The organism is Rubinisphaera italica (assembly GCF_007859715.1).
In the GTDB taxonomy this organism is placed as follows: domain Bacteria; phylum Planctomycetota; class Planctomycetia; order Planctomycetales; family Planctomycetaceae; genus Rubinisphaera; species Rubinisphaera italica.
This window is the reverse complement of the sequence record NZ_SJPG01000001.1, coordinates 1,914,099-2,029,441: the sequence shown is the minus strand read 5'-3', so window position 1 is coordinate 2,029,441 and position 115,343 is coordinate 1,914,099. Positions and strand designations below refer to the sequence as shown.

Below are 115,343 nucleotides of genomic sequence, written 5' to 3'. Positions count from 1 at the left end.
GACCATTGGCATCAGTATCGAGAACTTCATCCCAGTCGTAAGGTGTGTAAGGCGTTGAATGAGAAACCTTGCCACGAATTCCTGTGAAGTAGCCCGCCTCCTTCATCAAATCGCACAGTACCGGGTACCCAGGTTGTTTCACCTGATAGAACCCCTCGACACCATTGTTATGCGAGTATCGTCCCGACCACATCACATTGCGGGACGGCATGCAATTCCCGACCTGCACGTGAGCATGTTCAAAACGCAACCCCTTGCTGGCCAATTGATCGATGTGCGGAGTCGTGTTAATCGGACAACCAAATACACCAATGGAATCCGCACTCATGTCATCGACTGTGATGATCAGAATATTCGGCTGCTCACTCGCATGGACAATTTGAACAAACAGAAGCAACAGGAGTAACAAAGGGTATTTTAGCATGCAGTCAAATCCGCTCAAAACTGTTTCGTTACAGTGACAGGAATTGATATGATCATACATCTATTGCCGTTGGCTGCAAACAATCATTCAATCACAGAAAGTTTCTGATCATGAAATTTGCATTGACTCTCATGCTGATTTTGATCCTTGCGATGTCCAATACCACCGCTGGTTCCGATTTGGAAATTATTCGTTCGATTGGAGCATCATGGAGACAACAGGGAGGAATTGTTGTCGAACTCAAGACGGATTGCACAAACTTTGAGGATGAACACTATCAGAAACTTGGACAACTCACTTCACTGAAATCATTGTCGATCAGCGGCAAAAATTTGTCTGATCATCAACTGGAGATGTTATCTGGCTTGACCGAATTGGAATCGATCCTGATTAACGGGTCTGAATTAACCGATGAAGGCTATCACCATTTCAAAGCGTTTCAGAAACTGCGAACCTTATCGCTGTTCCATCCTTCGAGAAATTGCGAAGGTTTCACTGGAGCCGGTCTGGCTTACCTGAAAGATCTGCCCAAACTGGAACGACTGACTTTTGCCGGAGCTACCGCTGGCGATGAGGCTTTCGAAGCCGTCGGCCAGATTTCCCAGTTGAAGGAGTTTCGACAGTGGCACAACTGGGAATCTCCCAACGCCATTAAACATTTAGTTGGCTTGAAACATCTCGAATCTCTTCAAATCGGACAACGCCTGCCACATCGAGATTCATCGTTAACCCCCAGTTTCGATAATGAAACACTAAAAACTGTTGCTCAAATCAAATCACTCAAACGGCTCAGCTTTCAGGAAGCCCGCTTGAGTGCATCGGGATTGATGCAACTTCAGCCATTGCCAAATCTGGAACAAATAAAACTCAGTTTGATCGATATTACGAAAAGTGATGTTGAAACAATCAAAGCTGCAATGCCCACTGTCGAAGTCGACTGGACGCCAATAACGGAAGCCGAAGAAGAAGCAACTTTGAAGAAGAAACTTAAAATCTAAATCACTGTGTGCAATCAATAAGACACTCATGATTTCTCTTTGAATGAACAAGTATTTGGGGGCGTCCCAAAACGCAGTGATGGGCGAGGACGTTGCAAACGACCTGCCCTTTGCTTTCCTCAGGGGAATATCCCCCTGTGGCTCTCGTTCTCTGTTTGAATCGTTTGCCAACTATTCAATATCGCGCTCGGTCACATAACAGAGTCATTTACTCAGGAAGTTCCTGACCTCGCGTTTCTGGTAAAAAGCAGATGATCAAAATTCCCAGTAGAAATAACATTGAAAGTCCCGTCACCGCCCAGTGCAGTCCGACATTTTCCATCGCTTTCAGCTGGCCAGAAAACAGCAATACTGGTACCGCCATTAGTCGGCCACCATTGAAGCAAAAACTTGTGCCAGTTGCGCGAAGATGCGTCGGAAACAGTTCTGGAAAATAAACGGCATATCCGGAATGAATGCCAAGCGTCAGAAACCCAAAGACCGGCAGCAGGATTAACAATTGTGTATAACTTTGCGGCACGAAGCAGACGATGGGAACAATGATCAAAGCCAGTGCCTGGAAGATAATAAATGTTGGCTTGCGTCCGAATTTTGCACACAAGGGACCAAACGCCAATAAACCTAATCCGCCTCCAGTGGCCTGCACAATCCCGTACGCAAATTTCGCGGTCGAACTTGCTTGCTCTTTAGAGACTCCATCAGCCAGCAGGCGTCCTAATGCCAGATCCTGCCCTGCCACCGTCACCGACCAGAATGTTCCCAGCCCGACAGCTGCCAGAAGCATGCCTAAAATTGCCCGAGTCGCCCAGCGGGGATTCAGCAATAAGTCCCGGTAACTTCCCCATTGTCTTTTGGTCTCTGTCGTTCTGCCGGTTTTCCATGTATCCGTTTCTTTGACACTGGCTCGTACCCACAAAATCAGCAAAGCGGGAATGATTCCAATCAAATAGGCGTATCGCCAGTGTGTCCCGACAATAATCCCGGCAATTGCTGCCAGCCAGGTTCCAAGAATGCTGGACGCATGAAAAATGGAAGAGGCCTGTGCCCGCGCTTTCGTGGGAAATACTTCTGCCACCAGACTAGCCGCCACCGCCCATTCTCCACCGACTCCCATCGCAACCAGAAAGCGAAGAGCCGCAACCTGCCAGAGGCTATCGACGAAATAGGTCAGTCCGGAAAATATGGAATAGAACAGAATGGTGACGATCATCATCGAACGTCGACCGTAACGATCGGCCAGCGATCCAAACAGTAATCCACCGAACGTTCCCCCCGCTAGAAAGATGCCGAGGAAGTAATCGCCATAGCGTTGCACCGCATTCACATCGCCATCGAGAATTTCCATCAGCATATCCTGACGGGTGATGTTGAAGATTTGACCTTCATAAACATCAAACACCCAGCCAGCAGAGGCGATGATTAACACAAGCCATTGATAACGGGGAATTCCCTCGTACCATTTTTCATTTGTCGCTGCCGGGGGATCGATTTGTGTCATAGATGGCTCGCTCTGGTGAGTGTTTGATAATGTCAATTAGTCTTGGAACGGTGCCCCGAATGGGTCGCCCAGATAGCTTCGCAATCTAAATGACTGTGCCCGATTAATAAACAGTTGGAAAAAGAATGAAGTCGAAAAGATTGGATCATGGGTGGCACGCCCTGAGCAACGCGAAGGGCGTGGTCATCCGCATTTCCCACGCCCATCACTTCGTTCTGGGACGTGCCACCCTGTTTGTTCAAAAGCTGAGAGAATACTAGCCAACCATTATATTAAGTTCACTATTATTTTGGTGCCTTAAACGCATGAGTCTGCATATTTCCCAGTGAAGCCACAATTTTTCTCTGCCCTTCAAAAGTTCTACGCGCATGCATCACAACACGATTATCAATCAGCACGGCATCTCCCGGTTTCCAGTTCATGTCGAATGTGATTTCATCGGCAATACGAATTGCAGATTGCACGGCCTCAGTATCCAGAGGTTGTTCGTTACCATGCCGGATGGCGCGTGAAGGATCGTTTCGTTCGTCTTTCCAGCCACTCCATGCGGCAATCAACTGATTGAAAAATGTTTTGCGACCATCGGGCAACGTCATTATTGCAGGCAAGACGGGTGTTGTCGCTCGCAGGCAATCCTTTTCGAGCCATTCCCAACTGTATTTCAATTCCTGGAGACGAGCCTCGGCTTCTGCTTTTGTCTGTACTCCCAATGTGCTTTGCCAACTTCGCCCCATCCCCGAAAACTGGTCGTCGGCCCCCGGCATGACATTCGAATACTTGAGTCCATACTGCTCACAGTCGGCGACAAACTGAGGATGCTCATCAGTAAGGCGATCCATCAGAATATCGGAACGACACAACGGAGTCGCCCCGCCTTCTTTCGCCGCAATCTCGCAATAAAACAGAATGAACTCTGGATAAAAAGGCGTTTGCGCCATCTCATGGTGAAAGAAGATCTGCACTTCTGGCGGAGCTTCGTTAGCAGAAAAGACTCGCTCAGTCCGATTAATTCGCACCGCATTAGAAAGCGATTTCTTGTAAGGGAAATTTGTGATCCCCAGCGCTTCAATAAACTGATCGAAATGCTCGACTGTGTTTATCGGGAAATCTCGAAACAGAATGGTGCCGTGCTTTGTCGCCAAATCTAGCAACTCCGTATTTCTGCTCCTTGTCCATTCCACAACATCAGCAATGGTTCCGACTTCAGTGTCAGACAAATACACATACGGGAATACTGTCTCTCCATAAGCTTGCTGCCCTATTGGAGCTCCCAGGCTGACGGTTTTGTTGAACGCATCATCGTTCGATGTTGAAATCATTATATTTCCTTAATCTATTTTTTATGCCTCGGTTATCAGACACCGCCTGATCGACTGCCCTGCATGACCACGAAATAACAATCAATGTGTGCCATTGCTGGCTTGCCCTGTAGTGTGGGTTAGACTTTCAGATTTAAGTATTATCATTACGATAAATAATTGCTGACGGATTATTTAAACCTTGAGTTCCCAGCGATGTAACGCTAACGCAGCCGCGCCCTTTGCTCCTGCTAATTCTCCAAGTTGTGTCGATACGATTAGCGGCATCAATCCGCCTTCCGAGCTCAAACTTCGCTTAACTTCCAGGCACAAAGGTTTCATGAAAGCCTCCTTAAGTTCTGCCAGCGGCCCACCAATAACGATCATCTGTGGATTCAATATCAATGAGATCTGCGAGATGACTCGACCGACTGCACTCGCCGCTCTTTTCAGAACTTCCATCACCAGGCGATCGCAATTCTCAGCGGACCGTAGTAAATCTTCGACTGAGACATTGAGAGACTCCTGAATCGCTCGCAAAGATGCTACGTCTTCTAAGGGGAGTGAATCGCCGTTTTTCTTATTCAGTGAAAACTCTCGCATTGGCCATGTCCCAATCTCACCGGCTAAACCTTCATAACCGCGGTAGAGTTCCCCATTCAGAAAGATCCCTGTTCCAATCCCACTCCGGATACCGACACAGATAAAATTCTGGATGGTGCGTGCCTGTCCGAACCAGCGTTCAGCCATCGCCATTACACGAACATTATTCTCCAGATAAACCGGAACTCGAAAAACAGTTTGAATCACATTTCTGAGCGGAAGTTTCGTCCACCCGGGAATAAACCGATAATGCAAGCCCTTCGTGGCTTCTTCATCGAGTGTACCCGGAATAGCAAGACCTATACCTAAAAGTTTACGTCCTCGAAATCGGACTGCACGAATCACTTCCTGGATTATTTGAACCACATCTTCTGCATTTGCGTGACGCGGAAGATCCCTCGAATGATGTTTTAATAACTGCTGTGAAAAATCGACGCTCACACCATGTAAACGGCGGGCATCAAAATCAATTCCGATAAACTGACCTGCTGTAGAATTCGGTTCCAGGATCTTCGGAGGCCGCCCCGGCCCCCATTCTTCAGCAGTAGACTCTTTCAGAATACCGAGTTCAATGAGACGGTCGACTTGAATTCCCATCGTTGAAGGAGCGATTCCCAGATGCTTCGCCAACTGTACCCGTGAAGTCGCTGTGGCCAGACGAATCTCACTAACAATCTCGTTTTCAATGGTGCGGGAATTCAAGAAGGACTCCTTTAGAGGCATGACTCTTTATTTCGATATCGAAATAAAGCTGATAAGTCAATTCAAAAACGAAAGAATCCTCGATTTTCGTAAAAGTTCGCAGAGACTATTGCGTTCCCACATTATTGCGATCAGAATATTTTTGATATCAAAATAACTTATGAGGCAAGGAATTTATCATGGGATTAGATCACCTACTCACCCGACGTGATGTTCTCGGTGCCACTGCCGGTGCACTCGCAGCGGCTTGTACTTATGGTTTGCGAGCCGAAGAAAAATCTGTCTCGAAACGCTCGGCTCTTGAACAGCCGCGAATCGCACTTCTGGGAGCGGGTTGGCGACCGGATATTAAACGCAATGGGCGGGGAATCGCAATTGGTTTGCAAGCGGTAAAGTTTGCGGAAATGGGTGTTGTGTGTGATGTCGATTCCATTGCTCGTGATTATGCCTGCCAGAAAATATGCAATGGAAAGAGTCTCCTCGTTGAAGATTATCGCGACGTTCTCTCTAGAGATGATATCGATGCCGTTCTGATTGCGACCCCGGATCACTGGCATGCCAAGATGTCCATCGAAGCGATGTTGGCTGGTAAAGATGTCTACTGTGAAAAGCCAGCGACCGTGACCATCAATGAAGGCCGACTGATGGCCGATGCCGTCAATAAGACGGGTCGCATTTTACAGGTCGGTACACAACAACGGACGGAATCAGACCACCGATTCGCGACAGCCATTGCACTAGTTCAGGAAGGTCGCATTGGCAAGCTTCAACGAATAGAAATTGGAGTCGATCCCGGTAATATCGGTGGCCCATTCACAACCTCACCACCACCCCCCCAACTCAACTGGAATCTCTGGCAGGGCCCTGCAGCCGAGCATGAATATATTACAGAACGAACTCACTGGACCTTCCGCTGGTGGTACGAATACGCAGGAGGGAAACTGACCGACTGGGGTGCCCACCATGTCGATATCGCTCAGTGGGCCATCGGTCAACTCGATAGCGGTCCCTCACGGGTCCGTGGACAAGGCGTCTTTCATGTCCCCTATGAAAACGGTTATCCTACTCGAACCGATACCTTCAATACTCCATCGACATTCGATGTCCAATGCCAGTTTCCCGACGACATCACGATGGTCATCAACAGCGGAGAAAACGGCATCCTCTTCGAAGGAACCGAAGGCCGCTTTTTCGTCAATCGCGGTAAACTCACAGGACTACCCGTTGAGCGTTTGAAAAAAGATCCCCTGCCTAAAGACTATCTCGAACGCATTTACGACGGCCCTCCCCCGGCTTCCCATATGTCCAACTTCTTCGATTGCATCAAGACTCGTAAACAACCGGTTTCCGACATGGCTTCCCATCAGCGAACCATTACAACATGTCACCTGGCCAACTTGACATTAAGATTAGGCCGAGAACTTCAATGGAATCCTGAGACAGAAACATTCATTAATGATTCCGAAGCCGATCAGTTCATCTCCCGCAAAGCCAGACCCGGTTTTGAAATTCAGATGTAAATCTTTACAGGCGACAACCGAAAGCAATCCATACTTGAAAGAAAATGATGACGCAACAAGCTTACAATTCCACTAAGAACATCCGTTTCGGCTTAATTGGTTTCGGAGCCTGGGGCAAACATCATGCCGATGCGATTCATAAAACAGATGGCGCAGAACTGGTGGGCATCTCTGCACGAAGTGGATCCTCATGTAAGGACGCTCGCGATACTTATCCCGATACAACGGTTTACTCAAACTACGAAGACCTGCTGGCAGATGATTCCATTGAAATTGTTGACATCGTTGTTCCCAGTTATCTGCATCATGAAATTGCCTCGAAAGCACTCAAAGCTGGAAAGCATCTTTTACTTGAAAAGCCGATGGCCATTTCGATGTCCGAATGCGATGACCTGATCAACATCGCCAAGGAAAACAAGCGAATCTTTGCCGTCGGACACGAATTGCGATTGTCGTCATTATGGGGCAAAGTAAAAGACCTCATTGAAGAGGGCTATATCGGCGATCCCCAATATGCATTGGTTGAACTGTCCCGCAATCCCTATCGACTCGGAGCGGATGGCTGGCGATATGATATCAGCCGCGTCGGCAACTGGATTCTCGAAGAGCCGATCCACTTCTTCGACCTGGCTCGCTGGTATCTTGCACAAAGTGGAGAACCGGTTTCAGTCTATGCCTCTGCAAACTCCAGGCAGCCTGACCATCCCGAATTGCAGGACAATTTCAGCGCGATCTTGAAATTCGACAAAGGTGCTTATGCCGTTGTGACACAAACTCTCAGTGCTTTCGAGCATCATCAAACAGTGAAAGTCACCGGCACCAAAGGAGCATTGTGGGCCAGTTGGAGTGGAGCCATGGACCGCACCCGTCACCCGACGTTTTCACTTCGCGGTTTCAATGGAGAGAATGTCGAAGAGATCCCCATCGAAAAAATGACCGGCGAGCTTTACGAACTCGAAGATCAAATCGCGATGCTGGTCGAAGTTCTCAACAATAATGGCTCACTCGCTTGCCCTGCAGAAGAAGGCCGCTGGTCTGTCGCCATGTGCCTTGCTGCACAACGATCTGTGGAAACGGGATTACCCGTTTCATTTCAGGATTTCGTAAAACGTTGAAGTCGTATTGAACTCTTTCAGAGTGGTAATTCGGTTGGGATTTCGTGATGATGCAGTCTCAAATCTGGAGATTCGTTTCATTCTCGGAGTTCTCATAATGCTTAGTCGTATCTCATTCAGCGCTTGTCTTTTGCTGCTGATAGCGATTCCATTACATGCCGCAGATCTCCCTCTGGCTGCCCCGGAATCCGTCGGGATGTCTTCCTCAAAATTGAATCAGATCAATGAGTTGATGAATGAGCAGCTGGAGGAAGACAAACTCGCAGGTGGAGTGGTAATCGTCGCACGCAAAGGCAAGGTTGTTTTCTTCGAAGCTTATGGGCATCGAGATCTGGCTAACGATAATCCCATGGAAAAAAACACGATCGTCCGTCTGTTTTCCATGACAAAATCAATCGCTACCGCTACAGCGATGATGCTTGTTGAAGAAGGCAAACTGGAAATCGATGCTCCCGCTTCCAAATACGCACCCGTCCTCTCAACCGTTAATGTCTGGACAGAAGAGGGACTGGTCGAGCCGAAGCGAGAAATTACAGTCGCCGACTTAATGCGTCACACAGCCGGCTTCGGAAGAGGCGGTGACGATGCAGTTGGTAAAGCTTTCAAGAAGGCGAAACTCCCGCAGTCAAAAGATCTCGATGATTACGTAAATCGGCTGGCTGCCGTTCCGCTGGCTTATCAACCAGGAGAAGAATGGATCTATTCCAACTCCATTGATGTCCTCGGACTGATCGTCCAGGAAGTCTCCGGCCAGCCATTCGGCGAGTTTCTGCAGGAACGCTTGTTCGATCCCCTCGATATGACTGACATCGGCTTTTATGTTCCTGCTGAAAAACTTGATCGATTTGCTGTCAACTACAAACGCAGTGAAGACGGTCTCATCCCGATTTCCAATTCCGAAACAGATGCTCGCTATCACAGTATGCCAGCAGTCCAATCTGGAGGCGGAGGACTGGTTGGTACAGCAGCTGATTACATGAAATTCCTACTTATGATTGCCAACGGGGGCCAATGGAATGGTAAGCGATACCTGTCTCCCGAAACCATCAAGTTGATGACGACAAATCAACTTCCCGAGGCTGCCTTTCCTATCGGTTTCGGCTCACAGGTTCGACATGGCACAGGCTACAGTTTCGGATTCAATGTTCGCACGGCCGACACCGAATGGGATCCTGCAGCCCGCGTCGGGGAATACGGCTGGGGAGGAGCCGCTTCCACCCATTACTGGGTCAGCCCGAATGACGACGGCCTGATCGTTGTCACACTCGAGCAGATCATGCCTTATACATTTGATACGGAATGGCTTCTCAAACCTGTCATATATGATGCGATCAATGATAATTAATAAATGGGATTGAGTGGCAACCGTGACAGGAATTGAACTTGCAGCCGTCCTGTTTGGACTGGCATGTGTCTGGCTGACGATCCGTCAAAACATCTGGTGCTGGCCAACGGGTTTGGTTCAGGTCATTCTATATGTCATTATCTTTTATCAGGTAAAACTCTATTCGGATTTAATTCTTCATCTGGTTTATATTGGAATGCAAATTTACGGCTGGCATCACTGGCTGTACGGCGGAAAAGATCAAGAAGCTTTGCCAGTTTCCACCCTCACTTCTCAGCAAAGGCTCCTGTGGATACTCGTTGCTGGCCTGATTACTCCCCTCTGGGGTTTTGGCATGGCCAAATACACCGATGCCACATTCCCCTATGGAGATGCTTTCACCACGGTGGCAAGTTTGATCGCTCAATGGTTACTGGCTCAAAAGAAACTCGAATCATGGTATTTCTGGATCGCAGTTGATGTCATCGCTATCGGAATATACTGGCAAAAGAACCTGGTGTTAACAGCTGGGTTGTATGCCGTCTTTCTGGTCCTGGCTGTTATAGGTCTACTCGCGTGGAGAAAAGCATATTCGAGTAACAGAAGTGAGGCGATATGACAACAGGCCTGGTCCTCGGAAAGTTTGCCCCCTTACACAAGGGGCATCAACTCCTCATTGAAACGGCTCTTCAGGAAAATGAGCGTGTGATCGTTATGATCTATCATTCTCCTGAGGTTACAAGCATCCCCCTTCCTATCCGTGCGGGATGGTTAAAACAACTCTATCCACAAATCGAAATTATCGAGGCTTGGGATGGTCCGATGGAAGTGGGTGATACTCCCGATATCAGACTTCGGCATGAACAGTATCTCCTGAAGAAACTGGGGACAACGGCCATCACAAACTTCTATTCTAGTGAATTTTATGGTCAGCATGTCAGTGAAGCATTAGGAGCAAACGACCGTCGTGTCGATTCGAAACGCACCCAAATCCCTGTCTCTGCAACTGTAATACGTGATAATCCTTTTCAGAATCGAAAGTATCTTGCTCCTGTTGTGTATCAGGATTTAATCAAAAAAGTCGTTTTTCTGGGAGCTCCTTCGACTGGTAAAACGACCTTGGCCCGTGAACTTGCCAAAATTCATGAGACTGTCTGGATGCCCGAGTACGGTCGAGAGTACTGGGAGAAACATCACAGTGAAAGACGACTGACAATGGAGCAAATGATCGAAATTGCAGAAGTTCATCGTCAAAGAGAAGATGCCCTTGTCCACGAAGCGAATCGATTTCTTTTCGTCGATACCGATGCGACAACCACCTCAATGTTTTCGATGGCTTATCACAATCAGGTCCATCCACGATTAGCCGAACTCGCCTCCGAAACGAATAACAGGTATGACTTATTCTTCCTCTGCGGGGCTGAAATTCCATACGATGATACGTGGGATCGATCCGGTGATGCAGATCGTCAGGTCTTCCAGGAGCAAATCAAGTCCGATCTATTACTACGACATCTTCCGTTCATTACACTCATTGGGACTTTGGAAGAACGCTTGAATATTGTTAATAAAATCCTGCAGAACTTTGATAAATATCGTCCTTTAGGCGATCAACTCCTTAATTGGCAGCCATTGAATTGATCGCGATTATTTCAACCCGTTATTCCCCTTGTTATTGATTGACCAAAAAAATGAAAATATCCTGTATCAGTGCTTATCAGGTAAACTTGCCCTTGAAAGAAGGATCTTACAAGTGGTCAGGAGGGAAATCGGTTTCAGTATTCGACAGTACGATTGTCTGCGTGGAAACAGATTGCGGAATGAAAGGCTATGGCGAAGTCTGCCCGTTAGGGCCGTATTATCTCCCCGCCTATGCCGAAGGAGTTCGCGCCGGAATCCGTGAATTGGGTCCCCATTTGATCGGTATGGATCCACGCGAGTTGAGTCAGCTGAATCACCGTATGGACGCCGCATTCAAAGGCCATCCCTATGTCAAATCGGGAATCGATATTGCCTGCTGGGATATTCTGGGAAAAGTAACAAACCTGCCGGTCTCGATTTTATTGGGAGGACGATTCGGGGAGTCCGTCAGACTCTATCGTGCAATTTCTCAGTTACCACCAGACGAGATGGCTCACAATGTCAATCAGTATCGAAACGAAGGCTACACACGATTCCAACTCAAAGTTGGCGGGGATCCTGATACCGATATCGAACGCATCCGGGCAGTCTCCGCTGTTCTGGGGGCTCAGGAGCGACTCGTCGCTGATGCCAACACCGGCTGGACACAGCATGAAGCGATGAGAGTCGTACGAGCGGTAAAAGATCTGGATGTTTATATCGAGCAACCCTGCTTAACCTACGAAGAGTGCTTCGCCATTCGCCAACATACCAATCACCCTTTCATACTCGACGAAAACATCGACAGTCTGGCGATGTTGATGCGAGCCAAGCAAGATCTGGCTATGGATGTTGTCAACTTAAAAATCAGCAAGCTCGGAGGCTTAACCCGAGCCAGACAGGCTCGGGACCTGTGCGTTTCAATGGGGATCGCAATGACTCTCGAAGATTCCTGGGGCGGAGATATCGCAACAGCTGCCATAGCCCACTTTGCCCACAGTACTCCCGAAGAATTTCGTTTCACAAGCACCGACTTCAACAGTTATGTCACTGTCGAAACGGCTTTAGGTGCCCCAAAACGACATCAAGGCTTCATGACAACCAGCAATGAACCGGGACTGGGAATCACCCCCATCCCCGAAGTTCTCGGCCAGGCCGTTTTTGAGATCAGTTCATAATCTCAGAAACTACTGTCAATGACTTGCTGATGTACTAATAAAAGTTGATGACTCTTAAGTACAGAATTAGCTTAACTAGGAAAAGATTGAAAACTGGCTATCAAATTTTCGCAATCTCATTCGGAGGCTTCCTCAGAATGAGTCTTTCGTCATTATTTCTTCGCATTACAAGTGTCTTCATCTTATTGTAGAATTGCAGTCTGTCCAAAGATCCTGTTAGGGAGACTTCTGCAATCAAAACTCATCTGAATGGAGGCACTGCCCAGTGGAATCCTTTCGAGCCGTCATACTGCTTGCACACAGCAATGCAGGCAACGTAACATCTCGTACAACTTGGCTAAATTTCCTGCAAAAGCAGGCCCATGTCTCGATATATTATTCGACTACCAAGGCTACGGAAAAAGCGAAGGATTTCTGCCCATAAAAAACGCGACTCACAATAAGTGGATCAATGAAGAATACGAAAAAACAATTTAAAAGTTTCATTCCGCATCTCGAAAACGCTCATTAAAAACATTGAATTCCTTAGGCATATCGTTGAACCTAATTCCTGCCATCGTGTCCTGCTGACAATGCCGGCCTACCGCGCAGACGACCAGTAAACACAAGGGCAGTATTTCAAGTAGAGATTTCCCGATCTCTTAAGAGAATCTCCCATTATTCGGATTATTAAAGGCAACATTTTCTGACATTACAAAAACAATCTCACCAACACTTGCCACCCGTCCCCAGAGTTGCAATATTAAGCCCATGGGAATAAACTCCACACCAACAAGCACCCGTAGCTCAATTGGATAGAGCATCGGTCTACGGAACCGAAGGTTAGAGGTTCGAATCCTCTCGGGTGTAATGACTTACGTCAAATAGGACTCGCGAATGTACCTAGGTACCTTAGTCCATTGGACGTTTAGCAAGATACATATCCGCTAGTCTGTTGATTTGCTCTCTTTGCGTTGGTCCTTTTTGAAAGTTCCAAGTCAGATCTAATGGAATATCTGTAATTTTGTTTCTGAGATAGATGAAAGCTGGTACCACAACAGCTGATGCCAGAATCAACAAGACCACGATTAATTTTAAGTCCCACATTGTTCTTCTCCTTTGGAGTTGAGATACGATGTGGGATTTTTTATGGGTTCAACTTGTAAGTCACTCACTTTGAATTAACTTACAACATCTTACCCATAAGCGTTCGTTGATGAATCTTGTTTAGATAGTTACAACTGCTTTTACTTGGATGCAAGTCGTAATAATGAGTCAAAATTATTTCAAATTTTCTCTTAAATTTCTTGGCCCTCAAAGATTAGGGACATCGAGGAAACATACAGATGGTGTTTTCAAGGTTGTCAGTAGCGAGTTCTACTTGTCAACTAATACAAATCCTTCGACGACTCGTTTTCCGGCAAGAAAACAAGTCGGGGAGAATCAACTCGACACGCCGGTGATTGACAAAATTTTACTATTAATTCTCGAATCAAAATTAGAAAACAGACATATCGCGAAGTCATCTCGTGTTGTTAGTAATCTTCGTGCAAGTTTGAGAAATTCCTCTGATTGGATGAAAGATATTTTTGGCGGTCACGAAAATTTAGTTCAATATTTCAATGATCTAAGGAATTACCTTTTTGGAGGTAATAAAGAACAGTTGCTATTCAATACAGAGATCATTTTACTTGACGAAAAGGATGGTGAACTTCTTTACACAGATGCTCATGCAGTTTTGTTAGATGAATACGAAGACCAAATTACGATCCCCCCCCAAGTTCGAAAGAAGCTACTTAAGATCGTACGCTTAAAGTTACAACTTCACGATTTAGAAAATGATTCGAAGATGCTAGCGGCTGGCAAAATTGCTTTGCTTTTAAAATACAACGAGATGGCAGAATCACTCTCCAAAGAGTTCCTTGGAAAACACGGCCTCCTGAAGAAACTCAAAGAAACCATAAGTGTTGAACAAACGTATTCAACCAGGGACAAAAAGGATCGTGATCTGGCAAAGATAATTGCAGGTCAACTAAAAAAGTATTTGGATGACGTTGAAACATTTCAGGAAGATTATTGCACTGAGGATTTAATCCCAAATTTCAGTGATGTCGTCAAACAAATCAGAAGAACATACGAGCTTTCAGCTGAGTGGATGCAATTCGATCAAAGTGAATCTCATTCGACCATACTGGAACGACATAAAACAATTACAGAAATTGACGAAGTTATTGAGAACTTTTTGGAAAAGTTCAGTAGCCAGATCCACGAGTGCAGATTAACTGCCTCAATATTACTTAAATGAATGTCGATCTAATAAAAACGTCCAATCATTTGAGTAGTGGTACAAGTTTCTGTACAGTAGTCCCTTTCAGTGAAAGGGCTTTTCTTTGGTGATGGTGAGCGGGCGTAAACTGACTAAAAATTATCTAGAGACTCAGCTCGAACGTGCTTCAGTCATCTATGATGAAATTTCGATTCGTGAACATGAGATGAACGAGGAAGCAAGGGGAAATTTTCTCTTTTGTTCAAATCGTTGTATGTTGGAAACTTCAACATTTATTCAGAGCCTGTTAAGTGATCCTGACGTTTACGATGATACCGGACTAATTAATGACTTTACTTTCGAAATGACTAATTTTCGGAACATGGTTAGCGACATTTGCAATTGTGCTGAAAATGGCTGCAATATTGGCAGCTTATTTCCTCAAAAATGTATTTTAATGAGAAATTCCTTGGAAAATCTCTGGGCTACATATAATTCGTTGATAGAACAAGTGATTGATAGGCAACATGGGGAAGATAATGAATGAATCCAAACTGGAGGAAAGTTGGTTTGGGGCAATTAAAAATGAGGTCCTAGATCCAATTCTCGCAGGAATTCTTATTAAACTTGGGGAAGCATCCAATCAAGTAAGAACAGCGTTGTACGCTCGGAACTCGTCTGCTTACTTTCAGGGTATTGTAAATACGTGCAAATCTGCTCAACACCTCCGATTACATGTTGGCAATTTAAACAAAATGAGTGATACGGCAAAAGGATTTGCTCGAGAGGCTATAGATCCGGTTGTTGGGTCACTTGTCGACGAAGACCTTGTAGATGAGACAAACAAAATTCAATTTCGGAGTGCACTGGAAAATATTTCAGATCGGAGAGAAATGTTAGAATCAACCAATATTTTTGTTGGCAAGTCCTAACTATTAACAATTTTATGTAACAAATCTGCATCACTCTGAGTATTGCCAGGAGCGTAATGTTTTTGGGTCGTTTCCCATGAAGAGTGTCGCATGACACGACTGATTATCAATGGTGGTACTCCCATGTTTCTCAGTTTCTCACCACATGATCTCCTGAGATCGTGAGCAGAGACATATTTTTCTACTTTACCTTTCGAATCATCCTCTTTCGCCACGACAATTCCGGACTCCTTCCCTATTTTGCTTATGACTCGGCCAACCCATTCTGGGTTTGGTCTTTGATGTCGGACTTTTCGCCCTAGTTTCATTTGCAGAGATTGCGGGTCAAATACCCAACATCGCCGATTTTCCAAAGGTGTTTCCAAAAGGAGTTTTTCAAATCCTGGGAGAATGGGGATTGTTTCATGTGTCCCGTTCTTCTGCATTTCCGCTGGAATTTCCAGAACAGGATGTTTTCCATCCGCCCAGATCGGTCTGATTTTTCCAGTTTCATCCCAAGAGACATTCATCAATTCCTCGATCCGAAGTGCCGATTCCCATAGCCCCTTCAAAACATATTTCCAGGATTCCGCGGCTTCTGCTCCAACAACCACAGTGACCGTTGACAGAAGATGCTTAAATTCAGCTTCATTGATTGGTCTCCCCTTCATCGGACTCCCTTTAGAGATCCGTAATCGAGGAAGTTTCGGCTCTCTTTCCAGCCAATCCTGACGATAGGCCCAATTAAGAGCTGCCAGAACCGCTTTCATATATCCTCTAACGGTGTAGTCTGATCTAGGCCTGTTGTCACGACTGTGTTCTCCCGATAGTAACTTGACCTGAAGTGCTTGTAAGGCAGTTGTATCAGCCATCTTCCCCAATGACTTAGGCTTGATAATTCTCTCAGCAATGTCCAGGCGACTTTCTGCATCCTGGGCGGTCTTATCTCGTACAGTCGCAAGATGCAGGACTCTGTATTCTTCTCGGAAATCTTTCCAGTCCATTTCAGGCCCCCGAATCTTCTCAGAAGCAGATTGAATTTCGATTCCCAATAACAGTTTGGCTTCGATCTCACGCTTCAATAATTCAGCCACATTGCGATCTCGACTCCCGGTAGAAATCCTGATCTCACGCTTCTCGATCGGACAGTGATAGCGGACCTGAATCGGTCTGCCAGATGGTTCAACAATTCGCACTTTCGGGACTGGATGAGTTGTCGATCTATTTATTTTTCTGACCACCGGTTGTCTCCTCCTTCAGTTTGTGTAAATCTCTTCAAAATAATGAGTTCACGAACTGACGGAGGTGGGTTCGGCTTCCTGAGAACTACGGCTGGAATTCAGAACATAGTCGATCCAATCACGACCAAGAATGTAACCTTGCTTGTGTAGGTAGCGAACCTGAAGCCCAGCCCGACGAGCAACTCGGAGTGTGTGATCAGAGATGTCGAGCCGTTTTTTGAAGGTCCGAAGCGTATAAAGTTCTTCGGTGTTGATTACGCCATTTGTCGTGAAGTCCATTTGTGCCATGAGTGAACCTTTCCAGTTCTAGAAGTGTTGTGACACTTCTCACAGAGGCTGTTCACTTCTAACCGCATGGACTTCATGTCTTGACTGTAAGTATTTGATCAGTAACAAGTTAACGTCAATTATTTATTTTTCTTACTGCCTAGTTTTTCTCTTCTTTTTGCTTAAGCGTTTTTATGTAATCGGATTTTCGCGTCTGATTGGTTCCTTGTTGTATGTATTCGATTTTGCTGGGATCAATTGGTAATTCACGATTCGACTTTGATGAGTTTTCTTCTGAGATTTGGCCGTAAAAACTTCCTCCTTTTAGTATCAGCATTTTGTCTATGAAGTCGAGAAGGGATCGATTCCGATCGTCCATATCGAGAAACCGTTGGTACTTTTTCATTGGATTTTTACCAAAGATGTCCTCCATTACTCGTCGGACCGTGGAATCTGCTGGCCCCCCACCCTTGTGCTCCCATTCCAGGATGGCTGCCCACTGTTTTGCATTCAACCGAGAGAATGGCGTTTTTTTTGTCACAGTGCCTGTTGTGTCATTCCAAGTTTGGTCGAGGTCGTGATAAGAACGAAGATACATACTGAGACTTACAATCTGTTTTTGCCTCTTCCTCGAAGAGTTTTTAGCGATTGTTTTCGATTTACTTGTTACTTGCTCACTCACTTTGGATGCACGTCGTTCCATTGGGAGGATGCAGGTAAGAATGTCTATCGCCGCGATGGAACTACGGATGACACCGTCGAGCAAGTATGTATCTAAATAATCGGGGAGTTCGTTTTCAGACTTTTCAAATCGATCTTTCCACCTAGGAATTTCCTTGATCGCAGTCCCTTTACAGATCAGCCAGTCAAATGGTGACCAGCCATGAGGGTGCGGACATTCGTACCATGGGAAAAAGCCAATAATGTTGGCATTCTCCTGATACTCGACCTCAATCTCTAAATAAGGAGCTTTTGAAACGCTTGCTAAGTAGTAAACCATTGACATCCATCGAATAAGATTTCGATCCGCCTGACTCGATAGCTTAGGGATTTCCAGAGAGGGGACCATTCCTCCTGGGATATGGTCACACCACTCCTCAATCCCGTTCAAGGCTGTTTGGAGTGCGTAATAAGGGCTGTTGTTGCTGCCATAAAAACGATGGCTGTGGAATTCACAACCTTCAGACTTAATACTGATATTCTGAAATGGTTTGTGTCCTAAAAGTTTCGGCTCGAGGTTATCGAGAGATAGGTTAAGCTCACTTTTATTTCGAAACACAGAGAGCACAATTGCGTGATACATCTCTGGACATGTGTTGTATATCTGCAGTAATTCATTACGCAGAATTTTGAACGGCTCCCGCCAGTCATTCATCTCTTTGCCTACTATTAATAATTGGAAGAAAACACAAATGATTTAGTTCCAATTTATTAGAAGAAGACTACTATTGTCGACTTAATGACTGGATCAAACTTAAAAAATTTTCCAAAGATTTGGAAAAAGCCTCACCATCCTGAACCAGCTGATTGGCAGCGTCTTTCATCTCAGATGTGAATTCTGATTTACTCTGCACAGATGAAGATTTTTCCTCAACCATAGGGAATTTATAGCCAGGGCGGATACTGTATGACCTCGTTTTCTCATCAAAAAACCAAGGGACGCCCGCCATAGAAAGTGTCTGCAAGAGGCGATGGATCGTTCTTGTGGAACATTCCAGTTCTTCCGCCAAGGCAGAGGCATCCCATCTTCCACGGCCGGAAATCAGGTGCAGTACTTGCATTAGTCGAGCCAGCCTTTCGCACTGACGGACTCTCCTGTCGGCATCGCTTCTCTCTTTGTGAGGTTTTTTCTTGACCATCCTTTAATTGGAACAAGGAAAGTTGCCTACAGTGGGTCAGTGCAACAACTGACAAAATAACGACTGGTAGATTTAAGAGTGTCGTGTCTTCTATGAAACTACACTGACCCTCTGTTGACACTGCGGTTGAGTACACTGCCTGGATTCCATCTGTACTATTCACCTACTCGACAGGAGCCCCAGATGCCTCGATTGACGCTGATACACACACAACAGGAATTTGTCGCCGCTGCTGAGGGGAGGACGGGACGGCACGTCTTGCTGAATGCCTTGTTTGACTCTGGAACTCCTGAGGCAATACGACTCAATCTGGCAGCACCAAATTGCAGCTATTACAGTCCATCACATGGTTTGCAAATTTTCCCCCGCGGTGAGGTTCCATTCCAAGTCTTGTCTCCCGCCGTCTTGCTTTCCGTGACGGAGCTTGCTGATTGGGTGAGAAACTTTTCTTTTGTCGAAGACGCTGCAGGCAACGTTTCCTGGGGACAGATTCGTCAGGATGATCCTGTCAATGATCTACCGCTGCAAAGGCTTCAGTCTATCTTGTATCAGTTTCTGTACACGGACTCATTGCTCAACGACTTGCCTGTTGAGACAGACCTCTATAATGCCTATCTGAATCATCCACGAAGTCTTCGCCTATTTGACGGCAACGAAGTCAGTAATGCTGGCCAGGAACTGCTAAATAATTTCTCGAATGCTGCAACTTGTTATGTCCAGATTCCCCAGTTGCGTGAGTATTTCATCCAGGAAAATGTTCAAGAGGGAGATCTTGGTCCATCGGGAGAACGGTTTCGGCAGTGGTTCCAACAGAATTTTCGACTCCCAGTAAGTGGAGAAGAAGTACTTCTGGAGTATGTGGCATACGCTCTACGCCCTTTGCGGATATCAGGTGCTGAGTTCTACTACAACCAGCTGGAAAATGATACTCGTGGATTGTCAGTGGATCTGTTATTTAGATACAACGGTCTGCCCGTGTGGACAGAACTCAAGATGGTCGGCGACACTTGGACTTCGTCGGCATTACAGCAAATTCTGCTTTATGGATCAGCGGTTGCTGGCGAACATCAGGCGAACCGGTTTCAGTCCATATACGGGGCTGAATTTGGTACTGGACGTCACTGGCTGGCGGTGCTTGTGGAGGATCGTGACGATCCAGCTTTTCAGGCGGATTTTGATCAGACTCTTCGGTTCGTCCAATTGCCAACTTCAATACCTGTGATTCAGGAGTACTTCAGAGGGATGATTCTGGGGAAGATTAAGAAAGACGGAGATCAGTGGGAGATTTCAGATTGGAACGTTGTCGAGTGACATAGGGTTTGTTAGAGATCACTTAACCTGGTATGGCTCACCATCCTTCAGCTGTTTGACATTTGAAAAATGGTTTCCAAATTCTTGTGGTTCAAAGGTGTGGATCGGAATGATTATTTTCGGATCGATTTCTTTGACGAAGCTGACGATGTCTTTCGACAGCATGTGACCACTGGTATGGACATTATGCAGGCTGCCGTTGGATTTCGCTAGAATATGCTGAGTTGATTTCCAGTCCGGTTGTTCCAAGTATCCGTACCATCTCGAATAGAGACAGGCTGTCAGATCAGGGAACAGTCTGTCGAAGTCATCCAGCATGGAAGCCCGGAAAACCATCAGGAATTTCTCTGGAGCATCTCGGATTTCTTTCAGCTGAATTTCTGCTTCCCTGAATCGTTCGATCTGAGCCGTTCTACCTTTGTTATGGATCGACACTTTCAGGAAATGGGGAACGTACACGCGGACCAAGCCCTTGGGTTTCGGTTGTGGGAGTGAAATCTCATTCTTGAGCAGGTGCATGATGAATGCAGTGTAGACATCAGCCACGAAGGTTCGTCCACTATTCTTGGTGGCTCGGATGAAACATGTCAGCCTGTCGATATGCTGAGGGCTAAAAGAGGCCAAGACTAGGCTTTCACAATTCTTCACTAACTCGGTGATTTCGTCTTCGAGTTTGTACTCGGTGGCCAAGTTGCCATCGGAGAAGCCAAAGTGGGTTCCTTCCATTAGCATTGCGTCGGGTGTTTTGTTCTTCAGGACTTCGATCAGTCGTTTTCCCATGCCCGGTTTCCTTCCATGACTGCGAAGGTCTCCCGTGTAGAGAAGTCGCTTGCCGTTCGCTTCAATCAGAAATGCCAGGCATCCAAAGATGCTGTGATCGACCGAGTATCCAGTGATTGTGAAGTCCCCGATGGTGATGGGTGATTCCGGTTTGATCTCCCGGAACCGTTCTCTTGGGAGTTCGACCTGCCCTGCGAACAGACTTCCGGCCAACATCATCTTGCTGGAACCTGAACTGGCATAGATTGGAATAGTATCTTTGGAGTGTTTTAACAGCCCCGTATGATCCATGTGGGCATGAGACAGAAGAATGGCGTCAGGGGCAGATCCGTCGTCGAAGAGTCCGTCGACTTGGGGAAGTATCCCCTGCCTTTGTAGTTCTTCCGTAGTCTGACGTTGTAATGTAAAGGTGTTGAGAGGTTGACGATTCTCATCAAACAGAGGCATCCCAACATCCAGAATAATTCGAGTCTCTCCACTGCGAAGTTCAATGCAGTTCCCGCCGACCTCCCTGCTACCTCTATGAATAGTCAATTCCATTTCGACTCAGTTCTCCCTTTCATCTTTAAGATCGCCACGAGTGGCAAGACCGATATTGAGGGCAAGTCGAGTTCTGCGTTCTTGTTTGAACATGCGGAGTTCTTGTTGTTCCCAATCATTTCCAATCATAGCACGTGTTTCGAACCATTCTCGGTCATCATCCAGCAGGTTTCCATCCCGACTCGGAATCCACCAGTCCGAAAGCTGGGCCGTGAGCATGGCTGCTTGGTAGCTGGCTCCGAGATAAGCCTGATACCCGGCGACCTGGATCCAAATTCCCTTATATTCACAAGAGTCATCCTCAATGATAGGACCGAACTCCAGATCTGGATTGGCAACAATGCACTCTTTGAATAATTTGAGTATCTGGTCTTTTTCTTGCTCAGTCATTCTAAAACTCAACTCTCATTATTCGTATATCCTCATCTTCGGAGAATTGGACTATTTCACGGGATCTACTTTTCGACTTTACGGTGTTGAAGATCATCGCAGTCCACTGCCCGAAGCCGAACACGATAAGATTTTACCACATCCCTGCCATCAACCATCTTTGCAGGATGAGATGAAAAGATCTCGATAGTCTCAATATTCACATGTCTGACTGCGGATTATAGCTCGTCTTCAGTAGTTGGTATTCATCAATATGGCATCATTCAAACTTTGACAATACATATCTCTGAGTTCCTTTGGAGCAATCACGCGAACAGGGTGGATTCAATTTTGAAATGCACGGGTTTTGGGTTCGAACAGTTCGTGTGGTGATTTGAATTGGTACTTTTTGCGAGGCCGGTTGTTCAACTCCATCACAGCCGCTTGAATATCCTCGGCTTTCAGTTTACGGAAATCGCTCCCCTTCAGGAAGTATTGCCGCAGAAGCCCGTTGGTGTTCTCATTCTGGCCGCGTTGCCACGGCTGGCGAGCCGGAGCAAAATAGATCGCACAATGCAGGGCTTGCTCCAACTCTCGATGACCCGAAAACTCACTCCCGTTGTCCGTCGTCAAAGTTCGAATCAATGACGATGGCAACCCCTCAAACGCAAACACCGAAGCCGCGTTCAACGTCGATGCTTTCTTGTCCGGCAGATAGCTCGCCACAAGATAGCCGGTCTTGCGTTCGACATGCGTGACAATGTAGCCGGTCCCCTTTTGACCCTCGATGGTATCCGATTCCCAGTGCCCGATCCGCGAACGATTGCGTGCAGAAACCGGTCGCTGATCCATTGGCTTTTTGGTCGGGTCGCATCGTCTGGAGATCCCTGTGCCGTAGCGTTTGCGGCGTTTCTTTCTCGATTGACGCAGCTGCCTGTAGATGTTGCCGCCCTGCTTTTTGTTTGCTTTGATCCAGGCGTAAATCGTCTCAATGGATATTCGCATTCTGGCCTCCCGAGGATGCAGTCGCAAGAGTTGACCTGCAATCTGTTCCGGCGACCACTTGAGAGACAACTTATCGAGCAGGAATTCTTTGAGCGGAGCGTGGTTGAGTTTCCAGGGGAGTTTGCAGAGTTGTCGACGCCGTCGCGCTTTGCGGTCGGCTTTCCCGGCGAAATACTTCCCGGTCGCATCCGAATTCCGCCGCAGTTCTCGGGAGATCGTGCTGGGGTCTCGGGATAACTCGCGCGCAATTTCTATTCGAGAGTGTCCCAGGGCGTGCATGTGCGCTATGGAATCACGTTCCTCAGCAGTAAGATGCGTGTGTGACATTCGTGATTTCTTCTTAGTAGGATTGATGGTCGTTTGGTCAAAACAAACCATCTCACGAATGTCACTCTTTTTCCATCAACCCGTGCATTTCAAAATTGAATCCACCCAGTTCCAGACCAGCTCAAAATCCATCGTAGGATTTCATTGAGACCATCAACCGTAAATTTCATAGTGACAGAGCCGTCACGATGTTTTGTTACCTGCTGGGTGTGGTGCCACTGGGTTTCCGTGACGATACTTGAAGCTTCCGATTCAAATCGCAGTTCAATGTCGTAGCTGGTCTCTCCGCGATAGACCGACCATGCATTGCCGAAGTGTTCTCGAAGATTGAAGTCTTCTGGAACGTTTGCCTGAAGATCGAGCATTCTCAGGCTCTTGAACCGAGCCACCCGGAGTGTCTTGGCTTCCCCTTCCCCCTCCAGATGACCAATGATGTACCAGGCTCTTTTGATGAGGCAAAGACGGTATGGATGGATCACTAATTTAACCGGTGATTCTTCATATGGGCTTTCGTAAACCCCCGTCAGCTGTTTCCCTGCCAGCAAGGCATGTTGCACGGTGTTGATGGTCAAATGATGTTTGCTGTGGTCGACAAATTTTAAATCGAAAACCTGCATAATTTCGGCGGCATCGGCCAGGATCTCCTTGATCTCTTCTTTAGATGTAGCCGTCAGCTTGCGAGTCACTGATGCGACTTTATTCCCAACACTTAAGCTTGGTGCCTTTGAGAGTGTGGTGGCCATCGCTTGGCTGATGGCTTCTTCTTCTGTGAGTGCCAACGTGGGGAATCGATAATCTGGTCTGACTCGATAACACTGATCCTGCGCGTCAAAAAACCAGGGGACACCACTGAATTCGAGAACTTCCAGATCCCGAAAGACGGTTCGCTCTGAGACTTCGAGTTCTTCCGCAATGGCACGAGTGTTGTATCGTCCTTGTGATTGAATCAGGTACAGGACGGAGAGTACCCGAGCCATTCTCTCACTTTGCCGAACACGTCGATCCCGGTCTGGACGTCGCGGCACCTCGGGCCCTGGAGGTTTCTTTCGTGAGGCTTTCTTTTTGGCCATGCCGTTGAGTCTTTCACAGATAGAGTTTTCATCAGTCTGACACAGTTGTGTGTCATGGGAGGGTCAGCTGGTTGCTCCCAACTCGAAAATCCAGCTATGAGCCTGATCAACCACTTTAGCGACGAGCGGGAGGTCATCACGTCCGAAAGAGTCGGTGTTTCGCCATTCATCCCCGTCCTTATAAAGACGGCTGATAGTCACATTGTGCCGCAAACCGGCAGAGGTTTCGTTCTCCCAGATGGCGGCCTTGACTGCTCCGAGACGGATTTCATGGACGGGTTGCTGCTTTTGTTTGCACTTCACTTCTGATCTCCTGTATTAAAAGAACGGGTTATAAGCTATATACCCGGCGATAATGGACATTGACTCTTCTTCAGACAGGAATTTCGAAGAGACTACTAATTTGCGTTTTCGGAGCCTTTACGATGGATCAATTTGAAACTGTTATTTCTACGCTGATGGAAAAAGAAAACTATTGGGTTCGCCAATCCTTCAAAGTCTGTCTGACGAAAGAGGAGAAAACGCAGATAGGTAAACCAAACATGCCACGGCCCGAGATCGATGTGTTAGGGCTTGATTTTGCCCGGAATGAATTGCTGGTCATGGAAGTCAAGTCATATCTCGATTCTCCCGGTGTCCGTTTCAATCGATTGACGGAGATTCACGATACTCCAACTGGCAAATACAAGCTGTTTACATGCGTTCGATATCGAGAGATTACATTTTCCAGACTCCGGAGAAATCTGGTCGCGGCTGGAATGATCAATCAGGATACAAAACTCATCCTGGGGTTAGCAGCGGGGAAGGTTCATGGAGGAGAAGAGAAAATCAGGAATTGGATGGAATCTCAAGGCTGGCTTTTTTGGGCACCAAAGGATATCAAAAATAAACTTTCAGACTTGGCGAAGTCAGATTACGAGAACAACGTCTCGGTTATCACAGCTAAAATTCTGAATCGATAGTGAAATGATTTTCCCGTTTCAATGACTCTGTCCATTTCCCCGCCCCAATTGGCTGACTTTGAATTCTAAGTAATGATCAAGGTCGTCAATCAATGTCCGTTCCGGTTTGGAGAACCATCGTCGTTGTTGCCTCAAAATATTGATGACATCCAGATAACCCAACTCTCCGATAAATGGGAGACCAGGCAGATCGTGAAGACGTTTGCCGTCCGGAATGGAAGATTTGAGTTGGCTTGGGTCCCGGTATTTCTGGACCAAGGAATTACCAGTTGTAGGTGTTAGTAAGATCAGGACGAAGTCTCGCCGTTCTCCGTTGAACAATACGTCTTCCTGAAACCAGCCGTTTTCTCGAAGACCGACACGGGCATTCCGAATCAGTTGGTCGGATGGATATCCTGAGGAGCCATTGTTGTGAGTCGTTATGGAAGAAAGTTTCGAGCCATATTTCATCTCAATGAAGACCGTGGTCTTGGGATTTTCCCAGGTTATTACGACATCCACTTCCGTAGAACCTTCATTCCACTTCAGATGTTGCCGAGGATAGCGGCGTTGTTTTTCCCAGAGTTCGATCCTCAAGTTCCGGTAGACTTGTCGCCGGAACCGTTCTTCTCCCAGGGCCTGATTGAGCAGGTCTTTCAGCCACCAACGGGGATTGATAGCTTTCAGCGTTCCGAACAGGTTCCCGGTTACGACGTCTTCACTGGTTGGGCGAATAATCAACGGGCATCGAAGTTCTCCTTTCTTAGCCGGTTCACAGAGACAGCCGGATTTGCCACCGAGTTCCGTCAGCATTTAAGTTCACCCTTCCGTTTTGATAATATATGATTACGTATTGTATCTGTGCTCATCGTCAAACTTGGTGTTTCAATTGACTTTCTATCCGGAGTGTTTTCGTGAGTTATCCAGCAGCAATGAAGCGTTTTAATGATTTGAGTTCTGAAAGAAAGGATTTACTGCAAGCCATTGAGAAGGCTATCGATAAACATGTGGAGAATTTAACTGTAGTGAGAAGCGATCAAGCAGGTTCAAAAATTCTTCCCGAGCATCAAGAGTTTTCAAAATACTGTGAGGGATTGTCTGCACAGGTATTTGGGATCATCATGAGAGAACATCTACGAGAGGATTGGATTAAGAATTCAGTAGTGGAAAAAGGCAATCGGGTAAACTATTACAACAGACGCGACGACTAACTTTCACATTTGCCTGCAATCAGTCGAAGTATATTTTACGACGAATTACGTCATCATGCTCCAGCTCCGTTCAATTCGTGAATTTCAATATTCTGGTGAGCTGTTGTTCCAGCAGGCTTCCATTCCCGACACTGTTGCCTGTATCCACAGGTTGAGCAATTCAGCGGACTCTCAATTGGATAAAAGATTTGATTATTAACCGCTTTCTCTACGTTTTGAATTAAATCACCTAGTCGTCCGAGGTCATACTCCGTTCGGGCAGTTTTCAATCGTTGAAGCTTGGGGGTTTTGGTTTTGACGAGAACGGCGTATTCGACGGATGGCATTTCACCAATGGTCTCAATGACCGCATTCACATAACATGTGGCTTGCATTGAGGTCTCGACTTCGAACTCCCCGTAAGATCGTCCCGAAGTTTTGAACTCCGTCACCTTCAGAATATCTGCTTCTTTCGTGATCAGGTCCGTGAATGCGAGCAGTGGAGTTTCCAGGTACTCTCCTTCGCTGTTGTGTAGGGGGATCAGAAATCGTTGTTCGATCGCTACGATTTCCTGTGGTGGCTGCTCGGCCATGTAGAGTTTCACTAACTCCATTCCAAGTTCGAGTAAATCGTCTCGCGATTCTTTCGCTTTGTATTCAACTATTTGTTCTTTCTCTTTCAATAGCCAGGTTTCCAGATACTCCTGTTGAATCTGCTGCTCCACGGGCTCCTTGTTTTCTTTCAAGTAGCCATGGTAAACAGCCAGTGCATGATGCACGGAAGAGCCAAGAACCAAGCCGCTTCCGACTGATGGCTGAGGGAGTTTGAGGATTCGTTGAAAATAGTATTGGAGAGGACAGCGGAGATATTGATTGATCGCACTGTAGCTCCAGTGTTTTCGAGACTCATTTTTTATCATTCGATCTCCTGATTCTGGAATGCTTCGAAAACTTGACCACAGATGAACTCACAGATGAGTCGATCCCAGTCGTCGGACAGAACGCGAGTGAGCGGCTGGGGTGGAAAGCCACCACGTTTGAGCCAATCCATAAGTACTTCGGCAGCAACCGCAGCGGCTTCAAGATCACCGGCTGCGAAAGCATCGAGCATCTCTCCCCAGGTTTGTTGCGGGTCCATTGAGAAACCTCCTACCGACGACGTGAGGTAGAAGCGTTGTTATCGGCGGTCAGTTCATCTAAAACGATGCCCGCTTCGGCTTTGGACAGGTCATAAAGATCGACATCCCGTCCCACGATTTCCGCCACTCGCTGGCGGAGTTGTGGTGTGGTCAATCCCTGCCGTTTGGCAAGATTTGTCAGAAATGAGATCTGTTTGTTGCTCGCCGGGGTGAAACCACTGTCATCTCCGCTACGACGATGGCCGTTCCCGTTTTGTGGAGCGGCGGGACGACGTTCATACCCGTTGCTGCGACCATTCCCGGCTGTCCCAGCAGGCAGACATTGGAAGAATTGCGGACCCACTCACAACGGGACAGTTCCACAATTTTCTGTTTGCTGATCGAGCGGATTGCCGAGAAGTCGTAGTTGTCCAGATCCTTCTCGACCGGAAACTGGGCCTGTTTGATGCGATTGTTCAGAGCATTCGAGGAGCGGGCTGCCACTTCCAGTTCGGTCAGTTGGAGCAGATATTGCTCGAAACTCTGGTTGGCATCCGCATGCACCGGACCGGGAAGTCGAAAGACTACCTGGACCAGGATGTCGACCGGCAAACGGAATCGACCCGAGCCAAACACTACCCCGATTTGGCGGCTGGTTACATGAAGTTCATGGGTCGAAAGACGCTGAACTGGTTCGAACCTCCGACTGGCGTGTGGACCTGCGAAGACCTTCGGATCAACATCCGACCCGAGATTGCTCTGGTCATTGATGGAACGCCAACCGCGATCAAGCTCTGGCTCAACAACGATGATTCCCTCAACAAACGGCGAGCAGAAATCATCACACATATGATGTCAACAGCCCTGCCGTCAACTCAAGACGACCTGACCACCGCAGTCTTGGATGTCCGGAAGGGAAAGCTTCACCGAGAAGGCAAATCTGATAAAGAACAAACTGCCTTATTGCGATCCCAAGCTCTCTGCTTTGTGTCGCTTTACCGAGACCTTTAGAAAGGGATTGCAAATGGCGAATAAGAAATTAACTGCTGACGATCTCGAAACAGTCGGGCCTGTCAAAGAAGTTACCAGGTACATCAAGGAATCAGTCCGGTCCATGCTCTGGGGGAAGTGCCGGACAATCCGGAAAAGTCGCCTACAACTGGAAGATCATCCTCGCACCGAAGAGGCTCGTGGAATATGTGGTTGGCCGAACATCCGGTCTCTCGTGTTCAGCGTGTGTTGGAGCAGCAAGCAGGTCCCGAACCATGGGATGCCGAACGCATTATTCAGCGAGTCCAGCAATCCCGTAGTTGTGAATCCACCTCTTTGGAAGCTGTCCGTCACGATGATTTGCAGCGTCCCGAGGTGCTGTCGATTCAGGTTCCCACACCGGACCTGAATCATTTTGATCACCTTTCTTCGTTACCTTCACAACGAATGATGTGTTTGTTGAGAATATCGTGACCTCAAAAATGAAAACCTCGCCCCCAACAGGCTGGGAACGAGGTTCAGTAGCTCTAACTCAGCAAAGAGAATTAGTCCAATGCGTCCAAATTGAATTTACGGACATCTTGGAGGGTTAAGGTGCGGTTACGATTTGATGCTGCCAATGCCAACATCTTGATGACGTGCCCCACAATCTTATTGGTTCGTTTCATCATTAAAGGAATAGTTTCATCAGGTTCTTCAATCTTCAAATTCCATTCCAAGCAACGCTCTTCGATCCATAACCTCAAATCATCAGTATGAGGAACTGAAGTGCCAACTTTGAGAGCAAATCGATTTAGGATGTCCTGTGATAAGTGAACTGTCCAACCCTTCTTTTTCGCTTCGCGTTCTCGTTTCAATTTGATAGCCGTCGCAAACCAAGTTGCATCACTCTCGTCAATCGTTTTCAGAAGAGTTCCCTCGAGCCCTCGTCTTCGGAGTGCAGCGACTTCGTCTAAATAAACAATCGTTTTCTCGGTATAGAGTCGGCTGTTCTTCTTCAGATCTTCAAGTTCTGCCTTAGTGATATTTTCACAATCCACGGCAAAATATTCATATTCAGAACCTGAAAGTGCTCGGAATCCTCCCCAATGAGAATTTTTAGGATCAACTGATTCATTGCAAGCATAACATTGGCCACAGGGATCAAGATTTGGTGATCTCTGAGTACAGAGAAGTGAGCGAATTCCCAAGTGTAATGTTCTGGTCTTTCCTGTACGGCCGATTCCGGTGGCCATCATATTGCAGGTCCCATTCAATATGAAATCCATCAGCTTGAGCACCAGCACAGTGTTACCTATCACTTCAGACCATTTGCCTGGAAACCAATTTTCAATTTCACGCGGTGTAGGTTCTGAACTCATATCGCACCTCCTTTCTCATTTGAAGGTGAACCATTTCCAGAACGGGGAGCATCAGAGCGAATTTCACCGTCAGTTGCGTCAGCCAGCGGTAAAGCTGTTCCCTCACAGTGAGTTGCATCTGACGATGAGCCTGACGATGACGGTTTTGAATCGTCAGGAGCTTCTAATTGGAATGATTCCAATCGTCGGACGGAACAGTGGCTACCAGCTTCTTTGTGCTCGATCGTGACAGCAATGCCATATCCTTTCAGTGTGGGGATTAAACGCCCGAGTTTACGGCTGAAGATATTGAGGAAGACAGGTATCTCCTCATGAAAACTGACCTTCCCCTCCTTCTGAAATTCACTCAATTTTATCAGCAGATCTTTTGTGCGATTTTCAAAACGATCTTGCTGATTCATCAAGTACACCATCGCCTGTACAATCACATCTTCATCACTCTCTGGCAATTCATATTCAGCGAGTCTTTGGCCTCCTTTCCGACAATCTTCTCTGATGAGTGCCATAAGTAAGGACAAATCTGCAGAACGGATGCCTAGCCCATTACTGAGTTCGAAATAATAGGATTGCACGAGGTCTTGAATTCTCTGAGAATCAGCTGGCCATTCCTGCTGGTATGCATCACCAGGAATTTTGATCGTCGGCTCGTTCTTTGAGTTAACATAACATTCCCAACCTTCCTCCTCCATTTTTTTGACCGTCTCTCCAATCAACTCTTTGGCAGTCTTCTGCGGAGGATTGTTTTTAGAATCCTTCATCTTGATTTTCGTGGTTGACATATGAGCCATCCTTTCAAAAAAGTACCCTGGCTCATCTACTTCAGTCCCGACAGAAATGTCGGTCACAAACTGCTGCAGAATCTTGCCAGCCACTCTTCAGGGCAACTGCTCATTTCAAATATGCAACTCAATCACGCACATGTCGCATCCATATACTGCTTCATGGGTTATGGCTATTTTGGGAATAATTTTGTCAGTCATATTTCTGGATTAAAATGCGTATGCATTTTGGGGAGACATTAAATTTCCTGCCATTGATCTTTTCGATTCAAGATGTCAAAGAGTAGTTATCATGATGTAGGAAATTACCAAGTTGTTTGAAAGAACAATTCCTCAGCAGCCTTGCCTCTGACTAATTTCAATTGCTGAAAACCGCCTACCTTTTGTTAAATGAAAACACGAATGGTCTTTTGCGGTAATACATTTCTAAAGGCAGCGATTTCCGTAAATTGACTAACTCTGAGATCGCTCAAGCGGTGAACGATCTCATACCCGGGCCTCGCAAGAAGTACAAATACAAATCACCCCTCGAGTTATTTATACCAAAAATTCGTGTATTTCTTTTCTCGGTCATTTGTTTGTTGAAGGAATGAATTATCTGCTGACAAACCCAAGTTGAGTCGGGATGCTCGGTCGGCTCGGTCACGATCGCTTCTCTGGTTTTAAGGTTGAGAAATACCATCCGTGAGATAACTCAGTAAATCGTGAGTGGGCGAGTTTTATGTCCTAGCTGATCAAGCCACCTTCCGCTCAAACGACTTGATCAATCCGCCGACGTATTTCCTCACTTCAATTTGATCGATTGAAATCGTCGTCACTTCACCAGGCTCCTCTCGAATCGGTGGCAGGTGGTCCCGTTCCATGTGGCTTCTTTTTGTGTTGTAATAACTCGTAAACTCGACTGTGAGATAATCGAGATGCTTTTTCCCGAACACAATGAATTTGTTGAGACACTCCAGCTTGATTGTCTCAATAAACCTCTCGCTACTCCATTCAAATTCGCAGAAGCTTTCGGTATATATTTAGTGTTTTGTGAGATTGTCCGCTTTTAACACATTGCTAAGGTTAAACTGTTCAAGTGCCCAACGATGTAACAATAGTGCTTCAAAATATGGAAGCGGGGACGGCCTCGTTCGAGGACGATTTAATCCCATTAATCTATTCTGAACTGAGAAGAATCGCTCAGTCGCGACTTTCTCGCGAAGCCATAGGGCACACACTTCAGGCAACGGCACTGGTTAACGAATACTTTCTGAATGTTTCCAATGCTGATCCAGAACTGTTGAGCTGGGAGAATCGTCGTCATTTTTACTCGGCAGCCGCTCGGGCGATGCAGAATATTCTCGTAGACCATGCTCGTCGTAAAAAAAGTGATAAGAGGGGTGGAGACAATCTGAAACTGAGCTTGGAAAATCACGAGCAGGTTGTCGCTGATAAGTCGATTGATTTGATTGCTCTTGATGAAGCGTTGCAAAAACTGGAAACCGAGAATCATCGGGTCGCTGAAACTGTTCGCTTAAAATATTTCGCCAATATGACCATCGCTGAAATTGCTAACCACTTAACGATTTCAGCCGTAACCGTTGAAAGAGACTGGGCTTACGCCAAGGCTTGGCTGCTGCTTGAACTCCAGGATTGAAATTTTCCGGGAATTTCCCGGAAATCTATGAGGGAGTTTTCTACGATTTCTCGCTACTGCGTGTGAGTACGAGCTGATTTGGTAATCAATTGATGAATTCTGTCAAAAATTCATCCTAGTAATTTGATCCTGATCGACTTGTCCACTACCTTCAAGGTGAAACTGCGTACATATAAGTGTAAGTGCATTCGTAGCGAGAAGCGAATATGAAATTTACTATTAAAAACTCTCGGAGATCCGGGTTCACATTGGTTGAACTTCTGGTGACTTTATCCGTCATCGCGATTCTCGTTTCTGTACTACTACCGGCTACCCAGGATGTTCGCGAAGTGGCTCGGTTGTCGGTTTGTGAGAACCATCTCCGTTCGCTCGGGATCGCATTGCACAATTATCAGGAATCCCACTCGGTTCTTCCCGCAGCTGCGATCAGTTGGAACCGCACAGTTGACGCAAGGGATCCCTATCAGGATCGACGACAATGGTCTTGGGCGGCTGCCATTCTTCCCCAACTCGGTCAAACACATCTCTATGAGCAGATCGATTTCACTCCTGATTTGCGGACACCATCGAATCGATCGGCTCTCAGGCAAAGAGTAACGGGATTTTATTGCCCAGCGATGCCAACTCTCGGCTACGTTAATATGACTGATCGAATTTCAGGAGATACCGATGCAGCCATCATCGACTACGCGGCTGTTTCCAGTCATTTGCCGACGGTATTAGGGCCAGGTTTCTTCCGGGTAGATCAAAGCGGAACTGGGACTCTGGCTGTGAATCAATGGCGATCTTATCGAGACATCTCCGACGGGCTCTCACAAACACTACTGTTATCTGAAACACGTTTCGATCAATTCCATGCCGCGATCGGTGGACGCGGGGCCTGTCTGGTCAGTTCGGATTGTTCTTTTGGCTTTGCCTGGGGGCAGATGGCTTCCGTCACCACGGGCGATGGGATTAATCGTCAGGAGTATCAATCCGACGGCACCCCCAGTTGGCGATACCAAATTCTGACATCCCACTCCGGTGGAGCTCAATTCGCATTTGTCGATGGACACGTTTCCTTTATCAGCGAACAAATCGAACCGGAAATCCTCAAAGCCCTGACGACACCTGCAGGCGGCGAGTTCGTCTCTGAATTCTAAATCGAGATTACACTTCTGAAAGTCAACTATTATGAGTGCGGGCCAACAAATACAAAGAACGAGTGCGAACGTCAGAGCATTTACAGTGATCGAGTTGCTCGTGTCGATCGCCATCATTGCGGTGCTGGTTTCGTTGCTGTTGCCAGCGGTGCAGCAAGCACGCGAAGCTGCTCGGAAGATGAGTTGCAAGAATAATTTGAAGCAGCTTAGCCTGGGGATTATTCAATATGCTGACATTTACTCCTGCTATCCTCCGGCTTATGACCGCTACGATGACGACACCATGAATATTCATAAAGAATTGTGGAGTTGGACACCGCGAATTCTACCTTTTATTGAGCAGGCAGATTTATACGATCAAATGAGGCTTGATGAAAGCATTGGATTTCCCTCTAACATTAAGCCTGCCCGTACGATCCTACCCATAGTCCAGTGCCCATCTGCCCCTGCAAATCGTTTGTGCTCTGTGACATCCAGTATTCCTGGCTGTGAAGATATGGCTGAGACGAACTACGTCTGTGTGACTTCGACATTAGAACGTGTTCCTGGTCGGGTCGGTTTCCGTAATGGGAGCGGATTACTTATTTATGATGATTGGCTCCCGACTAAATCGGCGACCGATGGATTGAGCTCGACCATTCTGCTGACCGAATCTGACAAAACAATTCCTAATCATCTTGGAAGTGTATGCCAAGGAGTCGAATATCAGGGATATATCTGGGGGTACTTTGCGAGTGCAACAGCATATTATGGAATTAATAATCCCCAGAAAACCGTGTATGGAGATCATATCTTTAGTTACCACCCCGGCGGTGCCAACTTTTCATTCGCAGATGGCCACGTCAAATTTATCAGCGAGAACATTGATCAAACATTGCTCGAAGCCTTAACAACCCGAGCCGGTGGCGAAGTGATTGGGGAATACTAAGCCTTATCATGATCAAGCATGGGACGAATCTGCAAAGACAACGAACAATCCAGAAGAATGTCATATGAGCGAACAATCGATTTTCTATCAGGCTTCTCAATTAACCGGCGAAGAACGGGAAGCCTTTCTGCAAGAAAAGTGTGGTGATGATTTAACCGCTCGGCAGCGACTTGATAAACTACTGCACGCAGTCGATCACGCTATCGATTTTCTGGAAGAACCGGCGGTCGCTCAGATTGATATTGCTGAGATATTAGAGTCTGAAGAGAAAGCCGCGGCGATGTCTGAACAAAGTGAGAATGAACCTTCCAGTCAGAATTTCAAATTTTTGAAGCCGAGCGAAGATCCTGAAGTGATGGGATTAATCGACCGATTTGAAATTCGTTCGGTTGTCGGTCAGGGAGGCATGGGAATTGTCTTTAAGGCTCGCGATCCTGAACTGGATCGAATCGTAGCCATCAAGGTTCTGCATGAGGATAAAATCCCTCCATTTGCCCTAGCTGCCTCTCGTAAACGCTTCATTCGCGAAGCCAGGTCAATGGCCACTTTTCATTCCGATTATGTAATTCGTGTCCACGAAGTCCAGAAAGATCATCAACCGCCCTTCTTTGCTATGGAATACATCCATGGGAAATCGTTGCAGCAGAAAATCGACAAAGAAGGCCCGCTCGAAGTTGAAGATATGCTGCGAATCGGGATCGAAATCGCTTCAGGGTTAGTTGCCGCTCACGAGTCACCTAACAAACTTGTGCACCGCGATATCAAGCCAGCCAACATCCTGCTGGAAAACGGTATCGAACGGGTCAAAATTGTCGACTTCGGCTTAGCAAAAGATTCTCTTGATAACTCGAATGACATCACAAGCTCAAACGGAGAAATTCTGGGAACAGTCCCCTTCATGTCTCCGGAACAGGCTCAGTCCCGCATCGTCGATACTCGAACAGATTTATTCAGCCTGGGGGCGACTCTCTACTGCATGGCAACCGGCTATCCACCGTTCCGGGGAAACAACCTGACCAAACTGCTTCATAAAGTTGTCTCAGAAGACCCGATTGCGTTGAATAATGTGCATCCAGAATTACCACCGGGATTCTGTGAAATCGTCTCGCGATTGATGCAGAAAAGACCAGACAAACGCATTCAATCGGCCAGCGAGATTGTTTCTATGCTCAAAGCAGAATTGACTCGACTCCAGGAACCGCAGGCAACTCCAGGTACTTCGTTTGACAAAACAATCATTGGCGAATTCCCGGATTCTGAAGATGCCGTAAAAAATATGAGTTCTCGACCCTGGTATCATATAAGTAGAGGATATCTCAAAATCGCCAGTGTGATTTTACTGATCGGAATCTGCTCAATTGGAGCCATCTACTACTTCAATACATTGCCAGATAACGAACGGATTGATCCTGATGAATTCTTTGTGAAGTAGGGCTGGTTCAGTTTTCTATGTCACAATAGCTTAATAACTAAGAAAATTCGTTTCATGAATAAAGCAATACTGATGATACTTGTGCCTCTGTTAATGTCCTCATGCAGTAACAGATCTACATCCGAAGTAAATAATCCGGAAGCTGGCAAGCCAAATACGGTGGAAAAACCAATGCCGGCGGATCGAAAAAACAAGCCCGTTGAAAAACAATTCTCAAAAACAGAGCTTTATGAGTTTGCTCGGTTCGCATCACAGAGCTTCGCCAACAGCGTTGGGGTTAAGTCATCTGAACTAAATGACGCGAATTTACAGCGATATACAACCCAAGCGGAATCTGCCCTCTCACGCCAAGTAATTCCTTTGTTGCAGAATTGTGTTGAATTATCTGATCAATTCAATGAAAAGGCCACTTCAGCAGGACTCACCGAGTTTTTGAAGGGAGTAAATGCCGGGGGAGCGATCGTGTCATTTACCCAAATGTTATTTAATGATGATGCCAATTGGAATGAGGTGGATTCAATTTTGAAATGCACGGGTTTTGGGTTCGAACAGTTCGTGTGGTGATTTGAATTGGTACTTTTTGCGAGGCCGGTTGTTCAACTCCATCACAGCCGCTTGAATATCCTCGGCTTTCAGTTTACGGAAATCGCTCCCCTTCAGGAAGTATTGCCGCAGAAGCCCGTTGGTGTTCTCATTCTGGCCGCGTTGCCACGGCTGGCGAGCCGGAGCAAAATAGATCGCACAATGCAGGGCTTGCTCCAACTCTCGATGACCCGAAAACTCACTCCCGTTGTCCGTCGTCAAAGTTCGAATCAATGACGATGGCAACCCCTCAAACGCAAACACCGAAGCCGCGTTCAACGTCGATGCTTTCTTGTCCGGCAGATAGCTCGCCACAAGATAGCCGGTCTTGCGTTCGACATGCGTGACAATGTAGCCGGTCCCCTTTTGACCCTCGATGGTATCCGATTCCCAGTGCCCGATCCGCGAACGATTGCGTGCAGAAACCGGTCGCTGATCCATTGGCTTTTTGGTCGGGTCGCATCGTCTGGAGATCCCTGTGCCGTAGCGTTTGCGGCGTTTCTTTCTCGATTGACGCAGCTGCCTGTAGATGTTGCCGCCCTGCTTTTTGTTTGCTTTGATCCAGGCGTAAATCGTCTCAATGGATATTCGCATTCTGGCCTCCCGAGGATGCAGTCGCAAGAGTTGACCTGCAATCTGTTCCGGCGACCACTTGAGAGACAACTTATCGAGCAGGAATTCTTTGAGCGGAGCGTGGTTGAGTTTCCAGGGGAGTTTGCAGAGTTGTCGACGCCGTCGCGCTTTGCGGTCGGCTTTCCCGGCGAAATACTTCCCGGTCGCATCCGAATTCCGCCGCAGTTCTCGGGAGATCGTGCTGGGGTCTCGGGATAACTCGCGCGCAATTTCTATTCGAGAGTGTCCCAGGGCGTGCATGTGCGCTATGGAATCACGTTCCTCAGCAGTAAGATGCGTGTGTGACATTCGTGATTTCTTCTTAGTAGGATTGATGGTCGTTTGGTCAAAACAAACCATCTCACGAATGTCACTCTTTTTCCATCAACCCGTGCATTTCAAAATTGAATCCACCTGACAGCAAAAATTTTATCATAAATCTTGAAGGATATTACAGGAAACGACAAGAATTAAATCAGCTTCTTATTAAATCAGCTTCTTTCAGAAATGAAGCAACTTATTCACATACTAGATACTGATGCTCGCCCAAACTGTTGGGAACTGATTACACCGGAGCTTGAGGAGCTATTTGTAGACAGCCAAAATGCTGAACCTTCCTCAATTGTAGTTAAAGTCAATCAGATCAGTGATTCTCACGTGCAAGACTTGTATGGGGGAATCAAAGTTGTCTCTCCCACTAAAAGGCATGCAATTACAGTTCAAAACAAATCTTCACAGCAATTGCACAATGTGTTATTGGAAATCAAACTGGAATCGATAGACAAACATTTTGAAGTTCCTGAGGAACTTGCTCTGGAGAATTGTAGCACACATATAGATTACTTCTTCATTGAGGAATGGAAACAGGGTGAAGTAATCGAATTGTTTATGGAAGGAGCATGGGCTGAAAATGCGAAGCGGCAGACTTACAAGATTTCATATCGAGTTTGGTCTGATCAATTGAAAACGGAAGATTACATAGTCGCTCACCAAAACTATTTGGACTATTTGACATTTATTCAAAGCCGCTCTGAAAATTTGTTTCAAGACGGCGAACTTGAATCAGCCCTATTGAATTCCCGATATTGCGAATTTATCTCTCGCTCAGAACAGGACCATCACATTTTAGCTGTCTCATTTCTAAACAAAGTGAACCAATCCTTAGATGACAGTAATTCACTATTCAAATTTGTAGAGAATTTGAATGAAAGCAACTTGGACTGGAGGCTTGGAAAACATACTGGAGAGATTGGTATACGTGTAACTTCTGCTCCAGAGGCAGGACAGGGATTATTTGGGCCAACTGATGCTACAGGAGAAGCCCGGCTTTACCTGCCAGAAAATCCAACATTTTTTAGCACATTCAAAACGAACGTCAAATTCGATTCGCAAATTGGACGTTACAAAATTCAATTGGCGAAACGTGTTGATGGAATTAGTACTCCGAACCCCTATTCGAAATATGATGCTCATGACTATAACGACACTACTGAATCCCAAACGTTTCTTGTTAAAGACAGGCACAGCTTCGAATTTTATTTTATTGACGGATCACTCTGCGGCCATGGCAGTCAAGGTACCTTGTTTTTGAGCAAGGGGAAGTTGATATCCGATCGATTTCATAATGTACAAGACGATCCCCAACTTCTTACCCCAGCTGTAAACCGCATTAAGCTCAACTTAATGCTGCCAGAAGACTTTATAGCTTCGCAATTGACTATCGATAATTACCCACCTCTTGAGCATTCACTTGGAGAAATCAATCGGTTTTATACGGATAAATTCGACAGAGGGGACCCAGCAACTGGTGATTTGGTCTGGTCACTCGATTTTTCCAATCTTCGTCCTAATATATATAGTATTCTAAATGGGCAGCTGTCAGCATGGGACACGGTCGCGGGGGAGAATAGTCGCGTTGAGGGAGAGTACTATCACTTTATGTCAACTTCGCGAGGCGACAAAATAGTCGCCACTCGAAATCGTGATTACCATACCAGGGTTGACGTCATCGATGCAAAAACTGGCCGTGCAATACACCAGTTCGAAGACATTGGTAAACAATTTGTTTTTGCCAATAATGGAAAGAAAGCGTTTTTAGCAGGGTATTCTCCCCAAGTCCGGTTGCTTGATTTGGAACCTCCTTTCTCGGTGAAGCCAATGGCTGAGCATCGCTCTAATGTGAACCACGTATGCCTTTCACACAATGAAGAGTATGTTGTGTGTCAATATGAGAAGGCGTTATTCTCAATCTGGAAGCGAATAGGAGATGATTTCCAGAATATAGGCGAATATGATTCTGTGTCGTTGGGCACCGCAAAAGGTCATTATGCTTCAGCTGCTCATCCGAATAAGCCACTAATCGCGACCATTGTTTATCATGGAGACGATTCAAAGTTCAGAACAATTGGCCCGTATACAATTGAAATTTGGGACTATCTAAAACGAGAGCTAGTTTACAAAACTCGAATTGAAACTTCGGCTTGGTGCATAATGCTCTCAAATGATTGGAAATGGCTGTTTTTAGGTCTTGGCGGAGGTCAGATAGCGGCAATTGATACTGTGACTGGAATAGAAGATCTTCGATTGACGGGGCACAATACGATCGTAAGTTCCCTCCGCCTCTCTTCTGATCAGCGTTTTCTTCTTAGTGGAACTTACGGTGACTGGGTCATTCTCTGGGGTTTGCCTGAAAGATTTTGGTTAAATCATTCACAATCGAAAAGTGATGCCACAAGACCTGTAGATGCCCCAAGACCTGTAAAAGTAACTCAACCTGATATAATGAGTGAGGTCCCGCAACCTGATAATAAGGAGGGGGAGTTCAAACTGTATAAGGAAATATCGAACATCAAGACCCAGATGAAACTAATTGAAGTCAAGAAAAAGCGTATGGACCGCAAGTTCTATGAAAAACATATTGTAAGCGTTAGCGAATCGTTTGATGCCATTGAAGAGCAAAAGGATATTTCGGCAACGGACAAGGTTGAAGTCGAAAAATTACGGCTCTCATTCCAGTCATTGATCAAAGAATGATGCTCATCCGAAGCAATTATCGTGCTCTGTGATCCAGAGTACGATAACAGAAAATGTTAAATTGAATAAGATTGTCAAACTCACGTTTGAAGGCTTAGTGACCTAATATTGTTATCGAGGGGTGAGTATTGAAGTGAAACAAAGCTCGGCATGTCAAACTGGCTTTTTGAATATTTTAATCGTAAATGTACTACAGTATTCTCAAGCAGCCTTCCGCTCAAACGACTTGATCAAGCCGCCAACGTATTTTTTCACCTCAATCTGGTCGATGGAAATTGTCTCCACTTCACCAGGCTCCTCTCGAATCGGGGGCAGGTGGTCGCGTTCCATGTGGCTTCTTTTTGTGTTGTAATAACTCGTAAACTCATCCGTCAGATAATCGAGATGCTTCTTCCCGAACACAATAAACTTGTTGAGGCACTCCAATTTGATCGTCTCGATAAACCGCTCGCAGCGACCATTCAGATTCGGTGAGGCTTTTGGTAACGGATTTGTTTTCATGCCTGCGGCTTCCACGGTTTCACGAAACTTTTTCGTGTATTTCGTATCTCGATCGTGGATCAGGATCGCAGGACGTTTCTCGCGATCCTTGGTCTGTTCGGTAAACATTTTCGTTTGCCGGCAGACCCAGGCCGAATTTGGCCGATATGTCGATTCGGTCACAATTGCTTCGCGAGTTTGAAGATTCAAAAACACCATGACATACAGGTCTCGCAGCCCGCGTGCGGTCATCGACTTGACTGAGAAAAAGTCGCTGGCCCACAGTGTTTCCCCATGCCGATTCAGGAACTCCGTCCACGAATCAGAAGTCCGATCAGGACCAGGTTGAATCTCTTCTTCCTTGAGGATATTCCGAACTGTTTGACGACTGATATTCTTGATTCCAAGTTTCCGCAGTTCCCCGATGATTCTCGTGTAGCCGAATCCGGTTGTCTTGGCGATCTCGATCACGAGTTCTCGCAGTTCCCGCGGCTTCCGCTGGCCACCCTTGGGATTCTTGGTCTTTGACTTACTCCCCTTCTCCTCCCGCAGCCACCGAAAGAATGTGGTTGGCGTGACAATCGTAATCAACTCCTCGATCGCCCTCCCGATCCCCTTCCCCAGTTTGATCAGCGTTTGGCGTTCGCCGGCAGTCGTATGAATCTGTCCAGGAATCCGAGCCCGCAGAATCTGGTTCTCGGCCTTCAGATATTCCACATATTTGGCCAGCTCCCGGTCGGATGCAGAAGCAATCAATGCGAGCAGTGGGTGGAAAATCTTCGCCATTTCGGTATTGTCCTTAAATCATATTCTGCAGCGTAGAACACATTCGTTGTACAGCACTTTGGGGGCGAGATTTTACGCAGATTGGGACAGAATGTGAAATGATTCGGCGAGTAAAATCAGAGGCTCAAATCAAACAGAAATTTGATGAGATTGAAGAGTATTTCGTCGTCTGGTTGCAAACAATTTGCGATTCAGTCGTTCGAAAAAACGGCGTACAAGACTCCGTCCGACTGGGAGCGTGACTCTTTCGATACGCCATCGGTCCAGTTGGACCGATGTTCGAAGTACCTGGGTACACATTGCAAAACTGTACCCAGTTTGGCCGAATATTGTGCTATTTTCGACTCAGATGACTTTTAAGCATCCCCTGATTTTAAGCATCTGAAGGGTATCTGGAGTCTATCCAAAATACGACAGAGGACTACGGAACCGAAGGGGTTCCAGCGAAGTTCGGCGTAGCGTTTACCCTCCCTGGCCAGGATGAACATCACCGCCCAGTCACACTCCCCAAAACTGGTCTCCATCGTGTCCAGGTCCGTGGGACTTGGTTCCGGCGACTCTCCCGGATGCGTATGAATCCAGATACGAGCGAACTGCTCCGGCTTTAATCCGCGATCGATCTGATGATCGAAGTAATCAGCAATGGCGTCTTCAGCAAAGCTGACGGTGACTGCCGTGCAGATCTGGGGCAGCAGCACCAGCTCTTCGACATAGAGCAGATCCTCTTCCGAGGAAATCCCGAAGCCCCCCACTTCAGTTGGGCCAGCATCCCGCAAATAAATCAATTTCGCCCAGGCTGTCGGACTGAACCGCAGGACTGGTCGATGAAAGCGTTTACGGCGAGGTCGTCGCTGCAGGCGTCGCGGGAGTGGGGATTTGTTGGTCGTGCGTCGTTTCATAGGAGTTGTCCTCATTTTCAGATTCAGAAAGGGTTTCGTGACAGGATTCGCAGCAGCCCTCAGTCAGGCAGTTGCTGCAGAAGTCGTGATTGCATTCGCTGCAGGAGGTCAGGCAATCGCGGCAATGGGGTGTTGAACAGTCTTCGCAGGATTGCATACACGAGCCGCATAACGATTCGCGACATCTCCGACAGTCATCACAGCATTCGTCGCAATACGCATCACCACAGCCATTGCAATGCGTGAGCTCATCGTCGCTGCAACTGGTTCCACAGTCCGGACAGGGCGTGCCATACCACTCCTTGAGCGTGACATAGGCCGAACTGCTGTTGTAAGTGTTGAGGGTGTTGCTGACGATCAGGAAGAAATCGCAGAAACGCCCCTGAGCCAGAGCAGCCGCGATGCCGGACTGAGCTTCTCCCTCGCAGAGAATCCCATCGGAGATGTGCGGGTGTACGAAGTCCGAGTTGGCACTGGAGGGAGACGGATCGAGAGCGTGGACGTCGTAACAAGGTCCTGGCTCTTCAGCGGTCCAGTTGTAGACAATATCGAAACGTCCGAGTGTGATTCCTTCGAGAACAATCTCGTCTGTCACCACACGCAGGATGCCATGACGTAGATCGATACTGACCTCGGAGAATTCGTTCGGCTGAGCAATCAGCTCTTCATAGATCAGGCGAAGATCGAGTTGAGTCGATCGTTTGAGCATGCCCTGCTCCAGTTCCCGCGTCCGTTGTCGCAAATCAAGAGCGAGGTGCTCCATCGCAAAGATCAACCGGGTGTTGATGATCCGCTCAGCCGTTCTCCACTCATGTTCTTGAGCCAGGCGTTGTTGCCGGAGCAATCGCTGGAGCCGATTCCAGTCCGCCAGCGGAAGTTCAGTCTCGTGATCGGGCTGGATTTGCTGGAGGGCTTCCCGGATCGAACAGGCGGCCCGCAGGGCGAGACCCTGGAAGTCGTTCATGATTTTGCTCCTATCAAAGAGGTTATTGGGAATTGAAAAAGCCGGGCAGCCAGATTCAAAAAACCTGATCGCCCAGCTAACAAAAACAGGAAGGACTCAGCCCCCTCCCCTGCAAAATCATCGCTCTGCAGGAGCACCCCAAACCGATTCAGTCTTCCGACCCCCATGCGACTGCCCCAAGCACTCCTCGAGTGCCCCTTCGATTTTTGTGGGGGTGAGGGAGACGCGGTCACCTTCCTGGAGGAGGTAGTCTCGGCTGACGGGTTGGCGATTGACGCGGATGAGATAATCGGCAGCGATGCCGTGCTTGAGGCGTTGGTCGACGAACTGGGAGATTGTGGTTTCGGATTCGATGGAAACGTAATCGGCGAAACCGCCGCCGTCATTATTGATATAGAGAATCTTCAAAATAAGCTCCTTGTGTGAAAGTCATGAGTGGTAAAGTGTCTGTCATTTTCGTCGAGGTCGTCGAGTTTGATAACGATTCAGGCGAATGTCGCCGCACTGGATGTTGCCGACCAAGAGCACCGCAAAGGTGATCCCGAAAACGAGATAGGACTGGGACATACCTCCAATAATGCCGGCGATGATCAGCGAACCATGCAGATAGGCGGCATTCAGCTTGTGCCGAGCGGACATGAATCTCCTTGTAGGGTTTGAGTTCGGAGTGACTCCGGTGACATCCAGCAATCCTCGGGCATGGGGTGCCGCAACCGATGAACGCTGACGCCGTGCTGGTGATCGAGTTCATCCCAGTCGAGGATCGGGATGTCGTCATCAATCACATCGGGATACAGCGGCACGAATCCGCGTGAGTGGATCGTGTGAACCGATTCACCAGTCGCCCGAGCGATGGCTCGATCGAGATCACGTTGGCGTAGCGGACATTCGGTTTCTGAGCAGGGATTTAGTAATTGGTTGTGGGTAATCATGAGCGGTCCTTACTTATAAAAGTGCGTAAAAAAACTCCCGCAAAACGGGAGTCAGAAATGGACACGATGGTCCGGAACGAGGTGCGAAATAGGCTCAATAGTCCTCTGGCATTAACACTGTCGTGAGGGAGTAATCCGCTTCAGTAATGACCCAGAACTTGAGCCGATCAGTGGTGTGATAAACCGAGAAGATTCGGCCGCCCGACTCCAGTGCCTGGTCATTGGCCTGTCGGTCCTCGGAACAGCAATCACCCCAGTCACCATTGAGATGACGTTTGAGGGCTCGGAGAACTTCGGAGGGAGGCAACTGGGAGAGAGCGTTGGGGGTGATGACGATTTGACCAGGAGGAAAGTGTAAGCGGCCAGAAGAAGTGAGATCTGCCGAGTTGTTGAAGGCGGTCATGTAACCTTTCTGTTTGAAAAAGAGGTGAATCAGAAACCGGTTCAGAGGGAATCAATTGATCGGTTGGCTGCGGATGTTGAGCAATCGAAGTCGCACTTTGCAATATGAATGGGCCAGAATGGTGAAGGTCAGCAGACCACTGCGGCAGATCTGATTAAGTAAACAGATTCACCGAATTCTTGAAAACTGCTTCGATAACCGTCCCGACATGCTTCCTGAAGATTAATAGACGTCCATCAATCTATGATGACGCGTTTTTGCTGATTGTTTAGCGTTAAGTCAGCTGGCCATAGTCAAACTGCACTTCAGATATTCTCGATCATTTTACTGAGTCATCTTCTTGCGTTTGTGAAGTGGAAGTTGGCTCTTTTGTTAGTTTCGAATCCTGCCTTCTCGACGGCGAAGGTTCTTTATGAATTTCTTTGTCTGACCCTTCCCCGTGGGAGCAAGCGTAATGGTCGGCATAGGCGTGGCAACCCGAAAAACGTTTTCTCACTGGACGACCTGGCTTGTGAACATTGAATGGTTCGCATCGTGGTGCCCCAAATACACTTCTGCTGAGCCCTGTCTGTCGAGCATCAGCGGAATGTGTTTACCACGGCCCGGTACTCCCTACGAGGATGGATTTTCGTGGATTTTATGGCTAGACTGTCCACCTTTGTCCATCTAAACCACGTCCATAGAATTGATATCTCAGCAAATGGCCAAGAAGAAAGCCGCTCCCAAAAAGAAGGCTGCCCCCAAGAAGAACGTCAGCTTCGAAGAATCGCTATGGGATTCGGCCAATCGCCTCCGCGGCAGTGTCGAATCGTCGGAATACAAGCACGTGGTGCTGAGTCTGATCTTTCTGAAGTTTGTGTCCGATAAATTCGAAGAACGCAAAGCCGCTCTGATCGCTGAGGGTAAGCAGGACTACACCGACATGGTGGAGTTCTACACCATGCAGAACGTGTTCTACCTGCCGGAAACATCTCGCTGGAGCCACATCCAGCAGCACGCGAAGCAGGACGACATTGCCATCAAGATCGATTCGGCTTTGACTCAGGTCGAAAAAAGCAACGTGTCGCTGAAAGGGGCGTTGCCGGACAATTATTTTTCCCGGCTCGGTCTGGACGGCAGCAAGCTGTCAGCATTGATTGATGCCATCAACAACATCGATACGGTGGCAGATAAAGAAGAAGACGTTGTTGGTCGTGTTTATGAGTATTTTCTGGGCAAGTTTGCGGCTTCCGAAGGGAAGCTGGGCGGCGAGTTTTATACGCCGAAGTGCATCGTGAATCTGATTGCGGAAATGATCGAACCGTACAAAGGTAAGATCTACGATCCGTGCTGCGGTTCGGGCGGAATGTTCGTGCAGTCGTTGAAGTTCGTGCAATCTCATCACGGCAATACCAAAGACATTTCTGTTTACGGTCAGGAATTCACGGCCACCACCTACAAGCTGGCCAAGATGAATCTGGCCGTGCGAGGGCTTTCAGCCAATCTGGGGGAAGTGCCAGCGGATACGTTTTTCAAAGATCAGCATCAGGATCTGAAGGCTGATTACATCATGGCCAATCCGCCGTTCAACCAGAAAGACTGGCGAGCAGCCGATGAACTGACCAGTGATTCTCGCTGGGATGGATACGAAACACCGCCGACGGGGAATGCCAACTACGCATGGATTATGCACATGGTGTCAAAGTTGTCCGCCAATGGTGTGGCAGGGTTTGTTCTGGCCAATGGTTCGATGTCCACGAATACCACGGGCGAAGGAGCCATCCGTCAGAAGCTGGTGGAGAATGATCTGGTCGACTGCATGATCGCGTTGCCGGGGCAGTTGTTTTACACAACACAGATTCCCGTCTGCTTGTGGTTCCTGAGCAAATCCAAGAAGGCAAACAAGCAGCGGGGTTATCGGAACCGCGAAGGAGAAACGCTGTTCATTGATGCTCGGCAGATTGGTTCGATGATCAGCCGCACTCAGAAGGAACTCAGCGAAGAAGATATCGCTCACATTGCCGACACGTATCACAATTGGCGAAGCGACAAGTTCAAACCTGAAGCGGAAGCGAGTGACTCGGTTTACAGCGATGAGCCCGGCTATTGCAAATCCGCGACTCTGGAAGAGATCCGCAAACACGATTTTGTATTGACGCCCGGTCGCTACGTCGGTGCGGCAGCGTTGGAAGACGATGGCATTCCGTTTGAAACCAAAATGGCCGAGATGACTAAGACGCTTTACCAGCAGATGGAAGAGTCGGCGAAGCTGGATGAAGTGATTCGCAAGAATCTGGAGGTCTTGGGTTATGGGCAGTAACACAAATGGCTGGCAGGAAGGCACGATTTCCGACATATGTGACGACATTTACGATGGGCCACACGCGACGCCGCAGAAAATCGACGAAGGGCCGGTTTTCCTTAGCATTTCATCTCTAGTTAATGGTCGGATTGTTCTCTCGGAATCTGCACATCTTAGTGAAAAAGATTTTGTTAAATGGACTCGTCGGATCACACCACAACACGAAGATTTAGTCTTCTCCTACGAGACGCGACTTGGGGAGGCAGCACTAATTCCTCTAGGACTACGCTGCTGCCTTGGCCGACGGATGGCATTGATTCGGCCTCATCGGGAAAAACTCGATCCGAAGTATTTCCTCTATTACTTCTTAAGTCCCGTGCTGCAGAATGAGATCGAGCGATACACGATTCATGGTACTACGGTCGAGCGATTGGCACTGGCTGACATTCGTAAATTCAGAGTTATTATTCCTGGTCAGGCAGAATGTATGTTAGTGGCAACCGCCGCCACGACAGCTTCGGCAGCTGTTACAGCTGCGGCATGAGCGACAGCAGCGGCCTTGTGGGGCTTGTTTGTCAGATCGCAATTTGCTGACTTCTTTGACCAGTTTGATTCCCGTTGTTTTTGTGAAAGTATTCATCGTTCGTTTCGCTTTCGTGGTGGACTGAATAAGTGAGTTTGTTTTGACATTCCATCATGTCTCATACTCTTACAGCGAAAGAGGAACGGTTGCGGGGACAGCATCTTCCCCATTTTTTGAGAAATTTCAGGATTCTGGACGATTTCCGTCTTAGTCAGTCGCCATTTTGCGATCGGTTCCACTGGTTCGATGCGTTTTATCACGCGTGTCATCAGAGTTTGTACTCGTTTTTATACGGATAGATATCTATCGACTGTTCTTTGAATCGGTTTAAGTGCTCAGTAAATTCTCACTTCACATTCATTTGAATGTGATTGCCTCTGAATTAATGTGCAAGTCTCGCACAATTCGTCAGCAGGATTCCATTTCACGAAGTTGCGATATGAAGTAAGTAAATTTCGCTTTCCAAGAAATGGTCGTGGAGGATTCTGCAATTGCTCAATAATCATATCGGTAGCCATGTTAGTTTTCTGAGCAAGCCTTTGAACTGCTACCTCATCAAAAGTTGACTCGAAATGAAGCGAGCTGATGATCCCATCGAGAAGTGGTTTAATCACCGAAGCGAGATTCAGGATTAGTTTCGGAGTGTATAGGGTAATAGAGATTTCGAAAGGACCATCGATCACAATATTCGACATCAAGTCGCTTTCAAAAGTCTGCTGCCAGATTTCATGAGGTTTTGTGCCAGAAGAAAGCTTACGTAGTGGAAATTCAAACCGAATGATCTCTGTTCCTGAACTGTCATCAGGAACGTCGATCAATTGATACATATGATGGTAAAGAAAGGATTCTCCGGATGGAGCATTCGGAGGAAGGCCGCGAATTCGTTTGAAACCGATTCCATGCCGAGCGTGAACAGAAAACGCTCCTGAGCCGACGTTGTAGATAAGTACATTTTCAACATCAAAGAACCGCTCATCCAATGTAGACAAGGTCGCCATGATCATTCGCTGGGGACATGCCTGTAATTCTCGTAACTTTTGTTGGAGCTCCGCTCTTGCATCTGCAAGCCATAAAGTTGGTTCAAAAGGCAGTCTTTTATTGATCCAGAGTTGAACCGATTCATCCATCGCTTCGATTATGTAATTGTTTGATTTCATAGATCAGAAAATCGCTCGGAAAAAGTTTCTCATGTTTCTCATGGCCAGGTGTCATGGCAAAATCCAGTCCAACCCGGATTGGGTAACCCGAGTTTCTACCGGAAATTCAGCCTCGATCCCCTGCTGTGCTGGGTCAGATTGACGGGGCTTACTTTCGCCTGCTTTTTCGTTTCGGCTTTTCGGTCGGTTCACCCATCGCCTTTTTTCGATCGGTTTCATCAAAAGAGATGGGAGCCATATCTCGACCGGCGGCCCGGCTCTCCCGCATGCTGGTCACTTTCTGTTTCATCACACTCATCGTGCCTGCCAGACCTTGTTCAGAGGCTCCAAATGTCATGGCCTGGCCCGCTCCAATACCGAATTGGGAAGCGGTGGCGATGGCATCCTGATTCGCGGCCAGGAAGAGGAATTGCCAGCTGTATTTCTCCCTCTGCTCAGTGATCATCTCATTGATTCTGTGCAGGTTGTACTCGCTGCTGGAGTTTTCTGCTCCGTCGGTCAGCGTAACAAATAAAACCGTACCAGGACGCTCGGCTTCCGGCATGGCGGCTAATCGCTGGCCGGTTCGCACAATCGTCTGCCCCATCGCATCAAGCAAGGCTGTACTGCCCCGGGGGACAAAAGTTTCAGCGGTCAGTTCAGAAACCTGTTCAATCGGTATCGCTTCGTAAAGCACATCGTATTCATTGTCGAATTGCACAAGCGACATTGTGGCCTGTCCCTCGACCTCGATTTGTGAAGAAACAAATTCATTGAAAGCTGTGATGGTGGACTCTTTGACCGATTCCATCGAACCGGAACGATCTAGAACCAGGGTAATATCAGTCAGATCAGTATGAGTCATCGCATTTCTCCTGTTAGATGGGTTATTCACTCTAAATGCATACGATTTACAACTATGCCTGCATGCCGGCCTTACTACTGATCTATAGAAAGTACCTGCACCCACTGAATCTTTAGTACCAAAACTCGAATCCAGCTTTTCTGCTGTCATATTAGAAAATGAATTCTCATCATGTTCTCATATTTTGTTTATACCATATTCTGATGTTTAAACTGGGGTTTTGTAAAACTCCAAAACAAAATGTTAAGTCAGAGAAAGAGTCTCACCGTGCGTGTGTTAGTCGTTGAAGACTATGAACCTGTTCGTAGTTCTGTTGTGCAGGCATTGGCTGAGGAAGGCTTTGCGGTTGATTCTGCCGAGAATGGTCGCGATGGATTATGGCTGGCTCAATCGGGAGATTACAATGTGATTGTACTCGATATCATGTTGCCCGATACCAGCGGGATTGAGATTCTTCAAACACTCCGGAATGCTCAGCAGCAGGTTCCCGTACTATTATTGACGGCTTTAGGAGCAGTTGATGAACGCATTCGTGGTTTGAATATCGGAGCTGATGATTATCTGATCAAACCGTTTGCTCTTGCGGAATTATTGGCACGCGTCAAGGCACTGGTTCGTCGCAGTTACGGAGATGGAACCACAATCATTCAGGTGCGTGATCTGCAAATTGACACGAACGCGAGGACAGTCTCACGAAATGATGCAGTCATCGAATTAACGGCTCGGGAGTATAACCTGCTCGAATACTTTGCCAGACGTCGTGGTCAGGTCGTGACCCGTTCGGATGTCTGGCAAAGTCTGTATGATATGCAAAGTGAATCATCCAGTAATGTGGTTGATGTGTACGTTGGCTACCTCCGTAAGAAATTAGACACTCCGGGACAACCATCCTTGATACAAACTCGTCGCGGACTCGGATATGTGCTGGAGGCGGAATGAATATGAGCCGCTCTCTGCATGGCCGATTGATTGTTTTTGTCGGCTTGACTGTCATTACATTATTCACCATCAGCGGAGTAACCGTTTCGGCTTTTCTCGAAAGTACGCTCTGGTCGGAATTCGATGCATCTCAACATAGTCGTGCGTTAATGCTCAGCCAGCTGATCGAACAAGACCACGACGGACTCATCTACGAATGGCGAGAAGGAACAGTTGCAGCCGTGCCACTGGCCCGCGAAAGTGAAGCCCTCACTCTCTGGAAAAGGGGACATATCGAACATGTCTATCCAGAAAATGCGACACCCATTCAACCGGGCTTTGATCAATCACTCCACATGTTTAATACTCGACTCGACAACGGGGAATCTGCCCGAGTCGTAAGGCTCACTTTTCAGCCACGGTTAGATCATTTGCGAGTTGAACGGGAAGAGATCGAACGGGATCTGCGGGAAGGGATACCTTCCGCTCAGGTCACATTGTTATTTGCACGCTCCACCGTTGGGATTGAAACCACCATCCAGAAAATGCGATTAACCCTCTGCGGTGTCGGGATCATCGGCTTGATTGTAACGCTGCTTGCAACTGGAATTGCCGTCAATTATGGACTGCGACCACTCGATCATACCGCTCAACAGATCTCAACTCTTAATATCGAGACACTCTCAGAACGACTCGAGAATGAGGCAGAACAACCTCGTGAATTGCAACCATTGATTCACACGATCAACCAGTTACTGGATCGGTTGGAAGCCACATTCGAACGAGAACGGGCCTTCTCGGCTGATGTCGCCCACGAACTTCGAACTCCACTGGCTGGACTACGTGCCAAATCGGAAGTGGCCCTCTCCAAACCCCGCAGTTCCGAACAATACCAGGAAACAATTCAACAATGTCTGCTCATTACCGAACAGGCAACCGCCATCGTCGAGAGTCTGCTTGCCACAACTCAGCAGTCGATTTCTGAAATTCGCAAGCAAGAGATCGATATTAACAATCTACTGACAGACATCGTGAGGGAATACCAGAAAGTTATCGATAAACGAGAGTTGACCGTATTGTGGAACACTTCCTCATGCGAGACCGTTTCAGCCGACCCGAATATGCTCACTATTTTATTTCGAAACCTGATCGACAACGCCGTCAGCTATGCTGATGCCGGGACGACGATCACAATTGAGGCCGTCGCTAATCAACAAGAGTTAACTATTGAAGTGAGTAACACGGCTCAGGATTTTTCGTCGAAGGATATCGATCGAGTTTTCGAACGCTTCTGGAGAGCCGACACAGCCCGAGCGGCAACCGGGCTTCATAGCGGACTGGGACTGTCGCTCTGTCGGCGATTGGTCGAATCACTAGGCGGTAAGATTGAAGCTTCGTATTTTGATCACGTTTTTTCCATTCGGCTCAAACGAACATATTCGGCACAATGAGCCGGATGATTTTTTAATTCAAAGTCTTTTTTATGAGCCTAGCCCGGATTTCTCACCCGGGGGTGGAAAAAGGCTGCCTGGTTTGGGATAAGTTGTTTTCTCACAACAGCTTTCACCCCAAACGACAGGCAGCCTTCTCATGACACAGTGTTCCACAAAGTCCCTCACTTTTCAACCCCACCAGCGTCGCGAAGTCGTGGCCAATTTTGATGGTCTGATGATCACCTCCGATGCGGGCGGGCTCTTGCTGCGGGAACTCGATAACAAGCTGAAGTTGACTTCACGGGTCGCTGGTTGTTTTAGCGATCATCGCGATTTCGATTATATTGAGCACTCCGTGCTCGAACTGGTCAGGCAGCGTATTTTTGCGTTAACGCTCGGCTATGAAGACCTCAATGATCATGACCGCCTGCGGGATGACCCGTTGCTCGCGCTGCTGGCCGGCAAAGACGATCTGACCGGACAACAGCGGGCGCGGGAACGTGATCGCGGGCATGCTCTGGCCGGCAAAAGCACGCTCAATCGACTCGAGTTGACTCCCCCCGGAGCCAGCCCGGAGAGCCGCTACAAAAAGATCACGGCCAACTGCAGCGACTTCTCACGCTTGTTCGTGGATCTGTTTCTCGACGCTCACCAGAGGCCGCCCGAAGAAATCATTCTCGATTTCGACGCCACCGATGATCCACTGCACGGACATCAACTCGGGCGATTCTTTCACGGTTATTACAAGCAGTACTGCTATCTGCCGCTGTATATTTTCTGTGGCGAGCACCTGCTGTGTGCGCAGCTCCGACCGGCCGATATCGATGCCAGTCTGGGGACAGTGGAACAGTTGCAGCGGATTGTGCCGTTGATTCGCCAGCGCTGGCCGGAGGTGCGAATCGTGATTCGCGGCGACAGCGGATTTTGTCGCGAGCCGATCATGCAGTGGTGCGAAAAGAACGAAGTCCAATACATTTTGGGGCTGGCCAAAAACGAGCGACTCAAGGAAATGATTGAGGCTCAGCGGGTGGCCGCCAAGCTCTTTTTTGACGACACGAAACAAGCCGCTCGCCTGTTCGCTGACCTGCGGTACCGGACGTTGAAAAGTTGGAGTTGCCAGCGGCGGGTTGTCGCCAAGGCCGAGCATCTCTCGAAAGGCGAGAACCCGCGGTTTGTGGTGACGAATCTGACAGAAGACCAGGCCGATGCCCGGACGCTGTATGAAGATCTGTATTGTCAGCGCGGCGAGATGGAAAACCGGATCAAGGAACAGCAGTTGTGTCTGTTCGCCGACCGGACGAGTTGTGCGACCATGCGGGCCAATCAACTGCGGTTGTGGTTTTCTTCGGTGGCCTATGTGCTGCTGGCGGCTCTGCGACGTCACGGCTTACAGGGAACCGATCACGCAAAGGCCCGCTGCGATACGATTCGCGTGAAGCTGCTCAAGATCGGGGCACAGGTGCGGGTGACGTGCCGGAAGGTGTGGCTGTCACTGTCGGAAGCATACCCGTATCGCGAGTTGTTCGGCCAGGTCTGGCAAAACCTGCAAGACCTCCCGCCGCGGCCTGTCCCTGGATGAGCCCAATCAGCTTCGAAAGAGTCCACCACAGCGCCCACCGCGCTCGCGGTACGCGCCGAACTGACAAAAACGGCCTGAAATCCGACCTGGCACCAAAAAAACACCTCTCGACACCCCCTCCACGCTCCCAATCCCCACCCACCAAACCAAATTCCCGCCCCGCAAGCCCCCGGGAGAAGAAATGAGAAACCGGGTGAGAAATGCGGGCTAGAGCCGTAGTTGAAAAACGGCCTGTCATTCGCAAGTTTCATAAACTTTAGCGATTCTCATCTGGCTCTCATGAAGCGTCACTACAATCGTTACTGGTGACGAATGAATCGAAAAGAACGGTTCGTTTCCGGACTCTGATCGTGCCGAAATTGCCAGTTTGACCGATGAAATGGAATGTCCCGAGAAGTTCATGTCCAATGATCTTCCAGACTATCCATCCTAATCGGCAGAACCGGCAAAGTTTGACAGCGAGGAGTCCAGCGATGGTCGCCAGCCCTACCAGTAAATTATTCAAGCTGTTACCAGACTTACAGCAACATTTTCGAAACCATCATTCTCAAATAAAAAACTGTCTCGTGGTGATTCTGATTATCTCCGGATGCAAATCACCGCCATCGACAGCGAATCGGGGTTATGTAGATATGGAGTTGCAGCATCGGACGTTCCATGATGTCGCTCCCCACTCCTGTCCAGGCGAAATCTCGATTCCGCCCTGTGTGGTTCTTGAAGATGGACTGAGTGAAGAAGAAGCCGTTGCTCTGGCACTATGGAATAACCGGACATTTCTCTCCACGCTTTCCAATCTTGGAATTGCTCGAGGAGATCTTGTGCAGGCAGGATTATTAACGAATCCGCAGCTCAACCTGTTGTTTCCTCCTATCGGATCCAAACAACTGGAGTGGACTCTATACATGCCGATTGAGGCATTGATTCTCCGCAAGCAACGCGTTGCAATCGCCGAGCAAGATTTCCAGCGGATCGCTAATGATTTGGTACAGAGTGGATTGAATGTCGCTCGCGATGCCCGAGTCGCCTATGCCGACTTTCAGTTTGCGGTCAATCGATACGCTCTGGCTCAAGAAGCGGTCGATGTACGGCAGGGTATTGCCAACCTCGCAGAGAAGAGACTCGAGGGAGGAGATATCGGAGAACTGGAAGCCATCACCACCCGAATCGATGCCAATCGAACCCGAGCCGAGGCGGCTGGTCTGGAACAGGCGGTTCAAATTGCTGAAGCGACCCTGAAAAATGTTATGGGTATTGCGATGCTGGAGACACCATTGTATCCAGTCAGCGAACCGATTCCAGACACGACCGAACTCTCTGTGGATGAACTCGTTTCGGAAGCCCTGATGATCCGACCGGACATTAAAGCTGCACGAATCGCAGTTCAAGCTGCCAGCCATCGCGTTGAACTGGCAAAACGATCGTTCCTGCGAATTGACGCCGTTGCCGATGGAAACAGCGGCGGAGCCGGGCCGACGAATTCAGGACCGGGACTGCGTTTTGAAATCCCGATTTTCAATCGCAATCAGGGTCTCATTATCCGCTCGGAATGGACGGTGGATCAGGCGAATCACAATTATCAGTCGATTCGGGATCAAGTGGTCACGGACGTGAAAGTCGCTTTTGGTGGTTTGCAACAGGCCCAGTCAAACCTGAATTACCTGCAGAGCGATGTTCTGCCTGAACTCAAAGAATCGATGACTTTGGCGGAGAAATCTTATCGCGGTGGGGGAACAGATTATTTTCTGGTGCTCCAGTCATCGAGTCAGTATATCGACTCACAAATTCGTCTGCTGGAATTGACAGCTGCCAGCAGAAAAGCGATCGCGGAACTGGACCGAAGTGTTGGAAGGCGGATTGTGTGTCCGTACCCTGAAACGATTTCTTATCCCAAGAATGATGATAAACAATTAGAGAATCCTGTTCCTGGCCTGTTAATGCCGGAATCCGCCGAGGCTTTCAATCCAGGGACAATAGGCGGCTCATTGCGAGTTGTCGCAAAGCCATTGAGTCCCAGAGCTGATCAGAAGCCAAAACAGCAGATACAACCTGCTGCGTATTTTTCCAATTCGTTTTCCATTAAACCATCGAAAACTGCTGAATTACAACAGAATCTGAGATGAACATGCTGCAATATTGTTTGTTATTGTTGATCGGTCTGGAACTCTTCGCAATCTCTGGTTGCCAGAATAAATCGGACCATCAATCCAAATCTGAAAAAAAGTCTCCTGCAAAAGTATCCGCAATTCCACAGGAAGCGAATCTGACGGAAGTGGAACTGACTGAACAGGCCGTGCAAAGGCTGGGGATTACCACTGCCCCGGTTGAGAAGCAAATGGTGGGTCAGGTTCGCTCGCTCGGAGGGGAAGTCACTCTTCCGCCCGGGGAATTGGCTGTCGTTGTGGCTCCTGTAGCGGGGACTGTTCAGCTCCCGACTGAAAGTACGCTCCCAAAACCCGGAAGTTCCGTCAAACGAGGACGGCCCATCTTCCGCTTCGTTCCGTTGATTTCTCCAGAACGACTTGTCCCGACACCAGCAGAGAGAGCTCAAATTGCCAACGCGAAAGCGAATCTGATCTCCTTACAGATGACCGCCGATGGAGATATGCAGCAGTTTCAGGAACAAGTAACCGCTGCTCAAATTGCCCTGAATCGAGCAGAGCAACTTCTGAGTGATCGCGTCGGCAGCGAGAGAGCCGTCGATGATGCGAAAGCTCAACTGGCGTTGGCAGAAGCAGGTCTGAAAGTGGCGAAAGAACGTAAGCAGGTGCTGGATCGCCTTACTTCGGATGTCGAAAAAGAATCGGCCACTCCAATTGATATCGACTCGCCATTGGATGGAATTGTTCGCAGTCTTCCGGTCACTTTAGGTCAGACGGTCTCGGCTGGAACTACATTATTCGAAATTGTGAATCTCGAAGAACTGTGGATCCGGGTTCCTGTTTATGTAGGGCTACTCAATGAACTGAAAACAGACGAACCAGTCACGATTAAGATTTTTGGAGACAATCCCGCTGACACAACACTGACAGCAACTCCTATAGCTGCTCCGCCAGCAGCCGATCCTCTCTCGTCTACCGCGGATGTTTATTACAGCATCTCGAACACAAATAGTCGATTCCGTCCGGGGGAGCGTGTCTCCGTTTCGATTCCAACTCTCTCAGAGGCAGAGTCGCTGGTCATTCCTGTCAATGCTTTGCTGTATGACATGTATGGTGGCACGTGGGTTTATACCAGAATTGACGAGCATCATTTTCGCCGGACACGCGTGAATGTCAGACGCACCACTCAGGATTTAGCCATCCTGGAAAGCGGTCCCCCTGTCGGCACAGAGGTTGTCGTCGACGGAGTCGCAGAGCTGTTCGGAACCGAATTCGGAACAGGAAAGTAGTGGTTCATCTCTGATGAAAACAGAATTCATCTACCACATTTGGCAAGCAAATTACGAATAGTTTTCCTGATTACTGATCTTCTTTTAAGCCTGGCAAGGCCACCATTCATGAGTTGGTTGATTTCGACTTCGTTACATTTTCGAGTTCTGGTTGTGGCATTTGCAATCGGCCTGATTGTCTTTGGCATTGAACGATCAAGCGAAGTTCCGCTCGATGTCTTTCCGGAATTTGCCCCACCAGTGGTTGAGATTCAAACGGAAGTTCCCGGCGTCTCGACGGAAGAAGTGGAAAGTTTGATCTCCGTCCCAATCGAAAACGCTCTCAACGGGATTCCCTTTGTCGAGACGATTCGATCAAAATCGGTGTTAGGTCTCTCGTCAGTTCGGCTGATCTTTCAACGCGGTACAAATCTGATCACGGCTCGTCAACTCGTTCAGGAACGGCTCTCACTGGCGGCTCCCCAATTGCCGACCGTTGCCCGTCAGCCAATTATTCTGCCGCCTCTCTCCTCGCTCAGTCGAGCCATGAAAATCGGATTGACCTCAGAAGAGTTGTCGCAGATGGACTTGACCGTCCTCTCCAAATGGACCATCCGTCCTAAGTTGATGTCTATCTCCGGAGTTGCCAACGTCGCAATCTGGGGAGATTACGACCGGCAGTTTCAAGTGCTGGTGAATCCCGATCGACTGAGAGCCCATCAATTAACGCTCGATGAAGTTACCATTGCGGTTCGCAAATCGACAGCCGTCGGTTCCGGAGGTTTTGTCGATCTTTCCAACCAACGTCTCTCTATCCGTCAGGCGAATTCGGTCTCCACTCCAGAAGATCTGGCTAATACAGTGGTGGCCTGGCGAAACGGGGTTCCCTTGCGATTGGCAGATGTCGCTGATGTTAAAATCGGCTCGCCTCCACCAATTGGCGATGCCGTCATCAACAGCCAGATGGGAATCATGCTCATTGTCGAAAAACAGCCGTGGGCCAATACACTCGATGTGACTCGCAATGTCGAAGCCGCGATGGAAGATCTCAAACCCGCTCTTGAGGGCGTTGAAGTCGACACGACCATCTTTCGCCCTGCTACGTTTATCGAGCGTGCTCTAGACAACCTCACGCATTCCCTGCTGATCGGTTGTGTGCTCGTGATCGTCGTTCTCTGTTTTTTCCTGTTTGACTGGCGAGCGGCATTAATCAGCAGTACAGCAATTCCACTTTCACTCATTGCGGCTGTCACCGTTCTGTATTACCGGGGCGGAACAATCAACACGATGGTGCTGGCCGGGCTGATCATTGCACTGGGGGAAGTTGTCGACGATGCGATTATCGATGTAGAAAACATTCAGCGTCGTTTGAGGTTGAATCGACTTCGAGAAACCCCTCTGCCCCTTTTTCAAGTCGTGCTGGATGCCTCCATGGAAGTTCGCAGTGCTGTTGTGTATGCCAGTATTATCGTGGTCCTGACTTTGGTACCCGTCTTTTTTCTCGATGGCCTGGCCGGTTCGTTCTTTCAACCATTGGCGGCCTCGTATGTACTGGCGATTCTGGCATCTCTGGCCGTAGCCCTGACAGTCACGCCGGCAATGTCAATGCTGCTGCTTTCGGGATCAACAAAAACGCACCGCGATGCACCTCTGGTTCGATTTCTGAAACGCATCTATGAAGGCATCCTGCCCTTTCTGATCAAGCGATTTTCCATTGCCGCGATCCTCGTAACAAGTCTACTTGCCGTCGCAGCCTTCTCGGTCTCCTACCTGGGCGAAGAACTGTTGCCGAAGTTTAAGGAAACCGATTTTCTGATGCACTGGGTTGAAAAGCCGGGGATTGGCATTGATGCCATGAACCGCATCACCATCCGAGCCAGTGAAGAGATGATGGCGGTCGATGGGGTGAGAAATTTCGGAGCCCATATTGGACGTGCAGAAGTAGCCGATGAAGTCGTCGGCCCCAATTTCACTGAACTATGGATCAGTATTGATGAAGATGTTGACTACGATAAAACCGTGGCCTCGGTTCAGGAAATCGTCGATGGGTATCCAGGACTGTATCGAGATCTGCTGACTTATCTCACCGAACGAATCAAGGAAGTTTTAACCGGAGCCAGTGGGGCCATTGTCGTGCGAATTTATGGTCCGAATCTCGATGAATTACGAACGACTGCCAATGATGTCTATCAAGTGATGGGCGAAATTGAGGGCGTGGTCGGGCTCAAAGTCGAACAACAGGTTCTGGTTCCGCAGATTATTGTCCGCATTCGTAGCGAAGATGCCATGACGTTTGGGCTAACGCCTGGAGATATTTCTGCAGCGACGTCATTGCTCGTCAATGGTCTGCAGGTTGGTGAAATCTTTGAAGATCAGAAAATCTTTCGCGTTATGGTGTGGGGCGAAGAATCTATTCGACACGATCTCGATGCCCTGCAGAAACTGATGATCGATACACCTTCTGGTGCCCAGGTTTCACTCGGTGATGTGGCTGATATTACAATCGAGCCTGCTCCGAATGTGATTACCCGGGAAGGCTCGTCGCGAAAAATTGATGTGTTATGCAATGTTGAAGGCAGGGACCTGAGCAGCGTCGCCAACGAAATTGAACAGGCCGTCAAAGGAAAGGTCAAATTTGGTCAGGGATATCATCCCGAGTTTCTGGGTGAATATGCAGAAGCGGCTGCGGCACGGCAACGAATCTTTGTATTGTCGATTTTTTCGGCTCTGGCAATCTTTCTGTTACTCTATGCCGACTTCCAGGCTTTCCGTCCTGCTTTGCTCATATTTATAACTCTTCCCTTCTCGATGATCGGAGGAATCGCCGGGGCATTTCTTTGTGGAGGGGTCATTTCTCTGGGCTCGTTAATCGGCTTTGTGACCGTGCTCGGAGTCGCTTCCCGTAACGGTATCATGATGATCGATCACTATCGGCATCTCGAAAAAGTTGAGAACATGCCATTTGGACCCGAACTCATTTTGCGAGGTGCCTCCGAGCGATTGGCTCCTATCCTGATGACAGCTCTGACAACCGGCCTGGCTCTGGTGCCAATTATTGTCGGCGGCAACATCCCCGGACACGAAATCGAATACCCAATGGCCTATGTAATTCTCGGCGGTCTGACAACCTCCACAATTCTCAACCTCCTGGTCGTCCCCACCTTCTACTATTGGCTAATGAAACCACGTGTGCAACAAACTGTGACTGTAAATTAGTCTCTGTTTTAAATAGAATTCGAATTCCCAGTAACAGCTTGAAATGGATGTCCAAAGCCCCCACCCGCCACTCAGGGTTACATTACTTTCCCTGCTGTTTGTCACAGCATTCTGGACTTTTCCTCGCGAGTTCTCATTACTTTGAGTATCAATGGTGTGAGACCCAATTCGGTCGTAAATTTCACTGCTGTTTGTCACGACATTCTGATATTTTCTATCAGAGTGTCCCGACACGCCGAGAGATAAACTACAGTCTTCTCGATCAAGCCACCTTCCGCTCAAACGACTTGATCAAGCCGCCAACGTATTTCTTAACCTCAATCTGGTCGATGGAAATGGTCTCCACTTCACCAGGCTCTTCGCGAATCGGTGGCAGGTGGTCACGCTCCATGTGGCTTCTATTTGTGTTGTAATAGCTCGTAAATTCATCCGTCAGATAATCGAGATGCTTCTTGCCAAACACGATAAACTTGTTGAGGCATTCCAGTTTAATCGTCTCAATAAACCGTTCGCACCGGCCATTCAGATTCGGTGAGGCTTTCGGTAACGGATTCGTTTTCATGCCCCCTGCTTCGACAGTTTCACGAAACTTTTTAGTGTACTTCGTATCTCGGTCGTGGATTAGGATCGCAGGACGTTTTTCGCGATCACAGGTCTGTTCGGCAAACTTTTTCGTTTGCCTGCACACCCAGGCCGAATTCGGCCGATAAGTCGATTCGGTTACGATCGCTTCACGAGTTTGCAGATTCAAAAACACCATCACATAGATATCCCGCAGCCCTCGTGCCGTCATCGATTTGACCGAAAAGAAGTCGCTGGCCCTGCGGTACCGGACGTTGAAAAGTTGGAGTTGCCAGCGGCGGGTTGTCGCCAAGGCCGAGCATCTCTCGAAAGGCGAGAACCCGCGGTTTGTGGTGACGAATCTGACAGAAGACCAGGCCGATGCCCGGACGCTGTATGAAGATCTGTATTGTCAGCGCGGCGAGATGGAAAACCGGATCAAGGAACAGCAGTTGTGTCTGTTCGCCGACCGGACGAGTTGTGCGACCATGCGGGCCAATCAACTGCGGTTGTGGTTTTCTTCGGTGGCCTATGTGCTGCTGGCGGCTCTGCGACGTCACGGCTTACAGGGAACCGATCACGCAAAGGCCCGCTGCGATACGATTCGCGTGAAGCTGCTCAAGATCGGGGCACAGGTGCGGGTGACGTGCCGGAAGGTGTGGCTGTCACTGTCGGAAGCATACCCGTATCGCGAGTTGTTCGGCCAGGTCTGGCAAAACCTGCAAGACCTCCCGCCGCGGCCTGTCCCTGGATGAGCCCAATCGGCTTCGAAAGAGTCCACCACAGCGCCCACCGCGCTCGCGGTACGCGCCGAACTGACAAAAACGGCCTGAAAACAGACCATCCACGACAAAAACGCCTCTCGACACCCCCTCCACGCTCCCAATCCCCACCCACCAAACCAAATTCCCGCCCCGCAAGCCCCCGGGAGAAGAAATGAGAAACCGGGTGAGAAATGCGGGCTAAGTCGATTTCAGCAAACAAGCAATGCACTATCTTCAGGTGACAGTTCATCCCATTCCAGCGGAAACGGCTCCATTATGCGTATTGCGCCAGTGCCGATCCGCTACTTAGATCGTTTCCCTGATCACATTGATTAACTGGCGACTCTCGCCTCCGAATCAAGTCTGCCGACGCATGCCAGTCCCCAATGTTTATCGGCCTGCCGGTACATGGCACTCGTGCTGGCAGGTCTGATGCAAGGATTGGACAGAGATGAAGTGTTGGCCCCCGATTGGGAACCGCTTACACAACTGAGACAACTCGAACCGCTTCATCCCGAAGTCGAAGAAGTGGCAACGGGAAGTTTTCGACAGCTTCAACCGCCTGCTATCAAGGGCAGTGGCTACGTCGTGAAAAGCCTGGAAGCCGCGCTATGGGCGTTTCACGATGCCCAGGACTTCCGAGAAGCCGTACTCAGGGCCGTGAACCTGGGAGATGATGCCGATACAACGGGAGCCATCTGCGGTCAGTTCGCGGGGGCCTACTGGGGTGAACTTGGAATCCCTCAAGATTGGTTAGACGGACTGGCAAAAAAGGAGATGATCGAGAACGCATTGATGGGACTGATGAGTGACAATGCAGGTCAGACTCGTTAGAAACCAGTTTTGCTATGATGAACTGGGAGCGTGACGTTGATGTAATCCATTCCAATCAAATCTACTGTCATAATCCTGGTACTTGACACGCAGAATGAGGTTCAACGCGCATAAAAAAGCCGGGGAGGTTATCCCCGGCATCGACTCGGTGGAAACCGGTCGTATCGCTGGAACTGACGGAGTCGTTGAAGAAGAAGATACTAAAGAGCTCTAATCCTCAGTCATCTTCTCCCATTTCGCTTTCGCCTTAGCCTTAGCCACCACTTTATCAATACGTTCCTGATCAACTTCCAGGAAACCATATTGAGCAGCGACTTGAAGGATTTTGGCGACGTCAGATCCGTCATTCACAAAGGCCATCCCAAATGCGTTCCTATTTGCCACGGCAAAAAGGTGACCGAGAGATTTGCACTGGTCAGGAGGCTTTCGCTCAAAGACGCAAGAAACGAAAACGGCAGAAGTTGCTAGCCAAAGGTATGATCACTCTGAAGTTGATCGCCGATCACGAGTTTTTATTGCAGTGCTTTAAAGAGTTACGAAGCGAGGGAGGCTGGGGAGCGGGAAAGGATGGAATATCGTTTGCAAGTTTGTCACCAGGCGAATGGGCGAACGTGTTTCGCACACTTTCAAAAACACTTTTGAAATCTCGTTATCGTCCGCTCGAAGCCAGGAAAGTTCCCATTCCCAAACCTGGAACATCGAAGAAGCGGATTTTAAGCATTCGATCGATCTGTGATCGTGTTGTCGCGAAAGCCCTATACACTTTACTTGAACCGCATATGAACCAACTCTTCTTGAATGGCTCATGGGGATTTCGAAAAGAACGTGGAACGCTGCAAATGCTTGAGCAAATGAAACGAAGGATTCAAGAAACCGGACGTACGGTTTTAGTCATCGACGATGTTCGCAATGCGTTCGACAGGATTCGTGTATCTGATCTGATTAAATCGCATCGAAAAGCTCAAAAGGATTTGGCAAAGCAGGGGGGTAAATCATCGGTTGAGATCAACGATTCAGTAATCAAACTGATCGCCGTGATGGCTCAAGATACAGACCAGTCAAGAACGATTGGCATCGACCAGGGTAACAACTACTCTCCTACAGCCCTTAATGTATTGTTACACTATGTACATGACTTGCCGATCACTTCGGCATCTCATTTTCCGTTTTGGTTTCGGTACGCGGATAATCTCGCTTACCTTTGCCAAGACGTGCCCGAAGGCCACCAAGTTCGGCAACAGGTCCAGCATCTGCTGGGTAAATCCAAACTCGAACTGAAGGGTGAAGGAGGGGGAATCTTTGATTTGCAAAGGGACACAGCAACCTTGTTGGGTTTCGGACTGCAAATAAAAGATAACGAACTTTCCTTCACTCTGACGGAACAGGCTTGGAACAACCTGGAGTTGCAACTTGCTGAATCCCATAACGCACTAAACCCAAGTAAGATCGCCCTTGAGGTGATAACAGGTTGGGTGAACCCGAAGTGACTCGCCGCCGACCTGGATGGAGACCTTCTGGCGTGTAATCTGCGCAATCAACAGGATTCGACAGGCGATCGCAACCATCAACTTTCCAGCCCCGTTTCTGGTACGAGATTCGCCGCCACTTGGAATGTTGGCGAAGGTGGGGATGATGGCGGTCATTCACATCAATGATTGTCAAACTTGCTGGGACCATATCTCCGGATACTAAATAGTCAGGGGAGACAGGTGGTAATCCCGTACCTGCATCGGCGCGAATCAAAATCCCGATCGACCCCAGCTCTGCGAATCCCTGAGTTGTGACGATAATATCATCAAACTTTCTGGCGGTTGTCTGTTTACCTGCTTCAATGGCGGCCAGTACTTTCGGAGTCAGCTTTGCCGTATTGCTAACCTTGCCCGCAACAATAGGCCAGTCTGGCAACCAACTGTGCAGACGAGCGGCATGTTCGACATTCTCTACCAGAATCGCCACTCTTTGCCCAAGTTTCGAGTACAGTGCTTTCGCGATGCTTTTGTATTTCTTCGTGAGTGCTTTATCGTCCGATTCCGTGATTGCCTTCGCCAGTCCTGCGATCAGTCTGTTTCTGGTTGGGTTACGCCAAATCAACTCCTTTTTGATGTCCAAGGTTGTTGCATCGACAGACAATGTGTTGCTGCCAGTGAAAGTCCATGTTGTCACATGAATGGGAAGTTCGCGGAATCCATGCTTGGGGATGAAGAGTCTTTGTGAACCGAAAAGGGAGCTCATTAAAAATAAATGCTGCGGTGCGAGAGAGTGATCTTCATTTAATAATCCGTAAATCCTCGACTTGAGAACGGGAAGCCAATCTTTGCTGCTAAACCAAACCTTTTTATCACTAACCCGCATTTCTCACCCGGTTTCTCATTTCTTCTCCCGGGGGCTTGCGGGGCGGGAATTTGGTTTGGTGGGTGGGGATTGGGAGCGTGGAGGGGGTGTCGAGAGGTGTTTTTTTGGTGCCAGGTCGGATTTCAGGCCGTTTTTGTCAGTTCGGCGCGTACCGCGAGCGCGGTGGGCGCTGTGGTGGACTCTTTCGAAGCTGATTGGGCTCATCCAGGGACAGGCCGCGGCGGGAGGTCTTGCAGGTTTTGCCAGACCTGGCCGAACAACTCGCGATACGGGTATGCTTCCGACAGTGACAGCCACACCTTCCGGCACGTCACCCGCACCTGTGCCCCGATCTTGAGCAGCTTCACGCGAATCGTATCGCAGCGGGCCTTTGCGTGATCGGTTCCCTGTAAGCCGTGACGTCGCAGAGCCGCCAGCAGCACATAGGCCACCGAAGAAAACCACAACCGCAGTTGATTGGCCCGCATGGTCGCACAACTCGTCCGGTCGGCGAACAGACACAACTGCTGTTCCTTGATCCGGTTTTCCATCTCGCCGCGCTGACAATACAGATCTTCATACAGCGTCCGGGCATCGGCCTGGTCTTCTGTCAGATTCGTCACCACAAACCGCGGGTTCTCGCCTTTCGAGAGATGCTCGGCCTTGGCGACAACCCGCCGCTGGCAACTCCAACTTTTCAACGTCCGGTACCGCAGGCCCGGCGTTTCTGGTAGGTACAGATTCCCGGCCACATGATGCTTCGGGCGACTTTCAAACAGAACATTTTCTACGTGGTAACCGTCGCCCTGCAGATTCCCGGTAATGCAGGCATTCAATGATGTTCGCAGCGGGAACTCACCGATCTGTTTGAGAAAAAATGTCCTGCGTTCCTCCAGCCAGCTCTCACAGGCGGCTCGACTGTTGATCTGTTCAAATGCCTCATTCCGCATTGAGACTTTTCGTATGATTTCCGATTTGAGGGCGACATCCAACAGCCGATCAGCTGGCACGTCGATTTTTATCTCCGACAATACCGACCAATTGTTTTGTGCCACCGAAGTTTGGCAGACACCAGCAACGAACAGTACAGAACACAATTTAAGCAGGTGATGCACGGCTGACCTCTGAATTCAAACGAGCTGATCAAGGAGGATATCAGCAAGTATCGTGGTTGAGAAACTGAACTGGTGCAAGTCTCAGCAAAGATTAAGCCGGAGCGGCAAGCCTCATCCAATAAGTAATCATTGATGGTCAGACACGACCATCAGCTACCTTCTGGCACAGCGAAAGTGATGTGTGCTCCAAAATGCAATGGAAAGGATTTAACAAAGCTGGTGGGAATTACCAACTCAAATATGAACGCATAGGCTACGATTTTTATGCCCATTTGAATCGGTGGGGATGAAAAGCTCGATGATCTGCAGTTTATCGCAGCACTCGCTGAGCATGCTGAAGAGCTCAAACATTGCAGTTACAATCCAAGCTGCCGCGTAGCTGCTCACATGAGCAAAAGGAATAATATGAGTACAAGATCCTACATGATGTTGATGGCACTTTTCCTCGCTGGTCTCGGAATCGGATGTGTCAAAGGCTGGAAGATGGACTATGAGCTGCCTGCGGCACAGTTTCATCAAGCGGTTCTCGCGTCACAAGGAGAAGCGTTCATTGGTAAGAAGATAACAGTCCAGGGGACGGTGAAGAAGGTTGAAGTCACCGATCCGGATTCAGCATGGATACACCTGTCCGGCGGAATACGATGCAACCTCGGCAAGTTCAAGGACATGGCAGAGAGCTGCAAGATTGGAGATACCGTGTATGTGGATGGTTTCCTCGAGCATTGCGAGGAAGGTGACATGCTGATTGATCCGGCAACACTCAGGGACCCAACTGCGCCATTCTCGCCAAGGCAGTAGAGATCCCGGACATACCATTTAACGGCCTGATTGAGTATCTTGATCGGAATCATCGAGAGGAATTCAGTAATGCAATCACAATCTGGAAATAACGAACCGTCAACCAAGAGCAAATTGTGGCAGCGACTGCACTTCGAGAAAGTGTTGGTAATGGGGCTCCTGTTCTTTTTATGCACCAGCGGTGCGGAATGCCGCGAACCGTCTGGCCCAACGGTGCATAACCTGGGTATACCAGGAGCCAATAGTCGCGAAGGTTTGGCTCGACTGCCTCGGGTACTGTCTGAACAACCAGATCACGTGGTGATCTTTTTTGGCATGAACGACGCGCTGAACTCCAAGAAACTGTTGGGCTTAGCCGAGTTTAAAAAGAATCTGACAGCGATGGTCACACTGGCACGGAAGTCCCATGTCAAATCGGTGTTGCTGGTCACAATTCAGCCGATCGATCCGGCTTATTTAGCCGAGCGTCATCCCCAGCATCCTCAACGCGAGCGACTGCAGGAACACTTGGCAGAATATGACCAGGCCGTCCGTGAAGTGGCCCGACAGACTGAGGCGATTCTGGTTGACTGGCGGGCACGTTTTTTGGCCGAAAGCCCAGGGGACACGATCGAGGACGCGGTGGCAGATCGCCGTGAATGCCTCAATCTCTGCGTCGCCAACAGTGGCACTCGTAATGGCAATCATCCGACTGCACAAGGCTACCGGTTTCTCGCAGACGAGGTCGCCCAAGGCCTCCGTGGACGGGTCAAGATGGGAGAGGAGATCGCCTGCTTCGGAGATAGCCTGACCCACGGTAGTCAAATGAAAGGCCAAGGCACAGCGACCGAGCAAACCTATCCAGCCTACCTGCACCGTATGCTCTCAGAAGACCCTCTGTACGACGTGGTGGTCTACGGAGATAGTTCTGCGGGTGTCGTGGCTGCTGTACAGGCAGCGCGGATGGGAAAGAGAGTCGTACTGATCAGCCCCCACGGGAAAGTGGGTGGCCTGACCGGCTCGGGACTCGGTGCTACGGACATCCCCGAGTTCCAATCAGTCGGAGGCATCTCGCGGGAGTTTTACCAACGCATCTTCAAGTATTATTCTGATCCGGCGGCCTGGCCCCGGGACAAGCCCGAATCCTATTTCGAATCAATTAGACATCGCGTGTTTACGGGGCGTAATCTAAATCTCAAGATGATGTGGGTCTTTGAGCCCAGCGTCGCACGATTGGTATTCGAATCTATGCTTGAAGAGGCAGGTGTCGTCGTCATCCGCAACGAGCGGCTGGATCTGGCCGATGCCGTTCGGATGGTCGACGGATCAATCCACTCGATCCGGATGGAGAGCGGACGCGAAATTCGTGGTCGTGTCTTTATCGACACCAGCTACGAGGGAGACCTGATGGCCAAAGCGGGGGTGTCCTACTTCGTCGGGCGAGAGCCCAACAGTCAATACGGCGAAACGCTCAACGGGATCCTACCCGGACCGGTCGTTGGAAAAGATGGCGTGTCTATTAGCCCGTACGTCGTCGAAAATGATCCCGATTCTGGTTACCTGCCCTATCTGCTGCCCGATACGCCCGGAAAGCGTGGGGAAGGCGATCGGCGAATTCAAGCGTACTGCTATCGCATGACACTTACCGATGCGAAAGAAAACATGCGGCGGATCACTAAGCCAGCCAACTACAACCCCCTTTGGTTCGAGCATTATGCACGTCTTCTGGCGATCGATCCTCATGCGGGGATCAATTCAGGGATCATCACCGTAACGCCGATGCCGAATCGGAAGATCGACATCAATCACTGCGATTTTGTCGGAGCTAATACCGAATGGCCGGAAGCCGGGTATGAGCGGCGAGCCGAAATCGCGCAGATGCATAAGGATTACGCGTTGGGAAAAGTGTGGTTCCTACAGAACGATCCGCGCGTTCCCCAACCCCTCCGCGATAAGATGGCGAAATATGGTTTACCGAAGGATGAGTTCACAGATACAGACAACTTCCCTTATCAGATTTACGTTCGCGAAGCCCGTCGCATGCAAAGCGACTATGTGATGATCGAGTTGGATATCATTGGCAAGCGTGCCTGTGATGACTCGGTCGGCGTGGGAAGCTATTGGTTCGACTCGCACGTGGTAAGCCGCTTTGTTGATGCTGAAGATAAGGTTAGGGAAGAGGGTGGGTTTTGGAAAAAGCGATACAACTACCCAATCAGTTATCGGTCACTCCGCCCTCGTAAGCATGAATGCACGAATCTGCTGGTGCCGGTGTGTCTGTCTGCCTCCCACGCGGCGTATGGTTCAATTCGCATGGAACCAGTCTACATGGTGCTCGGTCAATCCGCAGGAACCGCCGCGGCCATTGCGATCGAGAATGGTTCTTCTGTCCAGGATGTCGACTACACAGAGTTGCGTAAGCAGCTTTGGGCTGACGGCCAGATTCTCAAACCATGATTTCGATTCTGAAGGGTGTCGAAACATCCTTCAGGGAGATTGACAAATTTTCCAACTGAGGCGAGCGGAATCAGCCAGTCGTTGAATCCGCAGACTTCGAGGACAGCAATGAACGATTCGTTGTGCTCAATACGGCGTTGTTTGAGTTGGTCAAAGAATTGTAGAATCTTGCCTGGCCGAGTGGAGACCTGTCGAGCGAGCAGGACGTTGCCCTGCTGGTCTCTTAAGGAGACGGTCAGTTGTCGTGCATGTTGATCAATACCGAGAAATAGTATGGTCGTCCTGCTGTGAGAAGGAGTGAGTGTGATTTCCCAGTGATAGGAAAATCACAATTGCCACACAAAGCAACTCTTTCATCGATATCAAAGGTGTCCAGTTACTCGGGATCGACCACCTTTGGTTGAGTATTAGCCCGCATGTCCTTGAAGCGGAAGCCACCATCGACTGGGAGGATGGCTCCGGTGATATATTCAGCAGCGTCCGACACCAGAAACGCGGCAGCCCGGCCGATGTCTTCCGGCAGGCCGAGACGCCCCCACGGCAGATCGGTTCCCGCCGCATTGATGACAGCATCTGAGAATATGCGGCGTTCGTTCGGCGTGTCGATCCAGCCAGGCTCGATGGCATTGACGTTGATACGGTGAGAGACCAGCTCAACAGACATGCTGTGTGTGAGATGATTCAGTGCAGCCTTAGCAGCTCCATACGGAGCACACCCCTCAAACGGCATCTCAGCCTGGACGCTGCTGATCAACAGAATTTTTCCACCGCGTCCACGGTTTACCATCTGTCTGGCCGCCGCCTGACAAAGGCGGAATCCTGACTTGAACGTCCCCTCGATCGTTCGATCGAGTTCGTCCAACGGATAATCGAGAAACCCGCACCGCACACTGTACGCGGGATTGCTGATCAGGATATCGATCGCTCCTGCTCGCTCCATAGCATCCCGGACGATCGATTCCGGGCCATCCGATGAAAACACGTCCGCTTCCACTGGCCAACCCTCTCGCCCGAGCGAACGAATTTCCTCCACCGTTTCCAGCAGTTCCTCACTACCAGGGCGGTCGTTCAGAACAAGATCGGCACCACATCTTGCCAGCTCGAGCGCACACGCCCTGCCGATGCCCTGTCCAGCCCCGGTCACAAGGGCTTTTCTGCCGTCGAGTCGGATCATTTCAAACAAGCTCATCGTAGCGTCCTATATCCTGCTGCAGTGCGGATGACCAGCTATGGAACTCGCTGCTGTTCACAAGCAGTTGAGCCCCCTGCGACTTTCGCAACTGCATTTCGTCGAAGGCGATTGTTGGCCCACCAAAGGCGACACCGTGTTTTCTGCAAGCGGCGGCAACGATCTCCCAGGCCTCATCGAGTGACATTTCAACACTCTGTCTCAGCCGCAGTCCCAGGTCGCCCGGACCTAAAAACAGCATGTCAACGCCTTCCACAGCGGCGATCTCTTCCACGTTTCGCACGGCTTCGGGAGTTTCGATCTGAACGCAGAGAAAAGTCTCCCGGTTCGCCCACGCCACGTAGTCGTCGGCATCGTGAATGTGGAAATCGGCGTCGAGACCCGCGTTGTCAATTCCCCGGTCTCCGATCGGCGGAAACTTTACCGCATCGACCAGCGCCTTCGCTTTCTTGGGCGTCGACACGAACGGAATCATCAGACCCGCGGCGCCGTCTTCGAGGTACCGGTACAGCCCGGTTTTCTCAAGCGTTGGCGGCCGAAGCATAATGTCGATGTCATATAGGTGTGAAATCGCCAGCAGGTACTGCGTCTCTCGAAGCGTCAAAGCCCGATGCTCGAGATCCAGCCAGATGCAATCGTAGCCGACGCGAGCCGCATGGCAGATATAGGCCGGGATAAAATGGCCCAACACGCAGGTCCGAATGACTTCTTCGTTTCGAATCCTGGCCAGCGTCTTACTTTTTCTCACTTGGGTATTTGTCCTTGTTGGGGAAATCGAATTCATGAAGGAAAGGACGAACGAAGTCCGGCCTTCTTAAATCACAGATCAAAAATCAATAGTCGCCAATCGCTATTCAGTTCTTCTTATGATCGGCCTTCTTGGCCAGGTCCAGCAGCGATTGCGCTGCGCGAATCCGAGCGTCGAGGTCGAGATCGTTGAGTTGCTTGATCAATTTCGGCGCGAGCGAAACCGCGCGAGCGTCTCCAGCAAAAGTGGCTGCGTGGGCGCGAATGTCAGGATCGTCGGAGTCGAGATTTTTGCTCAACAAGTCCAGCCCAGCCTTGTCCCCCAACGCCGCCAACGCATGGTTGAGGAAGGCTTTGTTCATCGGCGTTGATGCGTCTGACAACCGAGCGCGAATCGGCTCGATGTCCGACTTATCGCCGACGCGAGCCAGAATCCAGGCTGCAATTCGAAACGTGTCCTCGTCGTTCGACGTCAGGCTCTCGCGTAAAAGCGACATCGCCTCGTCATCTCCCGCTTTGGCGAGAGCGGCGGCGGCCATCAGCCGTAGTGGCGGGGTCTTCCCTTCCCGGAACGCCCGCTCCAATTGCGTACGTTCGGCCAGGCCGCCAACTTTGAAAAGGCTTTCAACTGCGTGAATATGACCGAAATCATCCTCGCCCGCCAGAATGTCGAGCATAATCTGCTCTCTGGCTGGATCGCCCGCGCGTACGAGTTCCCGTGACAGGCCGCAAAGCTGTTGATCATCCCAGTTGTCAGCCGCCAGCATGGATTCGAGATATTCACGTACCTCCGCACCATGTCCGCCGATAGTAAGCCCCTCTGCAGCATGCATCGCAGGCCAGAATTCATCGGAACGGAGTCCTTCACGCAAAACTCTGATGCACTTGGCGTGCGTGGTATCATCAAGCTGGATGTGTTGATGCGGCTTCCAGATTGTGAGCAATGCGAGGACAAAAACCGACATTACGGCTGCGGGGATCCACTTGAGCCAGGCCCAATTCGGCAGGAGCCGACAGGCGAGCCAGCCCACGGCCAGATTCACAACGAGCGAGACCGGCGCCATCCAGATGAAACTCACCGGATCGGTGCCGGTGTCTGCACGATAGCCGAAGATCGGTCCAGAGAAGCCAATCAACACCGCCACAATCGTTCCTGCGGCGCAGCCCAGCCAAACGCCCTGCTGTCTGGCGTTCCTGACAAACAACGCGAAGACAAAGAGCGCGAAAATGTGCGGCGGAAGCAAATTAACCGTCTTGTTGGTAATGGCAAGGATGTTTCCAGGCACGAATTTAACCAATGTGCTCGTAGCGATAATGATGGCCCCAATCAAAACCGCCAGGATTCTCGCGCGACGAAAGCGGCGACGTTCTTCATCCTCATCTGTTTCTTTGCCCGTTCTTGTAGTTGAGGAGAAGTCCGAAAGAACAACGGCAGTAATCGAATTGATCCCAGAATCAATGCTCGACATCGCTGCGGCACAAATCGCCGCCACCACCAAGCCTGTAACGATCGGTGGCAGACCTGTCGCGATAAAGTGCGGGAAGATTTTGTCGGCATTGCCTTTGAGCGAGAGTTTGTCGCCCAAGTCATTCGGATTCGCATCGTAGAATCCCAGCAACGCAAAACCGGCGAGCAGGAGCGTCAGTGACACGATCGTGCCGACGATCAGGTTGACCCCAATCGATTTTCTCGCCGCTTTTAGATCCTTCGTCGCCATGAATCGCTGTACTGACACTTGGTCGCCGCCATACGTCGCCACCATCCAGACAATCATCGAAAGTAAAACGCCGACCAGCGACATCCGAACCGCAGGATCGAAACTCATGACCGGCTGGCGATCCCACTCCGGATGCCACTGTGTCGGGAACCAGCCGAACCCGCCCATGTGCCATGTCACCATTCCAATGACGAGCACCGCACCGGTGTAGAGCAGCACCGTCTGGATCGCGTCGGTAATGACGACCGCCCGCAACCCGCCCAACGACGTGTAACCGACCGCGATGGTTCCCGCGAAAAGCACAATCAATGGCTCCCAGGTTTCGTCGACACCAAATATGATCGCCAGAGCGGAGGCTGCAAAATAGATCAGGATCGACATCCACACCAATCGAAGCAGGATGAACATGGCTCCGCCCAGAAGCCGCGTTCCGCGTCCCAGATTTTGCTCCAGCAACTCGTAGGCACTTGTTACGCGATGCTTCATGTAGACTGGTAGCAGCCAGTATGCCACAAGCGCGTAGACGATGGGATATCCGATGAGGTTGACTACGAATGCGGGCCCTTTGCCGATTGCCTCACCAGGAAGCGAAAGGTAGGAGATCGTACTTAGCAGCGTGGCGAACAGCGAAACGCCGATCAGGAAGCTGTTCATCCCACCTGAACCGGTGAAATACTCTTTGGTGTTCGCCTGTTTGCGGCCAAGATGCCAACCGAGAGCCAGCGTACCCAGGGCGTAGATCGCAATGATGATCCAGTCCGCCACAGTGAGTCCACTGGCAGCTGCAGTTTGCCCTGTTTCCTCGCCAAACACAGTGGTGGGAACCAGGCAAATCGCCAGAGCCAACATACCCGGTAATCGAAAGGACCCCACTTGCTCAATCCTCATTTTCTAACGGCGCCTCAGAAATCTACCAGTCATCGATTGCATCGGCATCCAGCATCTGGCACTCAAAATTCGTGTTCATTCGATCGACGGCGATGGCATCTTTGAATCCCGTGCCGGTCACGCAACAGACTATGACTGCATCGGGCTTTAATTCTCCGTTGGCAGCGGCTGTCAGTGCTCCGGCAAGAGCAACAGCTCCAGCTGGTTCACTAAAGATTCCCTCTTCACGAGCCAATCGTTTCTGGATTTGCCACACAAAGTCATCGGAAACCACGTGTCCCGATCCGCCAGTGGCACGACATTCTTCAATTGCCAGGTGTCCATCGACGACGCTCGCCACTTGAAGTCCGCTGACTTTCGTCGTGCATTCAACTTCCACGGCTTTGTCGGCTCCATTTCGAAGCGGACCAGCAATCGTGTCGTTACCTTCCGGTTGAACACATTCGACAGCGGGCAGTTTTGCCAACCGTCCCCGGTCAAACATCAGTTTCAAGCCTCTTGCGACGGCAACACACATTCCGCCGCCTCCGGCAGGGCAAAAGACGTGGTCGATCTCACCGGAAAGTTGTTCGGCCAGTTCAAACGACAACGTCTTTACGCCCGACATTCCCAGCGGGCTGTAGACGAATGCACTGATTTGCAAGGCCGAGTCGGAGCGCTGGCCGAGCCGTTTAAGGCGACAAAACACGTCGGTCGTGGTCTCCGCATGTGTGCCAAACCCTCGAATACGGGCAACCTTTGCACCATAAGCCATCATCTGCGACATCTTGCCCGGAGGAGTGCCTTCCACTAAAGCAATGCGGCATTGAATCCCGGCTGCCGCACAATAGGCAGCCAGCGCGGCTCCCGTGTTGCCGCTTGATGTGGCGATACACTTGCTCTGTCCAGCAGCGAGCATGTGCGAAATTGCACCGAATGCGAATCGGTCTTTGTAAGACCCGGTCACATTGCCGGATTCCAGCTTGAAGTACAGATTGCTGAGGCCCGAATCCCGTCCTATGCGTTTTGAACGAATCAGTGGAGTGTCACCTTCGCCCAGAGTCAACCTTGCTCGTTCCGGAACGTGTTCGATCAGATCAGCCCAGCGCCAGATCGTCATGAACAGAATCCTACGAAAATGAGTGAGTCAAAGTATTCCGTGTCGTCGGAAGTCCTCGGCCACAGGGACTCCCTTGGCCAATCCGTCTCGGACAGTATCTTCTTCATCTTCTTCGTTGACCTATTCACTCACGCGGTGCACGGCCTGGTCGACCACTTCAGAAAGAACGATGCCGACGCCGTCGAGATCGCCCAGAATTAGTAGGTCGCCATGCTTTGTTTCGACCTTCGCATCCCGCCAAGTTGTCGGGGTCGAGCGCAGCCAACCAACACCCGGCTCTGATAGATTGTTTCTCCCCATCTCATACTCAAGGGTTTGCTAAATCAGGCAAAGTTGTTTAATCGAGGATGCAGGTCTTGTTTCGCTCATTATCGTACATAAATAGAGATCTAGACGCAACCTGTGCGAACACACGTCAGATAGATGGATGTGCTCGATGCGCCGGGGAATTCTTCACTGCAGCAGAATGCTGAGAAGTCGAAAGATCAACATCATATTTACGTTACAAAATCAGCAGCGAGAAATAGAACCTTAGGACTTCGCCTCATAGCAGCTCAGACGTTTCACGGGCCGCATCCGCATCCGGCAGCGACCTCCAATCGCGTCGGGAAAGCAATTCACCGCTCGCTTCACGTCAGTGTGAAACCGCCATCGATGACCAATGTTGCACCAGTCATGTAGCGGGCGGCATCACTGGCGAGATAGACTGCGAGAGGACCAAGATCTTCCGGCTGGCCGTAGTCGCCCATGGGAATCTGTCGACGAAATGAGTCGATGATTTCCGGATTCTGTTCGCACCAGCGAACGTTCGGCTCGGTCATGAATCCGCCCGGGCAGATGGCGTTGACCGTAATTCCGTGCGGTGCCCAGTCGACAGCCGCTGCTCGTGTGAACTGAATGACTGCTGCCTTGGCTGTCTCGTAGCTGCGGCCGCCAATTGAACGGTGCACGACCATTCCAGAAACCGACGCGACGTTGATAATCCGACCACCCTGGCCACGTTCGATCATGGCTTTTCCGATTTCACGCGTGCAGAGTATAGTACTATTGAGGTTGAGGTCGAGGATCGTCTGCCACTGTTCCAGCGATTGCTCAGTAAGTGGCACATCAATGCGGCGACCGCCGACGTTATTGATCACGATGTCGATGGGACCGTGATCCTTCAGAACCTTCTCGCACATCTGCGAGCAGGCATTGAGATCTCCTACGTTGGCCTGAATCGGCGTCGCAATCCGACCGAGTGAGCGAATTTCTTCAGAAGTTGCTTCCAGACTCTCAGGATCACGACCGACAAGCACCACGTCTGCTCCGGCATCTGCGATGGCAAGGGCCATTTCTTTCCCAAGGCCGCGGCTGCCACCGGTAATTAACAATCTGCGACCATTGAGACGAAATCGATTCAAAATACTCATGCAATACGTTGTCCTTATCGTTCTTCGATTAAACCTTACTCGATCGTTCTCACACCAAAATCCCCGGTAGGTCTGGTCAGGCCGTCGGCATTTCTGTCGCGATCAGACTGTAACCAGTGATCGTCCGCCTCTTCTCTCTGAACATCAATCTGAAATACCTCCGGTAGATACACAGCAACGACTCACTCCGCAGACGCGTTGATTCGCCACCTGAAACAGCGTAGCATGATCGACCAGACGCTCCACCTCAATGAACCAGGTTTCCTCAGAATAGATTTCTTCATGACAGCGATTCGACCCATTGATGATTTGATCGGCCTGCCGATCGACGAGCTTGACACTCCAGCCCTACTTTTGGACCGGGCCGCTCTCAACCAGAATCTCACGACGATGGCGGACTATTTTCGTGACCGATCCGCAAACCTCCGACCACATTTCAAGAACCATAAATGCACCCAGCTGGCACGGCTTCAACTGGAAGCAGGCTCCGCTGTCGGTATGACCTGTGCCAAGCTTGGAGAGGCGGAGATTTTGGCGGCAGCTGGAATCGAGAATATTCTGATCGCAAATCAGGTCGTAGGTCGCAGTAAGATGGAGCGACTGACACAAGTTGCACGTCGTGCCCGACTCAGCCTTGCGGTCGATCACGTTGACCAGATCCAGGCCATTTCAGAGGCCGCCGTTCGAGCGGATGTTCAGATTGGTGTTCTCGTGGAAGTGGACATCGGGATGGGACGCTGCGGGGTCGCGTTTGGGGAGCCTGCGCTACAACTGACTCGAAATGTTATAGACAGCCCTGGCATCCTGTTTGGCGGTCTGCAGGCTTTTGAAGGTCATCTGATTTACATTCAGGACGCCAACGAGCGGCGTGAGCGAACGATCGCTGCTATGCATCGCGCGATTAAGACGCGGCAGTTGATCGAAGCAGCAGGGATTTCAGTTAACGTGATCAGCGGTGGTTCCAGTTCGACATACCAGTTCATTTCTGACCTGCCCGGCGTCGATGAGATTCAGGCGGGGACCTATGCGACGATGGATTGTGCCTATCGAAAGGTTTCGCCTGAGTTTCAACAGGCGTTGTCCGTTCTGACTCGCGTGATCAGTCGTCGGTCGCCCGGCACTGCCGTCCTCGATGTCGGGGTGAAGGGAGCCGGTAATGAATTTGGTCTGCCTGAAATCAAAGGGTACCCGGACCTGGTGATTCCGTTCTTCAAGTCCGAGGAACACTGCGTCGTAAACGAAGCGCCCGACTGGATGATTGGACAGACGGTGGAACTGATCCCGAGCCACGCGTGCACAACGTGCAATCTTTACCGTCAGTTTCATGTTCACGAAAACGGCCAGATCGTGGACGTCTGGCCAATCGAAGCTTCCGGAATGTTAACCTGACTGCAGAGCAGAGTAGTCCGCTTCCTAACGGGCGCGCTTGTTTGCCGAATTGGAAGAATTTATCCGCCATTGAACCACGCCGAAATCGGTTGCTGTCCCCAACAAAAGACAAGTTCGTTTCCAATTTCACTTCGTGCACGTCATCATGGAGACGAAGCACGTTCGCTGGTTTTGATTGGGAGCAAAAAAATGATCCGAATAATCGTATTCTGCATTGGTGTAACCGCAGTGGCGTCTGCATTTGCGGAAGACTGGCCTCAATTTCGGGGGCCGAACTGCACCGGGATTTCGACGGCGGCCGCTCCGCTTCCCGTGGACTTTTCTGAAACGGAAGGTGTAACGTGGACGGCAAAACTCGGTGATGGGATCGGCTGTCCGGTTGTTGCGGCTGGCCGAGTATTCACGTCAGCAATGGTAGACGATGAAACCGTGGGGCTGTTCGCGTTCGATGCCGCTACTGGCGACGAACTCTGGCATCGCACGTGGCCGGTCGGTGATATCGGCGATACACACAAGACGAACAGCCACGCCAGTACGACACCGGTCGCCGATGCCGAACGCGTCTATTTCTACTTCGGCACACTCGGAATGATCACCGTCGATGCGATGACCGGAAAAGACGTGTGGAGAAAGGAGCTTCCGGTTCCTTACTTCGTCTTTAAATGGGGAGCAGGCATGTCGCCGGTACTGTACCGCGACCTGTTGCTATTTTGTCAGGATGACGATCTCAACCCGGCATTCTATGCATTTGACAAACGCACAGGGAAGTTGAAATGGAAGGACGACCGCAATGACATGTCCGTTAATTATTCTCATCCGGTCATCTGCAAGACTGACGAAGGCGACGAGATTGTTGTCGCCGGAACCGGGATTCTGGTGGGATATGATCCGACAAACGGCAAACGGCTGTGGCAGGCTAAGACGCTCCTGAGGAACATCAAGACCACGCCGGTCTGCAAAGATGGTGTAATCTACATTTCGCTGCAGAGCGGTGGCATCGCCAATCAGTGGCTGGCGTCAGTTGACCGAGCCGAAACGGGTAACAACGACGGTAAACTGACACGCGAGGAAATTCAGGCGTTCGTGGGAAATCGGACCGTGCCAGAAAAGTTCTTTGAGAAAACCTTTGGTCGCGGTGACCTGGACGGTGACGGGGATCTTGAGGGACGCGAACTGGATATCGCCTTCCTGCACAGTGAGAACTTTGCTGGAGCAAGCTATGACGCGAAGAATCCGGCTGCCGAGTTCATTCTGGCCGTGAGGGGTGGCGGTCGTGGAGATGTGACAGACACGCACGTGTTGTGGAAGCATTCGACCAAACACACCGATCACATTGTTTCACCGATCATCTTGGATAACCGAATGCTGCTGGTTAAGTGTGGCGGAATTGCAACGTGCTTTGATACTGGCAATGGAGATAAGATCTTTGGGCCGGTGCGAATTGGAAATGAAGGCGACTATTTCGCTTCGCCGATTTGCGGTGACGGCAAGATCTACGTTGCCAGTGAGAACGGAAAAATCGTCGTGCTGCGAGATTCTAATGAACTGGAGGTGCTGGCAGTCAACGACATGGGAGATTCAATCCTTGGCACACCCGCCATTGCAGATGGCGCACTGTTTGTGCGAACACGAAAGTCGCTAATGAAGATCCAGTAAGGTCGAAGGCCCGATGGTGCAATGCTTTGCCTACGGTGTCGCGAAGGCTAGGCTGAACTTCATGATGCGTTCGATCGCGTTTGAATTGGCGACGCAAAGCATCAACGTGAATGAGATTGAAACCGCTTAGATCGACACGCCCGGCGAACACTTCATTTTCAGAGAAGAAACGATTGCAGAGAGGATTCCCGATTGCCGATGAAACGCATTGGGCTGCCTGAAAACATCGGAAAAGCAGCCGCCTTCCTATGTTCTTCTAAGGCGGATTACATCAGAAGGACAGTGTAATCTGATGATGGACTTTCCGATATGAGCACTGTAAGACCAACAAAATAACTCCGTTAAAGCGTTCCGTTTAATGTCCTTCAGATTTCGACAACAACAATTCAGAGGCCCCGCATCAGGTCCTCACCTGTTGATTACCGGCGGTGTTCATGGTGACGAATTCGAGCCGATCGCGGCTATTCGCAGGCTGGCCGGAATGCTGGCGACCAGTAACAGCGTGTCACAAACGCCTGACGCCCCTGCATCGGCCCCGCCATCTGACAAGGTCACGCTGCTGCGCGGCACTTTGACACTCGTGCCATGTGTCAACGAAGAGGCGTTTCTGCTCGGAAGTCGATGCGCGGCCGACAACCTTGACCTGGCGAGAACGTGTCCCGGTCGACCGGACGGCAGCGTCACCAAGCAGGTCGCCCACGATCTGAGTCAATTGATCCGCAACGCGGACTTCTACATTGATCTGCATACCGGCGGAACCGAATTCTCAATCCTGCCGCTTTCCGGTTACGTACTGCATTCCGATCCGGCGGTTCTGGAACATCAAAGACGTATGGCGCGAGCCTTTCAACTTCCCCTGATCTGGGGAACGTCACCGGAATTGGAAGGGCGTTCGTTATCTGTCGCACGTGATGCCAATGTTCCAGCCATTTACTGCGAACATGGCGGAGCGGCGAGCTGTTCACCAGCGGGAGTTGTTGCCTACGTTAACGGGTGTTTGAACGTTCTGGGTTTGCTTGAGATGATCGACAGACCGTCTGTGGATCTGTCCGTTCCACAGTTGGTCGAAGAGCCGCAGCCAGACTCTGGGCATCTGCAGATCTGCAATCCGTCGCCAGTGGATGGATTCTTCGAACCCGCCGTCAGTCTTGGCGACAAAATCGACGCCGACGCCCCGATTGGAAGTGTAATCGACCTGTGCAACGATGAGACACACGTGGTTAGAAGCCAGCATTCGGGAATAGTACTGATGCTGCGCACATTTCCTCGCGTTCGCGCGGGTGACTCAGTCGGTGTTGTTCTGGCGGAAGAATCGAACGAAAGAAGTGATCTACAAGAGTCGGATAAAGGCGAGCCGCAGGTGTGAGCGGCTTGTTGTTAAAATTGAATATACAGGCCGTCACACCTACGGTTCGCCAAAGAAATTTCCAGACTGCTACAGTTCCAGCGGGAAGTTTGTGAGTCGTTCCACACCATCACTGGTGACGAGATAGTTCTGTTCGAGTCGGATGCCGGCCTTCAATTCATCGGTGTAGAGACCAGGTTCTGCGGTAAAGCAATCGCCTTCTGCAAACGTATCGTCCCACTTTGGATTCAGGTGCGGTGCCTCGTGAGGAAACAGCCCGAAACCGTGACCAAGATGATGAAAGAAGGCACCTGGTCGGAATTCATCCAGCATCGCCTGAGCCTGCGTAAACAGCTCACGACATGACACGCCCGGTTTGACCGTTCGTTCGACCATCTCCAGGACAGCGACGATAGCTTCCCAGGCTTCGTACTGTTTATCCATGGGTCTTTTGTTGACCGAGAAGGTTCGGCAGTTGTCGGCGTAGTAGCCTCGGTATGCAGGACCAAGATCCAGAATGAAGAGTTCGCCGTCCCGTGCGTCGCGATTGCGCGGGGGTCCGCCGGGCGAGGCACATTGAAAGTCGTTGCCTAGCGCAGTTAGCGGTTCTCCCGCCACTTCAACAGCCGCCGCATGCAGTTGATTGTAGACCTCCAGTTCATTAATTCCAGGTTCGATGATCTCGCGAGCCCGGTGATACATCGCATCCGTGCAGCCAATGGCTCGGCGAATCATTTGCAATTCATCCAGATCCTTCTTCCGCCTGAGCTGCCAAAGATCCGGTTCAAGATCGATAACGTGCTCCGAATTTAGCGTGGTCGGTGACAGATGCAGACCAGTGACGGAGCCCTCTACTGCGATCGAACTTTGCAGATGACCACATGCTTCTACAAGAGCTGTCAAAGCAGACTGCTGCTGCTCCTGGCGCAGGGTGCAGTGCCACTGAGCTTCGAAGGTCACACATTGGTCAACGCTGGCATCAGCCGGTTCCTCGTTAGGAGCTGCAAGAACGCATTCGCCGGTCGCTTCGATGCAGACAGCAGCCTGCATCAGCCGGTGAGGGCGAAATCCAGTGAGGTATTGGATATTCTCATGCGTCACAAAGATAGCTCGATCGACTGGCAGCTGCTCCATTAATTTGCAAACGCGGGCCTGTCTTTGTCGACAATACTCGGCTGATAGAGAAATCTGTTCGTTCGACATCATTAATCTCGACAGGCAACAGAGGCACAGATGGCTTTTATGGGCGGACCGGGAAATTCGCGAGTCTTGTCTCCCAGAGCAAATGATGCCCGAACAGCATATGAAGATATCAATATCGAACAACGCCGTCATCTGTGGGCTTCGGATGACTGAATCGAAGCAGGTGTTTAGTCATCAAACCGTTTGGCTGACCAACGTTGAGTGGATAATGTTGAAGGAAAAGTCGGAACAGTAACGCAGCCGTTACTGGCAGCGTGGACTAACCGTGTTGGTCATGATAAATTGAGATAACAACAACGGAAAATTTTGAGCAACATCTAATGAAACAAATCTTGATCATTGGCGGTGGATCTATCGGAGAACGGCATGTTCGCTGTTTTCAGCAAACAGGTCGCGCCCGTGTTTCCCTTTGCGAAATGCGCGAAGATCTCCGCAAGGATGTCTCGGAGCGTTATGGTCTGAATCAGTGTTTTTCATCTCTGGACAAAACGTTACAGAACGCAGCTTTTGACGCGGCCGTCATCTGCACGCCTGCCAATATGCACATTCCAATGGCGCTGGACTTGGCTGCCGCCGGTTGCGGCATGCTCATCGAAAAGCCGCTCAGTACTTCGCCGCAGGGAACCGAACAGTTACAAGCGGCCATATCGTCCGCACAGCTTCCCGTGTCAGTTGCCTATGTGCTTCGCCAGCATCCTGCTCTTCAGTCGTTGAAGAAAAGCGTGGATGAAGGACGTTTTGGACGCCCCGTGCAGATCGTGTTCGTCGGCGGACAGCACTTTCCGTATTATCGACCGGCGTATCGGGAAATCTACTACACCCGACACGAAACCGGCGGTGGAGCGATTCAGGATGCGTTGACGCATATGGTCAACGCAGCAGAATGGATTGTTGGGCCGATCACCCGTCTGAGCGCGGATGCGGAACACTGTGTTCTGGATGGAGTCGACGTGGAAGACACAGTTCACATGATGACTCGACACGGCGATGTCCTCGGTTCCTTCAGTCTGAATCAGCACCAGCCGCCTAACGAATCGACGTTGACGGTGATCTGCGAAAACGGCGCGGCCCGTTACGAAGCTCATCATTGTCGGTGGCTGTCGTGCACAGAACCGGGTTCGGAATGGACTGTTGAGGAGACATTTCAAATCGAACGTGACGATTTGTTTATGAGTCAGGCCGAAGGTTTTTTGAATCAACTGGATGGAAACGTTGACCCAGCCTGCTCGATCAACGAGGCGATTCAGACGCTGCGAGTCAATCTGGCCGCTCTGGAATCCGTCAGAACCGCTCGTTGGGTAAATATATGATTGAATCAACCGTTCAGAGACTCTTCGACATGTCAGGACGAACCGCGCTCGTGACCGGTGCGACTGGTTACCTGGGCGGCGCGCTCGCCCGAGCACTCGCGGAAGCGGGCGCAACAGTGGTCGCCGCCAGTCGTGAGTTGTCGCGTGCACAAGACGTTGCGAAATCACTTCCTGGAGATCAAACACACTTTGGCGTGGAAATCAATCAGCTTGACGAAGCCTCGATCAACAACGGTTTCGCAGCAGCGGTTGATGCCGCGGGCTGTGTGGACGTGATGGTCAACAACGGACAGCAGGGCCATGCGATGGATCTGACGGACGTGACGGCTGAAGCCTTCAATGAGGATCTGCAAAACGCGACCGGTTACTTTCTGCTGGCACGCCACCTTCGCGATCATGTCGTATCACGAGGAGTGCCCGGCTGCGTGGTGATGATCGGATCGATGTACGGCGTCGTCGGATCGTATCCGGATGCTTATGAAAACATTTGCACCGCCAGCCCCGTTCAGTATCACACGCTGAAAGGCGGAATCATTCATATGACCAGACACCTGGCCGTTTACTGGGCGAAAGACAATGTCCGGGTGAATTGTCTGAGCCCAGGACCGTTTCCGTCATCTGGAGCACCAGCGGAGATGGTCGAGCGATTGAAACGGAAAAGCCCGGTTTCGCGAATGGGCAATCCGGAAGAACTGAAGGGACCACTGCTTCTTCTTGCCAGTGATGCAGGCAGTTATATGACCGGTCAGAATCTGCTGGTCGATGGCGGCTGGACGGCGTGGTAGAAGTTTTGAACATCGTTTCGCAAAGGACCAGGTTGATGAGATTTATGATTCGAATCGGACTTCTCGCTTCGGGTGCCCTGTTGCTCCCGTGGTTGGCGATTGCAAGCGGGGCAGATACCATTGAACTGGATTCCAAGACACACAAGCGATGCGTCGATGTTCTTCGGGCTGGACTGCACAGCGATGACTTCTGGCCCTCAATACATGCAGCGGAAGGATTGACGCTCGGCGGATACGGCGAGGAAGTCATCCAGTTTCTTCAGCCGAAATTCAATACGGAAACGGACGACCAGCGTCGCTGCGGAATTGCTCGAGAACTGGTTCGTGCCGGGGATCGACAATACGCACGAATCATGCTCGACATCCTTGCTGGCAGCGAGACGTACGGACATGTTCACGCTGCCGAAAGTCTCTACAAAGTTGTGGAAATCGGTGACGGCACAGCGATGAGGAACGCTTTCGAGCAGGACGGAAACGTGAGCCTCAAGCTGATGGCCTCCGGTGCTCTGGGGCGCTGCGGGAATCCTCAGGCGATGGCGTACTTACGGCAATCGGTTCGCAGCGACGATCCGGAAGTCCGAAGAATTGCCGCGTGGATTCTCGGCCGCATCGGAGCCCGAACGGACATCTCCACACTGAAGCAGCAACTTCCCCGGAGCGACGAAAAACTGCTGCGGGCATACATGCAACATTCGCTGGCTGCACTGGGCGATCCAGACGGACTAGAAGAACTGGCCATAAATCTCACAGACTCTGACCCAGCCGTACGCACATACGCCGCCACGTTTGCCGGAGATGCACGAGCTGTCGAAGTCGCCGACACGCTGAAACACATGCTGGACGATTCCCACCCCGATGCCGCCATCCGCGCGGCACAGTCGCTGCTGGTGCTTTCCTCGCCTGCACCGGCTGACTCCGCAGAAGATATTTCTCAACTGTTGTATCGGGCTACGGAAAGCAACCCACGCTATACGGAAGGATCGATCCTCGCGTTGAATAGCGGCGAACTGCTGTTTGCCGTCACCGAGTTTCGTGACACAACCAGCGATTTCGCCAAAGCTCGCATTGTCAGTCGACGCTCTTCCGATGGGGGACACACCTGGTCGGAAAAATCCGTGCTGCAGGAAAACACGGGAGGCATGAATGTGATGAGCGTCACACTTCGCCGTCTGCCCAACGATTCCATCGCCATGTTCTACCTGCAGAAAAACAGTCACAGCGATCTGCGGCTTTACATTCGTGTGTCGAACGACGAAGCTGCCAGTTTCGGTGAACCGGTTCTTGTGACAAGCAACGACGGCTATCATGTTGTCAACAACGATCGCGTCACGATCCTGAAGTCGGGGCGGTTACTGGCCCCCGCAGCGTCAACGCCCGACGTGCAGAAGGTCAATCACTTCGTTTCTCATTGTTACATCTCGGACGACAACGGTGTCACCTGGCGCAACGGTCAGGGACAAGTCGATGCCGACCGCCGTGGAGCAATGGAACCGGAAGTGATCGAACTGAACGACGGGCGGATTCTAATGCTGATCCGCACGCAGCTCGGTTACATCGGCAAAAGCTATTCCGAGGACAGCGGCGAGACATGGAGCGAGATGACGTCACTGGGAGTTCGAGGCCCGGAGGCTCCGGCAACAGTGCGGCGCATTCCTTCCACTGGTGACCTGCTGATGATCTGGAACAATTGTTATTCGGAGGGCACTGATCACGGCGGAAAGCGAACGCCACTGACTGCTGCGGTTTCCCGCGATGAAGGCCAGTCGTGGACGGTCGTTGGCGACCTCGAAACTGATCCGCAGAAAACCTTCTCCTACACCAGTCTCATATTTGTTCGCGACCGAGCCGTGATGAGTTACTGGGAAAGCGGACCTGCGTCCGGGCAGCTTTCCTGCCGTTTTCGTTCGCTGCCCATCGCATGGTTTTACAAAGACAGAGAGTAACCCGAGATATGCCCGAACAGTCATATGCCCCGATCGTTGATGGAGACTTCTGGCAGGACGCCGGTCCGGCAGAATTCGTAGTCACTAACCCTGCGACCGGTGAGTCGCTGGGACGCGAAACCGAATGTGACACCTCGGCGGTCGGGAGAATCGTCGAATCCTCGAAACGCGCCTTTCAGCAACCGACATGGCAGAAGATGTCTGCGGCGGAACGCGGACGGATGTTACTCAAACTAGCCGATCTTGTTGAGCAGAACGCTGAGGAACTTGTCCAGACAGAATTGCAAGACACCGGCAAACCGGTCACGCAACTCCGCGCGGGCGAACTGCCTCTAACGGCGGATATCATCCGCTTCTACGCAGGTGCGGCCGACAAAATCGAAGGGTCCATCAAATCGGGAACGCCAGGCGAAGTGCTGATGCAGATGTATGAGCCTTACGGCGTGGTCGCCGGAGTTCTCCCTTGGAACTACCCATTAGTGAATGCCGCACTGAAGGCTGCGCCAGCAATTGCGACCGGTAATGCCATTGTGCTCAAGCCGGCACAGGAAACTCCGATGGGGACGCTGGCATTCGCAAAGCTGTGCATTGAAGCGGGGATTCCACCCGGGATCGTCAACGTTGTGCTGGGAAGCGGTTCAAAAACGGGCCAGGCACTCATTGAACATCCGGATGTCAGCAAGATCTCGTTCACGGGTTCCACTGCTGTCGGAACGCACGTTCAAAAAACTGCCGCCAATCAGATGAAAATGGTCAATCTGGAATGTGGCGGAAAGAACGCGCTGATCGTCTTTGCCGACGCCGACTTGGAGCGTGCCGCGGAAGCGGCTTTGTTGAGCGGCTTTGTCAACGCGGGCCAGCTTTGCGTCTCCTGTTCGCGCGTGCTGGTCGAATCCTCCATTGCCGCGGAATTCGAAACTCTGCTGACGCAGCGTGCTTCAAAGATCGTGATGGGGAATCCGCAGGATGAGACCACACTTGTGGGGCCCATGATTACGCGGGCGCAGTACGACACAGCTCTGCGATATCTCGATGAAGCATTGAATTCGGAATGCCGAATTCTGGCCGGAGGTTCCGCAGCAACCATGGCCGCACCGTGTGAGCACGGCAACTGGATTCAACCTACGCTCGTGTCCGGTGTTCAGCCGGGCATGAAAGTTCACGATGAGGAAATCTTCGGTCCGGTACTAAGCGTCGTTCACTTTGCCGACGAAGCGGAGGCGATCAGCATCGCCAACTCCGTGAGCTACGGTCTGTCCGGTTCTGTCTGGACCAGGGACGGCTCCAGGGCGCTGCGGGTTTCCAAGGCGCTCGACACTGGTATCTGCTGGGTCAATACGATGTTGTCCGGTTACCCGCAGATCTCTCTGTCGCCACACAAACTGAGCGGAACCGGCGTTGAACTGGGCATGGAAGGCATGCGCGCGTACCTGAAACGCAAGAGCATCGTGATTGGTATTGAAGACGACGCGCCTGTCGGCTGGGGCCTCGGATGACACTGAATGATAAAACGAGGACTCGACAAATTCACAAGCCGCGCCGGTGAGGAAGCGGACCATATTAAAGTCTTTACAATCTCCTGAACCTGATAAGAGTGAAGCCATGAAACTGCTGTTCCCTGCTGTCTGTTGTGTCGCAATGGCGAGTGTCGCTTGGTCCTCGGCGCAGGCTGATGACGTCATCGAGATCGGGTCGCGGCGGGAATTGTTCATTGACGCCGCTTTGATCGATTCCCTCGAAGGTGTTGAACGAAAGCTGCATCACCCGGTCCCGCATGATATTGCGATCACTCATGATGCACCTTGGGAAGGCGCCGGAAGCGGTTATCACACCGTGATCAAAGATAGTAACGTTTATCGAATGTATTACCGCGGCTCGGCACTGGGTGTGAAGGATGGCCGCTTAAAAATTGGCAAACAGGTCTACTGCTATGCCGAAAGCAAAGACGGCATCAAATTCGAAAAGCCAAATCTCAGCCTTGTTGAGTACAACGGTTCCAAAGAGAACAACATCATCTGGGACGGTGTCGGCACCCACAATTTTGCACCGTTCCTTGACGCCAATCCGGATTGCTCCCCGGATGCTCGATTCAAGGCGCTGGGCGGCACTGCGAATGAGGGCGGCTTATTCGCTTTCAAATCAGCAGACGGAATCCACTGGTCGTTGATGAGGGAAGAACCCGTCGTCACTGAAGGCGCGTTCGATTCGCAGAATCTTGCGTTTTGGGATCCGTCAGCAGGGATTTATCGCGCGTACTTCCGTACGTTTACAAAGGGTGTGACCACCGGAAAGGTCTGGAAGCCGGCCGGATATCGTGCCGTCCGAGTTGCGACTTCAAAGGATTTCCTTTCCTGGGGCAACGAGGCGGATTTGACTTACGAGGATTCTCCGGACGAACACATCTACACAAATCAGATTGCTCCGTACTTCCGCGCTCCGCATATTCTGATTGGCTTGCCAACACGCTACGTCGAACGAGGCTGGTCTCCATCAATGCGGAAACTGCCGCAATTGAACCATCGCGAAATGCGGAGCAAAGCCCACGTTCGATACGGCACAGCGCTGACTGAGGCACTCGTGATGGCCAGCCGCGACGGAGTCCATTTTGAACGCTGGAACGAAGCATTCCTTCGACCGGGAATTCAACGACCAGAAACGTGGCAATATGGTCAGCATTATGTTGCCTGGCACGCGGTGGAGACAGAATCCTCACTGCCGGGCGCACCGAACGAGTTGTCCTTTTACTCCAGCGAAGGTGGATGGACAGGTGAAAGCAATGCGGTTCGTCGTTACACTTTGAGGTTGGATGGATTCGTTTCCGTCAACGGCAACTCGAAAGGTGGCACCATGACGACGAAACCTATCCAGTTCAGTGGCCGCCGGCTTCAATTGAATTTCGCCACTTCGGCGGTCGGTGAAATTCGGGTCGGCCTGCAGACGGCAGACGGAACAGTAATAGACGGCTTCGGACTAAACGACTGCAGTGAAGTTTTTGGAGACTCCGTCGAACGAACGGTTGCCTGGGGCGACAGGACAGATGTGAGTTCGCTTGCGGGCAAACCGGTCCGACTGATCTTCGAAGTCACTGACGGAGATCTCTATTCGTTTCGGTTTGTTGGAACGGATCAGTAAAGTTAGTTTCCTGCACCGTCGGCACTCTCTGGCCTCATTAGAAGACGATACCCCCATGAACTGGCACTTCACTCCCGTCCCAAACATTCGTGTTTTCCGTGATTCGCGTGAACTATACCCTCTGGCCGGAATTCTTCACACGATGTTCTATGCGCTGCTGCTCGTGACTTCCACCGCGTGCGGCGACGAACCGATTGATATTGGCTCCCGTCGCGAACTGCTGGTGGATCGGCATCTGATTGAGAAAATGGATGGAGTTCAACTGCAGCTGCATCGTCCGGTCAGACGTGAGATCGTCTTCCGCAGCGATGCAGCCTGGGAAGGGAATGGCAGTGCCTACCAGAGCGTTTTTCAGGACGACGACCGGATTCGCCTGTACTACCGCGGCGGACATCATCCGGCGTCAAAAGCTTATCGATCGAAAAAGAATTCGTGGGAAACTTTGTGTGTCATCGAAAGCAAGGACGGCATTCACTGGACGCGACCGGAACTGGGGATCGTTGAATTTGAAGGTTCCAAGCAGAACAACCTGATCCTCGATCAAGCGATGGTGAGTAACATCGGTGGCAGCCCGGCACATACGTCGGTCTTCAAGGATTCCAATCCCGCCTGCCCCGACGAGGAACGCTACAAGATGGTCATCGTTGGGAGTAAACCAAAGGGACTTTACCTGATGGTGTCTGCCGATGGCTACAACTTCCGCCTGAAGAGCAACAAACCATTCGCTACGAAAGGCGCATTTGACTCGCAGAACCTGATGTTCTGGGATTCTGTCAATGGTGTTTACAGGGAATACCACCGTGCCTTTGATGCTGGTGTGAGAGGCATCATGATGGCTACGTCGAAGGATCCGGACAGTTTTCCGGCCCCGCAATGGCTCACGTATCCAGACTCAGCAGAGCAGGCTCTCTACACCAATCAGATTCAGCCATACTTTCGAGCTCCGCACATCTTCATGGGTTTCCCCATGCGGTACAACGACCGCGGCTGGTCACCATCGATGAAGGCGTTACCCGGACTTGAAGAACGGCAATTCCGCTCGAAGCAGTCTCCCAGATACGGAACAACGGTTACGGACGCTGCCTTTATGACCAGCCGCGATGGTATGGCTTTTCATCGCTGGGGCGAAGCCTTCATTCGTCCCGGCCCGGCAACTAAAGACACCTGGGTTTACGGCGACAACTTTGTCTTCTGGGGAATGATCCAGACGAAGTCGCACCTCGCTGGGGCTCCCGATGAAATTTCACTCTATGCCACAGAAGGCTACTGGCTGGGCGAGTCCACAGCTTTCCGCCGCTACACTATGCGACTCGATGGCTTTGTGTCCGTGAGCGCTCCATTCCTTGGCGGAACACTTGTGACGAAACCGCTGACGTTTGAAGGATCGAGCCTCGAAATCAACTTCTCGACATCGGCTGCAGGCGGCATTCGCATCGAACTCCAGGACACCGCAGGAAATCCGCTTCCCGGTTATTCCCTGGAAGACTGCGATGTGCAGTTTGGCGATCAAATTGATCGCATTGTTTCATGGAAAGGAGATCGGGACATCAGTGACCTTACCGGGCAATCAGTTCGATTAAACGTCGAGCTGATGGATGCGGATCTTTACTCATTTCAGTTTCAACCAGACAACTGAACCTTGAACTGGTACCGAAAGCACAACAATGAAAACAATTCTAGCAATTCTGTTTTTGATTCCACTTCCGTTGTATGCAGAAGACGTAATCGATATTGGAAACCGCCGCGAGCTGTTTGTTGATGATTATCTGATCGAGCGCATGTCTGATGGAGTCAGCCTGCAGGTGCAGCAGCCCGAGCCTCAAGAGGTTGTGCTGGTCACGGGAGAACCATGGGAGGGCAACACCTGCGCCTACTACTCGATTTTTCAGGACGGTGATATTTATCGGATGTATTATCGCGGATCTCACGCTGTCAAAATGAAGTCCGCGCATGAAGAAGTGACTTGCTACGCCGAAAGTGAAGACGGCATTCACTGGACGAAGCCGAAGCTCGGAATTCATGAATGGGATGGTAAGACGGAAAACAATATTGTCCTGAAGGGACTGGGGACTCACTGTTTCGTCGCCTTCAAAGATGAGAACCCTGCGGCGCCGCCGGAAGCCAGGTACAAGGGCATTTCCAGAGGCCGTCCAGTGGGCAAGAAGGGCTTGCACGTCTTCGAGTCACCGGACGGAATTCACTGGTCGCTGATCAAAAACGAGCCTGTCATTACCCAAGGGGCCTTTGATTCCCAGAACCTTGCCTTCTGGGATCCACACACCAAGAAATACGTCTGCTATTATCGCACATTTATTGATGGCGTCCGTGCTATCATGATGTGTACGTCTGAGGAATTTTTGAACTGGACTGCGCCGACGCTGTTGAAGTATCCCGGCGTACCGGATCAACATCTTTATACAAATGCGATTCGTCCGTATCCGGATGCGCCGCATCTTCGCGTCGGCTTTCCCACCCGGTATCTGCCAAAAACCCAGCAGGTCGAGCCGGTCTTTATGGCAAGCCGCGATGGGATCACATTCACCCGATATCAGAAAGCAGTGATTCCACAGACAGCTCCGAAGGATCGCGATGGGAACCGCAGCAACTATATGACCCACGGTCTGCTGGAGTTGCCAGGCCAACCGAATGCGTGGTCTGTCTACGCGACCGAGGCCTACTACAGTGGACCGGACAGTCGAGTCCGTCGATTTACCTACCGTAAGGATGGGTTTGTGGCGCTGCAGGGGACCGGCGAGGTACTCACGAAGCCCATTCGTTATCAGGGCCAGCGTCTGATGCTCAATTATCGTTGTCGTAAGGGCGGCTCGCTTAAGGTCGAGTTGCAGACGGAGGACAGTCGTGACCTGATTGCTTCGACTTCTGATGGGTCTGACATCCTAACGGGAGATTCTGTCAATCACGAGATGAGCTGGAAGAATCCCAATCCTGTTCACGTGGGTCTTGGTCGAACAGTCCGTTTACGATTCGAACTCAAGAACGCGGAGGTGTATGCGTTTCAGTTTGCAAAATAAAAATGTAGAAAACGTAATTCTCGAAATGCTCTGTTTTTGCTGGCAACCTGTCAGTTGTTGGACGGAAAATTGAAAATGTCGCTATTCGACTTCGTAGACCCGGCTCGCTGGAGAATCATTGATCGTGATCTCGATTTATTCGCATCGAAGCTTGGCAATTTTGTGCCAACCGACGCATTTGATGCTCACGCTCACTGGTACGACATCCGGCATCTCGTAGATACCGGCGAACGTGGGAAGTCCGAGGACTTTGAGCCCGAAGTCGGTCACTCGGCCATGTTTCAAAGTATGCTTCGCTGGATGGGAGATCGAGCTACGACGGAGGGACTCTACTTCGGATATCCGACACGCGCTGTTGATCGCGAGGCTGAGAACCGTTTTGTGGCCGACCAGGTGAATGCTCACGCTGGGTGCCGCGGTCTGATGCTCATCGCGCCACAGGACAACCCGGCAGTCGTGGAACGCGTTCTGGACGACGACGGCTTTTCCGGGTTCAAGGTTTATCACGTCTTCGCCGAACGGGAAGACACGTTTAAAGCGGAACAACACGAGTTTCTGCCGGAATGGGCCTGGGAACTTGCGCAACAGAGAGGACTGTGGATTACCATGCACATGGTGCTGCCGCGGGCGCTGTCGGATTCTCGAAACCTGGAGTACATTCAGACACAGTGTCGAAGGTATCCCGACGCGAACCTTGTTCTTGCCCATGCGGCTCGCGGGTTCAATGCGGGCCACACCGTCGAAGCCATTGATGGTCTTCGTGGGATTGACAACGTCTATTTCGACACATCCGCCATCTGCGAACCTGCTGCTTTGGAAGCCATTATCCGCGCGACAGGTACGACCCATCTGATGTATGGCAGCGACTTCCCGATTTCCGAACTGCGTGGTAAAGCGTTGTCCGCTGGCGACGGATTTCTTTGGCTGTACGAGAACAGTTTTGACTGGGACAGCTGGCCACACGCTCAGGCTGAACTCGTTGGCATCGAGTCCCTGCTTGCTTTGCAACAGGCGTGCCGCACGATGTGTCTGAATGATGATGACGTCGAACGTATCTTTTCTACGAACGCGCGCAGTCTGCTTGGAATTGAATCTACCAGCACATCCGTTGATCCGCAGGAACAGTATCGCCGCGCCAAAGCCGTGATTCCGGGTGGCACTCAGTTGCTTTCGAAACGTCCTGAGATGTTCGCGCCCAATCACTGGCCGGCATACTACCACTCGGCCATCGGCTGCGAAGTTGTTGACACATCCGGCAAACGCTATATCGACATGTCGTCGAACGGTATCCTGGCGTGCATCCTCGGCTTCGCGGATCCCGACGTGAACGAGGCTGTCATTCGGCGCGTTCACCTAGGCTCGATGGCCACTCAGCAGACCTTCGATGAGGTACGTCTGGCCGAACTGCTTCTGGAAATCCATCCCTGGGCGGAAATGGCAAGGTTTACCAGAAGCGGCGGAGAATCGATGGCGGTGGCGGTACGAATTGCAAGAAGCGCCACGGGTCGGGAAAAAGTCGCGATCTGCGGGTATCACGGCTGGCACGACTGGTATCTTGCCGCCAACCTCGGCGACGCCGGAGCGGAAGGACTGGACGGTCATCTGCTTCCCGGTCTGCAACCATCGGGTGTCCCGAAGAGTCTTCGGGGGACGACACTGCCGTTTGCTTACAACCGCCTCGATCAGCTCGACACGATCATCGCCCAAAATCGCAACGACCTGGCTGCCATCGTGATGGAGCCGACACGTTACACCGATCCCGAGCCAGGTTTCCTTGAGGGAGTTCGCGAACGAGCTGACCGAATCGGCGCCCGACTGATCTTTGACGAAATCTCCATCGGCTGGAGGCTTTGTCTCGGCGGAGCACATCTGAAACTCGGTGTAACTCCAGATATCGCGGTGTTTGCCAAATCCATTAGCAACGGCTTTGCCATGGCGGCGGTGATTGGCAACGACGAGACGATGTCAGCTGCTCAGAAATCGTTCATCTCCAGTGCCTACTGGACGGAAGGAATCGGCCCTGCCGCAGCAGTCGCCGCAGTGAGCAAGATGAAACGTTTAGAAGCGGTCGCAAAACATCAGCCACTCGGCGCTGGACGCGGTTTGTCTTCCAGCAGACTCGGAAAAACCGGGACTCCCGCCACGCACCTAATTGATTCCACTATTTCAGAACCGTTTCTCGACGTTCCGTCACATCTCAGGAAGATTGGAACACTTTTTCAGGAAGGCTGGGCGAAGCTTGGGGAGCGACACGGAGTTCTTGTAACGGTCGGCGGCCGACCGGAATCCGTGCTTATCGGATTCAATTATCCCGATGGCAATGCGCTGATGACGCTATATACCCGTCGAATGCTGGACTATGGTTTTCTGGCCGCCGGAAGTTTTAATCCAACGATGGGGCACAAACCGTCGCACGTGGAAGCGTGCTTGTCGGCCGCCGACGAGGTTTTCCCGGAACTTGCAGAAACGATCGATCGCGGGGACGTTCAAACTCGAATCGACGGACTTGAAAAACACATTATGTTCTCACGGCTGACTTGACGGCACGAGCGACGGGCCGACTCCGGTACAACGAATGTGATCTGTGATCCAGAATGCGCTGCAGTATGTCATGACATACTGATAATATCTGTCCGAGTTCCCGACACGCTTACCGTTTAACATTTGAGTCGTGACTGGTCACTTAATCGTCTGCAGTCTTCAGTGAATCGGTCCCGATTTTCAGTCCCCTGCTCTTTCTAAATCTGTGCTTCTTCATTCAAGTTCATATTTTCACTCTCGATGGCAATCCCAGACCTCTGGAAACTCAGAACTCGATTGGTTTCCATCGGTTGCTGTCGTGCATCTTGATCGATACCGAGAAAGAGCATGGTAATCCTCCAGCGGTTGGAAAATCACACTTTCTACTCAAAGCATCTCTTTCGTCGATATCAGAGGACTGTCTGCAGCTGCCGCAACTGAAACGCACAAGGATTGGAGCTGAACTGGATCAATGGGTTTCACTATATGATCATCGAAACCTCACTCAACTGCTTACCTCACAAACACATCTGACTCAATCTGTTCCAAGAATTATGAATATCGAAATTCGTTGAAGCGAATCAATAGGACATGGAGTTGATGACGAGAGCTCCGAAATAGGTGCCCAGTATGGCAAGGAGACCACCCCCAACCCATAGAATGGCGGGCCAGGTTTGTTTTGGTCTCAGAAATGCAAGGATAAACCCAAGTGGGAACACCAAAGCGATCAGAATCTTCTCGAAGAAAACGTAGAGTGCGGCTCTTGAATAAAATAATTCTCCGATCCTTCTCCGGGGAGTGGCCATCAGAGCCAGGTAACCTAAGCTTTTTTCGATCCAGGAAGCCTCGTCGAAATCGAAATTCCCGACAGCTGAGCAGGTGCCGATGATGAGAAACGCGATGCCAGCAGAAACCACAGAGACCCCGAGCATTGTCATGCGGTCAATCGGATCAAACTGGGTGACAATGAAGACCGCAAAGAGAATCAGAGCCAGAACGATGACGACAGCGTACCAATACCACGAAACAGACGAAACTGACTGCTCCTGTGGTTTCTTCGACCGACTTGTCTTTCTCAAATTCTTTTTTTTGCCACGTTTATTTCGGCGTCGCTTTCGGGGCACGTCAGATAATCTCCATTTGCAATTGAATTGTGCCTTGCTAAGACTGCAAGGATTCCTCCAGCACAACGAATGTGATCTGTTATTCAAAATACAATAAAAAGAAAATAGCAAAGTTGGTGAGGATTTCCAGCTCACGGTTGGAGGCTGAGGTACCTACGATTCCGTTCATTTGAGTCGGACGAAGCATGTTTCAATTCGGATCGTAATCGAACTACAGTCTTCTCGATCTGCTCAAGCCAACGTCGGCGAGCGGAATCAGCCAATTATTAAATCCACAAACAGTCGAGGACAGCAATGAACGATTCGCAGTGCTCAGCATAGCGTTGTGTGAGTTGGTCGAAGGTTTGTAAAATCTTGCCAGGCCGAGTGGAGACCTGTCGAGCGAGCAGGACATCGCCTTGCTGGTCTCTCAGGGAGTCGGTCAGTTGTCGTGTATGGTGATCAATACCGAGCAAGAGCGAGAGTGATTTCCCAGCCATAGGAGAATCACAATTTCGATCCAAAGCAACTCTTTCATTGATATCAAAGTGCTATCAAAGTGATAAAAATACAAATCCAAGACATGAACTCGAAAGATATTATAAAACGTTTCGACGCTGAATGGTCCGACGGCAATCCGCCACTCATCGAAGCGATTATGCACCAGGCTCCGGAGAACATTCGAAATCGTATATTTTCGCAGCTGGTTCGTATCGAAATGACCCATCGTCGGATTAAAGATCAGAACCTGTCACTTGAAGAATGGCAAAATAGGTTTCCCAACCGCACCGATGAACTTGAGATGCTGTATTTGAAACAGTCGTTGGCCTTCGCAACGTCTCGCATGAAGAGAGTTATTCCAGTGGATCAGGGTTGTGCGACCTCTCTTGATGAACTCTTCGTTTATCAATTCAAACCGGGGTCGCTTCATCGAATGATTGTCATCGATCCCGCATTTCAGGCGATTCATTTTCGTCATTGTCACACGCCGCGAAGTTTCTGGCCGGTTCCATCTCCGAAGTGGCACTCCTGTTTGTTTCGAGAAATTCGCTCGGCCAGTACCTACACAATGCAGTCACAAAACCGCCGCCGCCATACGTCACTTTCGATAAGTACTGAGACCGGCAGGGTGGTTGTTCCAAAGTTGAACAACGACTTTCAGTTGCTGCGTGAGAAATTCGTAACCATCGTGCCCGAAAACGATGAAGCATTTTTGGTTGAAAGCCAGGGCATGCCGATGGTCGCTTGTTACGGAACGATTGTCGGACTACTACTGGGAGCATTTCTGGCCCGCAACGGTTCCGATGCCGTTCTTGCTGGCTCGGCGATTGCTGGGGCCATTGGTGGTGCTATTGTGAGCTACATTGTGGTGCTTGTCAGCAAGGGGAAGGGGTTCTATTCACTTCTGTATGGAATGACCGGAATGATTATTGGAGGAGCGGCGATTTTTCCGATGTTCGGATTTAATCTTACATTTCCTCGCATCCTTACGGTCTGCCTGCCCAGTTTTGTCTTAGGTGTGATGATCGGTGCGTTCCGTATGTACAATCGATAGCGTTGCTATTTGTAATAACATTCTGATGTTTTGTGTTCGAGTATCCGACAGGCCGAGAGTTTAACATTATGGTCGTGACTGGTAATTTAATCGTTTACGGTGTTCAGAGAATCGGTCCTGAATTTCGGTCCGAGAAATTCAGTTGTCATGCATGTTGATTGATATCGAGAAAGAGCATGGTGATCCTCCTTTGAGAAAGAGTGAGTGTGATTCCCCAGTGATAGGAAAAGCACAAATGCCACTCAAAGCAACTCTTTCATCGATATCAAAAGGTCTGCTCAGCTTGAGGAAATCAGAGCCGCCGGGACGATCGTTCTTTACCAGTTGCGTAACGGCAAACGAGACACGTCGCTCGCGGCGGCTTACCTGGATGGGCAAGTCCGGGAGCCGTAGTCAGGAATCGTGTGTTTATTGATGTTGACGAAAGTGACGGCGAAGAAAAAAGAGAATTCATGATAACAAACACTTTGAATCTGAGAGTAGTCGCATTGCTTGTCGCACCCATCATTGCCTGGTTCGCGATACTCGACATGCCGGTCGTTGAAGCCCAGGAGGCCAAGATCAGTGAGCAGCAAAAAGATCTGGACCTGTCCGGTGCGGAAAATCTCACGTACAGCCGCAATCGAGAATTCGTGGTAGGGCTAACGAGGCTGTACGGCGACAGTGGACCGGGATCTCTCATCAAGATCTGGTCGGTCGCGGAACAGCGGTTGCTGCACCAGTTTCGGGTTCCAGGCTCGGCTCACGCGGTCGCGTTCAGTCCAGATGGCTCGATGGTGGTTTCCGCGGATGGAGTCGGTAATCTAGCATGGAAATCAACCATCAGGGCGTGGGACCTTCCAGACGGAGCGGAGCGGAAGCTCGGCAGTTGTATCGGTGCCGTCGGCGAGTTTTGTTTCAGCCTCGACGGAAGCCGATTGGCTGCGTTGGCGAATTTCAGCTATCTCGAGGCGGTAGCAATACAGAAAGCAACAGGGGCTTCGAGTGTTAGCCAGATTCATGTGTGGCAGGTTGCCGACGAGGGCAAAACGCTTAGTATCAACATTACCGATCCGCGAGGCCGCGGCGTGGAACTTTGGCCACCAGTCAAGGATGCCGAAGTGAGGAGCCGGATCGATGCAACGATCCAAAAGATTGTGCCGACGAAACTGCGATTCAGCTCCGACGGCAAAAGACTGATCTGCGAGACGGTTGCTGGATTGCAGACGATTTATGATTCGCAGACTGGGAAGCTCCTGGGCCCCACCAAGACGTGTTCAGTGGGCATGTTTATGGCAATGCTGGTCATCGCATTGCATGAAGTCCCAGCGGACGTCACGGAGTTCAGTGTAGATCTACGGCAGTCGGGATCCCTGATGCTCATCGGTCGGCGAAGGGACGGCTGGTGGCAAGCTTCGAGAAGAGGAAAGGTTCTAAAGGACGTATTCAAAGTTGATGGCCTCAGCTACGTAGCCATTGAGGGCGGCGTTAATAAGAAGATGGACATTCCGGCGATGCTCGGGTTAGACCAAAACTTGAAACTGGTTGAGCTGGATTCGATCAAGCATCCCCTTGGCGTCATCAAAATCTCACGGGAGACGGCGAGCTTGGGATTTCGGCTGGAGGATCAGAAAGACGGTGTGGCGACGGGCACGACACTGCAGCGAGGCGAGGTGCGTTGGGCACCAAAGGTCAAAGAATAACAATCTGACACGCTGGGCGTGAAGCTTGTCCGGATTCCAGTGCCAAATCTCTCCAAAACGATTTCGGATTCTCCGTAATTGAGCAGCTTGGTTGTCATGTTCAATCAGAACAAACTGTCGTGACACGTATTGCTCTTAAGACTCGCTATTCCTCGACTTTTAGTTGCCGGTCGAGAAAATTAAAGATCACATTCGTTGGAACATCATCACGCAAACCCAGATCTCGATTGATTGATCCGTGGTCTTTCCCCAGAGCGGCGTGCAATTCAGCATGGATTCCAGCAGTCTTCAACGAATTGGCAAATTCCTGGGATTGCTGAGTCGAATCTGGTCGCGAGGCGACATGGAGAATCAGAAATGGGGGAATCCCCTGCCCCTGTGCAACATGTGTGATGGGAGAAAATCTTCTCTGACTCTGCTCATCGTTTCCAAAGGCCGCCCGATACAGGGCAGAACGCACGGGACTTTGATCACTGATCTGCTTGTGAGCATCATAAACCGCGGTATCGACCGGGATACAGCCAATTATGTCGCCAAGTGATAATCCCGCGGCTTTCAAGTAGGTCGAGTCGGTACAAACCAAGGCCGCCAGATGGGCTCCTGCCGAGTGTCCGGCGACAAACACTTTTGTGGTGTCAATTTTGTATTGTTCGGCATGTTCGTGGACCCAGTGGATTGCCAAGGCAATATCACCAGTCATCTGATCCAATGTCACGTCGGGTATCAGGCGGTAGCCGACGGACACAAACACAAATCCCCGATCAACAAACGCTTGGGGTTTGTGTTGAACGCTCCCTTTATCCCCTGCCCGCCACCCGCCGCCATGAATCCAGATCATCACAGGATGTTTCTGGCCGGTTGACGGTCGGTAGAGATCCAGAGTTTGCTGTCGATTCTCTGTCCCAGCGTAATTGATATCACGATCGACTTGGAATTCGGTAGCGGTAGCCACTGAAGCCCACAACATTAGAATCAATAAAGTTTTCATGAGGTGCTCGATCCCTGTTATTATTTTGGGCTGCTGGAATGGATCTGCAGAATCCGGATTCGTGATCGGAAATCCCACCGTCCTTTTTATACCAGTTTCATTTCATTTGCATCAATCAATAACATTTTTTCGTTCGTAGATTACCATATTGGGTTTCTGGCTTGTTTGATGGGCATTGTGTGAAGAATTAAAATTATTGTCAGTAGTAATTGAATACGTATGAATTTCCAAATCCAGATTTCATGACATACAAATTCGTTAACGAAGTAGGATAATGTGTGAATCATGGAGCAAAAAATGAGAAAAGATCGATGTCGAGGTACGCTGATCGGGCTGGCTGTTGGTGATGCACTTGGAGCAGCTGTCGAGTTCAAAGCTGCCGGTACTTTTCTTCCGGATATGGAGTACCGAGATGGTGGACCGCACGGCTTAAACGCAGGGGAATAGACCGATGATACGAGTATGGCCCTGGCTGACAGTATTTCTACCGTTGGCTGGGACTTAAATGATCAAGCCGAGAGGTATGTTCAATGGTGGAAGTCGGGAAAGTACTCGGTGAATGACACTTGCTTCGACATTGGGATCACGACGCGAAGTAGCTTAAATCATTTTGTGACTTGCCGGGATGCACGCAATTCAGGAGATTATTCAGAACGGGCCAGTGGAAACGGATCCATCATGAGATTGGCACCGGTACCCATTCGATACCACGGCCTTCTTTCTGACCGACTCGTTGAAATATCTGAAAAGGCGGAGGAATCCAGCCTCCCAACACATGCTAGCGAACAGTGCCGATCCGCCTGCCGGTATCTGGCGATTATTCTGGCAGGCTTAATCAACGGAGAAGATCGAAATACGGTCCTGGCCTCTGACTGGAAGCCACTGAAGGAACTTGAGCAGATCAGTCCATTGCATCCACTCGTACGAGAAATCTCAGCAGGCAGCTTTCGTGAGAAACAACCACCGGCGATTCAAGGGTCTGGCTGGGTCATCAAAAGCCTGGAGGCGGCTTTGTGGGCTTTTTATGATGCGGATTCATTCGATCAGGCAGTACTGAAGGCCGTCAACCTGGGAGATGACGCAGACACGACGGGGGCAATCTGTGTTCAACTGGCGGGAGCCTATTGGGGAGAGAAGAAGATTCCAGACTCATTAAAAAGTGGCCTGGCAAAAATGGAAATGATTGAATCCGCTTTGCTTGGATTATTAGAGGGTAAATAATTCACCAATCTGGTCTATTTTCTGATATTCCATGAGCTGTAACAGACAGCTTGGGTTTGTCGTGAATAACAGTGTAGTCAGAATCAATTTGTGACAGCGATAATCTCGCAGCATGCGAATCAGCCAGTCGTTGAACCCGCAGACTTCGAGGACAGCAATGAACGATTCGTTGTACTCAGCACAGAGTTGTGTGAGCTGGTCGAAGAATTGTAGAATCTTGCCTGGACGAGTGGAGACCTGTCGAGCGAGCTGGACTTCGCCCTGCTGGTCTCTCAGCGAGACGGTCAGTTATCGTGCATGTTGATCGATACCGAGAAAGAGCATGGTGGTCCTCCTTTAAGAAAGAGAAAGAGTGAGTTTGATTTCCCAGTGATAGGAAAATCAAAATTTCCACTCAAAGCAACTCTTTCATCGATATCAAAGGGGTTTGTATGCTAATGAACGTTATCGAATGCAAATGCAATTCTGCCCGTTCGTATATTTTGAATCGAACTCTGGATATAGTCGTTGTATGATCATGTTGCCCGCAAGCCACTCAGGAGTACTGGCGAGTTGGCTTAGCAAATTCTTGTGACCCGCTTTAACGTCCTGGTGCTCGGGCAGATAAAAGCCAGGTTCAACAGATTACGAAGGATGACCAACCATGCAAAAGCATCGATTTTCCATATTCTTAAATTTTGTCTGTGCGATTCTTTTGACACATGCATCAGCCGGTTCTGTTCATGCAGAAACCATTACAACAGAGATACTGAGAAGTAATGAGGATTGGGTCTCACTCTTCAACTCGGAAAGCAAGCAACTGATGTGTTTCGGGCCGCGAAGCGATGCCCGAGAAGTAATAGGCTCCAATTTCATCGATCTAAGCCAGGATTTCCGCAATGTACCGACGGATCGTTATCATGTCTTGTTCGGCTTTACAGAAAATATGTTGTATTTTCTAAATTCAGACACGGGAAAGCTTGTGGGATATCAAATCAAAAGTAGAAATTCTGGAATACCGGAATTCACGAACAATTTTGTCCATGCAAGCTCCATCGGAAAAAACGTTCTGATGAAAATTTCTCCTATAAGAAATGAAACAGGGACCGGTGGAGTTTTCCTGTTCAGCAGAGAAACGGGAAAATTATCGATCCTGTATGTTGACCCGAGTATAGAAGGCTCCGTGAGTGTGATATTGACGCACGATACCAAAGTCGATGACAAACAAGGTCTATTAAATCTCACGGAATTGAAGATGAATCTTAGCAATGCAAGTGATCGAAGAACTGGAGCAATTGTAGTGTCTCCGGTCCGCATTAACCTCATCAGCTCAAAGGGGATCATTAGATATAGATTACAGTATAATAAATGGAAATTAACTCCAGGACTCCCCAATGCTGGCACCGTGTTTGTAGAAGGTTATTATCCGCTAGGTCAGTAATGAGAGCCTGTTCAGCCCTGCTGTATGTCACAACAGTCTGATATTTTCTGTCCGAGTTCTCGACACGCCGAGAGTTTAACATTTGGGTCATGACTGGTAATTTAATCGTCTGCAGCGTTCAGGGAACCGGTCTTGAAATTCGGTCCGAGATGATCAGTTGTCGTGCATATTGATCGATACCGAGAAAGAACATGGTCGTCCTCCTGTGAGAAAGAGTGAATGTGATTATTCATCGATAGAAAAATCACAATTTCCACTCAATGCAACTCTTTCATCGATATCAAAGGGGCCGCATCACGGCGATCCGTTTTGCAGCGTTTACGTTCTTCGGGCTGAATGAGAATCAATTTGTGACAGCGATAATCTCGCGGCATGCGAAATAATCTGTCATTGAAACCGCAGACTTCCACCACCGCAATGAACGATTCATCAGCTCAGCACACCGCTGGGTGAGTTGGTCGATGAATTGTAGAATTATGGCTGGCCTTGTGGAGGCCTGACGAACGAGCAGGACATCGCCCTGCTCGACTCTGAGGGAGACGGACAGTTGTCGTGCATGTTGATCGATACCGAGAAAGAGCATGGTGGTCCTCCTGTGAGAAAGAGTGAGTGTGAGTGTGATTTTCCTGCCATAGGAAAATCACATTTGCCACTCAAAGCAACTCTTTCATCGATATCAAAGGATCGATGTCAATCACTTCGCTCCAAAGAACCGAAACTCATCCCCTGATCACAATATGATCAAGAGGGATGAATTCCGGGAGATCTCAGTGAAACTAATTCGCTGGGTTGCTCGTGATCCATACTTCCAGTTGACCAGTCGCACCAGCTTGAAACGAACTGGCTTTGAGCTGGTAAGTGCCATTGGCTTTGGGTTGAAATTCAAGCACAGCGTTAGGGCGACCATTTGCTGCACTGGCTTCTTTTCCGTTGATATTTTTCAATTCCAGGTAGGTATTGAAGTCCGTACTTTTGGTCTCAATCGTGTATTTGCGATCAGCCCGCAGCACACCATTGTATATGAGCGATTGGAAACCCTTCCGAGTAGGATCCGGTTTTCCAAAAGTCGCCAGATTAGGGACTCCAACCACCATGATTGGTCCACCACTGAATTGAGTGTTTTTGTCTTCCCAGTCCATTTTTGCCGGGGCAGCTATGGGCTTGTTAGCCATAGGAGCTTTGACGTTTTTGCCGATGCCAGCCAGTAAAGTCCAGTATTTAACGCCAGTCGAATTAACGGCGACTCCGAGTCCAACTTCGTTAAGATCTGCTTTGAGCATATTGGCTTTGTGGCCGGGAGAATTCATCCAGCCGTCAAACGTATTAGCTGGTTTTCCAAGATCTCCGCCTCCAGCGTAGATGTTTTCCCAACCCGAAAAATCAGGGTAACCGGCCTGTTGTGCTCTTTGTTGAGGCGTTGTTCCATCTGGGCTCAGATGGTTGAAGTAATCGTTGTCGGCCATATATTTCGACCAGTCCTGAGCTGCTTTGGTTAGTTTGTCATTCATCGCAAGTGGTTGCATGTTTTGTTTGGCACGTTCCTGATTAATCATATTGAGCAACTGTTGTTGCTCAGTTTGAGCAAGTGCGGTACTCGAACTGGCAAGTAACATAGCCACAGTAGCAATTATTAATGATTGACTGCTATGTCGAGATAGTCTTTTCAGCCAGCTGTTGATTCGGATTGTCGCATTTTCGTTTTTCATCATTTTCTTTCTTCAGATAGTTGTGTGGGAACGTGGCGGTCTATTTTTTGGCGATTTGTGAAACAACAAGTCGCTTGGGTAGTTAAATCGTAGGAGGCATGCCGGCGCCTCCGAGGAGTGTCCAGTATTTGAATCCTTGAGCGTTCGGAGCAACCCCCAGTCCGACCTCGTTGAGTTCCGGGCTGAGCATGATCGCTTTGTGGCCTGGCGAGTTCATCCACATTTGATATGTCTGCTGCGGTGTTGCAGTCCCTTCTGCAATATTCTCCCAGCCGGCCCGGTCCGTATATCCCGCCTGTGCGGCTCGTTTGTCGGGTGTTGTACCGTCGGGGGCGACGTGACTGAAGTGGTTATTATCGGCCATATATTTCGACCAGTTTTGGGCAGCTGTTGTCAGTTTGTCATTCCAGCTGAGACTGTGAATGTTCATCCGGGTTCGTTCGGCGTTGATGAGCTTGAGCAAAGCGAGTTTCTCGGCAAGCTCAGGTGTCATCTCAGGGATGTCGTTCATCGGTTGTATACCCTGACCATCGGGCACGAAAAAAAACTTGCCATTGTCATCGTTGGCCGATTTCACGGTGCCGAGGAGCTTCGTTTCCGGATCGATCTGAAGGAACTTGCCGGACGGCTGGAGCTTGATCCGGAAGGAACCGTCATCCTGCTGGACCAGAACGTATTTCGTGTAGGGACCTTCCTGGACCGCACGGATCGATGCGATCTGGTCGCCGAGTCCGTCGACATGTAGCGGTCGCAAGCTGTTTCGTTCGTAAAACGTGTAAGACTTGTCGGAGTTTTCCTTTGACAGAAAGCCCGTCGTATTTTCGGGGTCGGAGGCAGGAATCGTCGATGCCAGTTCCCCACCCGGTCGGGACCAGTCGAAATTGATGAAGGCATTGCCCTGTTTGACTTTGATGCGGTACAGACCATTGACAAGAATTGGTTTGGGTACGAATGCGGGCGCCGGCGGCTGTCCATTGATTAATGGACGGTTACCCGGTGTTGGTGATTGCGCACAAACCGATTGAAGGCCGAACATTGTGACGAGCGTGGCCACAGTCAGTAAGTGTTTCATAGCGGAACTCTCCTAAAAACAAAGCGAAATTGTGTTTTGAACTGGGCTGCGGCAATCGATTACGGGTTTTCCCCGACAGTATTTCCCGGAGGATCGTAGTTGCAGACGTAGATGGTGTTCAGGTTACCCTGGGCGTCAATGTAGTCGGCTTTGCCGCAGCCAATCTGGCGGGTATTCCCCCAGATCATTTGGGTGTAATGCCCGTTAAAGTCGTTAATTGGACCTCCAAATGTGTAAAATCGCTTTTCATCGGCCCAATACCGGGTGGCTTCGGTCGCGTTGTAACCGCGTCGACCTGTCCAGCCCCAGGCAATGTTTTCTCCATAGATTCTTGGAGTACGGTGCTGGAAATTTTGACTGGCGGCCAGTTGATCGGCCCAATCCTGAGCATATTTCGCAATCTCATTGGACCAGACGACCGGTTGTTTGCCGACGGCAGCCCGTTCTTGATTGTGGATTGCCAACATCACATCGCGGTCCTGGATCGTCATGTCTGATCCAGTGAGAGTCACACCACCTCTTGGATTGTTCGGGTTGAACGGTGGCGTCTGTGCCTGACCGGTAACCGTTACCGTTTGGCTGGCCTGACTGACTGTTGCTGATTGGAGCAGGGCCTGGTTTGCAGAATCTTTGACCATCCAGACCGAACCAACCGTCGTGGGCTGTAACACCCGGCCTTTGGGTTGAATGACTCCGTACGGAACATGTGCCTGATTTTCCGGGCTGAGCCAGAAATACTGAACCGGCTTGCTGGAGTTGTTGACTATCGTCAGCGTACTGCGTGTGCCGTTTTGTGGCGGCGGGCCGACAACCGGATTGGTGACTTCAGGATTCTGTGGATTGACGACCGGGTTGGGGGTATTATTGATGTTCACGACATCACTGGTTTTTTTGAGATAGTACACATTTCCATTGGCCGTCTGGATCATTGTGTCGGGGCTGACCAGAAAGATTCGCCACATGGTCACGTCGCCATATTTCATCGACTGGCCGCTGGCATCAACAACCTGCTGGCCCATAAATACGTGCGGAAGCCCGTTGATGACGCGGTAGATCGCTTTCGATCCGCTCGGGTCCCGCATCTCAAGCCCAGTTGACGTGCGGGAAAAAGTGAATGTTGGTCCTGAACCAGCAACCGGATTTTTCTCATCAGGTCTGCCTTTCACCCAGGTTCCTCCAAAATCCAAATTCGGAATTGGCGTTGGTGGAACCTGGCTGACGTTCCGTCTCATGTACGACAGATGTCCGGTAGATGTCTCCAGAATTGTGTCGGCGTCGAGCATTTGCAGCCGGTACGTGGGGATATTGAATGTACGACCATTGAGTGTGAACGTCTTGCCCCAATAGTCTGTTCCCCCTTTGACGGGAATTGTGTATTCAGCCACTCCACCGCTCTGCAGCGAAATGCCGAGTGTTTCCGATCCCAGAAAATTGAGCTCCATATGCAGAGCCACTTCGGGTGGGAAGTCTTTGATGCCGGGAGGTCCTTTGAGCCATTTTCCGACCGGGTTGAGACCAGATTGCTGATTCTGCCCCCAACCGGGTGGAGTTCTTAACGGCTCGGACAGGTCGTAATACTTCGCGATGCTGGCGTAAGGGGCCAACGGCTGGCAAAATGAGATCTGTTTGTTGGACAAATCAATTTTCAAATATTGTTGACCACTATGCAGCACAACCATCTGGCTGGAGTCTGCAACCTGTGTCCAATCTTTAGTAAAATCGCGTGTTGCCACACTTGACGCCATACTGGTTTCTCTCCACTGACCTGGCGCATTTTGGTAAAAGGCGCCAACAATATTGCCGTTGCTCTGCTTTTTCACCGACAATAAATTAAAACCGGTTACATCGTTCGAACCAGGTTGATTTCCGCCGCCAGGTACAAATGCTCCTGGCCCCTGACCCGGCCCCACAGGTAAACCACCGCCACCGGGGGGAACATAAGCCCCAGGTGAACCACCGCTGCCGGGGGGGACATAGGGTTGTGAACCGGGATTACCCTTTTGCTTTGCTGGTTCGGCTGCGCCTGGCGGAACGTATTGAGCTTCCACAACTGTGGAAAACAGCGACAATACAATTGCAGCAAAGGAGAAGAGAGTCAAAATATTTCTCATGAATTATTCCTCGTTGAACTGAACGACTGGTGGATGTCTATTAAAGTCAGAAACCGCAGGGTAGTTTCATCTTGTCGCAACGCGATCAAATACTCTTCTGCCTACACTTATCAGTTCGATCAAGCTACTATCGTGTTCCACCCATCATCGTCCAATACCGTTTCCCGTTTGCGGAATATTCACCCACTCCAATTTCTTTAAGTTCGGGAATGATCATGTTTTCATAGTGGAGTGGAGATTTCTTCAACAGTTCGAAAGCATTCTGTGCATCACCACCTCCAGCCAGATTTTCCATCCGGACAAAGCCCGTATATCCAGCTGCAGTGGCACGACTTCCAGGTGTTGATTCCCCAACCACATGCGCAAAAGTATTATTTTCAATCAGATATTTTGACCAATTGCGAGATGCCTGCATGAGTTTTTCGTTTTGGGTTAAGACAGACAGCCCTTTGCTCCTGCGCAATTGATTTACCAAATCAATCATCTTCTCCTCAGAGTTTTCCTCACTTGCAACGAAATTCTTCAGCACCCAGTACTTATCGCCTGTTGTAAAATTCCGGTTGCTGCCAAAGACCCCTTGTTTGGGGATATTCAACTCAATAATGCTATTACCATCATTTAGAAATACTGAAGTTGCCGTACGTCGCTCTTCAGTCCAGGAGTAGCGTTTGTCTTGGCCGTCTTTGGTTTCATGCCACTCCCATTTCATGGGACCTTTCTGGGTAATAGTGCCAATCTGACTGGTTTCGTTGAACACCGCGACACCTGTCATATTCAGTCCCGTGACATTTTCTGCCGCTGAAACAGGCTGCACATTACAGGTCATGGTAAGTAAGGCGATCGAATTTAAAGTGATCAGGGTCGCCAGGGAATTCATTAACGATTTCATTTTCAGCTCCGATTAAATTTTCATACAGAAAGACTGCATTTAGACATTAAATGCGTTGTGATTAGTTAGTTAAGAATATTCTATTCGATCTTACGTGTGTTTTGAGTTGTCTTAATTCGTTTTTAGGCTCAGTTTTGGGCTGAAAACAACGAAAACGAAAGGCTGATACTTAAGTTATCTCATGAACTTTGATAACCGCATTAATATTCTGAGCCATCCAATGTCTCCTGTAGGGAATACGCTCGCTCAGTGAGTAACCTACGACATTTTTTTGTTTTTTTGAAATTTAGTTGAAAGGATAAATCCACATCCTCTGGGCATGGTCAGAGATGAATGGCTCCGCCGTGCTGTCTATCATGACATTCTAATATTTTCTATCCGAGTTCCCGACACGTCGAGAATTTAACATTCTGCTCGTGACTGGTCACTCAATCGTCTGCAGTCTTCAGAGTGTCGGTCGCGAATATCAGCCTCCCGCTGTTTCGTAATCCGTGCTCCTTCATTCAATTTCGATACTAACACTCGATCACGATCAGATCCTCGCACCTCTGGCAACTCAGAGCTCGATTTGTTTTTAGACGTTGCTGTTGTGCCGTTTGTCGTGAATGTTGATCGATATCGAGAAGGACCATGGTGGTCCTCCTGTAAGAAAGAGTGAGTGTAATTCCCCAGCAATAGGAAAATCATAAATTCCAATCCAAGCAACTCTTTCATCGATATCAAAGGGTGAATCCGAATCTATGGTCTTGGCGGTTTCGATCACATTTTCCATTCGAGACCAGTTTTTTTCATCTACGTAAACAGATTCATCTTCACTCCCCTTCAATAAATTCTTACCTGTACACTTCCGGGCCGATATTCCGGCCCTAAACAAAGTCCACAACAACTCATCGTTGTGGTCTCACACCAATTTCAGAGCAATTGGTAATAAGTCATCCGAAAGTCGACATGGCTAGATTTTCAAGTCGAACATTAGCGGGAAGTCCAGCCAGCTTACGGTTGAAGGCTGCGTAACTGAGAATTTAGTGCATTTGAAGCAAGAGATTGTTGGTTCAACAATAGCAAGTCCCAAAACAAGCGACTCTTTTAGCCTGGATTTAGGGATGGAGTTTGGGCATCGGTGGGCTTTGGCGAGGTGGCTCGCAGGTGTTTTTCTGGATTGTTGTGCGGGGTGGCGATATAGTTTCAGGTGAACGGTGACGGCAAAGCGAGGGGCGACGGGGCCGAAGTTTAGAACCTTGCTTTTTTCACAGGATTCTTATATTTTCTATCCGAGTTCCCGACACCGCGAGGATTTATCATTTTGATCGTGACTGGTAATTCAATCCTCTGCAGCCTTCAGCGTGTCAGTCCAGTATTTCAGTTCCCTGCTCTTTCGAAATCCGCGATCCTTCATTCAATTTCGATACTAACACTCGATTGCGACCAAATCCTCGCACGATTCCCTTGCTCAGCTTAATGAGCTTCTGACGTTCTTGGCGCGTCGTTTTAATCTGTATTCTTTGTTGTCAATAACATGACAGGCCTCACCCCCAGTGCATGAAAAACATACTCAGGCGGACGGCAACCTCTTAACGCGGAGCGGCATGCTGTGGGAGGATCCCAGACGGAGCCTCCTCTCATGACTCGGACATCATTTCGATGAAACTTTTCGGCAGGGCCTGTGGGATTAATTTCTACACTGACATTAGGATAGGATTTCGCACCGCGATCAAACACCCATTCATGAACATTTCCGTGCATGTCATGCAAGCCCCATGCATTTGGTGAGAGCAAGCCAACCGGTTGTTCTTTTCGATTCTGATTTTCAAAGTACCAGAATTTATTCTGCAATACTTCTTCAAGTGTGCCAAAGTAAAACGGAGAGGTTGTACCAGCCCGACAGGCGTACTCCCACTGAGCTTCGGTCGGCAATGCAAATTCAAAGGCAGGGTCTTTGAATTGTTCATTTAATGATTCGATCATTCTCTGACAATCATGCCATGAAATCTCAACGACTGGCATGATGCTGGGATCGCCCTGATGATAACTTCGATTGACATGGTCGTTACCTGTCACACTCTTCCATTGTGCTCGTGTCATTTCATAACGACTCATATAAAAAGGCTTTGAAATCTGTACGCGATGTTGTGGACTTTCGGTTTTCAGATGACTCAAGCCCCATCCATCATCATAAGTTTCTGACTGTGTGCGAAATTTTTCCAGTTCCGCTTCTGTCGATCCCATCAGAAATTCTCCAGGGGGAATCAGCTGAAAATCCATGGTTGTTCCACCGGGAAGCGTGATCGTTTTCGTCACCGGCAGGTTTGCGTGATCTGCCCATTGCTGTTGTTTGCTGGCTGCTTCAGATGAAGACATCTGAAATCGTGAGATTTCCGGAGTGTTCATGGACAACTTCGAATCGTTCTCATTGGGTCGCACTGTTGGAGGCACATTCTCTGGCATTTCCAAAGATGGATTCTTTACAGAGTCTGCTTCTGAAATTTTCGTAATCGTTACTGTTTGATCATTCTGGTATTTGAGTTGAAAAACATTGCCTCTGATCTGCAATATCTGTTGCTCCGACGAGGGAAGTCGGACTTCATAATTTCCAGATCGATACCAGATCGCATCGCGAGCCTGACCAACTTCAATCGATTCGAAGAATTGCCCATCTTTGATGACCTCGACAGTGACATCAACGCCTTCCGGAGCTTCTATTTTCAGATAACCACCGTCTGTTTTGAGCCAGAAGATACCCACCGCGAGCAAAAGACCTAATGGCAGAGTGGCCAGGAAGAATAAACGTGAAAAATGAAATGAAGAGTTTCCACTCGTCTGAACAGTAGATTTCGGAACAGATAAACTTTTGGGGAGGGAATCATCCTGAGAAAGTAAAACTGTATTGGAATCGGCTCCAACAACCGTTGTTGTCGATGAGTTCAGCAATAAACTTTCAAGATCCACATTCTTGACATAAAGCGATAGTTGATTAGCAATTTCCAGGGCAGAGGAAGGACGATTAGCAGGATCTTTTTCCAACATGCTATCGATAAGGTGACCTAATTTTCTGCGAAGTGTTACTCTTTTTCCGATCGGATCCGGCTTCGTGATCGTCAGAGCTTTTAATATTTTTATGGGGGTCGGATATTGCTCGACAGACAGTGGAGCAAAACCGGTCAGCAGACAGTAAAAGGTGGCACCCAACGAGTAGATATCAGAACGGGCATCAACATCCTTTAAGTTATCAGCCTGTTCTGGAGCCATGTACTCCAGAGTTCCTACAATCAATCCTGCAGAAGTAATCTCCTCTATTTCCTGGTGGATACTGCTTAATCTTGCCAGGCCTAGATCGAGGATTTTGACAACCATTTCTCCATTATCGGAGCGTAATAGCATCAGATTGGAAGGTTTCAGGTCCCGATGTAACATTCCTTGTTTATGGACATAATCGAGGCCAATTGCTGTTTGTCGAATGATTTCACAAGCCAAGGCAACGGGTATTGGCCCGTGACGCCGCAGGATATCGGAGAGTGTTAAACCCTCGATCAATTCCATCGCCAGGAAATAAATACCTTCATGGACTCCAGCATCAAATCCGCTAACAATATTGGGATGCACAATAGAGCCGACGGAGTGCATTTCGCGTTCAAAGCGACGAATCAGATCAGGGTTCGATGCCTGTTCGGCTGGGAGTACTTTAAGAGCAACAGGCTTGTTCAAGTGAGTATGTAAAGCCCGATAGACAAACCCCATCCCTCCCTGTCCCAGAAGTCCTTCGATTCGATACGCACCTATTTCCGCTCCTGGTTGAAATTCCTTTCCTCGCAGATTCTTTTTCTGACGTTCATTCAGGATCCAATCACTGATCACCGATTCGATTCGACGGTAGGCCGACTCATCGATAAAGAGTAGGTTTTCAGTTTGATGGTCTCTTAATGAGAATGGTTGAGGGGTTAGATGGTTCATTCCCGACAAGGTTTCGCAGCATTCGTTGCATTGATCAATGTGATCTGCAATCTTACTCGCTCTGAGGTTATCTAGCGTTCCGTTGCAGAATCCGCTCAATTCCTCAAATCGCGGGCAGGATGTCATAGTCATGAATAGTTCTTACTGAAAATAACTAATGAAACTGATTCAGTTTCCAGAGCATATTCATAAATCAACTGCTGCGTTCGCATAGAGCAATTATTGTGTGTTTCGGATACTGGCTTCCAAGCGACTGCAGAGACCATTTGAAATTGGTCTAAGAGTACATCGAAAAGCACTCACACTATTTTTTATCATCTGGAAATGGGATTATTCCCTCAAACTCGGATCTTAATCTTCGCAACACCTTATACTTTGCGTTGTGAATTGCGCCAGGTGTCATTCCGAGTTCTTCTGAAACATCAGTGGTATGTGCTTCCTCGATGGTGATTTTCCAGAAAGCCTGCCAGGTTTTCGATTCAAATTCCGTTTTGATCAGTTCGAGAGCTCTGCGGAACAAGCACATTCTCATGGAATCGATTTCAGCCGCAGGAAAATCATGGAACTCTAAATCTGGGGTTTCATGGATCTGACGCATGGCTGTTGTCCCGCCCGTTGCAACAACCTGTTTTCCCCGAGCACGAAAATAATCGAGACATTTAAAACGAGTAATCCCGTACAGCCAGCCATGAAAAGAGTCTCCCGGTTGCTCCCGTCTAAACTCAAGGATTTTCTCAGAGACGACCTGAAACACTTCCTGCACAATATCGGCCGAGTCATACTCTGAAATGCCATTCCGACGACACCATTCATAAACGATCGGACCAAAGAGTTGGACAAACCGATTCCACTGATCGGCATCCTGTTTACGAATTCCATCGAGCATGGTCAGGGATGTTTGTTTCGTCATCATCAATTTACTATTACGAGCCGAAACTTTAGTGGTGAGCGCGATGTCCAGTCTCGGCATGACCAGTGTGATTAAATGTCCATGTCCGTATTGTGGCTTAATTTACACGACTGCAACACTTAGGACAATCTTTGTCTCGTTTTTTGATATTCTTTCATCATGGATCCAGACGGGCCGTGTTATTTGATTTCAGAAATCAATATTGTGGGACTGCATATGACGATGCCGTGAAGGTCTTCCCATAAAGTTCATTTTCTCACTTTGTCTTCTTCCATCCGGTACAACAAATGTTGTCTGTGATCCAGAATTCGATACAAAGAAAATAACAAAGTTGATGAGTACTAACAGCTCACAGTTGGAGGCTTAGGTGTAGAGAATCTCGTTTATGTGAAGCGGGGTGAGAGCATTGAAGTGGGATAAAGCTCGGCACATCGAATTGGCGAGCTTTATATCCTGACTGCTCATGCCACCTTCCGCTCGAACGACTTGATCAATCCTCCAACATATTTCTTGACCTCAATCTGATCGATGGAAATTGTCTCCACTTCACCAGGCTCCTCCCGAATCGATGGCAGGTGATCTCGTTCCATATGGCTTCTTTTCGTATTGTAATACTGCGTGAATTCGTCCGTCAGATAATCGAGATGCTTCTTGCCAAACACGATGAACTTATGGAGGCACTCAGCTTGATCGTCTCGATAAACCGCTCACAGCTACTATTCGGTTTCGGGGATGCTTCTCCCGACCGCGGGTCTCATGGGCAAACTTCTTCGTTTGCGTGCACACCCATGCCGAATTCGGCTGATAAGTCGCTTCGGTCACGATCGCCTCGCGTGTTAGAAGATTCAAAACACCATGATATACAGATCCCGCAGCCCTCGTGCGGTCATCGACTTGACAGAAAAGAAGTCGCAGGCCCGCTATATTTCTCCAGGTCGATTCAAGAACTCTGACCATGAGTCTGAGGTCCGATATGGTCCCGGCTGAAACTCCTTCTTCCTTGAGGATATTCCGAAGTGGTCTGACGACTGATACTCCTGATCCTGAGGCGCGAAGCCAGCAAGTCGGATGATCACTTACAACGTCTTGGAATTTTCCTGACAGCGAAGGATGAAGCCGGCAGATCGAAGACCGAGCAACGCGTTCTCATCGCTCGGTGGAATTGGACGGCTGTGCTGCCTTTTTGTTTTTGCAGGAGCCCTTCTGCACAGGACCAAATACGGCAGAACGTTTAGGGGAACCGGATGGCGGCGTTGACATTGATCTCAAATTGGGTGTGAATCGTCACTCGAGTTCACGTTGTTGTTAGCCGTTAATTCGGATTGACTTCTCGTGGTTTTCCGACCATGTCATCAAAGTCCGATGGTGGATCGGCGCCAAGCCAATCTTTGGGAATCTTCAGTTGGGCGAGCGCTGGCGGTAACGGGTTCTGTTTTTGCCGTGTCATGTAGAAATTGAGTGGGAATTTGACGAACGTGTCATTCGTCGCCTCAGGCGGCACAGCTTGCATTCGGACCTTACACCAGTCAGGTTGTTTTGTTTTCCAAAGTCGCAGCATTGGAAAACCGCGTACGATGATTCCGTTGTTAGCTGGTACCCAAGGAACTTCACCGAAACTGTACCCTTGATCCAATAGCGCGAAGACGGCCTTCTGATGTGGTTGGATGATCAGATAAATGAAAGTCTGCTGGTAGTGTGATGACCATATACCAGCAAATGCGTCTGACGCTGCCTTCGTTTCGTCATCCGCGTCACAGGAGGAATCAAGCGAGAGGCAAGCCATCGCACTTCCAATCGCCATAACCGCTGTTCGTCGAGATAAGTTCATGGGTTTTCTCAGTCGGCTAACGGCGGCGTTGGCCGAGTACCGCCAATGTGGTTTCAATTGGTGAACGCGCCACGCGTTGCTTCGGTCTAACGCATGGTTCGTCGAGTTTGGTGTTAGAGTTGGGCTACCAGACATTTTATCAGGAGTCGAACGTGCATTCCATCTAAATAACCGTGCGCGATAACTGGACAGTCATTGATCACAGGGGCTGATACGAATTGTGTTGCTTGGCATGATGATTTCGTTTCTTTAACCAGCCCCGGACATCCCACCAATCACATTAGTGACAGCCTCGAAGCCTTGCCTCTGAAGAAATGAGGAAGCAATCGAGGCACGATAGCCTGATCCGCAGACGACCACTACCGGTTTGTCCTTGGAGATTTCTTCGACTCGATTTTGTAACGTGCCGCCGTTAATGTGCATCGCTTCTTCGATGTGACCCTCGTTCCACTCTTTGTCGGTGCGGAAATCGAGAATCGTCAATTGCTTCTCGGACTTTCGCTTCTTGTCGAGGTCATGCACAGACATCGTATTGAGCATTGCAAGTGGTAACCCCGCTGTCTCCCATGAGTCGATCCCGCATTCGAGCGGGAAGATCCAATCCGGGTCGAGGCAATACCGATCATGACTAAGTTGAGAGTTTGAAAAAGAAATGGTCTTGCAGGACGGACGATCGTAAACTCTGCTGTCGTGCCCCACTAATTTTCGAACCGTCGGGTCCAGGTGAAGTCGTTGGAGAACCTCAAGACGGTTCCTGCTTTTTCTGGCATTGCCGTGATTGTGCCTGCTTTGAGATCTTTCGTTTTACCGAGTTCATCGGTGAAGAATGTGACTGAAAAGGCACCATTTTTCACCTTGAACTCAGCACTCTTCCAACTATGTGGTCTATTTTGACTCTCCAAGACGTAG

General features: G+C 49.7%; 104 protein-coding genes, 1 tRNA gene and 4 pseudogenes (2 of these 109 cut by a window edge). 52 read left to right on the top strand and 57 right to left on the bottom strand.

Annotated elements, in window-relative coordinates; genetic code table 11:
• Positions 1-424: the 5' portion of a sulfatase-like hydrolase/transferase gene (locus Pan54_RS26545; RefSeq protein WP_207310075.1), read on the bottom strand. It extends 281 nt beyond the left edge of the window; the window shows 424 of its 705 coding nt (coding positions 1-424); it begins with the start codon at positions 422-424; its stop codon lies beyond the left edge, outside the window.
• 110 nt (positions 425-534) lie between these two features.
• Here Pan54_RS26545 and Pan54_RS07620 point away from each other — a divergent pair, with 110 nt between their 5' ends.
• Entirely contained in the window at positions 535-1,422 is an 888-nt protein-coding gene (locus Pan54_RS07620; RefSeq protein WP_146502919.1) for a hypothetical protein, read from the top strand.
• A gap of 208 nt (positions 1,423-1,630) precedes the next feature.
• On the opposite strand, the gene Pan54_RS07615 is transcribed toward Pan54_RS07620, so the two are convergent.
• The 3 genes from Pan54_RS07615 to Pan54_RS07605 all read right to left on the bottom strand — a co-directional run bounded on the left by Pan54_RS07615 (position 1,631) and on the right by Pan54_RS07605 (position 5,523).
• Positions 1,631-2,920, bottom strand: coding sequence for an MFS transporter (locus Pan54_RS07615; RefSeq protein WP_146502918.1), 1,290 nt, complete (start codon positions 2,918-2,920; stop codon positions 1,631-1,633).
• Positions 2,921-3,204: 284 nt separating this feature from the next.
• On the bottom strand, positions 3,205-4,239 hold the full coding sequence (locus tag Pan54_RS07610) for a TauD/TfdA family dioxygenase (RefSeq protein WP_146502917.1): 1,035 nt from the start codon (positions 4,237-4,239) through the stop codon (positions 3,205-3,207).
• A gap of 174 nt (positions 4,240-4,413) precedes the next feature.
• Entirely contained in the window at positions 4,414-5,523 is a 1,110-nt protein-coding gene (locus Pan54_RS07605) for an ROK family protein (RefSeq protein ID WP_165441650.1), read from the bottom strand.
• Positions 5,524-5,702: 179 nt separating this feature from the next.
• Between Pan54_RS07605 and Pan54_RS07600 the strand changes: the two genes are divergently transcribed.
• The 7 genes from Pan54_RS07600 to Pan54_RS07570 all read left to right on the top strand — a co-directional run bounded on the left by Pan54_RS07600 (position 5,703) and on the right by Pan54_RS07570 (position 13,129).
• Positions 5,703-7,043 (top strand): Gfo/Idh/MocA family protein, encoded by a 1,341-nt coding sequence (locus tag Pan54_RS07600; RefSeq protein WP_146502915.1) that lies wholly within the window; start codon positions 5,703-5,705, stop codon positions 7,041-7,043.
• A gap of 44 nt (positions 7,044-7,087) precedes the next feature.
• Positions 7,088-8,158, top strand: a complete 1,071-nt coding sequence (locus Pan54_RS07595; RefSeq protein ID WP_242631249.1) for a Gfo/Idh/MocA family protein — start codon at positions 7,088-7,090, stop codon at positions 8,156-8,158.
• Positions 8,159-8,255: 97 nt separating this feature from the next.
• Entirely contained in the window at positions 8,256-9,503 is a 1,248-nt protein-coding gene (locus Pan54_RS07590; protein ID WP_146502914.1) for a serine hydrolase domain-containing protein, read from the top strand.
• Positions 9,504-9,525: 22 nt separating this feature from the next.
• On the top strand, positions 9,526-10,101 hold the full coding sequence (gene pnuC / locus Pan54_RS07585) for a nicotinamide riboside transporter PnuC (protein ID WP_146502913.1): 576 nt from the start codon (positions 9,526-9,528) through the stop codon (positions 10,099-10,101).
• On the top strand, positions 10,098-11,123 hold the full coding sequence (locus Pan54_RS07580; protein ID WP_146502912.1) for an AAA family ATPase: 1,026 nt from the start codon (positions 10,098-10,100) through the stop codon (positions 11,121-11,123). Before pnuC ends, Pan54_RS07580 begins: the two co-directional genes overlap by 4 nt.
• A gap of 50 nt (positions 11,124-11,173) precedes the next feature.
• Positions 11,174-12,280: a cis-3-hydroxy-L-proline dehydratase gene (locus tag Pan54_RS07575; protein WP_146502911.1), complete on the top strand. Its 1,107-nt coding sequence runs from the start codon at positions 11,174-11,176 to the stop codon at positions 12,278-12,280.
• A gap of 775 nt (positions 12,281-13,055) precedes the next feature.
• Positions 13,056-13,129 (top strand) — tRNA-Arg (locus Pan54_RS07570).
• Between the two features lie 42 nt (positions 13,130-13,171).
• Here Pan54_RS07570 and Pan54_RS07565 read toward each other — a convergent pair.
• Positions 13,172-13,366: a hypothetical protein gene (locus tag Pan54_RS07565; RefSeq protein WP_146502910.1), complete on the bottom strand. Its 195-nt coding sequence runs from the start codon at positions 13,364-13,366 to the stop codon at positions 13,172-13,174.
• 163 nt (positions 13,367-13,529) lie between these two features.
• Between Pan54_RS07565 and Pan54_RS07560 the strand changes: the two genes are divergently transcribed.
• The 3 genes from Pan54_RS07560 (at position 13,530) to Pan54_RS07550 (ending at position 15,457) form a co-directional block, all read left to right on the top strand.
• Positions 13,530-14,564: a hypothetical protein gene (locus Pan54_RS07560; protein ID WP_146502909.1), complete on the top strand. Its 1,035-nt coding sequence runs from the start codon at positions 13,530-13,532 to the stop codon at positions 14,562-14,564.
• A gap of 91 nt (positions 14,565-14,655) precedes the next feature.
• Positions 14,656-15,072, top strand: coding sequence for a hypothetical protein (locus tag Pan54_RS26060; protein ID WP_146502908.1), 417 nt, complete (start codon positions 14,656-14,658; stop codon positions 15,070-15,072).
• Positions 15,065-15,457, top strand: coding sequence for a hypothetical protein (locus tag Pan54_RS07550; RefSeq protein ID WP_146502907.1), 393 nt, complete (start codon positions 15,065-15,067; stop codon positions 15,455-15,457). The genes Pan54_RS26060 and Pan54_RS07550 overlap by 8 nt, the downstream gene beginning before the upstream one ends.
• Here Pan54_RS07550 and Pan54_RS07545 read toward each other — a convergent pair.
• The 4 genes from Pan54_RS07545 to Pan54_RS07530 all read right to left on the bottom strand — a co-directional run bounded on the left by Pan54_RS07545 (position 15,454) and on the right by Pan54_RS07530 (position 18,725).
• Positions 15,454-16,677 (bottom strand): tyrosine-type recombinase/integrase, encoded by a 1,224-nt coding sequence (locus Pan54_RS07545; RefSeq protein WP_146502906.1) that lies wholly within the window; start codon positions 16,675-16,677, stop codon positions 15,454-15,456. The two genes, Pan54_RS07550 and Pan54_RS07545, sit on opposite strands and share 4 nt — an antisense overlap.
• A gap of 48 nt (positions 16,678-16,725) precedes the next feature.
• Positions 16,726-16,965, bottom strand: coding sequence for a hypothetical protein (locus Pan54_RS07540; protein WP_146502905.1), 240 nt, complete (start codon positions 16,963-16,965; stop codon positions 16,726-16,728).
• 139 nt (positions 16,966-17,104) lie between these two features.
• Positions 17,105-18,319, bottom strand: coding sequence for a hypothetical protein (locus Pan54_RS07535; RefSeq protein ID WP_146502904.1), 1,215 nt, complete (start codon positions 18,317-18,319; stop codon positions 17,105-17,107).
• A 70-nt stretch (positions 18,320-18,389) separates the two neighbouring features.
• On the bottom strand, positions 18,390-18,725 hold the full coding sequence (locus tag Pan54_RS07530) for an HTH domain-containing protein (RefSeq protein WP_165441649.1): 336 nt from the start codon (positions 18,723-18,725) through the stop codon (positions 18,390-18,392).
• A 261-nt stretch (positions 18,726-18,986) separates the two neighbouring features.
• Between Pan54_RS07530 and Pan54_RS07525 the strand changes: the two genes are divergently transcribed.
• On the top strand, positions 18,987-20,114 hold the full coding sequence (locus Pan54_RS07525; RefSeq protein ID WP_146502902.1) for a hypothetical protein: 1,128 nt from the start codon (positions 18,987-18,989) through the stop codon (positions 20,112-20,114).
• Between the two features lie 18 nt (positions 20,115-20,132).
• Here Pan54_RS07525 and Pan54_RS07520 read toward each other — a convergent pair whose 3' ends face one another.
• The 5 genes from Pan54_RS07520 to Pan54_RS07500 form a co-directional block, all read right to left on the bottom strand.
• Positions 20,133-21,434 carry an MBL fold metallo-hydrolase gene (locus Pan54_RS07520; RefSeq protein WP_146502901.1) on the bottom strand — a complete coding sequence of 434 codons (1,302 nt, stop codon included), beginning with the start codon at positions 21,432-21,434 and terminating at the stop codon, positions 20,133-20,135.
• 6 nt (positions 21,435-21,440) lie between these two features.
• Complete coding sequence (locus Pan54_RS07515; RefSeq protein WP_146502900.1) at positions 21,441-21,824, bottom strand: hypothetical protein; 384 nt, start codon at positions 21,822-21,824, stop codon at positions 21,441-21,443.
• 324 nt (positions 21,825-22,148) lie between these two features.
• Complete coding sequence (locus Pan54_RS07510; RefSeq protein ID WP_165441826.1) at positions 22,149-23,135, bottom strand: IS30 family transposase; 987 nt, start codon at positions 23,133-23,135, stop codon at positions 22,149-22,151.
• An 89-nt stretch (positions 23,136-23,224) separates the two neighbouring features.
• Positions 23,225-24,205, bottom strand: coding sequence for a helix-turn-helix transcriptional regulator (locus Pan54_RS07505; RefSeq protein WP_146502899.1), 981 nt, complete (start codon positions 24,203-24,205; stop codon positions 23,225-23,227).
• A gap of 63 nt (positions 24,206-24,268) precedes the next feature.
• Positions 24,269-24,508: a hypothetical protein gene (locus Pan54_RS07500; RefSeq protein WP_146502898.1), complete on the bottom strand. Its 240-nt coding sequence runs from the start codon at positions 24,506-24,508 to the stop codon at positions 24,269-24,271.
• Between the two features lie 122 nt (positions 24,509-24,630).
• Between Pan54_RS07500 and Pan54_RS07495 the strand changes: the two genes are divergently transcribed.
• The gene (locus Pan54_RS07495; RefSeq protein ID WP_146502897.1) at positions 24,631-25,167 is read left to right on the top strand and encodes a hypothetical protein; all 537 of its coding nucleotides are present in this window, start codon (positions 24,631-24,633) and stop codon (positions 25,165-25,167) included.
• An 18-nt stretch (positions 25,168-25,185) separates the two neighbouring features.
• Here Pan54_RS07495 and Pan54_RS07490 read toward each other — a convergent pair whose 3' ends face one another.
• Entirely contained in the window at positions 25,186-25,959 is a 774-nt protein-coding gene (locus Pan54_RS07490) for a hypothetical protein (RefSeq protein ID WP_146502896.1), read from the bottom strand.
• Positions 25,960-26,060: 101 nt separating this feature from the next.
• Here Pan54_RS07490 and Pan54_RS07485 point away from each other — a divergent pair, with 101 nt between their 5' ends.
• Positions 26,061-26,357 (top strand): hypothetical protein, encoded by a 297-nt coding sequence (locus tag Pan54_RS07485; protein WP_146502895.1) that lies wholly within the window; start codon positions 26,061-26,063, stop codon positions 26,355-26,357.
• 53 nt (positions 26,358-26,410) lie between these two features.
• Here the strand turns inward: Pan54_RS07485 and Pan54_RS07480 are convergent, their stop codons facing one another.
• From Pan54_RS07480 to Pan54_RS26755, 4 genes and pseudogenes are all read right to left on the bottom strand, one after another.
• Complete coding sequence (locus Pan54_RS07480; RefSeq protein ID WP_146502894.1) at positions 26,411-27,256, bottom strand: RecB family exonuclease; 846 nt, start codon at positions 27,254-27,256, stop codon at positions 26,411-26,413.
• Positions 27,253-27,474, bottom strand: a complete 222-nt coding sequence (locus Pan54_RS07475) for a hypothetical protein (RefSeq protein WP_146502893.1) — start codon at positions 27,472-27,474, stop codon at positions 27,253-27,255. Before Pan54_RS07475 ends, Pan54_RS07480 begins: the two co-directional genes overlap by 4 nt.
• A gap of 11 nt (positions 27,475-27,485) precedes the next feature.
• On the bottom strand, positions 27,486-27,818 hold the full coding sequence (locus tag Pan54_RS26295) for a hypothetical protein (RefSeq protein ID WP_242631248.1): 333 nt from the start codon (positions 27,816-27,818) through the stop codon (positions 27,486-27,488).
• A gap of 11 nt (positions 27,819-27,829) precedes the next feature.
• Positions 27,830-27,958 (bottom strand): annotated as a pseudogene (locus tag Pan54_RS26755) (AAA family ATPase); the annotation flags it as partial.
• A 27-nt stretch (positions 27,959-27,985) separates the two neighbouring features.
• Here Pan54_RS26755 and Pan54_RS25775 point away from each other — a divergent pair.
• Complete coding sequence (locus Pan54_RS25775) at positions 27,986-28,465, top strand: hypothetical protein (protein ID WP_165441646.1); 480 nt, start codon at positions 27,986-27,988, stop codon at positions 28,463-28,465.
• 186 nt (positions 28,466-28,651) lie between these two features.
• Positions 28,652-28,918, top strand: a complete 267-nt coding sequence (locus tag Pan54_RS07465) for a hypothetical protein (RefSeq protein WP_146502891.1) — start codon at positions 28,652-28,654, stop codon at positions 28,916-28,918.
• A gap of 71 nt (positions 28,919-28,989) precedes the next feature.
• Here Pan54_RS07465 and Pan54_RS07460 read toward each other — a convergent pair whose 3' ends face one another.
• The 3 genes from Pan54_RS07460 to Pan54_RS26540 form a co-directional block, all read right to left on the bottom strand.
• Positions 28,990-29,805, bottom strand: coding sequence for a hypothetical protein (locus Pan54_RS07460; RefSeq protein ID WP_146502890.1), 816 nt, complete (start codon positions 29,803-29,805; stop codon positions 28,990-28,992).
• A complete protein-coding gene (locus tag Pan54_RS07455) occupies positions 29,802-30,584 on the bottom strand; it encodes a hypothetical protein (RefSeq protein ID WP_146502889.1) in 783 nt (260 codons plus the stop codon). Before Pan54_RS07455 ends, Pan54_RS07460 begins: the two co-directional genes overlap by 4 nt.
• A gap of 734 nt (positions 30,585-31,318) precedes the next feature.
• Positions 31,319-31,558, bottom strand: a complete 240-nt coding sequence (locus Pan54_RS26540) for a hypothetical protein (protein WP_261343197.1) — start codon at positions 31,556-31,558, stop codon at positions 31,319-31,321.
• A 104-nt stretch (positions 31,559-31,662) separates the two neighbouring features.
• On the opposite strand from Pan54_RS26540, the gene Pan54_RS07445 reads away from it, so the two are divergent.
• The 5 genes from Pan54_RS07445 (at position 31,663) to Pan54_RS07425 (ending at position 36,289) form a co-directional block, all read left to right on the top strand.
• A complete protein-coding gene (locus Pan54_RS07445; protein WP_261343171.1) occupies positions 31,663-32,223 on the top strand; it encodes an ECF-type sigma factor in 561 nt (186 codons plus the stop codon).
• A gap of 206 nt (positions 32,224-32,429) precedes the next feature.
• Entirely contained in the window at positions 32,430-33,365 is a 936-nt protein-coding gene (locus Pan54_RS07440) for a DUF1559 domain-containing protein (RefSeq protein ID WP_146502886.1), read from the top strand.
• A 100-nt stretch (positions 33,366-33,465) separates the two neighbouring features.
• Positions 33,466-34,293: a DUF1559 domain-containing protein gene (locus Pan54_RS07435; RefSeq protein WP_165441645.1), complete on the top strand. Its 828-nt coding sequence runs from the start codon at positions 33,466-33,468 to the stop codon at positions 34,291-34,293.
• 64 nt (positions 34,294-34,357) lie between these two features.
• Entirely contained in the window at positions 34,358-35,725 is a 1,368-nt protein-coding gene (locus tag Pan54_RS07430) for a serine/threonine protein kinase (protein WP_146502884.1), read from the top strand.
• A gap of 54 nt (positions 35,726-35,779) precedes the next feature.
• On the top strand, positions 35,780-36,289 hold the full coding sequence (locus Pan54_RS07425; protein ID WP_146502883.1) for a hypothetical protein: 510 nt from the start codon (positions 35,780-35,782) through the stop codon (positions 36,287-36,289).
• Here Pan54_RS07425 and Pan54_RS07420 read toward each other — a convergent pair.
• Complete coding sequence (locus Pan54_RS07420; protein WP_165441826.1) at positions 36,242-37,228, bottom strand: IS30 family transposase; 987 nt, start codon at positions 37,226-37,228, stop codon at positions 36,242-36,244. The two genes, Pan54_RS07425 and Pan54_RS07420, sit on opposite strands and share 48 nt — an antisense overlap.
• A gap of 198 nt (positions 37,229-37,426) precedes the next feature.
• On the opposite strand from Pan54_RS07420, the gene Pan54_RS07415 reads away from it, so the two are divergent.
• Positions 37,427-39,952: a hypothetical protein gene (locus Pan54_RS07415; protein WP_146502882.1), complete on the top strand. Its 2,526-nt coding sequence runs from the start codon at positions 37,427-37,429 to the stop codon at positions 39,950-39,952.
• 201 nt (positions 39,953-40,153) lie between these two features.
• Here Pan54_RS07415 and Pan54_RS07410 read toward each other — a convergent pair whose 3' ends face one another.
• On the bottom strand, positions 40,154-41,218 hold the full coding sequence (locus tag Pan54_RS07410; RefSeq protein ID WP_146502881.1) for an integrase core domain-containing protein: 1,065 nt from the start codon (positions 41,216-41,218) through the stop codon (positions 40,154-40,156).
• Between the two features lie 98 nt (positions 41,219-41,316).
• On the opposite strand from Pan54_RS07410, the gene Pan54_RS26055 reads away from it, so the two are divergent.
• Positions 41,317-41,460 (top strand): hypothetical protein, encoded by a 144-nt coding sequence (locus tag Pan54_RS26055; protein WP_207310074.1) that lies wholly within the window; start codon positions 41,317-41,319, stop codon positions 41,458-41,460.
• Positions 41,461-41,574: 114 nt separating this feature from the next.
• Here the strand turns inward: Pan54_RS26055 and Pan54_RS07405 are convergent, their stop codons facing one another.
• The 6 genes from Pan54_RS07405 to Pan54_RS07380 form a co-directional block, all read right to left on the bottom strand.
• On the bottom strand, positions 41,575-42,117 hold the full coding sequence (locus Pan54_RS07405) for a hypothetical protein (protein WP_146502880.1): 543 nt from the start codon (positions 42,115-42,117) through the stop codon (positions 41,575-41,577).
• Complete coding sequence (locus Pan54_RS25770) at positions 42,053-43,081, bottom strand: hypothetical protein (RefSeq protein ID WP_165441644.1); 1,029 nt, start codon at positions 43,079-43,081, stop codon at positions 42,053-42,055. The genes Pan54_RS07405 and Pan54_RS25770 overlap by 65 nt, the downstream gene beginning before the upstream one ends.
• A 117-nt stretch (positions 43,082-43,198) precedes the next feature.
• Complete coding sequence (locus Pan54_RS07395; protein ID WP_207310073.1) at positions 43,199-43,489, bottom strand: molybdopterin converting factor; 291 nt, start codon at positions 43,487-43,489, stop codon at positions 43,199-43,201.
• Positions 43,490-43,531: 42 nt separating this feature from the next.
• A complete protein-coding gene (locus Pan54_RS07390; protein ID WP_146502879.1) occupies positions 43,532-43,720 on the bottom strand; it encodes a hypothetical protein in 189 nt (62 codons plus the stop codon).
• Entirely contained in the window at positions 43,699-44,013 is a 315-nt protein-coding gene (locus Pan54_RS26050; RefSeq protein WP_207310072.1) for a hypothetical protein, read from the bottom strand. Before Pan54_RS26050 ends, Pan54_RS07390 begins: the two co-directional genes overlap by 22 nt.
• Positions 44,014-44,107: 94 nt before the next feature.
• Complete coding sequence (locus Pan54_RS07380) at positions 44,108-44,416, bottom strand: hypothetical protein (protein ID WP_146502878.1); 309 nt, start codon at positions 44,414-44,416, stop codon at positions 44,108-44,110.
• Between the two features lie 700 nt (positions 44,417-45,116).
• Between Pan54_RS07380 and Pan54_RS07375 the strand changes: the two genes are divergently transcribed.
• Together Pan54_RS07375 and Pan54_RS07370 are read left to right on the top strand one after the other, a co-directional pair.
• Positions 45,117-46,715 (top strand): type I restriction-modification system subunit M, encoded by a 1,599-nt coding sequence (locus Pan54_RS07375; protein ID WP_146502877.1) that lies wholly within the window; start codon positions 45,117-45,119, stop codon positions 46,713-46,715.
• Entirely contained in the window at positions 46,705-47,241 is a 537-nt protein-coding gene (locus Pan54_RS07370; protein ID WP_146502876.1) for a restriction endonuclease subunit S, read from the top strand. The genes Pan54_RS07375 and Pan54_RS07370 overlap by 11 nt, the downstream gene beginning before the upstream one ends.
• A gap of 374 nt (positions 47,242-47,615) precedes the next feature.
• On the opposite strand, the gene Pan54_RS07365 is transcribed toward Pan54_RS07370, so the two are convergent.
• Positions 47,616-48,437, bottom strand: coding sequence for a hypothetical protein (locus Pan54_RS07365; RefSeq protein WP_146502875.1), 822 nt, complete (start codon positions 48,435-48,437; stop codon positions 47,616-47,618).
• A gap of 148 nt (positions 48,438-48,585) precedes the next feature.
• A complete protein-coding gene (locus Pan54_RS07360) occupies positions 48,586-49,281 on the bottom strand; it encodes a VWA domain-containing protein (RefSeq protein WP_165441643.1) in 696 nt (231 codons plus the stop codon).
• 267 nt (positions 49,282-49,548) lie between these two features.
• On the opposite strand from Pan54_RS07360, the gene Pan54_RS07355 reads away from it, so the two are divergent.
• From Pan54_RS07355 to Pan54_RS07330, 6 genes are all read left to right on the top strand, one after another.
• The gene (locus Pan54_RS07355; protein WP_146502873.1) at positions 49,549-50,220 is read left to right on the top strand and encodes a response regulator transcription factor; all 672 of its coding nucleotides are present in this window, start codon (positions 49,549-49,551) and stop codon (positions 50,218-50,220) included.
• On the top strand, positions 50,217-51,650 hold the full coding sequence (locus Pan54_RS07350) for an ATP-binding protein (protein WP_146502872.1): 1,434 nt from the start codon (positions 50,217-50,219) through the stop codon (positions 51,648-51,650). Before Pan54_RS07355 ends, Pan54_RS07350 begins: the two co-directional genes overlap by 4 nt.
• A 139-nt stretch (positions 51,651-51,789) precedes the next feature.
• Complete coding sequence (locus Pan54_RS07345) at positions 51,790-53,211, top strand: IS1380 family transposase (protein WP_146501587.1); 1,422 nt, start codon at positions 51,790-51,792, stop codon at positions 53,209-53,211.
• Between the two features lie 473 nt (positions 53,212-53,684).
• The gene (locus Pan54_RS07340) at positions 53,685-55,331 is read left to right on the top strand and encodes a TolC family protein (RefSeq protein ID WP_165441642.1); all 1,647 of its coding nucleotides are present in this window, start codon (positions 53,685-53,687) and stop codon (positions 55,329-55,331) included.
• Entirely contained in the window at positions 55,328-56,599 is a 1,272-nt protein-coding gene (locus tag Pan54_RS07335; RefSeq protein WP_146502870.1) for an efflux RND transporter periplasmic adaptor subunit, read from the top strand. The genes Pan54_RS07340 and Pan54_RS07335 overlap by 4 nt, the downstream gene beginning before the upstream one ends.
• Before the next feature lie 108 nt (positions 56,600-56,707).
• A complete protein-coding gene (locus Pan54_RS07330; RefSeq protein ID WP_146502869.1) occupies positions 56,708-59,794 on the top strand; it encodes an efflux RND transporter permease subunit in 3,087 nt (1,028 codons plus the stop codon).
• 262 nt (positions 59,795-60,056) lie between these two features.
• Here Pan54_RS07330 and Pan54_RS07325 read toward each other — a convergent pair whose 3' ends face one another.
• A complete protein-coding gene (locus Pan54_RS07325) occupies positions 60,057-60,587 on the bottom strand; it encodes an integrase core domain-containing protein (RefSeq protein ID WP_146502868.1) in 531 nt (176 codons plus the stop codon).
• A gap of 34 nt (positions 60,588-60,621) precedes the next feature.
• On the opposite strand from Pan54_RS07325, the pseudogene Pan54_RS07320 reads away from it, so the two are divergent.
• Positions 60,622-61,110, top strand: a pseudogene (locus tag Pan54_RS07320) (transposase); the annotation flags it as partial.
• Between the two features lie 345 nt (positions 61,111-61,455).
• Positions 61,456-61,953, top strand: coding sequence for an ADP-ribosylglycohydrolase family protein (locus Pan54_RS07315; protein ID WP_146502866.1), 498 nt, complete (start codon positions 61,456-61,458; stop codon positions 61,951-61,953).
• Between the two features lie 210 nt (positions 61,954-62,163).
• Here Pan54_RS07315 and Pan54_RS25765 read toward each other — a convergent pair whose 3' ends face one another.
• Complete coding sequence (locus Pan54_RS25765) at positions 62,164-62,304, bottom strand: hypothetical protein (RefSeq protein WP_165441640.1); 141 nt, start codon at positions 62,302-62,304, stop codon at positions 62,164-62,166.
• A gap of 110 nt (positions 62,305-62,414) precedes the next feature.
• On the opposite strand from Pan54_RS25765, the gene Pan54_RS07310 reads away from it, so the two are divergent.
• Entirely contained in the window at positions 62,415-63,440 is a 1,026-nt protein-coding gene (locus tag Pan54_RS07310) for a reverse transcriptase domain-containing protein (protein WP_165441639.1), read from the top strand.
• Here Pan54_RS07310 and Pan54_RS07305 read toward each other — a convergent pair.
• Together Pan54_RS07305 and Pan54_RS26290 are read right to left on the bottom strand one after the other, a co-directional pair.
• Positions 63,322-64,185, bottom strand: coding sequence for a hypothetical protein (locus Pan54_RS07305; RefSeq protein ID WP_146502864.1), 864 nt, complete (start codon positions 64,183-64,185; stop codon positions 63,322-63,324). The two genes, Pan54_RS07310 and Pan54_RS07305, sit on opposite strands and share 119 nt — an antisense overlap.
• 320 nt (positions 64,186-64,505) lie before the next feature.
• Positions 64,506-64,994: pseudogene (locus Pan54_RS26290) on the bottom strand (transposase); the annotation flags it as partial.
• Between the two features lie 810 nt (positions 64,995-65,804).
• Between Pan54_RS26290 and Pan54_RS07295 the strand changes: the two are divergent.
• Positions 65,805-66,197, top strand: a complete 393-nt coding sequence (locus tag Pan54_RS07295; protein WP_146502862.1) for a hypothetical protein — start codon at positions 65,805-65,807, stop codon at positions 66,195-66,197.
• 213 nt (positions 66,198-66,410) lie between these two features.
• On the top strand, positions 66,411-68,633 hold the full coding sequence (locus tag Pan54_RS07290; protein ID WP_165441638.1) for an FAD-dependent oxidoreductase: 2,223 nt from the start codon (positions 66,411-66,413) through the stop codon (positions 68,631-68,633).
• A 376-nt stretch (positions 68,634-69,009) separates the two neighbouring features.
• Here Pan54_RS07290 and Pan54_RS07285 read toward each other — a convergent pair whose 3' ends face one another.
• The 5 genes from Pan54_RS07285 to Pan54_RS07265 all read right to left on the bottom strand — a co-directional run bounded on the left by Pan54_RS07285 (position 69,010) and on the right by Pan54_RS07265 (position 75,686).
• Complete coding sequence (locus tag Pan54_RS07285) at positions 69,010-69,822, bottom strand: SDR family NAD(P)-dependent oxidoreductase (protein ID WP_242631247.1); 813 nt, start codon at positions 69,820-69,822, stop codon at positions 69,010-69,012.
• Positions 69,809-70,570, bottom strand: coding sequence for an HpcH/HpaI aldolase family protein (locus Pan54_RS07280; protein ID WP_146502860.1), 762 nt, complete (start codon positions 70,568-70,570; stop codon positions 69,809-69,811). The genes Pan54_RS07285 and Pan54_RS07280 overlap by 14 nt, the downstream gene beginning before the upstream one ends.
• Before the next feature lie 106 nt (positions 70,571-70,676).
• Positions 70,677-73,136 carry a sodium:solute symporter family transporter gene (locus Pan54_RS25760; RefSeq protein WP_165441637.1) on the bottom strand — a complete coding sequence of 820 codons (2,460 nt, stop codon included), beginning with the start codon at positions 73,134-73,136 and terminating at the stop codon, positions 70,677-70,679.
• A 61-nt stretch (positions 73,137-73,197) separates the two neighbouring features.
• Positions 73,198-74,274, bottom strand: a complete 1,077-nt coding sequence (locus tag Pan54_RS07270; RefSeq protein ID WP_146502859.1) for a pyridoxal-phosphate dependent enzyme — start codon at positions 74,272-74,274, stop codon at positions 73,198-73,200.
• 629 nt (positions 74,275-74,903) lie between these two features.
• Positions 74,904-75,686, bottom strand: coding sequence for an SDR family NAD(P)-dependent oxidoreductase (locus tag Pan54_RS07265; protein WP_146502858.1), 783 nt, complete (start codon positions 75,684-75,686; stop codon positions 74,904-74,906).
• A gap of 282 nt (positions 75,687-75,968) precedes the next feature.
• Here Pan54_RS07265 and Pan54_RS07260 point away from each other — a divergent pair, with 282 nt between their 5' ends.
• The 3 genes from Pan54_RS07260 (at position 75,969) to Pan54_RS07250 (ending at position 80,097) form a co-directional block, all read left to right on the top strand.
• On the top strand, positions 75,969-77,075 hold the full coding sequence (locus Pan54_RS07260; protein WP_146502857.1) for a DSD1 family PLP-dependent enzyme: 1,107 nt from the start codon (positions 75,969-75,971) through the stop codon (positions 77,073-77,075).
• 189 nt (positions 77,076-77,264) lie between these two features.
• The gene (locus Pan54_RS07255; protein WP_146502856.1) at positions 77,265-78,731 is read left to right on the top strand and encodes an outer membrane protein assembly factor BamB family protein; all 1,467 of its coding nucleotides are present in this window, start codon (positions 77,265-77,267) and stop codon (positions 78,729-78,731) included.
• A gap of 358 nt (positions 78,732-79,089) precedes the next feature.
• Positions 79,090-80,097, top strand: coding sequence for a succinylglutamate desuccinylase/aspartoacylase family protein (locus tag Pan54_RS07250; protein WP_146502855.1), 1,008 nt, complete (start codon positions 79,090-79,092; stop codon positions 80,095-80,097).
• A 69-nt stretch (positions 80,098-80,166) separates the two neighbouring features.
• On the opposite strand, the gene Pan54_RS07245 is transcribed toward Pan54_RS07250, so the two are convergent.
• Entirely contained in the window at positions 80,167-81,279 is a 1,113-nt protein-coding gene (locus Pan54_RS07245; protein WP_165441636.1) for a M24 family metallopeptidase, read from the bottom strand.
• 320 nt (positions 81,280-81,599) lie between these two features.
• Between Pan54_RS07245 and Pan54_RS07240 the strand changes: the two genes are divergently transcribed.
• The 8 genes from Pan54_RS07240 to Pan54_RS26045 all read left to right on the top strand — a co-directional run bounded on the left by Pan54_RS07240 (position 81,600) and on the right by Pan54_RS26045 (position 94,022).
• Positions 81,600-82,589, top strand: a complete 990-nt coding sequence (locus tag Pan54_RS07240; protein ID WP_146502853.1) for a Gfo/Idh/MocA family protein — start codon at positions 81,600-81,602, stop codon at positions 82,587-82,589.
• 29 nt (positions 82,590-82,618) lie between these two features.
• Entirely contained in the window at positions 82,619-83,374 is a 756-nt protein-coding gene (locus Pan54_RS07235; protein ID WP_242631246.1) for an SDR family oxidoreductase, read from the top strand.
• A 35-nt stretch (positions 83,375-83,409) separates the two neighbouring features.
• On the top strand, positions 83,410-85,317 hold the full coding sequence (locus Pan54_RS07230) for an exo-alpha-sialidase (protein ID WP_146502851.1): 1,908 nt from the start codon (positions 83,410-83,412) through the stop codon (positions 85,315-85,317).
• Between the two features lie 8 nt (positions 85,318-85,325).
• Positions 85,326-86,813: an aldehyde dehydrogenase family protein gene (locus Pan54_RS07225; protein WP_165441635.1), complete on the top strand. Its 1,488-nt coding sequence runs from the start codon at positions 85,326-85,328 to the stop codon at positions 86,811-86,813.
• A 106-nt stretch (positions 86,814-86,919) separates the two neighbouring features.
• Positions 86,920-88,449, top strand: coding sequence for a hypothetical protein (locus Pan54_RS07220; RefSeq protein ID WP_242631245.1), 1,530 nt, complete (start codon positions 86,920-86,922; stop codon positions 88,447-88,449).
• A 55-nt stretch (positions 88,450-88,504) separates the two neighbouring features.
• Complete coding sequence (locus tag Pan54_RS07215; RefSeq protein WP_146502849.1) at positions 88,505-90,085, top strand: hypothetical protein; 1,581 nt, start codon at positions 88,505-88,507, stop codon at positions 90,083-90,085.
• 28 nt (positions 90,086-90,113) lie between these two features.
• A complete protein-coding gene (locus Pan54_RS07210; RefSeq protein ID WP_146502848.1) occupies positions 90,114-91,481 on the top strand; it encodes a hypothetical protein in 1,368 nt (455 codons plus the stop codon).
• Between the two features lie 54 nt (positions 91,482-91,535).
• On the top strand, positions 91,536-94,022 hold the full coding sequence (locus Pan54_RS26045; RefSeq protein ID WP_207310071.1) for an aminotransferase class III-fold pyridoxal phosphate-dependent enzyme: 2,487 nt from the start codon (positions 91,536-91,538) through the stop codon (positions 94,020-94,022).
• 197 nt (positions 94,023-94,219) lie between these two features.
• Here Pan54_RS26045 and Pan54_RS26535 read toward each other — a convergent pair whose 3' ends face one another.
• From Pan54_RS26535 to Pan54_RS07195, 3 genes are all read right to left on the bottom strand, one after another.
• Positions 94,220-94,351 (bottom strand): hypothetical protein, encoded by a 132-nt coding sequence (locus tag Pan54_RS26535; RefSeq protein WP_261343170.1) that lies wholly within the window; start codon positions 94,349-94,351, stop codon positions 94,220-94,222.
• Positions 94,352-94,582: 231 nt separating this feature from the next.
• Positions 94,583-95,125 (bottom strand): hypothetical protein, encoded by a 543-nt coding sequence (locus Pan54_RS07200; protein WP_146502847.1) that lies wholly within the window; start codon positions 95,123-95,125, stop codon positions 94,583-94,585.
• Positions 95,126-95,391: 266 nt separating this feature from the next.
• Positions 95,392-95,604, bottom strand: coding sequence for a hypothetical protein (locus tag Pan54_RS07195; protein WP_146502846.1), 213 nt, complete (start codon positions 95,602-95,604; stop codon positions 95,392-95,394).
• Between the two features lie 83 nt (positions 95,605-95,687).
• Between Pan54_RS07195 and Pan54_RS07190 the strand changes: the two genes are divergently transcribed.
• Together Pan54_RS07190 and Pan54_RS07185 are read left to right on the top strand one after the other, a co-directional pair.
• On the top strand, positions 95,688-96,659 hold the full coding sequence (locus Pan54_RS07190) for a hypothetical protein (RefSeq protein ID WP_146502845.1): 972 nt from the start codon (positions 95,688-95,690) through the stop codon (positions 96,657-96,659).
• 404 nt (positions 96,660-97,063) lie between these two features.
• Entirely contained in the window at positions 97,064-98,341 is a 1,278-nt protein-coding gene (locus tag Pan54_RS07185; protein ID WP_146502844.1) for a WD40 repeat domain-containing protein, read from the top strand.
• 145 nt (positions 98,342-98,486) lie between these two features.
• Here Pan54_RS07185 and Pan54_RS07180 read toward each other — a convergent pair whose 3' ends face one another.
• Positions 98,487-99,329 carry an alpha/beta hydrolase gene (locus Pan54_RS07180; protein WP_146502843.1) on the bottom strand — a complete coding sequence of 281 codons (843 nt, stop codon included), beginning with the start codon at positions 99,327-99,329 and terminating at the stop codon, positions 98,487-98,489.
• A 297-nt stretch (positions 99,330-99,626) separates the two neighbouring features.
• Here Pan54_RS07180 and Pan54_RS07175 point away from each other — a divergent pair, with 297 nt between their 5' ends.
• The 3 genes and pseudogenes from Pan54_RS07175 (at position 99,627) to Pan54_RS07165 (ending at position 101,970) form a co-directional block, all read left to right on the top strand.
• Positions 99,627-99,776 carry an ADP-ribosylglycohydrolase family protein gene (locus Pan54_RS07175; protein WP_146502842.1) on the top strand — a complete coding sequence of 50 codons (150 nt, stop codon included), beginning with the start codon at positions 99,627-99,629 and terminating at the stop codon, positions 99,774-99,776.
• Positions 99,777-99,788: 12 nt separating this feature from the next.
• Positions 99,789-100,550 (top strand): annotated as a pseudogene (locus Pan54_RS07170) (ADP-ribosylglycohydrolase family protein); the annotation flags it as partial.
• A 643-nt stretch (positions 100,551-101,193) separates the two neighbouring features.
• Positions 101,194-101,970 carry a hypothetical protein gene (locus tag Pan54_RS07165; protein ID WP_146502840.1) on the top strand — a complete coding sequence of 259 codons (777 nt, stop codon included), beginning with the start codon at positions 101,194-101,196 and terminating at the stop codon, positions 101,968-101,970.
• 343 nt (positions 101,971-102,313) lie between these two features.
• On the opposite strand, the gene Pan54_RS07160 is transcribed toward Pan54_RS07165, so the two are convergent.
• From Pan54_RS07160 to Pan54_RS07110, 11 genes are all read right to left on the bottom strand, one after another.
• Positions 102,314-102,553, bottom strand: coding sequence for a hypothetical protein (locus Pan54_RS07160; RefSeq protein WP_146502839.1), 240 nt, complete (start codon positions 102,551-102,553; stop codon positions 102,314-102,316).
• A 193-nt stretch (positions 102,554-102,746) separates the two neighbouring features.
• Positions 102,747-103,679, bottom strand: coding sequence for a CAP domain-containing protein (locus Pan54_RS07155; RefSeq protein ID WP_146502838.1), 933 nt, complete (start codon positions 103,677-103,679; stop codon positions 102,747-102,749).
• A gap of 79 nt (positions 103,680-103,758) precedes the next feature.
• Positions 103,759-104,748: a CAP domain-containing protein gene (locus tag Pan54_RS07150; RefSeq protein ID WP_146502837.1), complete on the bottom strand. Its 990-nt coding sequence runs from the start codon at positions 104,746-104,748 to the stop codon at positions 103,759-103,761.
• 59 nt (positions 104,749-104,807) lie between these two features.
• On the bottom strand, positions 104,808-106,859 hold the full coding sequence (locus Pan54_RS07145) for a CAP domain-containing protein (protein WP_146502836.1): 2,052 nt from the start codon (positions 106,857-106,859) through the stop codon (positions 104,808-104,810).
• A 127-nt stretch (positions 106,860-106,986) separates the two neighbouring features.
• Positions 106,987-107,736, bottom strand: a complete 750-nt coding sequence (locus Pan54_RS07140) for a CAP domain-containing protein (RefSeq protein ID WP_165441634.1) — start codon at positions 107,734-107,736, stop codon at positions 106,987-106,989.
• A 1,500-nt stretch (positions 107,737-109,236) separates the two neighbouring features.
• Positions 109,237-111,696, bottom strand: a complete 2,460-nt coding sequence (locus tag Pan54_RS07135; protein WP_165441633.1) for a bifunctional serine/threonine-protein kinase/formylglycine-generating enzyme family protein — start codon at positions 111,694-111,696, stop codon at positions 109,237-109,239.
• 304 nt (positions 111,697-112,000) lie between these two features.
• Positions 112,001-112,666: an RNA polymerase sigma factor gene (locus Pan54_RS07130; protein ID WP_146502833.1), complete on the bottom strand. Its 666-nt coding sequence runs from the start codon at positions 112,664-112,666 to the stop codon at positions 112,001-112,003.
• Between the two features lie 401 nt (positions 112,667-113,067).
• Positions 113,068-113,268 carry a hypothetical protein gene (locus tag Pan54_RS07125; protein WP_146502832.1) on the bottom strand — a complete coding sequence of 67 codons (201 nt, stop codon included), beginning with the start codon at positions 113,266-113,268 and terminating at the stop codon, positions 113,068-113,070.
• A gap of 650 nt (positions 113,269-113,918) precedes the next feature.
• Positions 113,919-114,434, bottom strand: coding sequence for a hypothetical protein (locus Pan54_RS07120; protein WP_146502831.1), 516 nt, complete (start codon positions 114,432-114,434; stop codon positions 113,919-113,921).
• Between the two features lie 249 nt (positions 114,435-114,683).
• Positions 114,684-114,962: a rhodanese-like domain-containing protein gene (locus Pan54_RS07115; protein ID WP_165441632.1), complete on the bottom strand. Its 279-nt coding sequence runs from the start codon at positions 114,960-114,962 to the stop codon at positions 114,684-114,686.
• Between the two features lie 170 nt (positions 114,963-115,132).
• Positions 115,133-115,343, bottom strand: partial view of a hypothetical protein gene (locus tag Pan54_RS07110; RefSeq protein ID WP_146502829.1) — the final stretch only. The gene runs 659 nt beyond the window's last position; the window shows 211 of its 870 coding nt (coding positions 660-870); its start codon lies beyond the right edge, outside the window; it ends in the stop codon at positions 115,133-115,135.

Bases quoted from the DNA above. Each gene is read 5' to 3' on its own strand.
- Pan54_RS07620 (WP_146502919.1), top strand. From the start codon at position 535: ATGAAATTTGCATTGACTCTCATGCTGATTTTGATCCTTGCGATGTCC.
- Pan54_RS07615 (WP_146502918.1), bottom strand. From the start codon at position 2,920: ATGACACAAATCGATCCCCCGGCAGCGACAAATGAAAAATGGTACGAG.
- Pan54_RS07610 (WP_146502917.1), bottom strand. From the start codon at position 4,239: ATGATTTCAACATCGAACGATGATGCGTTCAACAAAACCGTCAGCCTG.
- Pan54_RS07600 (WP_146502915.1), top strand. From the start codon at position 5,703: ATGGGATTAGATCACCTACTCACCCGACGTGATGTTCTCGGTGCCACT.
- Pan54_RS07595 (WP_242631249.1), top strand. From the start codon at position 7,088: ATGATGACGCAACAAGCTTACAATTCCACTAAGAACATCCGTTTCGGC.
- Pan54_RS07590 (WP_146502914.1), top strand. From the start codon at position 8,256: ATGCTTAGTCGTATCTCATTCAGCGCTTGTCTTTTGCTGCTGATAGCG.
- Pan54_RS07580 (WP_146502912.1), top strand. From the start codon at position 10,098: ATGACAACAGGCCTGGTCCTCGGAAAGTTTGCCCCCTTACACAAGGGG.
- Pan54_RS07575 (WP_146502911.1), top strand. From the start codon at position 11,174: ATGAAAATATCCTGTATCAGTGCTTATCAGGTAAACTTGCCCTTGAAA.
- Pan54_RS07565 (WP_146502910.1), bottom strand. From the start codon at position 13,366: ATGTGGGACTTAAAATTAATCGTGGTCTTGTTGATTCTGGCATCAGCT.
- Pan54_RS07560 (WP_146502909.1), top strand. From the start codon at position 13,530: ATGAGTCAAAATTATTTCAAATTTTCTCTTAAATTTCTTGGCCCTCAA.
- Pan54_RS26060 (WP_146502908.1), top strand. From the start codon at position 14,656: ATGGTGAGCGGGCGTAAACTGACTAAAAATTATCTAGAGACTCAGCTC.
- Pan54_RS07550 (WP_146502907.1), top strand. From the start codon at position 15,065: ATGAATGAATCCAAACTGGAGGAAAGTTGGTTTGGGGCAATTAAAAAT.
- Pan54_RS07540 (WP_146502905.1), bottom strand. From the start codon at position 16,965: ATGGCACAAATGGACTTCACGACAAATGGCGTAATCAACACCGAAGAA.
- Pan54_RS07535 (WP_146502904.1), bottom strand. From the start codon at position 18,319: ATGAATGACTGGCGGGAGCCGTTCAAAATTCTGCGTAATGAATTACTG.
- Pan54_RS07530 (WP_165441649.1), bottom strand. From the start codon at position 18,725: ATGCAAGTACTGCACCTGATTTCCGGCCGTGGAAGATGGGATGCCTCT.
- Pan54_RS07525 (WP_146502902.1), top strand. From the start codon at position 18,987: ATGCCTCGATTGACGCTGATACACACACAACAGGAATTTGTCGCCGCT.
- Pan54_RS07520 (WP_146502901.1), bottom strand. From the start codon at position 21,434: ATGGAATTGACTATTCATAGAGGTAGCAGGGAGGTCGGCGGGAACTGC.
- Pan54_RS07515 (WP_146502900.1), bottom strand. From the start codon at position 21,824: ATGACTGAGCAAGAAAAAGACCAGATACTCAAATTATTCAAAGAGTGC.
- Pan54_RS07510 (WP_165441826.1), bottom strand. From the start codon at position 23,135: ATGTCACACACGCATCTTACTGCTGAGGAACGTGATTCCATAGCGCAC.
- Pan54_RS07505 (WP_146502899.1), bottom strand. From the start codon at position 24,205: ATGGCCAAAAAGAAAGCCTCACGAAAGAAACCTCCAGGGCCCGAGGTG.
- Pan54_RS07495 (WP_146502897.1), top strand. From the start codon at position 24,631: ATGGATCAATTTGAAACTGTTATTTCTACGCTGATGGAAAAAGAAAAC.
- Pan54_RS07490 (WP_146502896.1), bottom strand. From the start codon at position 25,959: ATGCTGACGGAACTCGGTGGCAAATCCGGCTGTCTCTGTGAACCGGCT.
- Pan54_RS07480 (WP_146502894.1), bottom strand. From the start codon at position 27,256: ATGATAAAAAATGAGTCTCGAAAACACTGGAGCTACAGTGCGATCAAT.
- Pan54_RS07475 (WP_146502893.1), bottom strand. From the start codon at position 27,474: ATGGACCCGCAACAAACCTGGGGAGAGATGCTCGATGCTTTCGCAGCC.
- Pan54_RS07465 (WP_146502891.1), top strand. From the start codon at position 28,652: ATGTGGTTGGCCGAACATCCGGTCTCTCGTGTTCAGCGTGTGTTGGAG.
- Pan54_RS07460 (WP_146502890.1), bottom strand. From the start codon at position 29,805: ATGAGTTCAGAACCTACACCGCGTGAAATTGAAAATTGGTTTCCAGGC.
- Pan54_RS07455 (WP_146502889.1), bottom strand. From the start codon at position 30,584: ATGTCAACCACGAAAATCAAGATGAAGGATTCTAAAAACAATCCTCCG.
- Pan54_RS07440 (WP_146502886.1), top strand. From the start codon at position 32,430: ATGAAATTTACTATTAAAAACTCTCGGAGATCCGGGTTCACATTGGTT.
- Pan54_RS07430 (WP_146502884.1), top strand. From the start codon at position 34,358: ATGAGCGAACAATCGATTTTCTATCAGGCTTCTCAATTAACCGGCGAA.
- Pan54_RS07425 (WP_146502883.1), top strand. From the start codon at position 35,780: ATGAATAAAGCAATACTGATGATACTTGTGCCTCTGTTAATGTCCTCA.
- Pan54_RS07420 (WP_165441826.1), bottom strand. From the start codon at position 37,228: ATGTCACACACGCATCTTACTGCTGAGGAACGTGATTCCATAGCGCAC.
- Pan54_RS07415 (WP_146502882.1), top strand. From the start codon at position 37,427: ATGAAGCAACTTATTCACATACTAGATACTGATGCTCGCCCAAACTGT.
- Pan54_RS07410 (WP_146502881.1), bottom strand. From the start codon at position 41,218: ATGGCGAAGATTTTCCACCCACTGCTCGCATTGATTGCTTCTGCATCC.
- Pan54_RS26055 (WP_207310074.1), top strand. From the start codon at position 41,317: ATGATTCGGCGAGTAAAATCAGAGGCTCAAATCAAACAGAAATTTGAT.
- Pan54_RS07405 (WP_146502880.1), bottom strand. From the start codon at position 42,117: ATGAAACGACGCACGACCAACAAATCCCCACTCCCGCGACGCCTGCAG.
- Pan54_RS25770 (WP_165441644.1), bottom strand. From the start codon at position 43,081: ATGAACGACTTCCAGGGTCTCGCCCTGCGGGCCGCCTGTTCGATCCGG.
- Pan54_RS07390 (WP_146502879.1), bottom strand. From the start codon at position 43,720: ATGTCCGCTCGGCACAAGCTGAATGCCGCCTATCTGCATGGTTCGCTG.
- Pan54_RS26050 (WP_207310072.1), bottom strand. From the start codon at position 44,013: ATGATTACCCACAACCAATTACTAAATCCCTGCTCAGAAACCGAATGT.
- Pan54_RS07380 (WP_146502878.1), bottom strand. From the start codon at position 44,416: ATGACCGCCTTCAACAACTCGGCAGATCTCACTTCTTCTGGCCGCTTA.
- Pan54_RS07375 (WP_146502877.1), top strand. From the start codon at position 45,117: ATGGCCAAGAAGAAAGCCGCTCCCAAAAAGAAGGCTGCCCCCAAGAAG.
- Pan54_RS07370 (WP_146502876.1), top strand. From the start codon at position 46,705: ATGGGCAGTAACACAAATGGCTGGCAGGAAGGCACGATTTCCGACATA.
- Pan54_RS07365 (WP_146502875.1), bottom strand. From the start codon at position 48,437: ATGAAATCAAACAATTACATAATCGAAGCGATGGATGAATCGGTTCAA.
- Pan54_RS07360 (WP_165441643.1), bottom strand. From the start codon at position 49,281: ATGACTCATACTGATCTGACTGATATTACCCTGGTTCTAGATCGTTCC.
- Pan54_RS07350 (WP_146502872.1), top strand. From the start codon at position 50,217: ATGAATATGAGCCGCTCTCTGCATGGCCGATTGATTGTTTTTGTCGGC.
- Pan54_RS07345 (WP_146501587.1), top strand. From the start codon at position 51,790: ATGACACAGTGTTCCACAAAGTCCCTCACTTTTCAACCCCACCAGCGT.
- Pan54_RS07340 (WP_165441642.1), top strand. From the start codon at position 53,685: ATGGTCGCCAGCCCTACCAGTAAATTATTCAAGCTGTTACCAGACTTA.
- Pan54_RS07335 (WP_146502870.1), top strand. From the start codon at position 55,328: ATGAACATGCTGCAATATTGTTTGTTATTGTTGATCGGTCTGGAACTC.
- Pan54_RS07330 (WP_146502869.1), top strand. From the start codon at position 56,708: ATGAGTTGGTTGATTTCGACTTCGTTACATTTTCGAGTTCTGGTTGTG.
- Pan54_RS07325 (WP_146502868.1), bottom strand. From the start codon at position 60,587: ATGACGGCACGAGGGCTGCGGGATATCTATGTGATGGTGTTTTTGAAT.
- Pan54_RS07305 (WP_146502864.1), bottom strand. From the start codon at position 64,185: ATGAGCTCCCTTTTCGGTTCACAAAGACTCTTCATCCCCAAGCATGGA.
- Pan54_RS07295 (WP_146502862.1), top strand. From the start codon at position 65,805: ATGAGTACAAGATCCTACATGATGTTGATGGCACTTTTCCTCGCTGGT.
- Pan54_RS07285 (WP_242631247.1), bottom strand. From the start codon at position 69,822: ATGAGCTTGTTTGAAATGATCCGACTCGACGGCAGAAAAGCCCTTGTG.
- Pan54_RS25760 (WP_165441637.1), bottom strand. From the start codon at position 73,136: ATGTTGGCTCTGGCGATTTGCCTGGTTCCCACCACTGTGTTTGGCGAG.
- Pan54_RS07270 (WP_146502859.1), bottom strand. From the start codon at position 74,274: ATGACGATCTGGCGCTGGGCTGATCTGATCGAACACGTTCCGGAACGA.
- Pan54_RS07265 (WP_146502858.1), bottom strand. From the start codon at position 75,686: ATGAGTATTTTGAATCGATTTCGTCTCAATGGTCGCAGATTGTTAATT.
- Pan54_RS07260 (WP_146502857.1), top strand. From the start codon at position 75,969: ATGACAGCGATTCGACCCATTGATGATTTGATCGGCCTGCCGATCGAC.
- Pan54_RS07255 (WP_146502856.1), top strand. From the start codon at position 77,265: ATGATCCGAATAATCGTATTCTGCATTGGTGTAACCGCAGTGGCGTCT.
- Pan54_RS07250 (WP_146502855.1), top strand. From the start codon at position 79,090: ATGTCCTTCAGATTTCGACAACAACAATTCAGAGGCCCCGCATCAGGT.
- Pan54_RS07245 (WP_165441636.1), bottom strand. From the start codon at position 81,279: ATGTCGAACGAACAGATTTCTCTATCAGCCGAGTATTGTCGACAAAGA.
- Pan54_RS07240 (WP_146502853.1), top strand. From the start codon at position 81,600: ATGAAACAAATCTTGATCATTGGCGGTGGATCTATCGGAGAACGGCAT.
- Pan54_RS07235 (WP_242631246.1), top strand. From the start codon at position 82,619: ATGTCAGGACGAACCGCGCTCGTGACCGGTGCGACTGGTTACCTGGGC.
- Pan54_RS07230 (WP_146502851.1), top strand. From the start codon at position 83,410: ATGAGATTTATGATTCGAATCGGACTTCTCGCTTCGGGTGCCCTGTTG.
- Pan54_RS07225 (WP_165441635.1), top strand. From the start codon at position 85,326: ATGCCCGAACAGTCATATGCCCCGATCGTTGATGGAGACTTCTGGCAG.
- Pan54_RS07220 (WP_242631245.1), top strand. From the start codon at position 86,920: ATGAAACTGCTGTTCCCTGCTGTCTGTTGTGTCGCAATGGCGAGTGTC.
- Pan54_RS07215 (WP_146502849.1), top strand. From the start codon at position 88,505: ATGAACTGGCACTTCACTCCCGTCCCAAACATTCGTGTTTTCCGTGAT.
- Pan54_RS07210 (WP_146502848.1), top strand. From the start codon at position 90,114: ATGAAAACAATTCTAGCAATTCTGTTTTTGATTCCACTTCCGTTGTAT.
- Pan54_RS26535 (WP_261343170.1), bottom strand. From the start codon at position 94,351: ATGCTCTTTCTCGGTATCGATCAAGATGCACGACAGCAACCGATGGAA.
- Pan54_RS07195 (WP_146502846.1), bottom strand. From the start codon at position 95,604: ATGGCTGGGAAATCACTCTCGCTCTTGCTCGGTATTGATCACCATACA.
- Pan54_RS07190 (WP_146502845.1), top strand. From the start codon at position 95,688: ATGAACTCGAAAGATATTATAAAACGTTTCGACGCTGAATGGTCCGAC.
- Pan54_RS07180 (WP_146502843.1), bottom strand. From the start codon at position 99,329: ATGAAAACTTTATTGATTCTAATGTTGTGGGCTTCAGTGGCTACCGCT.
- Pan54_RS07175 (WP_146502842.1), top strand. From the start codon at position 99,627: ATGAGAAAAGATCGATGTCGAGGTACGCTGATCGGGCTGGCTGTTGGT.
- Pan54_RS07165 (WP_146502840.1), top strand. From the start codon at position 101,194: ATGCAAAAGCATCGATTTTCCATATTCTTAAATTTTGTCTGTGCGATT.
- Pan54_RS07160 (WP_146502839.1), bottom strand. From the start codon at position 102,553: ATGCTCTTTCTCGGTATCGATCAACATGCACGACAACTGTCCGTCTCC.
- Pan54_RS07155 (WP_146502838.1), bottom strand. From the start codon at position 103,679: ATGATGAAAAACGAAAATGCGACAATCCGAATCAACAGCTGGCTGAAA.
- Pan54_RS07150 (WP_146502837.1), bottom strand. From the start codon at position 104,748: ATGAAACACTTACTGACTGTGGCCACGCTCGTCACAATGTTCGGCCTT.
- Pan54_RS07145 (WP_146502836.1), bottom strand. From the start codon at position 106,859: ATGAGAAATATTTTGACTCTCTTCTCCTTTGCTGCAATTGTATTGTCG.
- Pan54_RS07140 (WP_165441634.1), bottom strand. From the start codon at position 107,736: ATGAATTCCCTGGCGACCCTGATCACTTTAAATTCGATCGCCTTACTT.
- Pan54_RS07135 (WP_165441633.1), bottom strand. From the start codon at position 111,696: ATGAACCATCTAACCCCTCAACCATTCTCATTAAGAGACCATCAAACT.
- Pan54_RS07130 (WP_146502833.1), bottom strand. From the start codon at position 112,666: ATGCCGAGACTGGACATCGCGCTCACCACTAAAGTTTCGGCTCGTAAT.
- Pan54_RS07120 (WP_146502831.1), bottom strand. From the start codon at position 114,434: ATGAACTTATCTCGACGAACAGCGGTTATGGCGATTGGAAGTGCGATG.
- Pan54_RS07115 (WP_165441632.1), bottom strand. From the start codon at position 114,962: ATGTCTGTGCATGACCTCGACAAGAAGCGAAAGTCCGAGAAGCAATTG.